Consider the following 111,621-nt stretch of genomic DNA (forward strand, 5'->3'; position numbering starts at 1 on the left):
CTCGGCGGGCGCCCGCCCGGGGGCGCCGCGCGCCGCCCCGGCGGGCCGCGCTCCCGGGGCCCCCGCTGGGGGGGGGGTCCTTCCGCCGCGCCCCCCCCCCCCCCTTCCCCGGGCCCGACAGGCCGGTGGTCGACCGATCGGTTCCCGGCCCGTGACGACGTCGACCGCACGTCGACGTGTCCGGTATGCGTGGGATTCGCGTGGCCGCTTCACGCGAACGCAACGGCAGGGGACGCGCCGTGGCATCATCCACCGAAGCCGGGTGATCCGTCCGGCGCTTCCACGGGGGTAGGGCAATGAACGGCGAACACTCATCCGACGAAAGAGCACGACAGCGGGATGGGGAGGACGGAACAAGGCGGCGGGGAGCCGGAGGCCGTCGGGCGTTCCTGACCGGCGCGGTGGCGGCGACCACGGTCGGGGTCGGGCTCGTGGCGACGACATCGGCCCCGGCGACCGCGGCGGGCAACGCCGCGGACTGGTACGACGTCAAGGCGCACGGCGCGATCGGCGACGGCGTCGCGGACGACACCGCGGCCGTCCAGTCCGCGATCGACGCCGCGTCGCAGGCGGGCGGCACGGTCTACTTTCCCGCCGGCCGATACCTCGTGGCCCCGGTGCCCGTCGCCGGCAAACCGGCCGCCGCGCTGTCCGTGAACGGCGACGGCGTACGCCTGGTCGGCGCCGGCAGCAAGGCCGCCGTGCTGGTCAAGAAGGCCGACGGCATCCTCCTGCGGATCTCCGGCACCGGCCCCTCACTCGACGCGAAAGGCACCACGCACCGCCGCTACTGCGCGATCGAGAACCTCGGCCTCAACGGAAACGGCAGGACGGGCCTGCTGCTCGAGCTCTACTACAACAACAACACCCACATTCGCGACGTATACCTGACGAGCAACGCGGACATCGCCGTCGACGCCGTCGAACTGTGGGACTCGCGATTCCACGACACGGTCGTGGAATCGTGCACGGGCCCCGCGGACAGCAATCGACACCCCAACGTCTGGCTGCGAAACTCCTCCACCGCGAACACCCGGGAATGGGGCTACAGCACCGACAACGTCAACCAGGTCCACCTGACCGGCTGCCGCCTGGAGAACTTCGGTACCGGCGCACTGTGGGTCACCCAGGGCACCGCGGGGACCAACAACCCCAACGGAATCCACATCACCGACTGCAAGTTCGAGACGTCCGCGATGAAGGGCGGACCACACTTCAGGGTCGATGCTTCCTGCCGACACGTGTTCGCCCGGAACATCTACGCGTACGCGGGCAACTTCGCCACCGGATACGGCACTCCGCAGAACATCATCGACTGGGCCCCCTCCGTGAGCGCGCTGGAGGACACCCTCATCGCGTGCGGCACGACGACGACCGTCAACTCCGGCGTGATCCTGTACTCGGCGAAGGGTCAGACCGGCGTCCTGCGCAACGTCAACGGCCTGTACGGCACCAAACCCGCCGGCACACACATCTACTACGAACAGAGCTCCACCGGAGACTTCCGCGTCGAGAACTCCTACGGCAACACCGGCGGACAGGCCAGTGGCGCCATCCCCACCCGCAATCAGCCCAACCCACCGCTGCGCCTGGTCGCGGGCCCGGTCACCGACGCATCGTTCCAATACCCACCGCTCGACGGCACGATGGCCGTCGACATCGCCGACAAGCGCCTGTACGTACGCGTCAACGGCACCTGGACGTGGACCGAACTGCGGGCATGAGCCCTCCGGCGGCCCTGACACCCGGCCACCGATCACGCGCCCGCGCCCGCGCCGCAAACCGTCGAACCACCGCGTTCTTCGGGCCCGTTGCGCGGGCGCGTGCACGTGCGCGTGCACGTCACCGGACTCCACCCACCACACCGTGCGTCCCCGAACAGGCCCCCTCCGCAAGGAGGTTCACTCCGGCTCGTCGGTAACCGGCTACGGCGCGTCGGATACACGTGGCTCGCGGAGGACCAGATCCAGGAGACCCGGAAATCGGAGGTCGAATTCGGGACGACGCAGCCGATTGAGGCGCCGGGATCCCTCGTCCCGCTGCTCCACCAGGCCGGCTGCGCGCAGGACCGCGAAGTGATGGCTGCGCGTCGCCTTGGTGACGGGGAGGTCGAACGTGCCACATGCGCGTTCCCAATCCGGCGCGGCCGCGAGCTCCCGCAGGATCGCGCGCCGTACCGGATCGCTCAACGCGTCGAGCGCGTCTTGGAGGGGCACCGAGGCCGGATCGGTGTGTGTGAGGCGACTGGAGCGTAGGGACAATCGACTTCCTTGCCAATGTGTTCGATCAGCGTCGTACACTTCACCCTACCGTACGACCACTGACGGAAATGAGCGACTCATGCCCCTGGTGCGTATCGACCTCGCCTCCACCCGACCGCCCGCCATGCGCCGCGCGATTGCCGACGGCGTCCACCGGGCTCTTGTCGACGCCATCGGCATCCCGGCCGAGGACCGTTTCCAGATCGTCACCCCGCACGCCCCGGACGAGTTGATCTTTCACCCGGACTACCTCGACGTGGCTCGCGAGGACATCGTCTACGTACAGATCACCCTGGTGACCGGACGACGTCGGGAACTCAAGCTGGATCTGTATCGACGCATCGCAGCGAACCTGACCGAGGTCGGCGTACGTGCCGGCGACGTGTTCGTCACACTGACCGAGAACGCTCTCGACAGCTGGTCGGCGGGCAACGGCCAGGCACAACTGGTCGACTTGCAGTCTGTCGCCGGAACGGGAGACCAACAGGCCACATGAGCCGCCGACAGCGGATGCTCGCGACGTCGGAGGCATCCTTGTGAACGCGGCAGCGCGCCGCGCCTGGCCCGGCTCCGGCACCGCGTGGACGAGAAGGAAGGACACCACCGCCCCAACCCACCTCCGGCGCATGCCGAGTTGGGCGGGTTGATCGGACGGGACGAGTACCCGTACTCATTCGCCGAGGCGCGGTGTCCGACTCCCGGTGGCCGCCGCTCTCGCAGCCGTGACCGTGCTGTCGACGAGGGCGTGCGGGTGAGAGTCGGCGGCAGGTGATCGCGAGCGCGGCCGACGGTCGGGAGCCGGGACGTCGCGAGGTCGCGAGATTGTGCGCATCGGGGTTCGACGGCACTTCGGGCCTGGCCGGCCCAAACGTGACGATCGAAGCGGCGTCGAACCCCTGCCGTCGATCCCCCCGCCGCGCCGAGGGCGGGGCCGGCGGATCAGTAGGTCAAAGCCGGGCTGAACGCGCTCTTGCCGACACACCAGATGTCGACGTTGTTGGGATTGTGGTGCAGCTTGACCGACCAGTTCGTGGCGCTGGGCGCACTGGCCGACTGGATCACGGTCATGGCCTGACCGGCGGAGATCGTGCCCGCCGTCTTGTTCAGCGGACCCAGGTTGACCGGACCGAAGGGGCCGGACGTGCCGGCGGTGCCGCTGAACGTGACCGTGCCGCTCGGACCCCCGAGGTTGGCGGTGATCGTCAGGTCGCCGTTGTTGATGGTGATCAGCGGCGCGAGCGCGATGGTGGCCGAGATCTGGTGCGATGCGTTGGTGGTGAACGTCGCGCTCTTGCCGGTGTAGCTGACCCCGATCGAGGTCAGACAGTCGTACTTCGCGGTGGACGGGCCGCCGGCCGTGGCTGTGCCGCCGAGGCCGACGGTCGCGGCCATGGCGCCGGCGAAGACGGCGGCGCCGGCCGCGAGGGCCTTGGATCGTGACATGGAAGGTGCCCCTTTCGACAGATACTGCGGAAAGTTCCTGTCGGCGCATTTGGAGTGAATCCGAAGTTTCGGATTCCGTCAAGCAGGATCGGAACGCAATTCTCCGACGGCAAAATTCAAGATCGATAATTCATGATCGCAATTCACGACCACTCATATCGGCAAAGAATATTCGGTTTCTTGGGTATTTCTCGATCATGGTGACACGTGTCGAATGAATCGGGTCGCATCCTGCTCTTGACTATGGATGATCCAAATGTGCGAATGGTTCGCTACGCCTTTCGTATCCGACGGGCTCCGAACAGGTCGTCCGCACCGGCCGTCCACACGAAGGAGCAACGTGTCAAAACGGTTATCCCGAAGATTGACCCACCATCGCTGGGCCGCCTCGGTGGCGGCCACCGCCCTGGCCCTCGGCGGCGGTCTGGTCGCCCTCGCGCCGTCGGCGGGCGCGGGCACCGTGACCCCGGTCATGCGGTGTACGACCCCGGTCGGCGCCCCCGAGGGACAGCAGCGGTTCGAGGTGACCCTGGATCCGACGCACGGTGACGGTGCCACCTCGATGCACGTCGTGGCGGGTGGGAGTCCGGCGACCAGCCCGATCCCGATTCCGCTCGCGACGATCAAGTCCGTCTACACGTTCGCCACATCCGGCGGCACGACCGAGGACCTTTCGGTGGCGCCACCGTCGTTCGAAACGCCGATCGAGGTGAACACGCCCATCGTGCCACCCCCGTTCACCGTGCCCGCGACGATCGTCGGCGCGGCGGCCGGATCCACGGTGGACCTCACCCTGAAGTCGATCGTGGTGCAGACCATCGTCAACGGAAACCTGCTCGCGACGGCGACCTGCCTGCCGATCTCCGGCAACGGCGTGGTGGCGTCGTACACGGTCGAGCAGGGCAGTCAGGCGCCCACGCTGACCGCGACGCCGAGCACCGTCGACTCGAACTCCCGGGTCACACTGTCCGGCGCGCACTGGCCGGCCGGTCCGGTGGGGTTGACCATGTGCTTCCCCGAGTTCGGCGGATTCTGCGACAACGGCTACTCGACCATCGCCGCGAGCGACGTCAAGGTCGTCGACGGTGTGCTGTCGGGGTGGGTGCACGTCGCCGGCGCGGTTCCCAGTACGGCGGCGATCCTGAAGGTCACATCGGGATCGGTGGCCCTGGAGGCACCGTTGACCGTCGTGTCCGTACCGGTCGGCGGGCGGGGGCTCGTGCTGAGCCCGAACACCGGTCCGATCGGCACCCGGGTGACCGTCACCGGTACCGCGTTCTCGCCGAACGCCCAGATCACCGTCCAACCCCAGGACGAGCCCGGGGCGCCGACGGAGGACGCCGTGAACACCACCGCGGACGCGAACGGCTCGTTCACCGCCACGTTCACGGTGACCGCGGCGACCACCGCCGCGGTCGCGGCGTACGAGTTCGGCAACCCCGCGATCGGCAAGCGGACGCCGTACACGGTGGGCGAGGGACCGGCACAGCTGACCCAATCGGTCAGTGGGCAGATCAAGCCCGGCGGCCTGACGATGTCCCAGGCCGGGGGCCGGATCGACTTCGGCAGCGCGACGATCGACGGCAAACCGCTGCGCCTGAACGCCGCGCTGAACCGGGTCACCGTGGTCGATGCCCGAGGAACCGACCTCGGGTGGTCGCTCACCGGCACGATGTCGGAGTTGACGGCCGAGAACGGTACCGACAAGCTCCCGGCCGGGAGCGTGACCTGGACCCCCGCGTGCGTGGCGGCCGACGGCGCGCCCGGAACGGTCACCCCCGGCACTCCGGGGCCGCTCGGGGCGAACCAGGCCCAGTTGTGCACGCAGACCCCGGTCGAGGGCCGAGCCACGGGCGGCAGCGTTTCGGCGGACGCCGCCCTGACGTTGACGACCCCGGCGTTCGTTCGCCCGGGAACCTATTCGGGGGCGCTCACACTGAGCCTGAGTTAGCCGAGTGGGAATCGATCGAGCTCGAGTCAACCGAGCTCGAGACGGTAGACACCGAGTCGACGCGTCGGGATGTGCGGGTGTCGACGCTTCGAGCCGGTACCGCTTTACTCGCCCGGTGGTGTGGGACGATTCGGCCACTTACCGGCCGGCGCGCCCCCGCCACCGGGCGTTTTCGTACGCGGCACGGGATCGTGATCGGCCGCCCGACAGCGTCGGGCGACCGCGCCCTATTCGCGACCGCCCAGGATCGCGACCGCCCGGGGGATGGCGGGGAATGCGTCGACGTCCTCTGGGGCGAAAAATTCGGCGCGCGGGCTTTTACCGGCACGGTATTGCGCCGCATTCCCGTGCCTGCCGCCCCGGGTGGTGCGCCACCGTGCGTTGCTTCCGACCGCGAGCGTGCCGTCCGTGGGGTCGGGCTACCAGATGGCCTCTACCCACTCGGGGTGATCGATGAAGGGATTGCGGTTGTGCTGGTAGTCCCGGTGGATGAGGTCGTTGCGACGCCGCTCGAAGGCATCGGGCGGGTCCTGGTTGCTCCAGGCCTTGAGCACGGTGATTCGTCCGATGGACGGGGCGGATCCGTTGGCCACACGATCGTTGGGCTCCAGATCGGGGAAGCCGTCGCCGCCGTCCCAGCGCACGGCCATGTAGAGGATCATGCGAGCGACATCGCCCTTGACCGCGTCGCGCGGTTCGAACGAGTCGCCGTCGGTGCGGTTGCCGGGTGCTCCGGTGACCGGGGAACCACCATTGTCGAAGTCCTTGTCGCCCCGAATGCCGTTGACCGAGACGTCCTCCGGACGCAGATGATGCAGGTCGGTACCGGGGCCGGTCGCGGTTCCGAAGCCGCCGTGGCTCTTGGCCCACACGTGCTCGCGGTTCCAATCGCCGCTGCCGCCTCCCGACCGATTCTTGGCGATCGACCGACCGGTGTAGAGCTCGATCACGTGCGACGAATCGGCGGGATCCTCGTCGGTCACGCGCAACGCGTTCCAGACTCCGTCGTAGTTCACCGCGGAGGTGCCTCGACTGATGATGGCGTGCAGGGCGGCCTTCAACGCCGGCCCGGTCAGGCCCAGCGCCGACGCGTAGTAGTCGGCCGCCGCGGCCACGTCTTCGCCGACGGGTGGTTCGTCGGGGGCGGCCTGCGCGGTCGGGGGAGTCACGAGGGATATCAGCATCGCGCTCAGCGCGATTGCGACAGGCGGTCCGAGACGCATGAGGGCTCCACGGGTGGTGGGGGCGACGTGGGTCGTTGGGGCGCGCGTCGTGCGGTCGTCGGTCGACGGGGTGCCGTGGCGTGAACACCCCCGATCGAGCGGGCTGTTCCCGCCGTGCCGATCACGATCGTCCGCTCGCGCCGAATGCCCCGACCCGGTCGCCGGACGGGGCACGCGAACGAGAGGACGCCGACCGATCCAGGGTGACCGGCCCCGCCCGTCGGCGGGACCGGCCATCGGGTGAACATCTCGTGACGAGATCCCGCAGCTGGGCCCGGCAGGCACGAGCGAGCCGAACTCGTCACACTCGCGGTACGCGGCCGCAGTCGTCCCCCACCGGCGAGGACGCCGCGACCGATCTGCGTCCGGTGGCTTCGGTCTTCGTCCGTGATGGCGGATCCCGCCTGCATCAACCCGATCGCCGCCACCGCGGGCACCGCGCGCCGACCAAGCCTGCGCGGGCCACGCGCCGGGGGGTTCGAGCGCCGGTCCGGACCACGCCCAAGACGGTGGACGCCGGTACGTACCCGAAGTGGCGTGAGTCGTGGGAACGCGGCGCATCCCCGCGTACCACCAGCGAACCCGCGGGCACGACGGCGTCGTTCGCGGCGCGTACGGCATCGCGCACCTCGGCCGGCACGGGATCGCCGGGCAGCGCCGCGACCCGCTTGATCAGCCGGCGCGGATCCCGACCGGCGCCGAGAGCTGCCGTCGGGTTGCGGAACACGATGACGTCCCCCCGACGCACCGCCCCGGCGCGGTCGACCAGGAGTCGTTCGCCGTCGGCGAAGGTCGGCGCCATGCTCGTACCGGTCACCCGGACGAGTGCGAGGCGCGAGCGCAAAACGCGCACTCCGGCGAGCACCAGGATCACCGCCGCGAGAACGGCCGACCCCACCGTGCCGCCCGGCACCGCCCGCACGATCGTCGTCTCGCGTCCCCTCCCGGTCACCGCGTCTCCTCGACGACCGTCGGCCCCGTGGGGTTCGCGTACCCGGCGGCCTGAAGCGCGAACAGCCGGGCGTAGTGCCCATCGGGCAAGGCCATCAGCTCTTCGTGGCAACCCAGTTCGACGATGCGGCCGTCGTCGAGCACCGCGATCGTGTCGGCGTCGCGCAGGGCGCCGAGGCGGTGCGACACGAGCAGGCTCGTCCGGCCCCGACGATGCCGGTGCAGCATGCGGTGCACCCGATGTTCGGCCTCCGGGTCCAGACCCGCGCTCGGCTCGTCGAGGATCAGCAGGTCGGCGTTTCGGCGCATCAGCGACCGGGCCGGCGCGACCCGCTGCCACTGTCCGCCCGAGAGCGTGACGCCGCCCCCGGCGTCGTCCCGGTCGCGATGGACGCGGCTGAGCTGGGTGTCGTATCCGTCGGGAAGGCGCGCGAGGTCGGCGTCGATCCCCGCCAGGTTCGCGCTCTCGCGCACCCGTTCGCGGTTCTCGCGGTGCGCGATGTCGCCGACGCCGATGTTCTCGGCGGCGGTCAGGTCGTACGCCATGTAGTCCTGGAAGGTCGCGCCGACGCGGCGGCGCAGTTCGACCACGCTCATCGTGCGGATGTCGACACCGTCCCACCGGATCGTGCCGCGTTCGGGATCGTAGAACCGGCACAGCAGTTTGACCAGCGTGCTCTTGCCGGCGCCGTTGCGCCCCACGAGGCCGATCGCGCGGCCGGCCGGGACGACGAGGTCGACGCCGCGCAGCACCCACGGCCCGGCGGCGTCGTAGCGGAACCACACATCGCGGAACTCGATGCGGTCGTGCAGGGCGGGTACCGGATCGGTGCCGCCGGGCAGGTCGTCGGGCGTGTCCATGAGCGCGAGGTAGTGGCCGAGGAGACGCACTCCCGACGCGGCCAGGCCGGCCTGCATGACGACGCCGGTGAACGCGCCCTGCACGCCGGCCGACGCGGCGACGAAGAGCGTCACGTCCCCGACACCGAATCGGCCGTCGGCGGCGCCGACCACGACGACGACCAGGCCGAGCCCCGCGACGAGCGCGTTCAGCGCGGCGAATCCCGATTGCACGAGCGCGGTGCGGCGCGCGACCGCGAGCTCGGCATCGGTGGCGTCGGCGAGCGCGCGCACCAGCCGCGCGTGCAGGAAGCCGCCGAGCCCGAACAGCCGGATCTCCTTGGCCGCGCGCGGGTCGATCAGCAACGATCGGTAGAACAGCCGCCGGCGTTGGCGCCCGGACGTCATCTCCCAGACCGTGACCTGACGCCGTGCCATCGACAGTCGGGCCAGGAGCGCGGCGGCGCCGCAGAGCAGGAGCAACCCGACCATCGGCGGCCACACCGCGAAGAGCACGCCGACGAACGCGCCCACGGACGCGACCGAGCGCAGCACCTCCTGCGTGAACATCGTGATGTTGTGGGGAGCGTCCTCCGATGCCTGCTGCGCGAGCCGCAGGCGATCGTGGAAGGCGGGATCCTCGAACCGGCGCAGGCCCCGGAACTCGTCGACCTTGGCGAACAGGTCGCGCTCGACCGCCGCGACCAGTCTGCGTCGCACCAACTCGTTGAGATAGCCCATGAGTTGAACGAGCGTGGCAGTGAGCGCGCCGATCCCGGCAAGCGTGATCGCGAGCGCGACGACACGGCTCTTGTCGATGCGATCGCCGCGCGTGAGTTCGTCGAACAGGAGCTTGGTGAGCCACGCGGCGGTGGCCGGCAGCATGCCGACCGCCACCGTCGCGGCGAACAAGAGCGTAGCCCCGACCGGCGCCGCCCGAAACTGGAGGGTCAGGGCGACTTTCACCGCCCGGGGCCGCAGCCGGGCCGCCGGGGATGCGTCACCCTCGCCGGCCCCGGCCGAGGTCGACATCAGCTCGGGAATCCGGTTGCCACGCAGGCTCCCCGGCGGTTGCGGCGGTACTCGTCGCCGCCCCGATACGCGTACTCCTCGCTCATGTCCACGACGCACGCGCCGGTCCGCTCACCTCCCGGGACGAGTTCCCGGAGCCGGTCGCCGGGCCTGGCCACGAACGCCCCCACCGTGCCGGCCCTCAGCAGGGGAAGCGGGTCGGGAGGCAGCGGTCCCAGCAGTCGTAGCGATACTCGTAGCCGTCGACACACGCGCACGTCTGGCCCATGTCGTCGTAGCAGGCGCCGGCGAGCTCCCGGCCGAGGGCGAGTTCCAGGAGCCGGTCGCCGAGCCTTGCGATGGTGCCCTTCATCGTGAACCTCCGAAGTCCGTCGTCCAGTCGATCGACGTGACCACGCCGATCGTGATCGGGGACGTGCCCGAACGGTCGTTCCGAGAAGCGATCACGCCGGTTTCATCACCCGGGGTTTCGATCACACGGTTCATCGCGGATGTTCCGGCACGGGTGGAACCGGGAAAGCCGGCAAGCGACTTCACCGGAACGAGACGTTAGGGCGTGCGGTCGGCGGATCGCAATAGGGTCGTCGAACGTGTGCTCGCGAACGCCCCGGCGGGCCCGGCCGGTACGGGGCCCGCGCCGCAGCCGCCCCGCCGGCTGCCCTGGACCGGAACGGTCCATGCCGCGAACACGCCTGCCACGCAAGCAAGTTGATATATTGCCGAGCAGTTCGACCGGCACGCGGACACGGCACTCGCCGACTCTGTCGGGAACGCCGGGCAACGCGTTACATTGCCTCGATCGGTCGGTCCGGTGGAGGGAAGCGAAGGCGATCGATGGGATACGCGTTACTTGCCTGCCGCGTGCTCCTGGGGCTCGTCCTGGTGGCGTCCGCAGGCGGAAAGCTGCGCGGTGGCAGGGCATTTCGCGCATTCGTCGCCGCCGCGAGGGAGCTTGGCGCGCCGGCCCGGTGGGCGCGCTCGATCGCGATCGCCGTGGTCGTGGGGGAGATCGCCGCGGCGCTGTCGCTCGCGGCGCCACCGCGCGGGATCGCGGGATTCGCCGTCGCCCTGCCCCTGTTGGCGGCCTTCACGATCGCCATCCTCGGCGCGCTGCGCCGGGGAACGAACGCCTCGTGCGCGTGCTTCGGCGCGTCCGTGACACCGATCGGCCGCCGGCACGTGGTGCGCAACGCCGTGCTGATCACGGTCGCCGCAACCGGACTGGCGCTCGGCGCGGCCGGAGCGGCGACGCCGACACACCTCGCCGGCGCCCTGGCGGCGGTGTCGTGCGCGGTGATCGGAGCACTCGTGGTGATCTCCACCGACGAGTTGGCCGAGCTGTTCGATCTCGGCTCCGCGCCCGGCCCTCTCGGGAGGTAACGCCATGCCGTTCCTGATCGCCGCCGTCGTGGTACTCACCGTGTTGTGCCTGCTGAATCTGCTGCTGACGTTCGGGATCGTCCGCAAACTCCGCGCACAGCGTGATGATTCGCGCCCCGGGCCCGCCGCTCTCGCCTTGCCCGTCGGCTCGACCGCGCCGAACTTCTCCGCCGTGACGACGACCGGTGAGACCATCACGCGAGACGGCCTGGGCGAAACGTTGTTCGGGTTCTTCTCGCCGAACTGTCCCGCGTGTACCGAGCGTCTGCCGCGGTTCGTCGAGGCGGCCCGACGCGAGAGCGGTCGCGAGGTGCTCGCCGTGCTCCACGGCGACGACGCGGCGACCCGCGCCCAGGCGGCGGCCCTTCGCGACGTCGCTCGCGTCGTGGTCGAGGCGTCACCCGACGGGCCGCTGGGCACCGCGTTCGCGATCACGGGGTATCCGGCGTTCGGGCTGATCGACGCCCACGGAACGGTGACCGCGACGGGCCTCGACCCCGAACGACTCACCGCGTCCTCCCCCTCGACGACCTGACCGGACACGACCTTCCGGAGCCCGCCCCCACCGGGCGCCGTTGTCGCCGGGCCTGCCCGCGTCCGCCCGGAAGTGTTCGACCGGGACCACCGGCCCCCGGCCGAACCCGGCGCACCGGTTGCGTGGTTCGGCCGGGTCGTCGACGAGCGCCGGTCAGATCGTCAGGCCGCCGGAGACACGCAGATTCTGGCCCGTGATCCACTGCGACTCGGGTCCGGCCAGGAAGGCGACGACATTGGCGATGTCGTCCGGGTGTCCCAGCCGTCGCAAGGGCGTCATGGCGACAACGTGCTCGATGGCCTGCTCCGGGTTCTCCCCGGCCGCGGCTCGCATCCCGTCCGTGTCGGTGGCACCGGGGGAGACGCTGTTGACCGTGATGCCCCGGGGTCCGAGCTCGCGAGCGGCGACCACGGTGATCGTTTCCAGTGCCGCCTTGCCGGCGAAGTACAGGGCCATACCCGGCACCGCACCGGATGAAGAGATGTTGACGATCCGCCCACCCTCGCCCAGCCTTTCGGCAGCGGCTTGGAGAACGAAGAACGGCCCCTTGGTGTTGACGGCCATCACCTCGTCGAAGTCGCTCTCGGTGACGTTGCGGATGTCGGCCATCGGACTGATCGCCGCGTTGACGACCACCACGTCCAAACCGGCCAGGTTTCGGTCGACCTCGTCGAAGAGGTGCTTCAAATCCGCCAAGCGCCCCTGGTCCGCGCGTACCGCGATCGCCCGTCCGCCGAAGGCCGCCACTTCGGCCACCACGTCCTCGGCCGCCGCTTGGTCGTGCTTGAAGCTGAACATCACCACCGCGCCCTCACGAGCCAGCCTCACCACGATCGCTCGCCCGATCCCCCGCGACCCGCCGGTCACCAATGCCGTCTTCTTCTCCAGCGTTCCCACTGCAACTCCTTGCCATCGGCTGCTCCCCTGGTGGGAGTGCCTCGCGGGAGGGTCGCAACAACGATGTCGATCTCGACATCCCCGCCGAAAAATTCGGGAAACGGTTCGACGCCCCGGGCTCGGCCGCAACGCTACGAGCGAGCCGCCTCGTACTCCAGGGGTGCCGCCGGTGCGGGTCGGGCCGCCGCCGGCCGCATGGTCACGACCAGCACGGCCAGTCCGGCGAACAGGATCGCGGCCACGACACCGGTGATACGGACGGCGGCGGTGAACGCGTGGTGGGCGGTGTCCAGCAGGTGTGCACCCTGATCGGCGGGCAACCGGTGGCTCGTGGCGACCGCTTCGGCCAACGAGTCGGATGTGCCGTCCGTGCGATGCCGGTAGATCACCGCGGCCAGTACGCCGATCAACGCGAAGCCGAGCGAGCCGCCGAAGTAGTTGCCCGTCTCCGACACCGACGCCGCCGAACCGGCCCGCTCCGGCGGTACCGACCCGACGACCAGCCCGGTGCGCAGCGCGAACAGCGGCCCGGTACCGAGAGCCAAAACGGTGATGCCGATCATCACCACCGGGAGGGGACCCGAGGCGTCGACGAGGGTGGACGGCGCCAGAGTGGCGCCGGCGACCCCGAGGAGGGCCCGCGTGACGATCAGCATCAGCGGGTCCACCGAGAAGGCGGCCACGAGCGACAACACCCCGAACGCCGCACCACCGAACATCAGCAACCGGCGACGACCGATCCGGTCACCGAGCGTACCCATCGTGATGACCATGCCGGCCACCATGAGCCCGTAGCTGTCACTGATCCACAACTGCTCGACGTTGCTCGCACCGAGGTCCGCGCTCAGCTGTGGGAGCGCAAGGAGCAGTGCGGTCATATCCATCGCCACCAGCAACGTCGGCAGCATGAGGACCAGCAGTCCCCACCAGGCCCGGTTGGCTCGCATATGCACAAACTCCCTGTTCGCTTTCGACGTGTCGCCGGGGAGTCGGAGCCGTCGAACGTTATGCACGTCGACCCCGCCCTACCGGACGCGATGAGCGACGAGGAGAAGGCGGTGCTCGGGGGCGGCCACGGCAGGTTCATCGAGGCCCTGAAGGAGTCCGGCGAACTGGTTCTCACACCGGCCCTGATGGTCCCGGCCCGGGCCGCGGTGTTCCGCGTACGCGACGGCCTCCGGCAGGTGACCGACGGACCGTTCCTCGACGTCGAGCAGCCGATGGGCGGTTTCCGTCTCGTCGAGTGCGCCGACAAGGAACGCGCGATCGAACTGGCGGCGCAGCTTCCCGACGTCGGGATCGAGGGCTTCGGCATAGAGGTGCGGGAGGTGTTGTTCTCCGACGGCCCGTCGACGACCCGACCGCAAGAATTTCCCGCGCGGCAGAATTCCCCCGGACAACGAGGTCGCCGTCGGTCGGGCGACCTTTCCCGCTCCCGGGCAAAGGGGTGATTTGCCGCTGCCCGGGCGCCGATCGATCCCCCGAGCGCAGTCCGACGGAACTTCCCCGGACAATAATTCCTCCGAACAATAATTCCTCGGTGTGGCAATCCCACCGAACAATAATTCTGCGGTTTCGGATCCGGCCGGATCGCAACCGTCGTTGCACAGGGCTCGTGCCGCACGTCTGCGGCGCGGCGCAGCCGAATCCGCAGCACGACCTGGTGTTTTTCGCCGGGAAACACCCATTGCCCGCGACCGGGGAATCGGGTGTCTTCGGCGTGTGCGCCATCGCGCCACGTGAATAGCGCCAATCATTCGATCGATCTTGACAGAGGATGAAACACGGCTGAACATTGTCGTGGCTCCACCGACCGGAGGGGCTGTGGTTGGGAATTCGAGAAACGGGGTCTTGATATGTCCGCGATGATTTCCACGTTCAAGCACACGAAGTACGTCATGGGCTCGATGACGGCGGTGCTGTTCGGCTTCTGCATCAGCTGACCCGTGGGTGGGGCGGGTGGCCGTCGCCGCCCGCCCCGTCGTGGCCGGGCGGTATTCGGGGGTGGCGTGAGCGCTGGAAAGGGACCATGTTCGACGCGGGGATACGACAGTTCCGGATGGCGCTGGCGATGGTGCGGGGCCGGCCGATCAGCGTGCGTTCCGCCGAGCGGCTCGTCGAGGACGCCCTCGCGACCCTCGCGGAGTTCGGCTCGCCCGGCGAGGACGTCGAACAGTTGCTGCGCGGTGCCGACGCCGGCGAGGCGGAGATGCGCGCCGATCTCACGAACCGGGCCCTGCGGCGTACCGCCAAACGCCTCGCGGCGAAGTCGCGTTTCTACGCGGACCACTTCGCCGCGGCGGGCGTCGACCCGGCCACGCTGAGCCTGGACAACATCGAGGCGGTGCCCGTCACCACCAAGGCCGACCTGGTCAAGCAGTCCCGGGACTTCCTGTGCGGCGAGCCGTTCCTCGCGTCCCGCACCACCGGGACCACGGGCCGGCCGACGGAGGTGTGGTACTCCCGCTACGAGGAGCGCCTGTGGCCCGCGCTCGTGGCCCTGTCCCAGGTGCTGCGCGGCAACATCCGTACCACCGACATGATCCAGTTCAACGTCAGCTCCCGAGCGACCGGCACGGCGTACGCGGAGATGCAGGTCGCGCGCATGGCCGGGGCGACCATTCGAATGGTGGGCCTGATCCCTCCCGGCGAGACGCTGGACGCCACCGTGGGAACCGACGAGTCGGCGCCGACCCTGATGGTCACCTACCCCAGCTACCTGGGCCAACTGGTCACGTCGGCCCGTGAACGCGGGCTCGGGCCCGGGGACTTCCGGCTGCGCGGCATCACCGTGGGCAGCGAAGTACTCTCGCCCGCGCTCGCCACCGCCGCCGAGGCCACCTTCGGCGCCGCCGTCGAGGACCTGTACGGCATGACCGAGATCTCGCCCCTGGCGGGCGCGTTGTGCCGGGAACGGCATCTGCACATCGACGGGGGAGTCGGACTGGTGGAGGTGTGTGATCTCGACACCGGGAGGCGCGCCGCGCCCGGGGAACTCGGCACGATCGTGGCCACCCCGTTCCACCCCTACCGGGAGTGCATGCCGGTCTTCCGGTACGACACCCGCGACCTGGTGCGGCAACTGCCCGACACGCCACTGCACTGCGAGATGCGGAACGTGCCGGCGACCTCGCACGTCCTGGGCAAGGCGGACCACGTGCTGCGTACCGGCGACGGCCCGGTGACCTCGCGGGACATCGTCGAAGTCCTCGACGCGCTGCCCGGCGCGCGCTGGCCGATGCGCTACCGCGCGGACGTGGTGGACGGTCGACTGCACGTGACGGTGGCCGCGTCCTCGCTGCCGGAGACGTCCGGCGCCGCACGGTACTTCGCCGATGCGGGTCTGGACGCCACCGTCGAGATCACCCCGGTGGACGGCACCCGACTGCGTCGCCTGCGCTGCGATCTGCTCGAGAACAGCTTCTCCTCCCTCGGGAGCGTCGGATGAGCGCCGCACAGGACGTGTTCTTCGTCGCCGTGACCCTCGCGATCGCTCTGGGCGTTTCCGTCGCGTCGGTCGGCTTCTTCCGCAGGGTCACGCTGCCTCGCCCCGCGGTCGGCGTCTTCAACGGCAACGACATGATCATCATGATGGGGTTCGTGATCGCCCTGCCGTTCTTCTATCTCGCCCTTCCCGACTGGCTGTTGCCGTTCGTGCTGGGCCTGACCCTGGCGGGCGGGCTGAGCGTCGCCTACGGCACGGTCGTACGGCGGGGATCGCTGCGCTGGGCGCTCATCGCCTGCCTGATGGCCGCCGACTGGCTCGCCGCCCGCGGCGCCGAGGACGACCCCACCCACGCCCTGCCGTACTGGCTGATCAACAGCATCGTCATCCTCCTCATGGCGGTCGGCGCGGCCAACCTCAACACCCAGGGCGGGTTGAAGCTGCGACACGTCTCCCGGTTCGCCCTGGCACTCGCCGCGTACGACCTGTTCTTCGCCACCGTCGTACCACTCACCCAGAAACTGTTCGGCGCGGTACAGGGCTACGCCTTCGCCCCCTCCGCCGGGGTCCGCATCGGCGAGTTCGGAGCCGTCGTGGGCATGGGCGATCTCCTGGTCTACGCCCTCTTCACCACCGTGGCCTACAAGGCGTACGGACGTCGGGGGCTGACCCTGTCCCTGTGCCTGGTCGCCACCTTCGGTGCACTGGCACCGACACTGACGCCGATCACGATCGAGGCCGTCACCGGACACCTCCCCGAGATCGTGCCCGCGCAGATCTTCTTCGGCCCGGCCGCGTTCGTGGGATACCTCGTGCTGCGCCGAAGCGGCCCGGAGCGGCGCATGGTCGACGTCCGCCCGCCCGCGCTCCGGCCGGCGCCGGACCGCGAGGAGCCACAGACCGCGGCCCCTGGCACCCGATCATGAGTTGCCGGGGACAGCCGGGAACGCGCCCTGCGCGAACGGCCGTTCGGCCTTCGTGCCGCCGCGCCGTCGGGTTTGTCGTGCGTTCGGGCCGGGGGAAGGGCAGCGGGCCGGCCAACCGCGGACAAAACGCCGGGTCGACGATGCCCGGGTCCACGTCGGCGCGGGTCAGCTCCAGCACCGTGCAGGCCGTGCTCGCCCGGAACGTGGTCTCCCAGATCGGCTCCGCCGAGGTCAGACTGGAGTCGCCGAAGTACCCCCGTTCATCACCGTACGGCCCCGTACCCACCTTCTCGACACGCCCGTGCGCGATCAGGAACACCCCGGCATCGGCGCCGTCGACGACTCCGCACTCGCCGGCTCGCACGGCGGCGATCGCGAGGCGAGGTTCGTCGCCGAGCTGCACCGGTTGGAGTCCGCGCAGGCCGACCTGCTCCTGGATCACCTGGGGTCGATCGGGCGCCAGGACCGGTTGGTGGACGCGGGGTGTGGTCGTGGCGGCTCCATGGTGATGGCGCATCGGCGCTTCGGTTGCGCGGTCGACGGGGTGACCCTGTCCGTCAAGCAGGCGGAGTTCGCCAACGGGCGCGCCCGCGAGCTGGGCATCGACGCGTCGGTGCGCGCCCATGTCTGCAACATGCTCGACATGCCCTTCGCGAGCGGGCAGGCGCGGGCTTCGTGGAACAACGAGTCGAGCATGTACGTCGACCTGCACGACCTGTTCGCCGAACACGCCCGCATCCTCGCCCCGGGCGGCCGGTACGTGACCATCACCGGCTGCTGGAACCCCGTCTACGGGCAACCCTCCAAGTGGGTGTCGCAGATCAACGCCCACTTCGAGTGCAACATCCACTCGCGTCGCGAGTATCTGCGGGCGATGGCCGACAACCGCTTCGTGCCCCAGGCCGTCATCGACCTCACGCCCGCGACGCTGCCCTACTGGGAATTGCGCGCCACGTCCTCCCTCACCACGGGCATCGAGGACGCCTTCCTCAACTCCTACCGCAACGGCTCCTTCCAGTACCTCCTGATCGCAGCCGACCGCATCTGACCCCCGGGCCGACCCCACCGCCCGCTGCCGGATGCGGAGGCCGCGGCCGGCCCACCACCGAACCGCCCGACCCCGGGCGCCCCCGCCACCCGCGTGCCGGGCCGGGCGCCCGGGTGGCCGGCGCGCTCGGACGGAGCCGGATCCGCGACGACCGTCGACACCGCGGCCCCGGCGCGCCCCAAGGATGAGCCCGTTCCCAAGGCCGGCCCGCGACATCACACACCCCCGCCTGCGGTGGAACCCTGGAACCATGAAGAACCACCACGTGACGCTGTGCCTGTGCGGAGACGTGATGCTGGGCCGCGGCATCGACCGGATTCTTCCGCACCCGGGTGATCCGACGCTGCGTGAGGCATTCGTCGGCGACGCCGGCGAATACGTGCGATTGGCGGAGGAGGCCAACGGACCGATTCCCCGACCGGTGGGATTCCGCCGGCCCTGGGGCGACGCGCCGGCCATCCTCGATGCCGAGGCGCCCGACGTCCGGGTCGTGAACCTGGAGACCGGCATCACCACCAGCGACGACTTCGAACCGTTCAAGGCGGTGCACTACCGGATGCACCCCGACAACATCCCGTGCCTCGAGGTGATCCGGCCCGATGTCTGCGTCCTGGCGAACAACCACGTCCTCGACTTCGGCCGTGCAGGTCTGGCGGATACCCTCGACGCGCTGCACCGGGCCGGGCTGCGCACCGCCGGCGCGGGGGGCGGCATCGAGGAGGCCCGACGTCCTGCGGTGGTGCCCGTCGGGGAAGGTGGGCGGGTGCTGGTCTTTGCCCAGGGGATGCCCTCCAGCGGGGTGCCCTCCGATTGGGCCGCGACCGAGAACCGCGCCGGCGTCGACTTCACCCACGACACGTCGGAACGAGGTGCCGAGGAACTCGTCGCACGAGTGCGTCGGGCGAAACTCCCGGGGGACATCGTGGTCGCGTCCATGCACTGGGGTTCGAATTGGGGCTACGACGTCCCGGCATCGCGGATTCGGTACGCGCGCCGCCTGATCGACGGCGGCGTCGACGTCGTGCACGGTCACTCCTCGCACCATCCGCGCGCGATCGACGTGTACCGGAACAAGCTGATCCTGTACGGCTGCGGCGACTGCGTCGACGACTACGAAGGCATCCGCGGCTACGAGTTCTACCGCGACGACCTGCGACTCCTGTACTTCGCCACTGTGGCGCGCGATACCGGAGAACTGTCCGGTCTGCGCATGGCGCCCTTGCGAGCCGTCAAAATGCGTCTCGGGCGCGCCTCACGCGTCGATGTCGAGTGGCTGGCGGACACGCTGACCCGAGCCGGCCGCCCCTTCGGGACCGCGGTGACCCCGGAGCCCGACAACCGCCTCACGCTCCACCACTGACCGCAGTGGTACGCGGCCGTGGCCATCGGAGCGAGCCGCCGTCGGTTGCCATTCGCTTCCGTTGGCCGTGGTCAGTCGGCGACCTCGGTCCTTTCCCACCACTCGTAGACGGGCAACCTGCCCTCCGGGGTCTCCTGGTGTCGCGAGGTGCTCTTGAAGTGCTCGTATCCATTGCGGAACGGGATCTTCAGCTCGACTCCGGGCGGAGTGATCGTGACGATCCGCTCCGGCATGTCGTCCGGTCCACCCTCGAGGTATGCGCGTTGGCTCATGTCCGGCCTATCCCACGTACTCCGGGTTCCAATCCCCGGCGTCGGTCTTCGGGCTCACGCGCGCTCCGGGGCCGCGCCACCTCCATCGGCCACGACCACACCGTCCCGGCCCGCCCACCGACCGGGCGGGGACGTGCCCGGGAGGCGCCGGACCCTCACAAGCGCCGGGCCGAGTCCGATCCCGGACTCGGATTCGAGCCGTCGATCTCGTCACCTACCGGCAGGGTTGGGCGCACGCCGAGGATGGCGATCTCCGGATACCGCGCGTCGAAGGCCGGGCACTCGGAGCGGATGCGCGGCAGCGCGGTGAAGTTGTGTCGGGGTGGCGGACACGAGGTCGCCCATTCCAACGAACGCCCGTACCCCCACGGGTCGTCGACGGCGACCTTCTTGCCGGTCTTGTAGGTCAGCCACACGTTGTACAGGAACGGCAGGGTCGAAGCCCCCAGCAGGAACGCCCCGATGGAGGACAGCGAGTTCAGGGCCGTGAGGCCGTCGCCGGCCGGATAGTCGGCGTAGCGACGAGGCATGCCCCGGACGCCGAGCCAGTGCTGTACCAGGAACGTGGTGTGGAAGCCGACGAACAGGCACCAGAAGTGCACCCGGCCCAGGCGTTCGTCGAGCATTCTCCCGGTCCACTTCGGCCACCAGAAGTAGAAGCCGGCGAACATCGCGAAGACCACGGTGCCGAAGACCGTGTAGTGGAAGTGCGCCACCACGAAGTACGTGTCGGAGACGTGGAAGTCCAGCGCCGGCGACGCGAGGATCACCCCGGTCAGCCCGCCGAACAAGAACGTGACGAGGAAGCCGAGGGACCACAACATCGGAGTCTCGAACGACAGCGAGCCGTTCCACATCGTGCCGATCCAGTTGAAGAACTTCACCCCGGTGGGCACCGCGATGAGGAACGACAGGAGCGAGAAGAACGGCAGCAGCACCGCACCCGTGACGAACATGTGGTGCGCCCACACCACCGAGGACAGCGCCGCGATCGCGATCGTGGCGCCGACCAGGCCCAGGTAGCCGAAGATCGGCTTGCGCGAGAACACCGGCAGCACCTCGCTGATGATGCCGAAGAACGGCAGCGCGATGATGTACACCTCGGGGTGCCCGAAGAACCAGAACAGGTGCTGCCACAGCAGCGGCCCGCCGTTGACCGGATCGAAGACGTGCGCGCCGAACTTACGGTCGGCCTCCAGGACGAGGAGCGCGGCGGCCAGGATCGGAAACGCCATCAGCACCAGGAAGCCGGTCAGCAGCACGTTCCAGCAGAAGATCGGCAGGCGGAACATGGTCATGCCCGGCGCCCGCATGCAGATGATCGTGGTGATGAAGTTGACCGAGCCGAGGATCGTGCCGAATCCGGACAGGACCAGACCCATGATCCACAGATCGGCGCCGATACCCGGCGATCGGATCACGCCGGACAGCGGCGCATAGCCCGTCCATCCGAAGGCCGCCGCGCCCTGCGGGGTGAGGAAACCTCCCAGGACCATCAGGGCGCCGAAGAGGTACAGCCAGTACGAGAGCATGTTCAGGCGCGGGAACGCCACATCGGGCGCACCGATCTGCAGCGGCATGACGGCGTTCGCGAATCCGGCGAACAGCGGCGTCGCGAAGAGCAGCAACATGATCGTGCCGTGCAGCGTGAACGCCTGGTTGAATTGTTCGTTGGACAGGATCTGGCTGCCCGGTCGGGCGAGTTCGGCGCGGATGAACAGCGCCAGGATTCCCCCGATGAGGAAGAACCCGAACGACGTGGTGATGTACATGTAGCCGATCACCTTGTGGTCCGTGGTGGTCAACCAGCCGACCACTCGGGCCCCGGCGCCCGCCCGTTCACCACCCGGGGGCAGGAGCGATGCCACGTCGCGTTCGGCTTCCCGACTCACACTCACGTCAGTCCTCCCGACCGGGCGAGGGCCCGGGGCGGGTCCGCACCGGGCCCTCGCCAGTGCGGCACATATTCGTCCCAAAGCCTCGCCGCGCAACGTATCCCGCATGGCGCGCCCGCCCGCCGAGACGCGCGGGCATCGCGAGCACGGTGCCCCATTCGGCGCTACCGGAGCCCCCGCTCGTCGGTCCGCGGTTCCCGGACCCCGCCCATGGGTTCGAGCGGCAGACCGGACGGGGGGTCGCCTTCGGGCCCATGCGGGTGAGGATCGACTCGACCTACGGCGTGCCTGGTGCGTGGCGTCGTGCCGCATGCCACGCTGATCCCGCGTGTCCGGTATGCCTGACATGCTGCTTTATCCGAATCGACAGTCGTGCCCGACCGTCGGCCGTATCGCCACCGACCGGAGAGGCCGGCGACCGTGAGCGTCAAACCTGTGCCCGAGGATTACCCGCGCGTCACGCCCTACCTCTGCGTCGACGGAGCGGCGGCGGCGATCGACTTCTACGTCTCCGTCCTCGGCGCGACCGAGCGCATGAGAATGGCCGCGCCCGGCGGCAGGATCGGCCATGCGGAGCTACAGCTGGGCACCTCGATCGTCATGCTCGCGGACGAGTTCCCGGACATGGGCTTCCGCGGCCCGAAGTCCGTGGGTGGCACGCCGGTGACCCTTCACGTGTACGTCGAGGACGTCGATGCGGTCTTCGCCGATGCCCTCGCCAAGGGCGCCCGGGAACTGCGGGCGGTGAAGGACGAGTTCTACGGCGACCGGACGGGCCAGTTCGAGGACCCCTTCGGTCACCGCTGGAGCGTCGCTTCGCACGTCGAGGACGTCGCCGAACAAGAGATGGCGAAGCGGGCCGAGGAAGCCATGCAGAGCGGCGGCTGAACAGCAAGGCAGGCGCGCCCGCACGCCCGCACGTTCCGGCCGCGAGTGCGGTCACCGCCGTGGCGCGCGGCGGCGCGGGCGCGCAGTGCACGTACCTGCCCTGCCGCGCCCGGCCCGGGTCGTGGCGCGGCCCCGATGCCTAGTGCGGAAACCCTTCCGCCACGAACAGCCAACGGTGAACCCAGCCTTCGATTTACGGACGCTCGGGTCGTGAATCGAAGGTCTTCCAGAAGACACACTGGTGTTCCGCGTCGCGGTCGGTCCGGCCGATCGTGGTGGTTGCGAGTGATTGCACCCAACCATCGTCCTGGAAGGGCATCCAGCGGGGTTGTCCGCTGCCGTTGGGGTTTCCGGTGGCGGCGAATCGGGTCCAGTAGCTGATCATGGTCGTGGAGAGCTGTTGCCGGGCGGGCGTCTGCGGGCCGGGGAGTTGCTCGTCGTCGAACAGGTACTGCAGTTCGGCTCCGTGGAACGCGCCGGTGGGGAAATCGGGTTTGCGCAGGGCGCTGAACCACGGCGCCGTCTCGTCCGCGAACTCGTAGGCGTAGACCGCGGTGTGCGCGGCGAGTGCGCGGTCCCGGTCCTGGGCGGGGCATCCCCAGGCCCAGTCGGTCACGATCGCGGACAGTGCCTCGCCGGGGGAGTGGAACTCGGCGACCGGATACCGAGCCAGAACCCGCTGCAGGTCGGCCGGGCCGAACAAGGCGGCGAGTTGCTCGCGATAGCTGTCCGCGGTGGTGACCTCTCCGGTGTCGACCTCGATCGCCGCGGTGAACAGGCGGTGTTCGTCCCGAGTGGTTCCCTGCATGACAGGGACACGATTGAAGCGACCGGTCGCGAAGGCGCGCTCCGGGCCGAGTGGCAGGAAACCCCCACCGACGGTGGGACCCGACCCGAGACCGACGTCGGACCACTTGGCCAGTTCGTCGACGGACTTCTCGCGCAGGCAGGCCGCCGCGGTCACCGGGTCGGTGCAGCCGACGTTGGCCGCCACCTCGAGACCGTGCGCCTCACGGTCGGCGCGGGGCAGCGGGAACCAGGTCGCAGGCCCCGGCGACCACTTCTCACCGGTGCACTGCGCGCTCTGCACGATTGCCCGATGGAACAGCCCCGCCGATGTCGGCGCGGCGAGTTGGGCGCAGACGCTGGTCCCGCCCGCGGACTCGCCGAAGATCGTGACGTTGCCGGGGTCACCGCCGAATGCCGCGGCGTTGCGCTGCACCCAGCGCAGCGCGGCCTGCTGGTCTTCGAGTCCGAAGTTCCCGGACAGGTTTCGGGCCTTGCCGTGGTCGAGTGCCGGGTGGGCCAGGAATCCGAAGACTCCGAGCCGGTCGGTCCTGGCATCCATGATGGACGACAACGACTACACCGACGACGTCGTCGACGACGACGTGACCTTCGGCCTCGACCGGATCCTGGACGGGATCGGCGTACTGGTCACGGCGAAACAAGCCGCGAAAAAGCTCCCGGCAACTCGCCTTCCCGGCCAGGAACACCGCCGCCGAGGGTTACCGCGGCACCCGACCCGCCAACACCCGGCGACGGAGTCGTCGCCAAGTGCCCGCCGGAGTACGAAAACCCGATCCACACAGCCGGCACCCGGCCCCAACCCCCGCACGCCGCACGCGCCCTGGGCCTCCTAGGCTGGGCACGACGCCGCCCCAACCTCCACGGCTCCACCCAATACGCCGCATACGTCAACCTCATGGCAAACGCTCAACGCGCCCACCTGCCCTGACACCACGAGCCCGGCCGTACACACACACCCGAAACCCCCGAGCCGCGGGGCGCGGGACGAAATCCGCGTGCCGCGCCGGCCCGCGCGGGGCAGAATCCCTGCATGGCGGACATGGGTGCCTTTCGGGATGCGGTCACAGGTTGGGCCGCAGGCGGCTCGGGCGAGTCGGCGGGGGAGTTGGCCGAGGAGCTGGAAGTGCGGACGGCGGTGTTGCTGGAAGGCCCGAGCGACGTCGCGGCCGTCGAAACGCTCGCCGCGGACCACGGCCGCGACCTGGCCTCCGAAGGGGTGTGCGTCCTGGCGATGGGCGGCGCGATGAGCATCGGTCGCTACGCCGCCCTCCTGGGACCGCCCGGATTGGGCCTGCGCCTGGTCGGACTGTGCGACGAGGCCGAGAAGCCCTTCTACGATCGCGGCTTCGACCGAGTACACGCCTCTCGTGCCGGGCTGTTCGTATGTACCGCCGATCTCGAGGACGAACTCGTCCGCGCCCTCGGGGTGCCACGGATCGAGGAGATCATCCACACCGAGGGCGACCTCCGGGCCTGGCAGACCTTCGTACGCCAACCCGCCCAACAAAACCGACTCCCACCCCAACGCATGCGCCGCTTCCTCGGCACCAAAAAGGGCCGCAAAATCCGCTACGCCCACCTCCTGACCAAGGCCCTCACCCCCACCCAAGTCCCCACCCCCCTCACCGCCCTACTGGCAAGCCTGTAACCCCGACGGCCGGCCGCCCGACACCTGCCCCGTTACTTTTGTGCAGCGCCCGCGCAGCCGGAGCCCGGCGCAGTTGCCCGTGCGGTTCCTGGTCCGGGGCGCAGAGCTTCCGCGCCCAGCCGGGGCGCGCCCCACCCGAATCGCCGAAGTCCCGCCCGATAGGCGGGACTTCCCCGTAGCCGCGGCAGGCGGGGAGGGGTCCGCCGTGGGCCGGATCGGTGCGCCTGTCGGGGACTTCCACCGGACCCACGGCGTCGGCCAGGCGCAGTGTCAGGAACTCGGCCGTGCCGAAGCGCTCGGACAGACGCGCCGCCGCTGCCATCGCGGTCCGCCGCCGGTATACCGGGTGGAAGCGGGCGAAGGCGAACCACGCCTCGTCCCACAGGAACGCCAGATCGGGCTTGATCGCGAGGCACTCGGTCATCACCCGCTCGACGTCGTACACCACGCCGTCGAAGGTGCAGTTGGTGAGGGAGATCAGAGTGACCCGATCGAGCCTGCCCTCGCGTCGGTACGTCAGCAGCGTGCGCTTGATGTCGACCAGTGGGATCGCCCCGTACATGGAGAACTCGTCGATCGAGTAGCTGTCGAGGTAGGCGACCCGGGATCCGGCCAACACCGCCGCGTAGTGGTGGGACTTGTGGCAGTTGCGGTCGATCGGCACGAAATCGTCCGGTGCCATCGCTCCGCACCGTGACCACGTCGTACACGAAGGGGTCCTCGCGCCGGCGCACCCCGAAGGTCGGACGGGTGCCGTGGGCGGTTCCATGTGCATCGACTCCCTGCTTCCGGGCATGCACTCCGATGCTAGGCGCGCGGCGATTTGCCCACATTGGGGAACCGGTCGGCCACGCCCGACCGACGCGGAACCCACCCGAACGGAGTCCCATGGGCCGATTGCGTGGGGACGGGCGGCATACGGAACGCGCCTGCTCGTGTGTCGGTCCGGTTCCGCCACGCGGGTTCGGTGTCGAGATCCCGCGCCGGCAGCGTGAGGTACGTGATCGGGGGCGATGGGAGCAAGTCGGTCGAAACACCTTCGGGATGCACGGGCCGGCATCCGGCATCCGGCGCGCGGGCGCGATCGACGCGTCGGGCGGGATTCGTACGCGGATTCGGCTCGCGTTCGGGGGAGCGCAGGGGGAGGGGACGGCATGCCCGTTGTTTTCGTGCATGGGGTGGCCACGCGGCGCTCACCGGCGTACGAGCGGTCCTCGGCGCAGCGTTCCGCGCTGCTGAGATCGTTTCTCGCGCCGGCGCTGCGTGTACCCACGGACGCCCTGACCGTGCTCGACGCGTACTGGGGTGATGCGGCGAGCACGTTCGCCTGGGGGCACGCGTCCTTGCCCGACGGCGGCGAGGAGAGGTTCGGCACGGCGGCACCCGAGGAATCGCCGGTACTGGCGTCCGCCTGTGCGGCGCATCCCGAGACGGCGGCGCACGCGCCGCTCACCGCGGTCGCCCGTACGTGCCTGGCCGACGCGATCGACCTGCTGTGGACCGCAAGCTCGGAGCGCGCCCTGGCCGCCGAGGCGGTGGAGTTGGCCGAACTCGCCGTCGCCGCCGCGTCGTACGCCGACCGGCACGCCGACCCGTCGTGGTTGGCCGCGGTGACCGCCGCCCGGGTCCGCCGGCTCGGCGAGGACCTGGTGGCGCAACCGGCCGACGAGAGCCGGGACGTGCTGTACGACCTGCTCCGGGTCTGGTTGCACCGAACCCAGGCATGGCTGCGCGCCTCGTACGAGAACGACGGCGTGGGACGCGACCGCGTCGCGAACCGGGTGGCGGCGGAACAGGGTTCCCCGGATTCGCAGGCCCCGCGGTGACCGGCGTCGTGGCCACATTCCGGGCGGTGGTCGCCGTCGGACTCCTGATGGGCGTCTACGTGCTGGTCCTGGGCCTGGCGGTAGGGGACGCCGTGTTGGTCTTCGAGGTCCTGCTGACCGAGACCACGGACGCGGCGGACACCTCGAGCCCCTTCGGCGCGCTGATCACGGTGCCCGTGGTCGGGGCGCTCTTCTGGGGACTCGCCGCGGTGAGCCGGCCGACGTTCACCGACGTGGGATCGGTACCACTCACGCCCGAACAGGCACCGCTGTTGTGGCACACGACCCGGCAACTGGCCGACGCCGTCGGTACGTCGGCGCCGACCGAGATCCACCGGGTGGCCGAGGTGAACGCCGGCGTCACCGAGGAGGCGTGGTTGCTGGGCCTCGTCGGCGGACGCCGCCGCCTGTACCTCGGACTGCCCCTGGTACTCGGGCTGACCCACGACGAACTGCGCGCTGTGATCGCCCACGAACTCGGTCACTACGCCGGCCGACACACCCGGCTCCTCGCGATCACCCACCGATCCCGTGAGTCGCTGCACGAGATCGTGCGACGGCTGGAACTCACCGCCCGGGTCGCCTCGTACACCGTCCTCTTCGTCTGGGTGGTACGCAAGTTCTTCGTCGGCTATGCCAAGTGCTTCGACCTGCTCACCCTGGCCATGGGCCGGCGACAGGAGTTCGACGCGGACGCGGTCGCCGCACGCGTTGCGGTGTCTGCGGAGGCCGGCTCACCCGCATCCGCGGGCGATCCGGATACCACCCCGATCGACGGGCGCGGCGTCGTCGTCGACGCGCTTCGCACCCAGGCGGCGTTGACCTACTCCTGGAATCGGCTGATCGCAGCCTACGTGGCGCCGGGCCACGAGCAGGGGATCGCCCCCGAACGACCCTTCGACCTGTTCGCCGACATGCTCGACTACGTCGCCTATCGGGCCACCGTCGACCGGTTGCGGATGTCGCCACCCGAACCCCCACGCACCCGGCGGGACACCCACCCGCCCCTCGCTCGACGGATCGCCGCACTGGGTGCGCCATCCGGCCACGGCCGGCCCCGCGCGACCGGCCGTCGCCTTGCTGGGCGACTGGGACATCCTCGCCCGCGGCCTTCGCTGCGAGGGCGAGATCGAACCGCCCTTGGCGACCGCGCGGTTGTTGCCCAACGACGAGTGGCGGCAGCGGATCACGGCACTGCTCGCCGGCGACGCCGCAGATCGGTTGCGGGCCGTCGCGGCCCAGTACTCCGGCGTGCCGAACCCCGGGATCGGAACGATTCTGGATCTGCTCGGCCGCGGCCACGGGGCCCGAATGGCCGCCGCCCTGGCCGCCGAGGGGACTCCCGCCCCGGGGCGGCCGGCACCGGACCCTCACGAACTGACCGCACACCTGGCGGCCCTGGTCAACGAGGCTCTCGTCGCCGCCCGCCGGGCCCGCTGGGTGCCGTCGTGGACGCGGCCTGACCTTGTGGAGACCATCGGGCCGATGCCGCCGTACCTGGACCTCGTACGGGCGGCGCCCCACGACCCCGAGGAGGCAACCCGCCTTCGCGACGTTCTGGCCTCGGTCGGCGTCGACCTCGATGCGGGCCCCGCACCCGGACGCCACCGCGGCGCGGCCGGGCACGACGCCGATGAGCGCGTGGACGCGGTCGGTGAAGCCGGGATCGACTTCGTCCCCCGGTGGCGAAGACTGCTCCTGCCCCGGCGAACCCGGGAGGAACGCAGAGCCAACACCGTCTTCAACGCGCTGATTCTGGGGACGATGATCGTGGGCAGCGTGGCGGTCGCGCTGTACGTCGTGGTGTTCGAGCCGGACCACTACAACAAGCGCCCGATCCCGACGTGTCAGCCGCTGCGTCCGGGAGACGAGCGAGTGCCGGGGCTCGGCACACCGGGACGCTCCACCCACGACCCGGGCCTCACCGTCCCGACCGGGCCGCAACCCACGCCGATCTTTCCCCCGCTGCTGACCCTCGTCCCGAGGAACTGACGCACCTCCCGCCGGCGGACCGCACGGCCCGGTCCTGCTTGTGTGATGCGCTCAGCAGGGAGGGTGGAGTTGCCGGAGGCTCCGGTGTGGCCGCCTCCGGCCGGGGCGGCGCCGCCCGCCACCACCTGCGCCACCGACGCTCGCACATGGTCCCGCGAGCCGTCGGTCGGTTCGCCATGCCCCCGGAGTGCGACGGCCGGCACCGTGTACGCGGAGGAAATTCTGCGGGCGCAAGTTTTTTGCTCGAATATGTTGCGCGGCGGAAGATGGTCCCGCCGTTGGCGAGTGCTGCTCGGTGGAGGGTCTGCGCAGGGGTGAGTGTTCGCGTGCGTTTGCCGTTTACTCGGAAACCTTTACCAACCCGTGAGTTTCCCGTGGGGTGGGTAAAAGGACTCGCTGATGAACGGTCACGCTTCCCTGTAATGCCACGGAGTTCGAGTTTCCGGTGGTGCGGGCCTTGCGGGTCCGGTGTCCGAAAATGTGCGAAACGTGGTCGGTAAAGTCGCGAACCCCGGTGCGTGGTTCACCGTTTCGGACCAGCGCCGTCGGGGACGGCGCGTCGTTAGCCGGGCGTGAATCCCAGAGCCTCCGACTCCGCCTTCGCGCCTCCCGCTCTCGCCCAACGTGCCTTTCCCATGGGGGATTGGGTGCTCACCCCTCGTGCGGCGACATTCCGCAAACGGTCTCCGTACGCGTACATCGAACGTGCGGGCTGTCGCGTCGCGCTTCGGCATTGTTCCGCCGACATGGAGCAGTTCGCCCTGGCGATGGTGTTGATCGCGGCGGAGTACTCGCGCCGTCTCGACGACGTCCTGGACGATCCGCGATCGTGAACCGGGACCGACCGACCGACCGTCCGCCGACCATCGACATGCGTATTCGGCACCGTGGTTCGTGGCGGTGCCGCGCGACGTCCGATCCCTTGAATGAGCCAGGCCCATGTATGAAGGTTATGGATACGACCCGTATCCCCCGTCCGGCATGCCGGTTCCGCCGGGCGTCGTGTCGTCGCCCGGCGTGGTGGAGTGGCCGGTACCGAACGCGGCCGTGTTGCCCGACGGGCTCTCCCCGTCCTTCGCGGTGGTGGGGGACCCGCGGTTCGAGGCCGACCTGGCTCGACTCCTGGGGAACCCCGTCGAGGAGGCTCCCGTCACCGTCGAACTCCCGGCCCCGGTCCGGGATCCGGCCGGTCATCGCCGGCGGCCCGCTCCGTCCGCTCGGCCGGCCGCCGGCGAACGGCGGGTGGACCGGATCAGCCGGTCCCTGGTGGTGGTCAGCGTCGTATTGGTTGCCGCGATCGGTGTGCTCGGTGCCTTGATCACCCTCGCGCCGCTGGGGCATACCGTCGGCGCGACCTCCGGCCCGGCCCGGTGGTGGCCCGTCCTGGTCCAGGGGCCGTGGGTGGTGGCCTCGTTGTCGATCCTGCGCTCGAGTCTGCACCGCCGTCGGGCACTGCACTCGTGGATCGTGGTCGCAGCCTTCGCGGGCCTGTCGATGGCGCTGTCCCTCACGCATGCCCCGATGACCGTCCAAGGCGTCCTCGTCGCCGTCCTGCCCGCGGTGGCGACCACGGCCTGCCTGCACCAGCTCGTCCGCCAGATCACCCTCACCCGCCCACCCCGACGACACATCCCCGGCCGACGCCGCGACCCACCGGTCTGAACCACACCCGGCGAGCGCCTGGTGACGGGTGCTATCGGGGGGCCGGCGACTCGCCGGTTACGGCGACGCCTGCTCGGCGGAAGTCTTCCAGCGTCGCGGCCGTGGTGTCCGGGGCTACCCCGACCGAGTAGTCGAGGCGTACCCGGGCCCGGAGGCCGGCCTTGACGGCGTCCAGCGCGGTGGCGCGTACACAGTGGTCCGTGGCGATGCCCACGATGTCGACGTCCTCCACCCCGCGTGAGCGCAGCCAGTCGGCCAGGGGCGTGCCCTCCTCGTCGGCCCCCTCGAAGCCGCTCTTGGACGCGCTGTGGGCACCCTTGAAGAAGACGGCATCCACCTTGCCGCCCGTGACGGCGGGGGCGAAATTGGGGTGGAACTCCCCTCCTTCGTTGCCCGCCACGCAGTGGACGGGGAAGCTGTCCTTGAAGTCCGGGTTCTCGGAGAAGTGGGATCCCGGGTCGATGTGGTGGTCCCGGGTCGCGACGACGTAGTGATAATCGGATCCGGCGCTCTGCTCGACCAGATCGGCGATCGCGGCTGCGATTCGCTCCCCGCCGGCGACGGGCACACTGCCTCCCTCACAAAAGTCGTTCTGCACATCCACGACAATCAAGCCTCGGCCCATGACGAAACACCCTTCAGTGCTGCGGAACAAACGAGAGGGACTACGGCGCAACCGATCCCGTCTCGGAGTGCCGGCACCCCGAGACGGGATCGCTGCCATCGGATTGGGACGTCGGAGAGGACACTGCCTCGCCGGTCTCACGGCCCCATACCCGCCCGACGACCGCCGAAAGCACGGTCGGTCACCCCGCTCCCATATGCGGCCACTGCCCTGCCGCCGCCCGGCCCCTCATCCCGGCCGCGTTTTGCCACCATCACCCTGCAACTCCCATGCCGACGTGGGTCCGTTCAGGTGACTTCGCAGTGGTGAACCACCATCGAATACCTCCCAGGCGATATGAGTGGCTTGTACCTGGCTGATGATCTCGGGAGGCGACACGTGCGGATGTTCACACGAGGGCGATGGGTCGCCGCGGCGAGCGGGGCGGCGTTGGCCGCTGTGGTGCTGGCCGGTGCCGGAACCGTTCAGGCGGCGCCGGTGGAGTCGAAGTTCGCCGCCGGCGGGTCGGGCTCGGCGCGGGTCGTGTGCGTGGATCCGCTGGACGGGGACGAGCGGCTCGGTCCGCAGGATCTGCCCACCCGCGCGGAGCCGCCCGTGGGCCCGCTGTTGTCCGGCTACCGACGTACCGGCAACCTGACCTCGACGGCGTTCTTGGACAAGTACTGGAACAACGAGGCGAACGCCTGGAAGTACCCGCCCGACGACGGCTTCGCTCGGATCAACGGGGAACTCGACAAACACGAGACGACCCTGCGGGCCGGACAGGACCTGGATCGCTTCGGATCGGAGTACGGCAGCTTCCTCGCCCCTGCCGGGGACCGGTATGCCAAGCGAGCCCTGCCGCCGCAGAACCTGATGACACGCGATCCCGTCTTTCCCTGCGGCTACCACCGCTACCAGGTCACCCGGCCGTTCAAGGTCTGGCAGGGACACATCGCCCCATGGTTCGAACAGCCCGGTGGCGGACGACAGATCCTCCTGGACCCGGCGCTCGTGAACCCGGGCGAGGGCCAACGGCTCAACGTCAAGTGGCTCTTGGAGCACGACTACCTCAAGCCCGACGAGGACGAAGGCCGCGCCGGATCCGCGTCCCTCCCCGCCGTTTTTTCCCCGACACACTGAGCGATGGATCGGTACGAGCTTTTTCTCGCCCTGCGCCGCGGCGGCGTGGCGCAGGGCGAGATATGGATCCAGGACGCACACGAACCCGTACCGCTCCCACCCGAGTTCGTATTCCTGCGCCGAGCCGCCGAGACCTGGCAAACCGGCGTCTTCGAACGCGGCAGATGGCACGTGGTCGCCGATTTCCCCGACGAGACGGCCGCCTGCGATCACGCGCTCCACACCCTGGCGCTACCGAGAAGTCCCGCGGCCGACGATCTCCCGACGCATCGTTCACCCGATTCCTGACGGCGACGGCGTCGAGCGCGTCCCGCACCGCCCGACCTCCCACGGGGCGACCCGCACGGGACGGTTCGCGCTCGGGGTCGACGACGCGGTTTTCCGGGGTGGTCGTCGATGTGTGGGCGTCGTACACCGGGGCCTGGGCAGGTTCGTCGGTACGACGATGCGCCAGGTCTCGAACATCGTCCGCCGGCCACAGAACGGGGAGTTCCGGCAGCCGGTGCATTGCGATCGCATCCTCGATACGCCTCTGTCCGATCAACATGCGGGCCTGGTGCCCGGTCGTCATGCCGGTGCCGCCTCCCCGGGGGGTGGGGTGGTGGGCCGTTCGCGCCGGTTGGGGAATGTAGGGCGGGTGTTCACGGGCTTCCGGTGCGGGGGCCGGGGACGGGGGTGGGTCCGCCGGTTTCGGGTGGGCGGGTGTGGGGTCCGGGGCCGGTGTTCGCCGGTGTGGCGGGGGTTTCCCAGGGCAGTTCGCGTCCGGCCGCGATCCATTCGTTCGACAGGGCGTCGAACACCGGGGTGTCCTGGCGGTCTTGGGCGGGCGAGGGTTCGGGTTGTGCGTGTGAGCCGCTCACGCGCTGTCCAACGAGCGGTCCGCGTCGCGGGTTCGGCGTCGTTTCGTCCGGAGTGTGCGAAGGCGGGAGGTGGGGCGTCCCGGACGGTTGCCGATCGCGTCGGCGAAGGCTGCGGTGAACGTCCATCCCCGATCCGGGGGCGGCTGTGGGTCGTTCCACAGTCGTGCCTGGGCGACCAGGGCCGCCAACGCGCCGACGTCGCCGTTCGAGCGGGCTGTCGCCCGCCGCGGATGGGCGCCCTGCGCCGTTCGGGTGGTGGCGAATGATCGGCCCGGGCGGCCCGCCGCGTGACGACGATGCAGTCGCGGCCGGCGGCTACGGCCGTGGCGCGGGATAACGCGGGACAACACCCCCGGACGCCCGGTGACGAGGACGGATTCGGGCACGGGCCGACTTCGCGGCACCCGGCCGTCCCGGGCGCCGGTCGGCCCGTTCGGCGCAACGTCCGCATCCTGTACGGTCCCTACGGCGTTGGGGGTTCGTCGGCGGTCGTGTGGGGGCGGGCGACGTTGTGGGGCGCGGCATCGGGTCGTCCTTCCCCGAGGACCCGGTGCCGCGCCCCCTGTGTTCCTGCCCGCGCCCCGACGTGCCATGGGTCGCTCGTCCGAGTGAGTTTCGCCGGCCGTGCGTCGCCCGAGGACGGGCCCGACCCAACGGCCGCCTTGCCCGAGTTGCCCGGCCCTCCCGCCGACATCCTCGCCGGCCCCGACAAACTCCCCGAGCACCTCGCGCACATACGACGGGCTGGTCGGCTACGTCCTCGCGGACGACTACGACCACTTCGAGACCACGATCGACCCCGCCACGGGCAGCGGCGACCACCTACGGCCGATCGGCGACGAGCCCAATCTCGAACTCGACTTCGGCAACCACAACACCACCGTCGCCGCCATTTCAGCGTGGTCGGGCCCCGGCGAGCTGATCCTCCCCACTCCCGGCCGGTGGGGGCACGACGGCGAGGACCTGTGGGCCGCCTGCGTCGAACGTGCCCGGGCGAAACCACCGGCCGCCCTGACCAGTCGGTGGGGATTCCGACGGTCGACCACGCCTTGAGGAGTGCCCGGATCTCCTCGCCGTCGCCGTACAGGCTTCGGGCGCTCGCGACGGTCAGTCGCGCGAAGTCCGCGAATTGGGCGTCGGCGGCAAGCTCGCCCCCGGTCAGCACGGCGTACCAGATTCGACCGGGCCGCTCCCAGGCGTAGCCGCCGAGGGAGGTGGCCGGCTGGTAGAAGGCGTGGTTGGGGATGCCGGAGTTGATGTGTACGCCGCCGTTGTCGCGATTGGTCCGCACATAGCCGTCCTGGTGGCCGGCTGGGAGTCCCGGCCGAGTTGGGGATCGTCGTAGGCCGTGCCCGGGGCCTTGAGGGAGCGCAGCGCCCGGCCCTGGAGGGCGGGACCGAGCAGTCCGGCGCCGATGAGCCAGTCCGCCTGGTTCGCGCTCCGGCCGAGCGAGTACTGCTTGATCAGCGAGCCGAAGACGTCCGAGATCGACTCGTTGAGCGCGCCGGCTTGCCCGTAGTACTCCAGGTCGGCGGTGTACCGGGTGACACCGTGGGTGAGTTCGTGGCCGATGACGTCGATCTGGGTGGTGAGGTCGAGGAGACAGTCCCCGAAGCCGTCCCCGAAGACCATCTGCCGGCCGTCCCAAACGCGTTGCCGTACTGCTCGCCGTAGTGGACGGTGGCGTCGAGCGGCAGTCCGGAGTCGTCGATCGAGTGCCGACCGTACGCCTTGAGGTAGAAGTCGAAGGTCGCGCCAAGCCCGGTGTATGCGCGGTTGATCGTCTGGTCCCCGGCGGGTTGGTCACTTTCGACACGGCCCTCCGCGGGACCGTCGTGCTGCGCCGTGTGTCCACGCGCCTCGCCGGCCGGGCCCGGCCGGCGAGGCGATGGGTATTCGATCGCGATGAAGGAACGGTCTAGCTGTTGGTGGTGAAGACGACGTCCACCCAGAAGTTGGTGCCGTTCCGCGAGCTGGTCGGATAGCCGGCCGCGCCGGACTTGTACACGCCGTTGCCGCCGACGCTGCCGGACGCGGGGGCGATGATCGCGCCTCCGACCGCGTCCGTCAATCCGCCCTCGGTGGAGGAGTATCGGCCCGCGGGGGCGAAGTACGAGGCCACGTAGGTGACGTTGGGGTAGATCGGGACCGGTTGGTCGAACGTCACCTGCTGCCAGCCCGATTCGGACTCGTTGGTGAACGTGGCGGTGGCCATGGGAAACCCCGCGCCCATCCAGATGGTTCCGGTGTGCGGGCCGATGTTGCCCGGGCCCTTGTAGAACCGCAGGCCGGTGGCGAACCCGTGCGTGTTGACGCCGAATTTGACGCCGACTTCGATGCCGGTGGCGTCGGTGTCCGCGAGCACGTCCGGAGTCGCGGTCGCCGGCCAGATGGTGCAGGACGGGTTGCAGACCGGTGGCGGGCTGTCGGCCGTCGTGAAGGACCACCTCTTCGTCGGCATCGGGGTGCCGTCGAGGGATTTCACGCCCACCAGATCGACGAAGTAGGTGTTGGCGGGCGCCAGATGGTAGGTGAGATCGAAGGTGGTGATGCGGGAGGCGGCGTTGTAGGTCGTGCTGCCGGGCCGGCCGCCGCTCTCACCCTGCCAGACCACCCACCGGATGCTGGAGGGTTGCACCTCCCGGTCGAAGGTGGCGGTGATGTTGGTGTCGACCGGGACGGAGACCTCCCCTTGTGTCGGGGAGATCTCGATGACCGCCGGCGCGGGGCCGGGGACGTCGGTGGTGTTGAACACCGGGTCGACCCAGTAATTGGAGTCGTTCCAGGTCGAGTTCGGGAATCCGGCGCCGTAGAGGTACACGCCGTTGCCGCCGGCGGCCTCGCTCGCGGGTGCGGTGAGCGGCCCGCGCACGTGCGCTGTGGTCAGGCCGCCCTGGTCGGCGTTGTACCTGCCGTTGGGTGCCTGGTAGGACGCCACGTAGGTGGTGCCGGCGGTGACCGCGACGGGCTGGGCGAAGTTGACCTGTTGCCAGCCCGATTCGGACTCGTCGGTGAACGTGGCGGTGGCCAGCCGATCGCCGGCCGCCGACCACAGGGTCCCGGTGTGCGTGCCGGTGTTGGTGGCGTCCTTCCAGAAACGTACGCCGGTGATGTAACCGGCCTGGTCCGCCTGGAACTTGACGCCGAGTTCGGTGGCGGAGGTGTCCGGATCGGGACCGGAGGAGGGCTGTTCGGTCGACGCCCACAGCGTGCATGGGCAGCCGGCCGGCGGGGCCGGGTCGTTCGCGGCCGCCCGGGATGCCCCCGGTGCGGCGATGGTTAACGCGAACAGTAACGCGAGGATTGTCAAAATGGTTGCCCTGTGCGGCCTTGGCCAAGGTATGTACATGAGTGTCCCCCACCCAACGTCAGTTCCCGAGACGGTTGTCCCGGGGCCGAGCCGTGGGAAATTCTGGCGCACACCCCGGCCCGTTGTCCGGGGTTTGCCCTGCCGCGAAGCGGGCTGCGGAGTTCCGCATCATGGTCCGGGGTGCCATGATGCACATCGCCTCGACCAACCCCGGAGGTCATGTGCCGGGGAGGCGTAGTCGGACCACGAGTCCGCCGCCGTCGCGTGGCTCCGCGGTGACCTCGCCGCCGTGGGCGCGCGCGACCGCGCGGACGATGGAGAGGCCGAGACCGGCGCCCTTCGTCCGGCGCGCCGGGCGCTCGTCGCCGAGGCGGCGGAACGGTTCGAACAGGGACGGGACTTCGTAGCGCGGCACGACCGGGCCGGTGTTCGCGACCTCGACCACCGCCCATCCGTCGGACGCGGTGTGGCTGCTCAGCCGCACCCAGCCGTCGGACACGTTGTACCGGATCCCGTTCTCCACGAGGTTCTGCACGAGTCGTTCCAGGAGCACGGGGTTCCCCGTCGTCGCGGCCTCCTCGGCGGCGGCTTCGACCTTGACGGAGCCTTCGGACGACACCTGCGAGGCCACGTGCTCGACGATGTCCGCCAAGTCGACGAACGACCGTTCCACCACGTCGTGTTCCGAGCGGGCGAGGAGCAGCAGCCCGTCGATGAGCCGCTCGTGCCGGCTGTTGATCTCGAGCAGGGTCTCGCCCAGGTTCCGCACGTCGTCGGACGCCTCCCGCCGGTAGATCGCGACCTCCAGCAGCGCCTGGTTCAGCGCGAGCGGCGTCCGCAGTTCGTGGGACGCGTTGGCGATGAACCGCCGCTGCCCGTCGAACGAATGGTCGAGCCGTTCCAGCATCAGGTCGAACGTGTCGGCGAGGCGCTTGAGTTCGTCCTCCGGACCGGCCAGCGCGATGCGTTCGTGCAGGTTGCGGTCGGCCGCCGGGGCTTCTGCGATGCGGCGCGCGGTGTCGGTCATCCGCTGCAACGGCTGGAGCATGCGCCCGGCGACCAGCCACGCCAGCAGCGTCGCGGCCAGTCCGACCGCGGCGACGGCGATGCCCCCCTGGGTCAGCAGCGCGCTGAGCGCGTCGCTGCGGGTGCTGCCGTTCGATGCGTGGGTGAACTGCCGCTGAGGTGCCGCCGGGTCCGACACGGGCCCGCCCGCCTCACCCGGCGCCTGGGGCCCGCTCATCGTCACCTGCGAATCCGTCGGCAACTGCTGCGACACCAGCAGATACGTCACGCCGAGCACGACGACTCCCGCCACGAAGAACAGCACTCCGTAGACGAGCGTCAGCCGCGCCCGGATCGCCCACCGCGACGGCCGCGCCCACCCGGGAGTGAGCCGGGCCGTGAACCGGCGGATCACCGGATCCGGTACCCGACGCCCGGTTCCGTTTCCACCACCTGCGGTTCCCCGAGCTTCCGGCGCAGCTTCAGGATCGTCATGCGCACCACGTTGGTGAACGGGTCGGTGTGTTCGTCCCATGCCTTCTCCAGGAGCAGTTCGGCCGAGACCGCGGCCCCGTCGGCGCGCAGGAGTTCGGCGAGGACGGCGAATTCCTTGCGGGACAGCGGGACGTACCGGCCGTCGCGGTAGACCTCGCGGCGGTGCAGGTCGAGCCGGATCCCGGCGCGTGCCAGGACCGGGGGAGCGGCCGGCCGGGCTCGGCGGCCGAGCGCGACGACGCGGGCGCCGAGTTCGCGGAACGCGAAGGGCTTGGCGAGGTAGTCGTCCGCACCCAGGCCGAGGCCGGCGACCCGGTCGTCGAGGGTGCCGGCCGCGGTGAGCATCAGGACGCGGGCGGTGGCGGAGCCGGCGGCGATCGAGCGGCAGACGTCGTCGCCGTGCACGACTGGTAGGTCGCGGTCGAGGACGACCACGTCGTAGTCGTGCACCGCCAGGTTCTCCAGGGCCGTGCCGCCGTCGTGGACGACGTCCACCGCGTGCGCGTCGCCGCGCAGCCACTCCGCGACCGCGTCCGCGAACAGCGGTTCGTCTTCCACCACCAGGATGCGCATCCGTCCATCATGGCGAGCGGCGTGTCACATCCGCGTCAACGCAAACGGTGACGGCCCTGCGACGCGGGTCCGGCTCGAATGGCGTCCGACGCCGCCGACCGGGCGGCCGGACGACCGAAGGATCGATGATGACGAGCACACGCGGGAAAACCGGCCTCCTCCTCGCCCTGCTCTTCCCCCTCGTCGCCGCGTGTGGCGGGGGCGGCGGAGGCGACGAAGACCAGGTCGCCTCCGCCGGCACCCCCACCGCCACGCAGTCGGCGGGCAGCAAGACGCCCAAGCCCGCCGACGAGAAGGACGCGATGCTCAAGTACGCCCAGTGCATGCGCCACAACGGCGTGCCCGCCTTCCCCGACCCGCAGTTCAACGGCGAAGGCGGAGTCTCGCTCGACCTGCCGCAGGGCACCGATCCGAAAGCCGTCGACGCCGCACAGAGCAAGTGCAAGGACCTCATGCCCAACGGCGGCGAGAACCAGAAGGTCGACCCGGCGATCACCGAGAAGCTCCGCCGGTACGCCAAGTGCATGCGCGAGCACGGCCTTCCGCAGTTCCCCGACCCCGCGCCCAACGGCGGCCTGCAGATCAACAACGACCAGCTCGGCCTCGGCCCCGACGACCCGAAGTTCAAAGTCGCCGACGAGGCTTGCACGCAGTACATGCCGCAGCCGCCCGGCGGCGGAGCAGGCAAGGCCACCCGCAACGCCGGCGACGGGGGCAGCCACGCATGACGCCCCGCCGCAAGCACCCCACCGGCCGCATCGCCGTCGCGGTGACCGCAGTTCTCGCCGCGGGCGCCGCCGCCGCGGCCGGCACCGGCATCGGCCTGCCCCCGAAGGACGACGACTCGAAACCGTCCCGCGGCAGCCTTCCGCCCGCCACCGGCACCGTCACCCGGCAGACTCTCGTCGACACCACGACCAAATCCGGAAAGCTCGACTACGGCGACACCGCGACCCTCAACGGCGGCAAAGTCACCGGCACGCTCACCTCGGTGTCCGCACCCGGCTCGACGGTGGTGCGCGGGAAGCCGCTCTACAAGGTCGACAACACACCCGTCGTGCTGCTGTACGGCACGCTTCCCGCGTACCGCGACCTCGCCGTCGGCATCGAGGGCCCCGACGTGCAGCAGTTCGAGGAGAACCTCGCCGCGCTCGGCTACGGCGGATTCACCGTCGACAAGAAGTACACCGAAACCACGGCCGCCGCCGTCAGGAAGTGGCAGAAGGCGAACGGGATGACGCAGACCGGCACCGTCGAACTCGGCCGCGTGCACTTCGCGCCCGGCGAACTCCGCGTGGAGACCGACAAAGCGGCCCTCGGCGACGCCGTCCAGCCAGGGCAGGCCCTGCTCACGTACACCGGCACGCGCCGCGTGGTCGGCGTCGACCTGGAAATGGCGTACGCGAGCCTCGCCAAGACCGGCACCGCGGTCACCCTGAAGCTGCCCGACGGCAGGACCGTCCCGGGCAGGATCACCGCCACCGCCACCGTCGTCGACCCGGGCAAGGACAGCGGCGCAACCCCGGCGACCCCGACCACCAAGCTCAAGGCGACCGTCACACCGGACGACGCGACCGCCGTCGCCGGGCTCGACCAGGCCTCGATCGACGTCGGCTTCACCGCCTCGCGCCACGAGAACGTGCTGACCGTGCCGGTGGCCGCGCTCCTCGCGCTCGCCGAAGGCGGCTACGGCGTCCAGGTCGTCGACGGGACCGCGACACGCCTGGTCCCGGTCGAGACGGGCATGTTCGCCGGCGGTCGCGTCGAAGTGTCCGGCCAGGGCATCGCAGAAGGCACCGTCGTGGGGATGCCCTCGTGAACCGGCCGACCGAACCCCTCGTCGAACTCGTCGGCGTCTGCAAGGAATACGCCGGCGGTGTCGTCGCTCTCGCCGACATCGACCTGACCGTCGGCTACGGCGAACTCGCCGGCATCGTCGGCCCGTCCGGATCCGGCAAATCCACCATGCTCAACCTCATCGGCACCCTCGACCGCCCCACCGCCGGCACCGTCCGCATCGACGGCCACGACGTCGCCTCCTTGTCCGACCGCCGCCTGTCCGCGCTCCGCGCACACCGCATCGGCTTCGTCTTCCAACAGTTCCACCTCGCCCCCGGCCGCACCGCCTGCGAAAACGTCGCCGACGGGCTGCTCTACGCCGGACACCCGTCCCGCGAACGCCGCCGTCGCGCCCAGGCAACCCTCGAACGCGTCGGCCTCGCCGACCGCATGGACCACCTCCCGCACGAACTGTCCGGCGGACAACGCCAACGCGTCGCCATCGCCCGTGCCGTCGCCGGCGACCCCGTGCTACTGCTCGCCGACGAACCCACCGGCAACCTCGACACGGCCTCCGGCCAGGGCGTGATGGATCTTCTCCGGGAACTCCACGCCGCCGGAACCACCGTCCTCGTCATCACCCACGACCGCGACATCGCCGCCGCGTTGCCCCGCCAAGTGACGATGCGCGACGGCCGGATCGCCGCGCCCGACAGCCGAACCCACCCAGGGGCGCTCGCCTCCACAGGCAGGGAGGCCTGAGACATGACGACCGCCTACCAGCCCAACCGCCTCCGCCCCCGCGACGTCGCCGCCGTCGGCGCCGTCGGGCTGCGCACCCGGCCGATGCGGGTCTTCCTGTCCGCGCTCGGCATCGCCATCGGCATCACCGCGATGACCGCGGTCGCGGGGATCTCCACGTCCAGCCGCGCCGATCTCGACGCCCGGCTCGCCGCACTCGGCACCAACCTGCTCACCGTGGCGCCCGGCAGCGCGCTGAGCGGCGGCGCGGCATCGCTGCCGCTCGATGCGCCGGCGATGATCTCCCGCATCGGCCCGGTCCGACAGGTCGCCGTCACCGGCGTCGTCAAGACCGCCAAGGTGTACCGCAACGACCGCATCCCGGCGGCGGAAAGCGGCGGGCTGTCCGTGCAGGCCGCGGACCTGAAGCTGCCCGAGACGGTCGGCGCCCGGATGGCCGGCGGTACGTGGCTCAACGCGGCCACCGAGCGCTACCCCGCCGCCGTCCTCGGCGCCACCGCCGCCGACCGGCTCGGGATCGGCCGCGCCGGGCCCGACATGCGCGTATACCTCGGCGGACGTTGGTTCACCGTGGTCGGCATCCTCGACCCGGTGCCGCTCGCCCCGGAACTCGACTCCGCCGCCCTCGTCGGACGGCCCGCCGCAGCCGGGTACCTCGGCTTCGACGGCCACCCCACCACCGTCTACACACGTACCGCCGATTCCGCGGTGGCCGCCGTCCGCGACGTGCTCGCCCGAACCGCCAATCCGCGCAACCCCAACGAGGTCAAGGTGTCGCGCCCTTCCGACGCGCTCGCCGCCCGGCAGGCCACCGACGAAGCCTTCACCGGCCTGCTGCTCGGCCTCGGCGCCGTCGCCCTGCTCGTCGGCGGCGTCGGCGTCGCGAACACCATGGTCATCACCGTCCTGGAACGCCGCGGCGAGATCGGCCTGCGCCGCTCCCTCGGCGCCACCCGCGGCCAGATCCGCGCCCAGTTCCTCGTCGAATCCCTCATGTTGTCCGCCCTCGGCGGACTCGCCGGAGTCACCCTCGGCACGGCCGTGACCACGGTGTACGCCGGCACCCGTCAGTGGGATGCGGTCATCCCCGCCTGGGCCACCATCGGCGGTCTCGGCGCCACCCTCCTCATCGGCGCCATCGCCGGCCTCTACCCGGCCATACGCGCCTCCCGGCTGCCCCCGACCGAAGCCCTCGCCGCGACCTGACCCCCTCGGCTTGCCTGCGCACCACGCCGGAACCAGCCCGGAACGGGCCATCCGCCAGGCTCGACCATCAGCCGAGCGGGTGGTCCGGGCACTGTTGCGGCTGGTTCCACTCCGGTCCCAGGAGGGCCTCGATCGGATGTTGGTACGGCCGGCCGTTTCCTTTGTGTCGGATGGTCGTTGGGTGGGGTGCGTCCTCGACCGATGCGCCGTGCGCGGATCCAATCGTGACGGTGGAATCCGTCGGTGGCGGCTCATGGCCGGCACGTCTTCATGCACGGATCGGAAAGGTTGCGGTGTGACCCAAACTCTCGAGTACCAGAGCAACGCCATCGTCGAACTGATGGGGGTTCGCCCCACGGAGCGCGACGCGGAGTGGCTCAGGAACGCCCTACAGCAGGCGATCATGGTCGAGGTCGCGACCCTCGGCCCCTACGCGAGTGGCCTGTGGTCGATCGAGAAGAACCAGGGGCCCGTCTACGACGCCATCCGGGCGGTCATGTTCGACGAGATGACCCACATGGGGTTGGTGTGCAACATGCTCACCACCATCGGCGGGAATCCGGTCATCGCCGACGCGGGCGTGGTGCCGAAGTACGAGCAACCGTTGCCGGGTGGTGTGCGCCCCGAGTTGATCGTCTTCCTGGAGGGCTTGAACAAGGCTTCCGTCGAGATGTTCTCCGAGATCGAGCGCCCGGACGACCCCATCGCGCAATTCGAGACGTTCACCACGATCGGGGCCTTCTACACCGCGATCGAGGAAGCGTTCGAGGCGCACAGCCACCTGATCACCGGCGCCCGACAGATCGAGTACTCGCTGGCCCACCACGGGCAGGGCAACAACATCGTCCCGCTCGACACCATCGAGAAGGTCCGCGCCGCCATCGAGGTCATCAAGGAGCAGGGCGAGGGAACCTCCGCCTCGCCCGAGAACCCCTTCCCCGGGAAGCCGGGAGAACTCGCGCACTTCTACGTGTTTCGCGAACTCTTCCACGGCCGGAAGCTGATCAAGGTCTCGGAATCCCCGGATGTCTGGGATTTCAAGGGTGACGACATTCCCCTGCCCCCGGCGTACCCCATGGGCAGGGTCCCCGAGGGCGGCTGGGCCAACGACCCGACGTACGCTCCCACCCCCGAGATCCGGGAGACTCTCGACGCGTTCAACACCGAGTTCAGCTCGATGCTGCGGGCGCTGGAGCGCGCGTGGCGGGCGGACGATCCCAACGCGGGCAAGAGCGAAGTGGGTATCGCGGTCGGCCACATGTTCACCATGGGGCCCCTCGCCCGCTCCCTGATGGTCAAGCCGCTTCCGGACGGCGGCGGGAAGACCTACGGACCGGAGTTCCTCTACGTCGAGTAGAGCCCGTACCGGCCTCTGCGTTGTCCGGCGATGGTGACGAGCAACGCGCCGGTCCGGTGACTGCGAAGTCGCGGCTCGGCCCCCGCCGTTGGTGACGACTGCCATGCCTCGCACACACGGTCGGCCTTCGCGATCGCCGGGCCACGGGTGCCGTCGGCGTTGTCGCCCCGAAGCGTTGATGCGCTTCCAAACCCCACGGCGGGGCCCGGGCTCCCGCGCCGGCTGGTTGCCGAGGCACCGAGGTGACCCACGAGGTCCTGGACGCGGAGGCCAACCGCGCTGCCGTTCGGTCGGGGGCGTCACCGGTGGGTGGTGTTCGTGTCCTGGCTGCGGGTGTGCTGTGTGGTGGTGTAGAGGGCTGTGAGGGCGACGGCTTCGTCGACGCGTCGGGGGCAGTAGGGCTCTTTGCCGGTCCACAGCAGGCAGTCGCAAGCGCCGCCGGTCTCCTGCCATCGGGTGAGCCACTTCCCCGCCCGTTCCAGAGCGTTGGCGGATGCGAGGGATGGGTTGTCGATCGTGTGGAGTGCGAGGGCGGCGTATCCGGTCTCGCCGGCGGTGGCGTGGTGGTGGGTGCCCCAACCGCCGTCGGGGTGTTGGGCGTCGAGGAGGGCGCGGATCGCGTGTGGGGTGGTGGGGTCGGTGGGCAGGGCGGTGACGATCTGGGCGGTGGTGTAGATCCAGGAGGTGTGCCACTTGTCGCCGCTCCAACGGCCGTCCGTGCCTTGCCGGTCGCGGAGGAACCGGAGAGCAGGTTCGGTCCGGCCGGCCGGCCGGTGGATGGTTGGGGCGTGCAGCGCGTGGGCGTGGAGGGCGTGGGCGGTGGTGGTGAGCGAGGGCTGGAGTTCGTCCGGGTAGGTGCGGTAGTGGTCGTCGTGTCGGAAGCGGTCGACGGCGGTGGTGTCGGTGGGGCGGCCGGCGAGGGCCAGGACGGCGGTCGCGGTGGCGGTGATGTCCCCGTCGACGGTGAAGTATTCGCTCATCCCGATGCCGGCGGGGGGTCGAGACCGCCTGGAGGGTGTCGAGTTGACGAGCGCAGGCGTCGGCCAGGTAGGGGTGGTCGAGGAGGCCGGCCAAGGCGAGGGCGTGCAGGGCCCAGGTGCGTTCGAAGACGTCGATGGGCCACACCGTCGGCATCAGCGACGCGCGGTGGTCCGCGGCCCGCGCGGCCCGGGTCAGGTAGTCGTCCAGGCCGGCGGTCGACGCGTGGTGTCCGAGGTGATGCAGGGCGGTGGCGGTGGCGGTCGGACTGTGGCCGATGCCCCCGCTGCCGTCGACGGGTAGTGGTTGCGCGGTGTCCCCCCAGCCTTCCCGGGACCCGGCAGCGCGAGGGGTTCCCCACCGCCGTTCGGTCGTCGTCAGCGAGTCGTGTGCGCGGCCTCCAGCCAGTTGAGGAATTCGCAGGCGAAGTGCCACTGGTGGCCGGTGAAGACGTGCTCGGGGGCGCCGGCGGGGAACTGGATCGTCAGGCGGATGCGCAGGCCGCGCGGACCGTCGCCGAACTCGTGCATGACGCGGCAGATCTCGGTGCCGTCCGTGAGCCGTCCGGTGCCGCCGATCCGCACGGGGTAGGTTTCGTGGCCCTCGTCCTCGATCTCGACGCCGTCGTGGAAGGTGAGGAAGAAGCGCAGCGGTCCGGAGCCGATGGTCTCGATGATCTCGACCACCCCGTCGGCGGAGTTGGCGAGGTAGTGCTCGGGATTGGCCGCGAGCAAAGCCGTCCGGTCGGCGCTCGCGAGCCGGCCCTGCCACCAGGTCAGGAACTGCTCGGTGGTGATCCCGCCGATCTCCATCTCGGTCACGGCGGACCGCCACGCGCCGCCCGAGGCGTCCGGCAGCGGGGCCATGATCTCGTCCGCCGCCCGGAGGTCCTCGGTGAGCAGTTCCCGCATCGCCGCGTCGCCGATCCGGTTCTTGAGCAGGGCGAGCGCGTTTCGGGCACGGTCCAGTTCCCACCGGCGGATGTCGTCCTGCGTGTACTCCGTGCCGTCGATAACGGTCCGGACGGTCAGCGCGCCGTTCACGGCGTGCTCCTTTCGACGAGATGGGTTTCTTGAGCGGAGAGTTTTTCTCCGCTTCCAGAACGATAGCATAGACGGAGAGAAGCTCTCCGGTTTGGTGGGGCAAGGGAAGGCGGTACATCGTGCGCGCGGACGCGGCTCGCGGCTCACGGCAGGCGGCGGATTCTCGACGCGGCCCGGCACGTCTTCCTGACGCACGGCCTCGACGCGCCGGTTCCTGGAACTGCCCGGCCGTCAGCGCGAACCGGGTGCGGCATCCAGGGGGTTCCGCAAGCGACTGATCATTTCGCAGAGGAGATCGACGACTTCTGCCGAGGTGTTCGCCTGTCCGTACGTGTAGAAGTCCGGGCGGACGAGGATGGCCCGCGCGTTCGAGGAGGCGAACCACCGGTCGTACGTACCGTCGAAGTCGACATAGGAGCCCGGGAACTCCACGGGGGCCTTGGAGACGTAGACCACGTTGATCCCGATGAAGTCGGACACCGCGTCACAGATCCGGCGAGCATCCTCGGCAAGGCAACGATCGGCGCAGAAAAGCGTCCACCCCGATCCCACCACGTCGTCGAAGCGCTTGACCTTGTCCTCGTGGACGATCAGGCCTTGTACTCCGAGCCGGCCACGAGCACCGGAGCCGCCGTCGGCGTTGCCGAGGAAGCCCGTCGTCAGGGCCGGCAGCGGGGGTATGGGCGGCAGTCCGTCGCGGCGAATCTCGGCGTCCCGCGCGGCCGCCTTCCGCGGGTCGGTCTCGCACAGGATGGCGCCGAGCGAGATCGCGATCCGGGTGATCTCGCGGACGTGGTCGCCTCGTTCCCGCGTGTAGGTCTCCAGGATGTCGTCCGAGGCGGTGCCGTTCAGGACCAGGTCCAGTTTCCAGGCGAGGTTGGCGGCGTCGCGGATTCCCGAGCACATTCCCTGTCCCAGGAACGGTGGCATGAGGTGCGCGGCGTCGCCGGCCAGGATCGCGCGCCCGCCGACGAAGTCGTGGGCGACAAGGGAGTGGAAGGTGTAGAGGGTCCGTCGGATCAGCGTCGCGTTCTCGGGGGTCACGCCCCAGCGTTCGAGCTTGTTCCAGCAGCCGGCCTCGCTGACGAGTTCGGCGGGGTCTTCCCCCGGCATCAGCATGAACTCCCACCGGGCGTGCTCGCGGGCCAGCCAGCGGAAGAGGGTCACGGGACGCTCGGGGTCGCACATCTGACCGGAGGCGGGCATCGCGATCCTCCGATCCGGTTCGTGGAGTCTGACGTCCACGATGGAGAGCGTCTCGGAGAATCCGAAGTCGTCCCAGGTGATGCCGGCCGCCTTGCGGACGAACGAGTTGGCTCCGTCGGCTCCGATGACGTAGCGGGCGCGCACTGTCGTGGTGGCGCCGTTCGGCTTCCACTCCTGTCCGTCCTGTGTCCCGCCGCGGAAGGTCATCTCCACCCGGTCCTCGTGCTGTTCGAGGCCGACCGCTTCCCAGCCGCGGTGGACGGAGACGTTCTCATGGGCCTCGGCCGCCTGCGAGAGCAAGGCCTCGAGATCGGGCTGGTAGAAGATGTAGTCGGATCTCCAGGACGACGTGGTGGGCCTACCCCAGTCGATCCGGAAGAGGAGATCTCCGTTGCCGTCGATCCAGTCGTACTCGCTCGCCGGGACGGCCCGCACCTCGAACCGGTCGGCGACCCCGATCGACTGGAGGATGCGTACGATCTCGTCGTCGACGTGCCCGGCCCTGGGAAGCGGATACGGCAGTTCCCAGCGCTCGTACACGCCGACCTTCCAGCCCTTCCGCCCGAGCAGGGCCGCCAGCGTCTGGCCCACCGGGCCGTATCCGACGATGCAGACGTCCAGGTCGATCGACGCCGCGCTCATTGCTTGGTCCCCGACCGGGTGGCCGCCCCGATTCCGGCCGGAGCGAGCGGCCGGGTACGCGCCTCGTGGCGCATGGTCCCCACCCCGTCGACGGTGGTTTCGAGGACGTCTCCGTCGCGCAGGAAACGCGGAGGTGTGCGGCCGATGCCGACCCCCGAGGGGGTTCCGGTGAAGATCAGGTCGCCGGGCCGCAGCACGACGATGTCGGAGAGGTAGGCGATCACCTTCGGGATGCCGAAGATGAGGTCCTTGGTGGATCCGCTCTGGACGGTCTCGCCGTTGACAGTACAGGTGATGCCGATGTCGTCCCGATCGTCGAACTCGTCCGGTGTGACGATGAACGGCCCGACCGGTCCGTAGCCGGGGCGGGACTTGCCCAGGGTGGGTTGGCTGTTCACGCCCAGCCGGTTTTGCACCGACCGGTCGGAGATGTCCTGACCGGCGGTGATGCCGGCCACGTGGCCCCACGCCTCGGACTCGGGGACCCGGTGGGCGCTCCGTCCGATCACCACGACCACCTCGGCCTCCCAGTCGACCGTGTCGTCGGCGATCGTGACCGGTCCGAACGGGCCCGCGAGGCACGACGTGAACTTCGCGAACACGAACGGGTGCTCGGGAATGGCGAGGCCGGACTCGACCGCGTGGCTCACGTAGTTGAGGCCGATGCACATGATCTGTCCGGGTGCCGGCGAGGGACACAGGAGGTCGTTCTCGCTCCAGGTGACGGCCGTCCCGGGGGGAGGCGAGCCGCGATCGAGCCCGGCCGTTTGCGCGGTGACCTCCTCCCACCGGGACAGCGCGGTGCGCGGGTCGGCGAGGCTCTCGTCCCCGGCGGCACGGGCCAGGTCGATGCCGCCGGCTCTGCCCGTGACGAGGGTCGAGCGGCCGTTGACGTTGGCGAATCTCACGGGTTGCCCCAGGGGTTTCCGAGTCCGGCCACGTCGATGGCGGACGCTGGTTGGTCGGTGGTCGAGACGGCCGGCAGGACTTCGAGGAACGCCTCCGGCAACGGGTTGCTGAGGTGGAAGTCGGAGGATCCCTGGGCCGGGGTCCACATGACCGGCTCGTGGTCCGGGGCGATGCGCTGGAGGCCGGGGGAGACGACCTCCAGACGCATTCCTCCGGGTTCGCGCACGTAGACCGAGACGGACTCCCCGTGCCCATGGCGTCCCGGGCCCCATTCGATCGAGGTTCCGGATTCGCGGAAGATCTCGGCGGCACGGAAGACGTCGGCGCGCTCGTCGACCTGCAGGGCGAAGTGGTGGAACCGGCCCCGATACCCGGAGTCGTCGCGCAGAAAGGCCAGTTGAAACGCCGAACCGGTGGACAGGGTCGCGAAGATGGCCGGCCCTCCGTCGGGCACCTCCGTCCATTCGGTGAGGAAGACGCCGAGGTTCCTCTCGTACCACCGCGCGTCCCCGAGCACGTCCGCGGAGGGGAAGTTCACGTGGTCGAGATGGCGGGCCGCGATTCCGCGGGCGGGGTTGCGCTGCGGGCGGGTGGGCAGCGGCGAGGCCAGGTGCCGAGGCGCCCGGTAGCGCTCGGTCTCCCAGAAGAGCTTCTGCTTCTGCCCGTTGGGACCGACGAAGAGATACGCCCTTCCCTGCCGGGGGGCCGGTTCCTGCCAGCCCAGGCCCGCGTTGTCCGCGCCGAGGCGCCGTGCCGCGAGATCGAGGGCTTCGGCGCTCCTGGCCCGCCATCCGATGTGGCCGAGGCCCGTCGTCGGGCTCCGCGTGAGGATCAGGTCGTAGGGGAGGTAGTTGCCCCACGTCCTGAGGAAGACCGAATCGCCGTGTTCGAGGACAACCTCCATGCCGAGGAGGTCATGGAAGAACACGACGCTCTCCTCGAGCCTGGGTGTGAGGATTTCGACGTGCGCGAGGTGCGCGACGAGGTGGTCCATCTGCATCCCTTTCTGCCGGTCGTGGGCGTGCTTCGTCGAGACGCCGCATGCCGATGGTCTTCCTGGGGTCGCGGTCGCCGGGGGACGCGCATGACGTCGCGTTCGGCGATCCTCTGGCCGGGAGCCCTGCTGCGCGCGACACGTCCGACGACGAAGCGGAGGGGCCCCGGCTCTCGATGCCGGCTCTCGACGAGCCCGGCACTATCCGAACATTGAATGTCTCCCGAGCTTGGCGCGAACGACCCCGTGCGGGTTCACACCGTTCGGCGAAGCTCGGGCGATGCGGGTCTCGGATGCGGAGTGGTGTTCGCCGCGACCTCTCGACCTCGCGAAAGCATTTTTAGCACGCTGTCCGATAATGGGGAAGAGGTGACGGCCTCCGCGTCTGGGGAGGCATCGGCGAGCCTGTCGACGGTGTCCGAGGTCGGGTGAGTCGGACGGCGGAGCGGGCTTGCCCGAGAGTCGGCAGGTCGGCACAGGCGGCAGTTGGGCGGGGGATTCGCGCGTGAGCGCATTCGGACCGCCGGGCTGCGACAAGCATTGGCGGGTGACCCGCCGGCCTCGCCGGCGCCGTCCGCCATGTCGCCGCCGCGAGAGGATAGGATTAATGAGACGCTGTTCTATAATCTGGAGGGAACCTTGACCGAGAGCGCCACCAGGGGGCGGCCGGCTCACATCGACCGCTTCCATGTGAGAGACGCTGCGCTGGCCCTTCTCGAGGAACTCGGGTTCGAGGAGGTCAGTACGGCGCAGATCGCAGCCGCCGTAGGGATCAGCAGGTCCAGCCTGGCCCGCTTCTACCCCACGAAACAACAGATCGTCTGGGAGGGACTCGACGACATTTCATGGCGGCTTTCCGCACGGCTCGAACAGCTTCCGCGGCAGGGTTCGGTCTCGGCGAGGCTGAAAGCGGCCATCGAGGCGGCCCTGACCCTTCCCGAGAGCGAACTGGGCGTTCTCCGAACACGGCTTCGGCTCGTACGGGACAACCCCGGCCTTCAGGTGAAACGAGCCTACGGGCGAGACCCCCTCGCCCGAGTCGTCGGCGCCTTCATCGCCGCCAACTCGAGAACGGCCTACACCGAAGGTGAACTGTCCTGCCTGGCCGCACTGGTCGCCACGGCCGTCGACACGGCACTCATCGAATGGAGCGGCTCGGACGAGACACAGCCGGTGAGGCACGTCGACGACTGCCTGGGCTTCATCCTTCCGATCCTCTGACCCGGCGTGCCGCCCCGAGCGGCGGGCCCGTGACCCACACCCCTGAAAGGTGCCTCACGGCATGTTCTCCACCTTCGACCTGGAGTTCGCCTGGATCGGCCTCGGCGCCGCCGTCGTCCTCACGGTCGTCCTCCTGGCGACCGACGCGCCGGCCGGCGACCACACCGTCTCCCGGTGGAAGGACCCCTCCTGGCCGGCCTGGCTCGCCGTCGTGTCGGTACTTGAGAGGCCGCCCAAGCTCTGCGGCAACGACCGGCGGACCGAAGCGAGCCGCATCCCGCCGGCCGACTCGATGGTGTCGGTGTCCTCGGGCCGGACCCGATCGGGGACGGACTCCCCCCGCGCGATCCGCTCGAACACCGGCCGCCGACCGGGCGGCAACACGCCCTTGTCCTCCAGAAGCACCCACCGCCAGGGAATCGGCTCCGCCCCCGGTCAGGGCTTGCGCCTTCGAGGAGGCGGACGATCCGGGCGCTTCCCCGGGGACGGGGGACGCGGACAGGGGCACCGGCGAGGCGACGGCCCTGCACCATGGGCTCGCGAGCCCCGCAACGATCACCGACGGGATGGCGACTGTCAGCGACCGTGAAGCCGACCGGCCCCGTACCGGGGAGTGTTCGTGGCATGGTGCGCCGGTCCGGCCACGACGCCGGTACCGCCGGCACCGCAGTGGCGCCGGCCGCAGCCATGGGGCGCAGCTTCCGTGGGAACGACACGGCGGCCGTACGAAATCCCGATGCAACCTGACGCGTGACCGCGGCGTGACGTTTGTGGATGCTCGCGTCGAGAACCCGGCGCCGGCAGCCGACTCGTCAACTGCCCACGAGGTTGCGGTGATCACGATCGGGACCCCGATCGGCTCATCGAGCGAGCGTTTTTTGCCGCAACCCACGGCAGCCGATCCGGCGCGCCCCGCGCGCGACGCCGACGCCGACGTGAATGTCGACGACCAATGGTTGTGCGCTTCGGCAAGCCGATACGAAGGAGTGCTTCCTTGACCCCTCACCTGTGGCGTGTCACCCGCCCACGGACGTTACTGGCGCTGATGGCCGCCCTGTGCGGTCTCCTCGCCACCACCGCACTCGGGACGACTCCGGCGGCAGCGGCCGATCAGCGTCAGGCGATCTATGACATCGCGCATCGCGTCGACACACTCGACGGCGTGGACGCCGCGATCAACCACGGTGCGAACGCCATCGAGATCGATGTCTGCGCCTGGTGGAATCCGAACGAGTGGCGTGCCTGGCACGACTGTTCGTCGGCCGGTGAGAATCGGTTGGGCCCCAGTTTCGACTCGATGATCGACCGGATTTTGTCCAACGCCAATCGCGGGCGCCGGCTGGCGCTGGTGTGGCTGGACATCAAGGACCCGAACTACTGCGGGGAGGCGCCGAACCGCACGTGCAGTGTCGCCGGACTGCGGGACAAGGCGCAGCGGTTGACCAATGCCGGGATCCAGGTGCTCTACGGCTTCTACGAGTACCACGGCGGCAACACCCCGGACGTCGGCGGCAGGGGCTGGAAGAGCCTGGAGGGCAGGCTCGGCCCACTGGAGGGCATCACCACGACCGGGACCCGCGACCAGGTCCAAAACGCTTTCGCCCGATCCGGTTCCGGATTTCCGGCCGGCCGGCGGGTGATGGACTACGGCGACAGCGACATCTCCAAGGGGTTCGGCAACTGCACCGAGGCCACCTGGAACACGTGCGCCGAATTGAAGAAGGGCGCCGGGGACCGCGCCGCCGGGCGACTCGCGGCCACCCTGTCCTGGACGACCACCTACAACGATCCGTGGTACGTCGACAAGCTCCTGGGTGACGCACGCGTGGACGGCATCATCGCGGGTTACGGGGCTTACACGGGGGTGCGCGACTACGACGACAACTGGCAGTGCGGCAACGCCGTGAAGATGGTTCGTGACTGGGTGAACGCACACAGCGGCACCCATCGCATGGCGAACAGCAGCGATCGCATGTTCCGGTAGCACCATGCGGTCCGGGGCCGGACGAATACCGTCGCGCGCCCCCGGACGGGCCGTCGGCCGCCATCCGGCCGACGGCCCTCCCGAGCGCCGATGGGGGCGGGATCCACGTGCGGCACCGATCCTGTCCCGCGCGTGCCGCCGCGCCGAATTCTCCCGATCGCGCGAAACACGGCCCGAACTCGCCCGGCTGCCGGCGCGTGTGGACGGCCCCGTACTCAGTCCGGGCGAGGCGTGGGCCGACTTGGCGATGGCCGACGCCGCGGCCGGCGGCGAGGCGTGGGAGCGGCTGCTCGCGTATGCCCGCACCGCCGACGCGTCCAAGCCCGCCAAGAAGTGGGAGCGGACCGGTCGGGACGTGCCGGCCGAGGTCGGTGTGGACGCGGCCACTGCGGCCATGCCCGAAAGTGGCCAACGCGGCGGTCTTCGCGCTTTCCCGGCTCGGCGGCCCGGCGGCCGTCGGGGAACTGGCCCGGCTCTCCGTGAAATTGACCTACCGGGGCACCCTGAAGGCGGTCGGCGCGGCACTCGACACTCGCGCGGCGGACCTCGGTCTGAGCCGGGCCGAGGTCGAGGAGCTCGCTGTCCCCGGATACGGGCTTACCGAAGTGGGCCGACGCGTCGAGCGGTTCGGCGAGGCCACCGCGGAACTGACCGTGTCCGGCCGGACGGTGACCATCGCCTGGCGCAACGCCGCCGGACGGGTGGTCAAAGCGCCGCCCGCCGACGTGCGCCGCGACCACGGTGTCGCACTCGGTGAACTGAAGGCGGACGCCAAGGACATCGCCAAGATGCTCGCCGCGCAGTCCGACCGCCTCGACCGCCTCTTCCTCGCCCGGCACTCCTGGCGCTTCGACCGGTGGCGTGCACAGTTCCTGGATCACCCCCTCGTGGGAACCCTCGCGCGGCGCCTGCTGTGGACCGTCGACGGCCGCACATGTGGGTATGCCGACGGCGCGCTGCGTACGCTCGACGACACGGCGATCGAGCCCGCGGCCGGCGCCGCCGTCGGTTTGTGGCACCCGATCGAGATGCCCCACGACGAAGTCTTCGCAGCCCGTGACTGGCTCGAACGCCACCTGATCACCCAGCCGTTCCGGCAGGCCCACCGCGAGGTCCACCCGCTTACCGCCGCCGAGGAGCGCACCGGGACCTACTCCAACCGGTACGCCGAGCACGTCCTGCGGCAGCACCTGTTCCACGCCCTGGCGGCCACCCGGGGCTGGACGAACAAACTGCGATTGTCGGTCGACGACGAGTACCCGCCGGCCATACGCAGCCTGCCGGAGTGGGGCCTGCACGCCGAATTCCTGATCGGCGCCGTCGGCGACCACGAGATCACGGACTCGGGCAGCCATCTGCACATCGCCACCGACCAGGTCCGATTCCACCGGATCGACGCGCCGGTCGCCACCGCGCACGCGAGCGGGGTCCCTACCGCCGGCCGGGCAGGCACGCGGAGGACGACGTGGCGCCGCTGCCACTGGAGACGATCCCGCCCCTCGTGTTCAGTGAAGTGATGCGCGACATCGACCTGTTCGTCGGGGTCGCAGGCATCGGCAACGACCCGACGTGGGCGGACGGCGGACCGAACGGGCGCTACCGCGACTACTGGTCGTCCTACAGCTTCGGCGAACTCACCGACAGCGCCGTCGCCCGACGAGACGTGCTCGCCCGGCTGCTGCCCAGGCTCGCGATCGCACCGCAGTGCGAACTCGACGGCAGGTTTTTGCGCGTCACCGGCCTGGCCCGCGACGACCTGATCACCGATCCGACCATCACAAGCCAGTTCCGGTGACATCCGTTCGAGGGCCGGCAGTGGGGACGGCTGTTCGCCGACGACGCATCCGGCCGGGAGGTCGGCGTGCTCGGTGTCGCGGTGCGCGTCGCCGGGCCGCCGTTTGTGCTCGGGCATCGGTCAGTGCCACAGCCACGCGGCGACTCCGGAGACCGCGATGAGCAGGCACACGCCGAGGTTGACGACCTTGTAGGTCAGGAACACCGCGACGAACTCGCGGATCGTTGCGCTGGGTTGGAAGTACTTCGCCGTCGGCGCGCCGACCACCTGGCCGCGGACTCCGGTACGTCGGGCGGTCAGTGCGGCACGGAAGACGTGGAAGTTGTTGGTGATGATCACGCACCGGTAGTCGGGATCGATCTTCGTCATGATCGTCTTGCTGAAGCGCAGGTTCTCCTCGGTGTTCCGCGAAAGGTCCTCGCGCACGATTCGCTCCGCGGGTACACCCTGGGCAATGAGATAGTCGGCCATCGCGTGCGACTCCGGCAGATCTTCGTCCGGGCCTTGGCCGCCCGACGTGATGAGCATGGGCCGGTTCCCACGCGCGACCTGGGCGTCGTAGATCCTTCGCGAGCGATCGAGTCGGGCGGCCAGCAGGGGCGGGACCTTCTTGCCGCCGACCAGTCCGGAGCCGAGTACGACCACGAAGGCCACCGAGCGGCGCACCTGCAACCGCTCGTAGAGGAAGGCGTAGCCGAGGAAGCACAGCAGAAGGAAGGACACGTAGCCGACCACCAGCACCACGGTGCCGGCGATCACGATCAGGGTGCGCGAGCGGATGAACAAGGCGGTCACGAGCAGCACGATCACGCCGACGATGGTCAGCCCGGCGAGCAACGAGAGCAGGTTCGCGGGACGAACTCCCTCCCGTCGTACCATCGTTACGCCGTTGGACACCAGCGCGCCGGACAGCAGGAGCAGGCCCAGGGCCGGTAGGAACAGGAGTAGGAGCGTCACCGCGTCGGCGAAGCGTTCGGGCAAACGATGCAGTTCGCCGAGCAGTCCGACGACGAGGGCGACGACGGACAGGCCGAGGAAAACGGCGTTGCCGAAGCGGCGTCGGTCGCGGACGACTCCGACGAGGCAGAACAGGAAGAACAGCGCGGCGAGAAGGTAGGCGAACACCGCCGAAGCCTACGGACGAACGCGCCACGTTTGCGACGAGGTCACGGTGTACGAGGCCGTGGACATGTTCGGCGACCCGAACGCCGCGGACCGGCTGCGGGGTCCCGCCCTGCCATCGGCGCATCGCTCGGCGGAGGATACGTGCGTCCGTGTAGCCCACGCGGGCGGCGATGGCCTGCTGCGGCAGGTCGGTCTCGCGCAGCAGCCTCAGTGCGCGTTCCTTGCGGGCGGCCGCGACCTCGCCACGCCGGGTCGTACCGTGGGCGGACGATCCGCGCTGGAGGCTGCGGCCGCTGATGTGCATGCGGGCGGCGACCTGGTCGAGGGCGACCGCGTCGCCTCGGAACGCGGAGTCCAGGGCCGCGCGGAAGCACTCCTGCCAGGTCGGCGTGGCGCGGGACGTCGCCATGATTCGGTCCGCGCAACCGCGCAGGAACCGGTCGAGGCCGGGTCGGCAGCCGGGCAGCGGACGCCGGACGTCGTCGAGCCGGAACGTCACGGAGTCGGCCGCCGCCGAATCACGCCCGATGCAATCCGCCCTGCAGGAGCAGGCTGCCCGTGCCCGGGCGCTGTCGGCGGCCGGCCGTGACGGGCGTGCAGCCGGCCCAGTCCGTGAACCCGCCCGTCGACGGCATCGTGTCGCCGACGTGCGCGATCTCGCCCCCGTGCTGCTCCGCGAGCACCGAACCCAGGGCCCCGCAGGCGAGCCGGCCGGCGGGTCCGACGCCGGCGCGGAGCCCTGGCCGGCGGTGCCGTCGAGTGCAGCGAGCGGCGGCCCGCCGTCCGTGTCGGCCATGGGGCGGCCGACGTCGACGAACGCCGCACCGCACGCGGACGAACTCGGCACCATCACCCTCGCCAGGGCCGGAGCAAGGGCCACACGTGGGAATTGGTGCGCGTCCCGAGTCTCGAGGAAGAGCACGAGGCGCCGAGCTCGTCGACCGCTTCGGCGCCGGCCAGGCGACCAACGGGCCCGGGTACGAGAAGCGCATCGGCTACCGCGAAAACGTCGAATGGAACCTCGACGGCAAGCTCACCAACCGGGGCGGAGCCACCGACCGCGTACGCTGCTTTCGGCCCCGGCGGGCGTGTCCGCCGCGCGGAGTCGGACCGCGGCGAGGACGTTTACCAGCATCAGCCGTGAACCCCCGTGCCGTATCCGCCTCCGCATCGCCGCCGCGACCCACCCGCGCACCGAGGAGTCGCCGCGCCGCCGTACCCATGCCCCCGATCGACGCGCCACTGCCGCTCGGCGGGCCACCGCCGGACCCGCCCGACGCATCGAGCCAAGCGCCGCCCGGATCGTGGCGGCCCCGAGTCCGGGGCGCACCGGACGCGGATGCCGGCGCGCGCCGGGGTGGGGGCCGACCAAGTCGGCCCAGACGGTCTTGCCGCCCCGGTGTTTGCGAATGCCCCAGTCGGTGGTGATGGTGTCCAGGATGTGCAGGCCGAACCCACCTTGGTGTTCGGGGCCGGTGTCGCGTCGGGTCGGCGTCCGGGGATCGGCGTCGGTGACGGACAACCGCACCCCGCGCGCGGTCCGGCGCACGGCCAGGACCACTTCCCCGTCGGTGTGCAGCTGTGCGTTGGTCAACATCTCCGACAGGACGAGGACGGCCGCAGCCACACGATCCTCGTTCCAACCCCAGTCGGCGAGGGTGGCTCGTACGGCTCGACGGGCCTGGGCACAAGCCCCGGTCCGTCGCGGCACGCGCCGGCGGACGAGGGTTCGACGACGCCAGGGCATGACCTTTCTCACAGGCACGTGGGCCGATGGTGGACGGTGCCGCAGTGCGGCCCCGGCCCACGCGCACGGATACGGAACGACTCGCCCACGTCCTTGTCCGGACGATCAACGAGCGCGGAGTCGAAGCAGGAATCCGCGAATCCATCCCAGAGCCCGTGACCTGCCGGTTCGTACACCATCGACCAACCTCTCCCCGAAATCGACGCCGTCGTGCCCGCACACCTGCCCGGCCGCCGGCGCCTCAAGCGTCACCCGATCGAGTGGATCGGCACTCGGCGCCGCGAATGCCGTATTTCGGACGTCGGCCCCGGTGGGGCGAGGAACGCGGCACTGTCGTCGGCGCGGAATCCGACCCCCCGAACGGGTGTACGCCCCGCAGTGTGGGGCACAATGCTCCGGCCCACCGCCGGTCCGAAAACAGGAGGACGCCGACATGAACCGCACCGCCGCGACCGCCTTCCCGGTTCCCGACACGACTGCGACCGCCGCCGAGGACGGCGCTTTCGCCGAACTGCCGATCGTCGACGATCCCGGCAGCGTCTCGGCGACCGACGCGCGGGCGATGTCGAAGATCTTTTTCGACCGGCTGCGGGTGTTGGAAGAGGGCACGCACGAGTACCAGTACGTGCGCAACACCCTGATCGAACTCAACCTCCCCCTGGTGCGATTCGTCGCGGGGCGCTTCCGCTCGCGCCCGGAGACCGCGGAGGAAATGGTCCAGGTCGGCACGATCGGCCTGATCAAGGCCATCGACCGCTTCGATCCCTCCTACGACGTCGAGTTCCCCACCTTCGCCGTCCCCACCATCTCCGGCGAGATCAAGCGCTTCTTCCGGGACACCTCCTGGGCCGTGCACGTCCCACGACGCCTGCAGGAACTGCGTCTGGAACTGGCCAAGGCCCGCGACGCGTTCACCACCGAACACGACCGCGAACCGACCCCCGCCGAACTCGCCGACAAGCTCGGCATCGGCGTCGAGGAGGTCGTCGAGGGCCTGACCGCCGCCGCGGGCTATACGGCCGCCTCCCTCGACGCCCCGACCGGCGACGACGGCCCCACCGAAGTCCACGCCTCGCGCGCCTCGTTCGTCGACCCCGGATACGACCTCGCCGAAAACCTGCACACCCTCAAGCCGCTGATCGCGGCGCTCCCGCAGCGCGAACGCGACATCCTGTCCATGCGCTTCGGCCAGGACCTGACACAGTCCCAGATCGGTGAACGCCTGGGCATTTCCCAGATGCACGTCTCCCGTCTCCTGGCCCGCACTCTCGCGGGATTGCGCACCCAACTCCTCGCCGACTGAACCCCCGCGGAACGTGTGGCCCGTGCATGTCCGGGCGGGGTTCCGGCACACGTGTCGAGAACGATCTCGCCCTGCCTGCCGTGACCGCGGCGAAGCGGCCCGGCGGGGTCGGCCGGGGCGCCGCGCGAACCACCTGCGCGGCGCCCTCGATGATCAGCTTTGACCGTACGAGGTTCGGGACGAGTCCGGGTGCCGGCTCTCGGGGCCGGGGCCCGGTCGGGGGCCGTGCCAGTCCAGGCACAGGACCGTGGCGTCGTCCTTGGGCGGTTTGCCGTCGTAGGCATCGGCCACGGCGGCGACCAGTGTGCTGACGACCTCGCGCGGGTGCTCGGCGGCGGTTTTGCGGACGAGGCCGGACAGGTCGACGGTATGCGCTTGGCGTTCCTGCATACCGTCGGTGTGGAGCAGTAGGCGGTCGCCGGGGCGCAGGTCGAGTTCCTGTACACGGTACGCGCCCTGTCCGACGACGCCGAAGGGCAGGTTCACTGCCAGGCGCAGTGTTTCGACCGTTCCGTCGCGCAGTCGCAGGGGCCAGGGATGGCCGGCGTTGACGAGTCGGACGCTGCTTCCGTCGAGGGCGATGCGCAGGAGTTGGCCGGTGGCGAAGGATTGTCGGCCGTGGTCGAGGAGGGCCTGGTGGGTCTGGCGGGCCTGCTCGACGAGATCGACTCCGGCCCGGCGGGCGCCTCGGGAGGCGTTGACGAGGAGGGTGGCCATGAGCGAGGCGTCGACGTCGTGACCCATGGCGTCGGTGACGGACAGGTGCAGGGTGTCGTGGTCGAGGGAGTAGTCGTAGGTGTCGCCGGCTATGTCGGAGGCGGGGACCAGGGCGCCGGCGAGGGTGAATTCGGGGGCCTCGCAGGTGGGGGCGGAGGGCAGCAGTTGGCGTTGGATCTCCGCGGCCAGGCTGACGGTGGTGGTGCGGTTGCCCCAGTGATAGAGGTCGGTGAAGCGGCGGTCGGTGACGATGATGTACGCCAGCGCGTGTGCGGCCTCCTCGACCCGGGCCGGCACGTCCTCGGTGACGTGGGTGAGGAACAGCTCCAGGACACCGATGGTGTCGCCGCGGTTGGTGACGGGGGCGAGTACCCGGTACCCCTGCTCACCCTGGGGCGTGACGACCGGTTTCTGGGCGCGCAGGACCTCGTCGTAGACGCTGCGGCCGGCGAGGGGGACCTCTTCGGTGTGGTGCTCGTGGTCGGTATCAGGGGCCTCGTTGACCCGGAGCAGCCGTCGTCCGACGACGTCGACGAACAGGAAGGACACGTATCGCGCGTCGAAACGCTCGCGCAGGTTGCGTGCCACGACATCGAGGGAACGCACCGGCGCGGCACCCTCCGCCGCCGCCAACACCTCGGCCAGTCCAATTCGTTCGCTCACCGGATCACTCCCCGGGCCACCGGCACTCCTTCGTGCCGTAACGACGACGACAACAACCGCGACGCATCGCGGGGGAAACCCGCCCCGCCCGCCGACCCGGGACATCGGGATCGAGCCCGGACGGCGAATGGGTCTTGCCTGCCGGCGGGGGCGGTGTGGTGCGTTTCCCGGGGGTGAGTGTGCCCCGCTCAAGGTCATCCATGGCCAGGACTCGACGACGGCGGATCGACCGCTCGCGCCCGACGCCAACCCCCGCCACGGAGCGGATGGCGGTCTCGAAGGGTGATCGCGTCATCCGCGGCCACCCACAGGTGGGGAGCGTCGGCCGTCATGCGGGGCGCGTACCCGGTCGGTGCGAGCTCCGGAAACACGATCGGCTCGGCGCCTCGCCCGCGCGGTCGCACGCCAAGAGCAGCGAGTTGCCGAACGTTCATGGGTATATCCCCCGGGAACGCAGGTCGGTGGCGGCGGCAATCTTCATGGACCCGGACACGACACGACATGGGAGCAGGAGAGGCGGTGCGGCCCCACCCGACGTCGACGGCGAAGCGCCAGTCAGGGCGCGGGCGGGTGCGACGCGGTCGCCCGAGGTCGACGTGATGTTGGCGCGCACACCTGGTCCGCAGGCGCCCGACGGTGACAGGGCCGTACGCCGGATGAGGTTCGCCCAGGCGACGAGCCGACCGGCACCATTCCGCGCCCCGCGCGGCCGCCCGCGACGGCTCCACGGCACGAGGTCGTTCTCCATCCCACCCGGCAAGCCTGGCCGACAGGTCGCACCGGCCGGCGTCGGACGGTACCCGCGGCCGAGCATCCCTGCCTGGCCGTCGAGAAGTGCGCGCACGTCGCGCATGCCGACCATGAGCCCGATGGCGGCGTCGTCTCCGCGAGCACCTTGGCGATGCCGAAGCCGAGCACCGTGACCGCACCGGATGCGGTGACCACGACTTTCGACGGCTTGATGTCCCGGTGGACCAAGCCCACGCCGTGGTGGGAGAGCGCAGCGCCGGTCCGCGCCTCGCGCCGAAACCGCTGACGGAACTGCGCCTGACGAGTCGGTTCGACCGGCAACACCTTCACGGCCACGATGCGGCCGAGCTCACGGTCGACACCTTTTCCTCTGCTCGGAACCAGTTCGGCGTCCCCAGGCACGAACCGACAGTGGGTTGCCGCCTGGTGAGTCCCAGTCCGCGGCCGGCGGCGGGCTCGTGGTCGGTCAGACGGCGATCGCCCGCAGCGCTCCGGCGTCGTCCGCAACGTACACGACGCGGTCCTTGACGCAGATTCGCGCCGATCCGCCCCTGGCCTCCGGGACGGTCCACTTCACGTGGCCGTTGCCGGCGTCCAGTGCGGTCAGGCCTTTCGTCGAGGCGACGTACATGACCCCGCCGTCGACCGCGGGCGTCGTGAGCGGCCCGGTGAGTGCACGCGACCAGCGTTGCGCCCCCGACACGGCGGCCGGCGCGGTGACGAAGCCATCGGTGCTGGACGTGAACAACGTACCGTCGGCGGCCACCACGGTGCCGAGGTTGTCGAATCGCCCGGGGACCGTCGTACTCCACTGCAAGGCGCCGGTCCGAGGGTCCGCCGCATCGATGCGACCCGAAGCGGGCATCCAGCAGACGGAGCCGGCCGGGGACGCCACATTCCCGCGAAACGGAGGCGAGGCTCCGCCGGAGCTCTGCGGCTCGGTTCGCCACCTCTCCCGGTGTTTCACCAGGTCGATGGCGATCAACCCACCGCCGTTGGTGACCAGATACGTGACATCCCCCGACGCGGTGGGCGCGGCGGACAGTCTCGTTTTCAGATTGAGGCCCCACTGGACCTGGCCGTTGGCCGGCTCGACCGCCCAGAAAGAGGCGTCATCGGCGCCAGGGGTCATGTTCCACCAGCACAGCAACCCCCCGTCGACGCCGAAGCCGGGGGACTGGTTCGGGGCCGTCTCGACCCGCCAGCGGATCCGCCCCGTGTCCTGTTCCACGCCGGTCGTGCGGGGGTTTGCGTCGACGACGCACACGAGGCCGTTGGTCACGACGGGCACCATGTGCGGGACGGGGACCTCTTCCAACGCGGGATCGAAGGTGGGGACGCGCCAGAGTTCTTGCCCGGTACGGGCGTCGAGGGCGGCGAGTTCCTTCCCCGCGACACTGACGAAGACCCGGCCGCCGGACACGACCGGAGTGCCGAGCGGCCGGGCAGGAGAGCCGACACTGCGGGACCAGAGCACGGGAGGACCGGCCGGTGTGCTCGGCTTCGTATCGCGGCGTTGTTGCAGGAACGCCGCAGCAGGCAGCCCGACTGCCAGGGCGCCGACACCGAGGTAGAGCGCCCGTCGGCGACTCGGGCCGGCCGGACGGTCGGCCGAATCCGTCGGCCGCCGAGTCGAGGTCGGCGCCTCGGCATGGTCGTCGTACATTCCGGGTGCGGGAGGACCGGGGATGCGCGGGAGCCTGTGCTGCGTCGGCGGGACGGAATCGGATGCGACGCCGGAAAGCGGCACGGGCGCCACGGATGTCGAGGGGCCGCCGGGAGTCAGTCCGAGCCAGGGGTTCGCGGCCTGCGCCGAATCCCGGCGGTCGGGATCTCCGCTGTCGCGTGCCACACCCTGCGCGTCCCAGTCCGAGCCGAGCACGTCCGTGGCCACACGCATCACCTGATGGGCGACATCGGCGGGCAACCAGGCCGCCGCTTCTCGACTCGGATCCGCGGTGTCGACCATCTTGTCCAGTTCCGCCACGAGTTCCCTCGGCAGTGGCCGGTCCTGTGGGCGCTTGAGCAGACATGCCCGAATGAAGCTCCGGAACTCCTGTGGTACACCGTCGAGATCGGGCTCACGGAGCGTGATGTTCGCCAGCAAAAGCGGCAACGGCCCCTCGCCGAACGGCAACTTGGCACTCGACGCGTAGGCGAGGACGATCCCACACGAGAACACATCGCTGGCCGGACCGACTTCGGCCGAGTCGAACTGCTCCGACGACATGAAGGCGATCGAGCCGAGCGTTTGCGACGCGCGGGTGAGCGAGGTCGCGCCGCCCAGGTAGGCGATCCCGAAGTCGATCAGCCGCGGCCCGTCTGCCGGGTTCCGGCATCCGTCGGCCGCCGCGACGGCCACCAACGCGCCCGGTCCTGCCACCGGATGGGCAGTGGGCGACCCCTCCCGGAACCCGGATCAACGACTGGTGGACCTCGGACGTCGCGGTGGCACCGAACACGGTGTACACGAACGTGCAGCCCGCCGGCGAGCGGGAAAAGGTGGCGGCGTTCGACCCGGCCACTGGCAAGTGGAACTGGTCTGCCGAGGTCGGCATGCCCGGCGCGGCGGCCCGTCCCGGCTCAGCCGAGCACGGTTCCGGAGTTCGCGGTGTTGATGCTGCGTAGTCGGGAGAACGCGCCCAGGTCGATGCGTTCGCCGGTGTGCGGGCCGACGAAGCACACCGGATCCGCGTCGTGGTCCGCGCCGTTGTCCACCCGGTCGATCAGAGTGGCCATCATTTGCCCGACCAGTGGGGCGTTCTTGAACCGGTTGCCGCTGGTGCCCATGGCCACGTAGTAGCCCTCCAGGTCGGTCCGATCGTAGATCGGCGTCCAGTCGTCGGTGACGTCGTACACCCCGACCACACCGCGCGCCCGATTCGGGACGGTCAACCCGCTCAACCGCCGGGCAGCCCGGGTCACCTGCGCCTGGAACACGGCCGACGTCGGGTTGGGGTTCACCGCGTCCGGATCGTCGACCCACTCGAGCGGGTCGCACTCGGGCTCGGTCCCGCCGATCAGGAGCCCGCCGCCGACCTCGCCGCGGATGTACACCCCCAGGTCCATGTCGGCCACGGCAATCCCGACCGACTCCTCCCCGCCGAAGCCGCCGGGCGTCCGAAGGTGGCCGACCTCCTGTCGCAGGGGGCGGACTCCGATGGTGAAGTCCGAGCCCACCCCGGCCAGATCGTTGATCCGCCCGGACCAGGGGCCGGCCGCGTTGACCACCGTCGCACAGCCCAACCGGGACCCGTCGTCGAGCACCACGGTGGTCACCCGCCCGCCGGCCGACTCCACCGCGGTCACGATGCGCCGGAACCGGAACTCGGCGCCGTGTCGCTCCGCCGCGGCGGCCAGGTTCAGCGCCGCCAGTTGCGGATCGCCGACATACCCCGCGTCGGGGGTGTAGACGGCGCCGAGCGTATCGTCGGTCGCCGCCCAGAAAGCGTCGTCGTCCAGTCGTTTGGGCGGCCAGTACCGCCCGGCATCCAGGCCCGGGATCCTGGCCGCCAGGGTGGCCGCGTCCCACTCCTCGTACGGCACCCCGACCGCGTCGAACAGCGGCAGGTAGACCCCGCGCGGCGCGGCGTCCACGTCCAGCACGGCCATCCCGCAGCGCACGAAACGTACCGGGTCCGGGACCACGCAACCCAGATGCTCCTCCCATGCCCGCCAGCAAAAGTGCGCCTCCCACGACGTGGCCACTCCGGCGTGCGTGGAGAAGTTGAACCGCACGACGGCACTGGAAGCACTGGTGGAACCCAGGCCGACGCCGCCGGCCTTGTCCACCACGGTGACCCGCCGCCCCGCTCTGGCGAGTTCGAGAGCGATCGAGGAACCCATCACGCCGGCGCCGATCACCACGACGTCTGTACTCATCCGTGTTTCCTCCCTGACCTTACGACCCCGGACGGCCACCGATCGAACCGTGGTGGCGGGCGCCCGGCCTGGAAATGCACCCTGTCCGCCCAACGGCCGGACACTGGCGCCGACGGACACCGCCCTTGCGACACCTCTCGGTCCGACCGGCAGTCCCTGGTCCAGGTGCTGTCCGAACGACCGGGCCGCTCGGTGGCGAGCGACGACGCGGGTAGCCGCCCGCTCGCCGCCAGTTGGCAGTTTGCGACGAGGACACGGTTCCGGTGACCTCGGAGCTCCACCGGGCCGTGCAGGCCGACCAAGGCCGCACCGGTGGTTGCGGGACGCACGGAACTCGCGCGGTGCGTCCGCTGAGGGAAGGCCGAGCCGTTTCGCGATCTCGTGGTCGGCGTTGCACGGTGGGCACGACCAAGTTCCCGGGTGATGGCGGTGACTCCTCTCGCCGGCCCGCGATCGGGGGCGTCCACTGCCGGATCGGGCGCGGTGGCGTGAAGGGGCGGTTGGTTCGCTGGTGTCTGCGGCGGCTTTTGGCGGTCGCGTCCGGACCGGGAGATCCGGCTACCGACAGGCGCCGCCTTGCCTGTCCCGGGATTGCGGATCACAGGGGCAGTCGCACGCCGACGCCGTGCTCCAGCGCACGGTGCATGAGCGCGTGACCGACCGCGATGTCGCAGACGGCCATGCCGATGTTGCTGTCGACGATGATCTCGTCGGCGTCCTCCCGCCCGGGCTTCACACCGGCCAACACCTCGCCGGTCTCGGCGGCGACCTCGGGCAGGCCGTCGGGGAAGTACCCCATCGACGCGAACAGTTCGTGTTCCTCGATGCTGTCGACGATGTACTTGTCGGCGCGGTGGGCGGTGCGCGGATCCCAAAAGGTGTTCAGGTCACACGGCAGGATCGTCTGACCGGCGGTCACCCACTCGTCCTTCACCACCACGAGCGGCTCACGCAGGATAACCGTGGCCGAGCTCAGCACCTGTGCGCTCTTGGTGACCGCTTCGGGTGATTCACCCTTGACGATCCGCAGGTCCAGTTCCGGCTGCAGCTTCGCGATCAGCGCGTCCGCGGCTGCCTCGTGGGTGTCGTAGACGTAGACGGTCTCCAACCGGGGCATCGCCAGGGCCGCGTAGCGGACATGCTCGATGCCCTGCACGCCGCAGCCGAACATGGCGAACGTGGTGGCGTCGGGATGCAGCACCGCGGCGGCCAGGACCGTCACCGCCGGGGTGCGCATCGCGGTCAGCCACGCCGAGTCCATGACGGCCAGCGGCACGCCGCTGTCCACGTCGTTGAGGACGAGCAGCCCGGTGGTCTGGGGGAGATCGAACGTGCGCGGGTTGCCCGGGTAGCACTCGATCCACTTCATGCCCACGATCCCCGGCCCCGGCAGGTAGGCCGGCATGGCGTGGTAGAAGACGTGGTCGTACGGGTGGACGCCGATCTTGGCCGGCATCTCGTAGCGGCGGAGGCCGTGCTCGACTGTCGAGGAGGCGCTGCATCTTCCCGAGGCCCGGTTCTGCCACAAGGCCGGCAAGGCCGCGTGGGTCGGCTACCGCGCCCGCCCGACCGAGACCTGCGACACGGGCGGGTCGAACGTGATCGTGACGTCGCCACCGCGCCCGCCCCGGAACAGGACATCGAGGCGCTCGACGACATCCACACGGCTCCCGTCGCCCGCCGACCGGCCCCGCCGAGCACCTGGTCGACGCCGGCTACGTCGGCGCGGAGACGGTCCGGCACGCGGCTGCCACGCACGGCATCGACCTGACCGGCCCGGCCCGGTCCGGTCCGGGTCGATCCACGCGCCCCCCGACCCGGTTTCACCAAGAAGGACCTCACCTTCGACCGGGACAACCGCACCGCGATCCGCCCGCGTGGGATCACCAGTCCGCCGTGGAAGCCCACGCTCGGCGATCAGCAGCCCCGGTTCTCGGTCGTGATCCCCAAAGCCGCCTGCAGGGCCTGCGAGGACCGGTTCCGGTGCACTGGCAACACCGGTGGCCACGGACGTCATCCGACCCTGATGCCCCGGCTTCTGCACGAGGTCCAGAGCCGAGCCCGCCGCGAACGGCAGACCCCGGAATGGCGGCGGCAATACACGATGCGGGCCGGCTGCGAGGCGAGCATCTCCGAGACCGTCCGAGCCCACGGGATACGGACTGTCGCTACCGTGGCATCGCCAAGACACACGTCCAACACATCCTCACCGCCGCCGGCACCGACACCGAGCGGCTCAGCGGATGCCTACCCCGGGCACGATGCGCGACCGAACGCCCAGAGTTCCGAGCCGTTTCCAGCGACTATGCGACGAGCTCGCGATCTCGCGAACGAACCGACCCCACGAAGGATCACCAACAGCATCCTCTCTGTGGAGTGCCGACGGTGCGTCACCCGGCCGTGGAAGATCAACGCCCGGGTGACTGCAGCGTGTTGCGGACGGCGTTCTCCCACCTCGCTCTCGTGAGCGCCGAGGAGATCGTCGTGGCCGCCGAGACCGTGGTCATCCGGCCGACGAACCTCGCTGCTTCGCCGGGCTCCGGACAAGGTCGCCCCGGTAGATCGGAGCACTCCACTCACGAACTGCCTCGGGGAACCTCTTGGCGTACTGCGTGGAGATGCTCCGCCGGTGCGGCCTTCGGGTCCCACGCATTGGTGGTCTGCACATAGGCGTAGACGACCGAGGCCATCGCCAGAATAAGCAGTGGTCCGAACACCCACGGATATCGGGCCATCTCCGTCGGCAGATAGCGGTACGCCACCAGGAGCACAGCGAAAACCGTCGTGCCGTGGATGACCAGGCGAATTCCCTGCCAATCCCAGCCACGGTCGAGCGAGCGCGTCGCGGTCTCGATCGTGAGCGCAAAGACCACACCCGCCACGAGGTCCACGCCGTAGTGGTAGCCGAATCCCAGCGTGGCCGCGAGCGTGGCAATCAGCCAAAACGTTCCTGCGAATCGGATAAACCGCGAGCCCTTGCGGGAGTGGACGAAAATTATGGTGGCCCACGCCGTGTGCAGGCTGGGCATGCAGTTGCGAGGGGTGATTTCGTCGAACTGCATCGAGAGTGGAGCGCCGATCGACGGCGGCGTGTTCGGCCACAGGTCGGCCACTGCCCAGGCCCCGCCGTCGGGGCCGAAGGCGAAGACCGGACCGACCACCGGGAAGAGCATGTAGATGCTCGGCCCGAGCAGGCCGATGGCCAGGAAGGTGCGCACCAGATGATGGCCCGGGAAGCGGCGCTCGACCACTACGTTTCGAAGTTGGTACAGCGCAACGACGGCTGCTGCCAGGGGAAGTTGACCATAGACGGTGCCGAGGACATGGGAGCTGATCGGGTCGGTGGCCGCGACCAGCCGGCCGGCCGCCCACGACGGGTCACCCAGCGCGTGATCGGCAGTCGCCACGTACTGGTCGAGCACCGCCGGGCGGGTCTCCGACGTGATGAGCAGCCAGGTGGCGCCGGTCTTGTGGCCGGCCACCAGCAGCAGTCCCAGTCCGGCGCCCTTGAGCATCAGGACGCGTTCCCGGCCGGTGCGGCGCGTGAGAGCAAAGATCGCACAGCCGAAAATCACCCACAGCGCGCCGTTGCCGTAGTTCATTTCGGCGCCGACCGCCGATCGCACCAACCAGAAGGCGATGTCGATGCCGATTGCCGCACTCACCGCAATAAACCGTTGCCGCCAGGTGAGTACCACCATCATCAACGTCAAACCGGCATACAGCAGCTGCCCCGAACGGGGAGCGAATATCATCTCGCGCGCCTGGCTGGTGATCGGCCCCGGTAGGCCGTAGCGACGCGCGAACGTCTCCATGGTCACGAGAAATCCGAGGACCGCCACGCCGAGTGCGACCAACGGAATCGCCTGCGGCCTGCGCTGCACGACGACTGTGATTCTGCGACTTATCCGCGGTATTATGTATGTCAATTACTTGGCCAATTTGTCATAGTTTGATAACGGATCAGAGTCCACCACGGCACTGAAGCCGTGCCCCAGTATCGCGGCCACGGCCGACCCCGGGTTCTCGGGGGCTTCCGGCGAGGCGCGCACATCGGTTGCGGGCCCCCGGCCGTTGACCGCGTTGTTGCGATTCGCCGATCACGCCCCATGGCACAGGCGCTCGACGGCGCCGCCGGACGGGCCGTTGCACGAATGCGTCCCGGCGTCCTCCGCCGCGAAGACACGACGCGTGCGGGTGGGGCGAACAGACGCGGGAACGCGGCGCGGCGGGTCGGCCGGCGGTGCCGATCGGCGCGCGCGTGTGTTTTCGCGGTGGATGGTGGCAGGTCGTCGGCTCGACCGGAGCGCCGATCCATCCGACCGGCGAGGGCGAGGCGGAGGAGGTGGTGGTGTCGACCGGGTGCCCGTTCGCCGATCCGGGCCTCGCTGTTCCGGGCACCGCGATCGAGCGGGCCGCCGACGGTGTCGCGGCGGGGATCGTTCGAGACCGCCCCGGCGCCGTCCGCGCGATCCCCGACCCCAACGACACCCTGCTGTATCGGCTCTTCCACCAAGGGTCGGTCGAACGCCTCACCTGTCGATCGGTCATGTGTCGACCCTTGGGTTTGCAGGATCCGGGACTTTGGATCTTGAGCGCGTGGCCCGGGTTTTGTCGACAAAGCCGCCCCGCTGTGGTGCGACGACGCGGCCATGCGCGCCCTCCTCCACGCCATCGACGTCCCCAGCTTCTCGGCACCGTGGCACTGCTGCACGTGCTCACCGAAGACCGACAACGACCGGACTTCACCCTCGAACAAGCTCGCCGGGGCATCCGATTGCTCCTGCGCGAACACGTCGTGGACCTGCCGTTGCATCCCGACGACGTGCTGTGGGCAGCCGAACACGACCGATGGACGCCCCCGAAACCCTGGCGATCGGCACCGCACCGCCGCCCACGGACGCACCGCCCCGGCCCGGCCCGACCGACTGCCCGACGCCCTCGCGGGCCTCGCCGCCCTGACCATCCTCGCCGCAGGCGTGGGACCCGACCCGTCCACGCGATCGATGCCGTCACCGAGAGCACCCTCACCACCTGCGCACAGGCCCTCGAAGCCCGCCTGGCCGGCCTCGACGGCATCGGAGAACTCCCCCCGACGGCAAACCCGCACGCCTGGCGCGACCAGACGAAGACGATGCTCACGAGAGTGCTTACCGATCACCGCGGCCTCGCTCCCGCAACGGCGGCAACCATCATGGGGCACGCCTTCGAAGCCTGACGAACGAACCCGACACGACGCGTCCGCGTTTGCGTGCCGGTCGCCAACGGCATCTCGACGGCCCCGGCAGCGCCCCGGGTCCGTTGCGCCACCCGGTGCGGTCCGGCTTGTAGCGCCTACGTGGGCCGACTCGAAGTCCTCGCGCCGGGGCGAGAGCGACGGTGATGCGAAGGAAGAAGCACTCCCCAGGTGAACGAGCGCATCGGGCCCCGCCCACCCGTTCGAGCCCTTGTCGGAGGTGGCGGAGGTGCGTAAGGACCCGCAAAATGGCTGGTCGCGGGTGTGACCTGTGCTGGATCCTGAGCGTATGCCTCGACGTCTGATGTTCGTGCAGTCGAAGACCGGTTACAACACCGACCGTGGACCCTCGTGGATCGGGTGGGTGGACTTCTCGAAGACCTGGAGCACTGCGTACTTTCATGGCCGGACACTGCGCCGGGCGGCGGGGATGTTCGACGCGAACTTCTACGACGTGCAGACCAACGAGGAGTTCTGGGTCTCCGGGCCGAAGCGGGACCGCACCGACACCCGCTACGGCCCCTCCGACTCTGAAATCGAGCCGGACGCCGTCGAGGCCTATCACGCCTTCCTGGAGGGTGCTGCCCTGCCGGGCCGAGAAAACGGCTAGCCGCGCGCCCTCGCGAGCCGGCCTGTCCGTTTCTTGATCAGAAAAATGGAGAGTGCTCTGACCTGCAACGATGGGACTTGTCGAGGGTCCTGTTCAGCTGCAACGAAAGAAGCACTCCCCAGTGCAGAAGGCCATCGGGTCGTATCCGCCTGTCCGCGCCCGGGCGACGGGGGCGCAATCGTCTCGCAGGCCGGCGGTGTGCTCCTGCCGGAGACCGTTCGCAAGTCCGGTCCGGACGCGGCGATATCGGCGGCATTGACGCCGTGGCGCAAACAGCGTGTGGTGCACGATCCGGGCAAGGTGCCACCGGACCTCGCCCTCGCCCTCGCCCTGGCGGTGGCGCTGGGCGGGGACTACCTGTCGGACGTGGCCGTACTGCGCGCCGAACCGCAACTGTTCGGGCCGGTGGCCTCCGACCCCACCGTCTCGCGCCTGGTGCAGCCCCTGTCCGCCACGGAGCGGCCGGGTCCGGAGAACCTGTGGCCGGGCTGCCGCGACCGGGCAACGCGGGCAGCAACACCGCCGCCGACCACATCACCACCACCCGCCCGGCGCTGGGACAGTTGCCTGAGCACCACCGGCGCGGACGGCGGACCCTGATCCGCACCGACCCCGCCGGCCACACCCACGAGTTCCTGAACCGGCCGACCGCGCGCGGCCGGTGGCTGTCCCACTCGGTCGGGATGACGATCACCGAAGCAGTCCACCACGCGGTGCCGCATATCCCGGCCCCGTCCCGGACGGCTGCGCTCGCACCCGACGGCCAGGTCCGCGACGGCGCCCGGGTCGCCGAACTCGCAGGCGACGTCCTGAAGGGACGGCCCTCCGGGACGCGACTGATCGTCCGTAAGGAACGCCCGCCCCCCGGTGCGAAGTTCGTCACCAACACGAGCGGTACTGCGATCGCGGCCCTGCCACTGCGGCACCGCCCCGTCAAGCCGAAACGGCCCGCCAGGCAAACGGGCAGACCATGAGATGCGCCCCTGAGAAGCCTTGCAGGCTCCCACCGGCCGTGGCAGTCTGCCCGACATGATCAAGAGAATCGAGTCCTCCGTCCGCCGATGAGCGAGATGGCCGGGACGCAGCTGCCCGGATCACACCCGATACCCCCGGGTCTTTGCGCGAATGGGTCGGCACGCCCGTGGCGAGGCTCATCGACGTGACGAACGGGACCGCGCACCGGGTCGGTGAGGACACCTGGTATATGGCGACGGCACGATGGGCACCGGCCGGCCTCGCCGCACACGACCCGGCCTCCGATCCCGGGGCGCCGACCGTGACCATGACGGGCGCGGTGTGGCGTACCACGATGCTCATCGGCCCCGTGCCCGGCGAGATCCCCGGCGTTCTCGAGAGCGAGGCGATCGCGGACCCGGGCCACGGCGACGGCCCGTGCAACGACACCCTCGAGCAGGTCGCCGCCCTGTGGCGCGAGTCCCACTCCAGCGGTGAAGTCCTCCTCCGGGACCGGGTGGAGCAACACCTGCGCCGGCGGCGACTGCACGCGTTCATCGACACATTGCCGGGCAACGCGGCCACGCCCGACGGCGACGTTCCACCGTTCACCCCGGACTCCGCCCGGGACGCCGCCACGGGAATGCGTTCCTCGAGGGATTGCTTCGAGGGGATGAACCCGTTCGGATCCGGCCGTTGCGGGCCGATACTGCTCTCGGCCGCGTCGATCTGCCACTGCTCCGCCGCCGTGCCCGTGGGTTCACATTCTCCAGCGTTGGTCGGGTGTGCCGGCCCAGGCCCATTGGGTGTCGGGTTCGAGGGTGATGCCGAAGTCGTAGGCGTGGATTTGGGCGTCGTCCTGCCAGGCGATCACGGCGGCGGCCTCGTCCCACAGCCGTCGGGGACCGCCTTGGAGGGCGTGTCCGGCGTCGGGGGTGTCTTCGACCAGGGCCCACGAGTCCTTGCCGTCGTGCAGCCACCACTTCGCACCGGCCGCGGCGGTGGCGCGGTGCACGTCGGGGAGCTTGAGCGCCAGCGCCTGGACGTAGTTGCCGTCCGCGGACACGGCGGCGAGATGCCAGTCCACGGGTGTGCGGGCATGGGCCGGGTGTGCGGCGCGGATCGCCTCGAACACCTCGTGTCCGGGGCCGCGTTGCCCGCGCAGGGGCATGAACGCCACGCTCTTGACGAACCGCCCGCTCGCCATGCCGTGTTCGTCGACGACCAGGCGCAGCAAGCCGCCGGACCCGAAGGGCGGGGAGAACGGTACCGCCAACACCGCGCCGGGCACGGCGTGTTCGATCCACGCGTGGGGGAGGTGTCGGGTGACGGCGGCGGTGACGTGGACACGGTCCCACCCCGCGCCCGCCCCGGTGTCCGGGGCGGCGTCCTCGCCGTCGCGGGTCACGACGTCGACGGTGTCCGTCCAGGGGATCAGGCGTGCGCGGGCGGCGTCGGCGAGGACGGGGTCGATCTCGACCGTCACCACCCGCCCGCTCGGGCCGACGCGGTGGGCCAGCAGCGCGGCGGTCCAGCCGGAGCCGGTGCCCACCTCCCACACCCGCTGCCCCGGGTGCACATCCAAGGCGGTCAGGAAGCTCGCGACGGCGAGCCGGTCGCTGATCGAACTGGTCGCCGTCTCGCCGTGCTCGGTGTCGGCGCCGTCGTCGACCTGGGTGACCACCGGTCCGCGTCCGTCCACGATCGCGGACCACCCGGCGGGATCGGTGCGCCGGTCAACACGGATGTAGACGTCGCCGTCGTCGCGCCAGATCACCTCGGGGGCGAACGCCTCGCGCCGCACCGCGTCCATCGCCTCACGTATCCACGGCGCGCCGGAGAACGCGCCCTGGGCGTCGAGTTCGCGCAGCGCGTCCTCGTGCGCGGTCACGGCTTCTTGTGCTTGCCGCCGCCGGGCTTTTGCACGTCCGGGTTCTGCCCGTCCTGGTCCCGGGTCGGCTGCGGCGTGTCGTCCGGCTTCCCGTCGTTCGGTTTCGAATGCTCACCCATGGCAACCCCCTTGCCTACCGACAGTCAGCGCTCCATCGAGCATGGCGGGCCGCACCCGCCGAAGCAATACCGCGGTCACCCGAACCGCACGCGGCTGCCGACCCGGCCTCTCGCCGCGCCGCCCGGCACGTCCTCTCGACACCACCTTGCCGGGACCATCCGGTCCGGCCCACCCGGCCCTCGGCCGCTGCGCCGTGCGTCGGCCGGTTCGAACGCGCACAGGCCACCAAGGGCGTGTCGCCGGGCGGGACGTGAACGTGTGGGTGAACCGCGGATGATGCGTGCCGCCTCGGCGCAGCGCGCGAGCCGGGAGGGAATCACCCGAGCGGGCGACGGCCCCGCCGGGTCCCGCAGCGAACCGAACACCGCACCGGGACCGCCCGCGGACTCCCGGCGGGCCGCCTACCCCGCACCTCCTGCAGGGGGACGAGGTAGGAGCGGCGAAGCCACCGCGGGTGCGAACGCGTCCGGGCACGCTCCCGACAGGGATCCCGGTGCTCCCGCGTCACATGCCGAGCCGACGTGACGAACCGACCGCGTCCGCCCGCGAGATGTCGGCGGTGGGCAGAGAATGGGGCTCCCCCGCGGCGAGCGACGGCGGGCGGTGCCCCGCTTCGCCGGAGCCGACGGACGCGACCTCGCCGAGGCGGATCACGGCGCGACAGCGGCTCGCGCAGCGCATCAGGGATCTCCGGGACCGGCCCACCGTGGGAACGGCTTGCGCGGCCGAGCGGTGCGAGGAGGGGTACGAAGGCGGCCCGGCGGACCGGCCGACCGGCTCCGCCCCGGCGCTGGACTGCTTCCCCGCGGTCGACGAACTCGCCGAAGCCCTGCGGGTTCTCGGCCCACGTGACCGCCCGGCAGGACACCGGACACCTCCACGCAAGCCCGCCTCACCCGCCTTCGGGGCGCTGCCGCGCAGGGACGCAGACACCGAAAGCCTGAAGCGGGGAGCCACCCGTCAGGCGTTTCAGGTGACGGCTGCCTCGGCTCTCGCCACCGCGGGCGGTCATCTCCTGTCGCCGCACCTGTGGTACTGGGCCGTCGCGGCCGCATGGGTCGTCTTCATCAAGAACGAGAGCACTGGAGAGGTACTGCTGCAGAGCCTGCGGCGGCCGGCGGGCACGGTCCTCGGCGTGGTGTTCGGCTACGGCCTCGCCGCCCTGGTCGGCGGAGACGGCCCCGTCCTCCTGATCCTGCTCCTGCTGTGCATGTTCGGAATGTTCTACACACCGTCGCACGCCTACTGGGCCGTGACGTTCTTCATCACCGGCACGCTCGGCATGCTGCTCGCGCTGATGGACACCTTCTCGACGCACGTGCTGCTCCTGCGCGTCGAGGAGACCGCACTGGGAGTGTCCTGCGGGATCCTTGCCGCCGTCCTTGTCCTTCCCACCACGGTTCGCCGCGCCGGCGACGAGGAACTGATCGGCTTCCTGCAAGTCCTCGACCGCCTCCTTCGGACCGTCGCGGCCGGAAGCACGGGCACGGAGATCCCGACGAGCCGGGTCCGCGCGGCACGCGACCTCGACCAGGCACTGGAATCCTTCCGCAAGTCCTGTCTGCCTCTCACCCATTCGCTCAATCCGCAGCGCCGCCGCCGTCACCGCGCCCGCCACCTGCTGGAACTCCTCGAGGCCGGTGCGTACCACGCACGAAGCCTCGCCGCCACGGCCGCACGTCTCCCGGCGGGCCACGTCCCGGAGTGCGCCACCCGTCTCACGGCTGCCGCCGCCCGCGCGCACGAGACCGTGACCCACCTGATCCAGATCACCGGTCATCGATCGGAAAGCGCCTCACAAACGGCGCGCCCTCGTGGACCCCGACCGCACCACCGTGGCCCCCTCTGAAAGCGTGGACCACCCGTCGCCGCACGGCCGGCGGGCTGCGCAGCTCGCGTGAGGTGTTGGCGACGAAGCAGCGCCGGCCCTCGATTGACTTCTCCAGCCGATCGAGCATGTTGTCGAAACGCCGGGGAGCCTGTGCGGTTCGTCGTCGAGACCGGTGAGCGCAAGGCGTTCGTGCAGGTGCTGTTCGCTGATCCGGCAGGTGGTGTCCGTCATGGCGGCACCCGGTGCGAGCGCCCGGTCGACCAGCTGCGCGTCCGAGCCGAGCAGGAAACCGAAAAACGGACCACGCCGTCGAGCTGCCCTTCGTCTTCGACCTCGCGGACCGGCCCGAGCTGAACGGTCCGAACGCCCTGCTCGGCCCCGACAAGCCCGCGGCGGATCTCGCGGGCCGCATGCACGAGACCTGGATCCGGTTCGCCGCCACCGGCGACCCCGGCTGGGACGCCTACGACACCGATCGCAGGGCCACGATGCACATCGACGCCCAGTGGATCCGGATCGACGACCCCCGCAGCCGGGAACGACAGGCCTGGTGCTGACGCCCGTATGTGTTTTGTCTACTCACCCCCTTCGGGGATCACCACCGCTGCAAGGAACACCGTGACCAGAACCGTCATCACCACCGAGAACGCCCCCTCCCTCCCGGCCCCGCTGTCCCAGGGCATCCGGAAGGGGCCCGTCCTGCAGGTCTCCGGACAGCTCCCCTTCGACCCGGACACCGGCGCGGTCGTCGGCACCACCGTCGCCGAGCAGACCGCACAGGTCCTGCGCAACGTCACCGCCGTACTCAAGGCGGCCGGCGCGGGCCTGGAGGACGTCGTCATGCTCCGCGTCCACCTCACCGACCCCGCCCACCTGCCCGAGTTGAACGAGGCGTATGCCGCGGCCGTCGGCGAGCCCTTCCCCGCCCGCACCACCGTCTACATGCAGCTCCCGCCGGGACTCCTCGTGGAGATCGACGCCCTGGCCGTGCCGGACGACTGACACAGCCACCTCGAATACTCCGGCCAGTGGGACCTGGGCAAGTCCTGCGAGACCTTCAACCCGATGGGTCCCTGGCTCGTCACTCCGATCGTGAACACCTGCTCGGTCGCCGCCACCACCGAGGTGGACGCCCATTTGCCGACGGCCATGAGCGTCTGTCGCGAGCCGCGGTGCGCGACCACGGCGGACGTGTTGCCGCGTCGAAGCGGCACCGAACGGCGCAGAGGGTGGGCCCCGCGATGCCTGATGGCGTCACCGCCACCGGATCCGGCCGCAAGATGTATCGCATCCATAGCCGGCCCGACTCGCGGGAGGAATCGGTGGGAGCCCCCGCGCCGGCCCGCGGCCTACCGCGTCGGCGGGCGGGGTGCGTCGACGGGCATGGATTGTTCGGTCCAGATGCATTTTCCGTCGGGGGTGTAGCGGGCGCCCCAGCGTTCGGCGAGCATGGCGATCAGTTGCAGCCCTCGGCCGTTCTCGTCGGTCTCGGTCGCGCGGCGGATGCGGGGCATGGTGGCGCTGCCGTCGGTGACTTCGCAGATCAGGGCGCGGCTGCGCAGCAGGCGCAGGGAGACGGGTCCCTTGGCGTGTCGTACGACGTTGCCGAGGAGTTCGCTGACCAGGAGCTCGGTGACGGAGGACAGTTCCTCCAGGTCCCATGCGCACAGTTGGTCGCGGATGTGGTGGCGGGCGGCGCCGGCGGCCTGTGGTTCGGCCGGCAGGCGCCACGTGGCGATGTCCTCGGGGGCGTGTCGGTGGGTGCGGGCGACGAGCAGCACGGTGTCGTCGTCGGTCGGTTGTCGGTCCGGTCCCGTCGTTTTCAGCAGGTCGTCGCAGATGGCGTCGGGGTCGGTCGGTCCGTTGGTCAGGACGGTTCGGAGGCGTTCGGCGAGGTGGGCCATTCCCCGGTCGATGTCCCGCGCGCTGGATTCGACCAGTCCGTCGGTGTAGAGCACGAGGAGAGCACCGTCGGGGAGGACGAGTTCGGTCGCGTCGAAGGGTGGGGCCGCGGCACCGAGCGGCGGGTTGACGGGCAGGTCGACGAAGCGCACGTGTCCGGTGTCGTCGGCGACTGCGGGTGGTGGGTGGCCCGCGGTGGCGAGGGAGCAGGTGCCGTCGGTGGGGTCGTAGACGGCGTAGAGGCAGGTGGCGTAGAAGTCGTCGCCGAGCCCGCAGACCAGGTCGTTGAGGTGGTGGAGCAGTTCGTCCGGCGGTAGTTCGAGGTCGGCGAGGGTCTGCACGGCGGTGCGCAGTCGACCCATCGTCGCCGCTTCCCTCAGTCCGTGCCCCATGACGTCCCCGATGACCAGGGCCACCCGGTCTCCTGCCAGGGGGATGATGTCGTACCAGTCTCCCCCGACCTCCATTCCCTCGGTGGCGGGCAGGTAGCGGGCCGCCGCGGTGAGGGCCGGAGTCGGGGGAAGAGCACGCGGCAGCAGCCCCTGTTGCAATTGACGGGCCCGGTCGTGCTCGGCGTCGTAGAGCCGGGCGCGCGCGAGGGCTTGGGCGACCAGGGCGCTCAGCGCTGTGCACAGCGTGCGTTCCTCGTGCGCGAACCGGTGCGGCCGACTGTAGGAGATGACGGCGCAGCCGATCACCCGTCCGGAGGCGATCAGCGGCAGGAACGCCCAGGCATTCTTGCCGCTGAGTGCGACGGCGTGGTCGAGATTCGGGTAGCGACGCAGGTACTCCTCGGGCGACGAGACGAAGATCGGAACACGATCCCGTTTGGCGTCCATTGCCGGCGGGGTGTCCTCCGTGGGGTGCCCCTCGAACAAATCGATGAACTCCTGCGAGTATCCGGCGGTACCCACCGCGTACACCCGCCCCGCCTCCTCGACCCAGATACCCACCCCGGTCGCGTCCACGAACAGGGGCAGCATGTGGTCGTGTACGACATTCACCACGTCCCGCCCGGTCACCGCGGCGGCGAGGGCCGTGGTCATCGTGGCGATCCGTTCGGTGCGGTCCGCGGCCACGTCTTGCGCTTCGTCCCGCGGGATTCGACCGGAGGGCGGTGGCGACGCCGCCACATCCCGTGCGTGCCGATCGGTGGCGTCACTCACGGTGCCGATCATGTGGTTCGGTGCGCCCTGCCCGTCGAGCGCGCAATGGCCACGAAACTCCACCCGGTGGTAGCCGCCGTCGCGCCGCCGTATCCGGCACGCCACGCTGTAGGCACCGCGCGCACGGGACGCGTCCTCGACACTCTCCAGCACCCGCGGCAGGTCCACCGGGTGGATCAGACGCTGCCAGGCCGTGGCCTCCCATCGCAGTTCATCCGGCTCCACGCCGAATACGGCCGCGGCGGAATCGTCCCAGGCGACCGTGCCCTCGGCCACGTCCCAATCCCACATCGCGACGCGGGCCCGGCCGCCGTCATCCTCCCCACCCCGCCGCTCCTGTGGGCTCCGTCCGTCCGGACTCATCACCTCACCTGCCCGGTCGTGCGTATCGGCGTGGAAACTTTCGATTGATGAAGTCACTTATACGCGTTAAATAGTTCTTTCCTAATAAATAACCCATTTCGTGGACGGGTAATCCGCCCGAACGATCCACCGTCTCCCGCGTGGTCGCTCCGGAGTCCATCGCGCGGGCACGGTCGGTGTCCCGGCCGGCTCCCGCGGTGTCCGCTTCTCTGCACCGCACCCGGAAGAGTGATGCGGCCTGGTGCGAAGGCCTGGGCTGGGCGAAAAGTAGGTGCGCCAGGCAAGGTGGCGGCGGCAGGATGCCCTGCGTGACCGAGTTGCCGAGCAACGCTGTCCCTCCCCGTGCCGTCCTTGATGCCTTCGGTGCGAAGGGCCCTCCTGTCCCGCTGGTTGGTGGGCAGGGACGAAGCGTTCTCGTCGGTGGGTTCGTGTTCAAGCCCGCTGAGGGGCCTGACGACGAGGTTGAGTGGGCTGCTTCCTTGTTCGAGAGCCTGGCGCCGGGCGGTGGCTTCCGGGTCCCGCTGCCGCTCCGGGCCGCCGATGGTCGGAGCGTCGTGGATGGTTGGACGGCCGGCGAGTTCCTGACCGGTGAGCCGGGCCCTCGGAGGCATTGGGCCGGTGTGCTCAGTGCCGGTCGTGCCTTCCACGCTGCCTTGCGACAGGTGCCCCGGCCGGATTTCCTGGACCGGCGTACCCATCCTTGGGCCGTGGGCGACCGGGTCGCTTGGGGTGAGCAGGTCGTCGACGTGATCGACGACCTCTCCGCGCCGTTCTCGGCTCTGCTGGAGCTGAGGCGCCCGGTACAGCAGGATGCCGCCCAGCTCATTCACGGCGATCTCACCGGCAATGTGCTCTTCTCCGGGGACGAAGTGCCTGCTGTGATCGACTTTTCGCCGTATTGGCGGCCTCGGGTGTTCGCGGAGGCGATCGTGGTAGCGGATGGTTTGCTGTGGTTCGATCTTCCGTCCGACCTGCTGACCGGTAGCGGTGGTCATCCCGACTGGCGGCAGATGCTGGTTCGTGCACTGATCTTCAGACTCGTCGCGCATAGCGAGAGCGCGGGGGCGTCGGGACGGGCTCGGTCCGGTGAGCGGGAGCGGTATGCAAGGGCGACCGATGTTGTAGTGAAGAAGTCGGCGGTGCTTCAGAGATAGTCCTTCCAGGTCGACGGCAGAGCGGCGGGCCCGTCGTTGGGTCTCCTCGCGCTTGGCGCGGAGGAAGGTGAGCGTGAGTTGGTAGTGCCGGATGACGTCCTCGTCGAAGACGGCGACGTAGCCGCGGGTGGTCTCGATGCCGAGGTGGCCCATCAGAGCCACGCCGATGTGGATGGGTGCGTCGGTGTAGGCGTAGTGGCGGCGGTACGAACCGCCGTGCGGTGCTGAGCTTTGGGGGCGTGATGGCCGAGCCCTCTCCGCCATGGGAACGTGCCCGAGGTGACCTCGGAGTGCTGCTCTGGCTCGGACCCCTCGCGCGGAGCACGCCGATGAGCGTGGGGGCAGGAAGGCCGGGTCGGGAGGAGGGTTCGGGGGCGAAAGGCAATGGTTCGAACCGGGGGACTTCGAACCGGCCGTCACCCGTTATACGCGGCTTCGTGTTGGCTCGCGGTAACCGATTCGGGTGACGTCCTGGTAACTCGCGGGCGCGTAGACCTGGTGTCGCACTTTTCGTCGTCACGGCGGCGGCGACGAAAGGTGCGACAGGACCGACAGAGGACTACCGACGGGAGCGGCAGTGATGACGAGGTTCGGACGCGTGGGTTCGGGGCGGCCCTTGATGTTGCGGTTGGTGGTGGGGGTGGTTCTGGCGGGTGGTCTCGCCGTGACGACGGTCGGTTGCGGCGACGGCGGCGGCTCGGGGGTGAAGGTTGCCTCGGGTGGCAGCAAGGGCGCGGCGAAGTCCGGGGGTGGCGAGGGTGGTTCGGGTTCGGGTAAGGGTGACGACGCGGAACGGCGGGACCAGATGGTGAAGTTCGCGGGTTGTATGCGTGAGCACGGGGTGGACATGCCCGACCCGGAGCCCGGCGAGGGTGGTGCGATGCGGATCGGGGCGATGCCTGCGGACGAGGGGTCGTCGAAGACCGAGGATGCGATGAAGGCGTGCGAGAGGTTCCAGCCGAAGAGCGACTTCGACCCGAACGACCCCAAGTTCAAGGAGTGGCAGGCCAAACGATCGGCGTGCATGCGCGAGAACGGCGTGAACATGGGCGACGGTCCGGGCGGCGGGATGGTCGCCCTCGACCTGGGCGACGACAAGGTGAAGAAGGCGATGGAGCTGTGTGACAAGAAGGTTCCGCCGCTGACGAAGAAGAAGTAGGGGCGATCTCGTGGGTTCGATCGACACCCCACGGCATTACGAGTACGACGAGGCGCCGGCGCGTACCCCGAGCGAACCGGACCACACGCCCTCTCCGCGCGAACGGCGGCGGCGTCACCGAGGGACTGAAGGTCGGGGTACCCAAGGCATGAGAAGCACCGCAGAGCACCGGACCGCTTGACACGATCTTAGTTCGTTGCATAGAACTTAGATCATCAGTGAAACGAACTAAGTTCGTGTCGATGTTCCGGAGGTGCGTGATGCGAGTTTCCGTGGTCGGTGCGGGTCTGGGTGGTCTGGCTCTTGCACAGGGTCTGCGTGGTGCCGGGATCGAGGCCGACGTGTTCGAGCGCGACCCGGGGATCGTCGCACGCTTCCAGGGCTACCGGCTCGTGCTGAACTCGATCGGCTTCCAGGCGGTACGCCGATGCCTGCCGACACGCTGGCATCCACTGCTGGACGAGATCGTCATGGACGCCTCCGCCGAGCAGCTGATCCTGGACCCGCGGCTGAACGAGATCGGCAGGCTCGGCGCGGGCCGGACCGGCATCGTGGTCGACCGGCAGGTGCTACGACACCTGTTGCTGACCGGCCTCACCGTGCACACCGATGCCGCGCTGACCGGCTACGACGTACAGGCCGACGGCAAGGTCCGAGCCCGATTCGCCCGCCGGGACCCCGCCACCGCCGACCTGCTCGTCGGCGCCGACGGCGTCACCTCCGCGGTGCGCGGGGTGTTGTCGCCGCAGACCATCCCGACCGACACCGGTGTCCGGTTCGTCATCGGCCGCACCCCGCTGACCGACGAGTTCGCCGGCCTGTCCAAGGCCTACGGCTCGAAGATCGCGGGTGACGGCGTCAGCCTGCTTCTCGGCGCGATGCGCTTCCGAACCCCGCCGAAGCAGGCCGCCGAGCAACTGGCCCCCGAAGTCACGCTGCCCGACATCGGCGACTATGTGCGCTGGGCCATGATCCTGCCGCCGAACGGCTCGCCGGCGGACCTGACCGTGCAGGACGCCGTGTTGTCCAGGATGCAGGGTTGGCACCCGGAACTGCGCGCGCTGATCGAGCAGGCCGACCCGGACAACAGCACGCTGCTGTCCATCCGGGTGGTCAAGCCCCGCGAGCGCTGGGCGTCCGGCCCGGTCACGCTGCTCGGCGACGCGATCCACGCCACCTCTCCGACCGGCGGCAACGGTGCGAACACCGCGCTGCGCGATGCCGACCTGCTGCGCCGCTGCCTGGTCGACGCCAACGAGGGCCGCCGGGATCTGCTCGACGCGGTCGACGACTACGAGCGGCAGATGTTCGAGTACGGAGCCGAGGCCGTGCGCAGCAGTCTCGACAAGCTCCCCGCCTTCGCTCCCGAAGCCAAACTGTCCTGAGACCGAGGGAGTCATCTCCGCAGGCCCTCGGGCGAAGCTCGGCTCGCGTCGGAGCGGGGGTCGCCGGTGCGACGAACGTGTTTGGCCCGCCGTGGGTGAGGATCACCGGGGTTGCGTCCTCGTGTGGTGATCGCGCAGCGGCAGGACCACCAGGGCGGTGTCGTCGGTGGCGCCGTCGGATGGGAGGAGGTCGGCCAGGAGCGCGTCGGCCAGGGGTTCGGGGTCGAGGGCGCGGTGGCCGGCGAGGGAGTGGGCGAGGCGGGCCACGGACGTGTCGATGTCTTCGTCGCGGCGTTCGATCAGGCCGTCGGTGTACAGGACCAGGGTTGCGCCGGTGGGGTAGTCGAGCGCCGCTTGGAGGCGGGGGAGGTGTTCGGGGTGGGCGCCGAGAGGGGGGTCGGTGGCCCGGTCGAGGAGGGTTACCCCTCCGTCGGGGGCGAGGAGGGCGGGAGGCAGGTGTCCCGCGCTGCTGTAGTGGAGGTCGTGGCGTGCGGGGTCGACGATCACCGCGACGGCGGTCGCGGCTTCGGCACCGGGTACCGAGCGTGCGTGCAGCCCGAGCGCCTCCAGGGCGTGGGCGGGTCCGTCGGCGATGCGCAGGGTCGCGGTCAGCGCGCTGCGGAGCTGGCCCATGACGGCTGCGGCCTTGAGGCCGTGCCCGACCACGTCGCCGACCGCGACGGCGGTGCGTCCCTCGGGCAGGTCCACCAGGTCGTACCAGTCGCCGCACACGTTCAGCGCCCCCTGCGCGGGCCGGTAGCGTACCGCCGCGGCGTCGGGACCGGCGTGCGGCGACGGTGACGGCGCGGGCAGCATCGCGCTCTGCAGGACGAGGGCCACTTCGCGTTCGCGTGCGTAGGCGCCTCGGAGGCGTTCGTTGATGTCCTGGAGTTCACGCGCGTGGTTGTACAGTTCCGCCTCCATGAAGTTCGCGCGCTCGGCGGGGCATTCGTTCTTGGCGCGCAGGAGTTCGGTGACTTCCTCGACGCGGTTCAGGACCCATCGCACCCGGCCGTCGGGGCTGAGGACGGGGACGTTGAGAACGCTCCAGTACCGCTCCTCCCACACGCCGGGATCGTCGGATCGCTGGGTGTCGTAGCGCTGGATGGCCATCATGTCGCGGTGCCCGCCGGCCGCCCGGCGCAGTGAGGCGGCGAGCTGGTGTGTTCCGAGCGCGTCCTTGCGCCGGGGGTTGTCGGGGAACGCCTCGAAGATGTACCGGCCGACGACTTGTTCGCGTCGGCGTCCCGCCAGGCGCAGGTACCTCGGATTCGCCTCCACATAGATCAGGTCCGGCGTGAGCAGCGCCACCCCGGCCGGCAGCGCCTCGAACACCGCTCGGAAATCCACCGGCGACGGGGGCTTCCCGTCGTGCACGGGCGTTCCCCCGCCCGAACCCGGATCGTCGGTACTGCCGTGGCTCCGATGGCCTGCAGATGTGCTCATGGCCACCCTTTCGTCGGTGAAGCCCCGAGCCCGCTCGCCATTCCACCGTACGCGTGCGGGACGCGGCGTTCGACGGTTCGTGACCGGATCCACCCGGGCCCTCGGCCGGCGATATTCCCGCGTCGTTCCGTCCCTGTACCGAGGGCACCTGGAGCGGGGTTACACACACACTGGAATGAGGCAGGAGGTTGGAGGAGGCCATCCCGGCTTCATCTGCCGTGATGGCCCGGGGAGTCCACCGTTGACCCACCGCTGAGAGGGCGTCGCCCACTGTGACAGAGCAAGTCTTGGCCTCCGCCGGGGTGGCGATGCTCGCCGTCTACGTGGTGGACGAGGAGGCGCACGGGCTGCGCCTGACCGAGACGGTCGGAGAGAGTTCCGGCGCTGCGTACGGGCTGTGGCCGTGGTACCCGCTGTCCGGGGGGTCGCCCATCGCCGACGCGTTCCGCGCCGGTCGGCCGCTGTGGCTGTCCTCGGACGAGATCGCGGCTCCGGACGGCGACGCCATCGTGTCCGCTGCCGGAGCCTCGCTGGGCGCGTTGCCCCTCGACGTGGACGGCAGGCGCCTGGGGTGCCTGGTCGTGGTGGACTGCACGGGTGACGGCTTCGAAGCCCGGCGGCGCGGCCTTTTGGAGCTGTACGCAGGTCAGGTCGCCTTGCGTGTCGAAGCCGGGTGCCCGGCGAGCGGCGGCTCCGAATCCGGTGGAGCCCTCGCCGGTGCGTCGGGCGGCTTGACCGAGCACGGTCGAGTGCGACCCGACCTGCCGAGCGGCCTCCCGGGCGTGGCAGCCGCAGGTGGAGCCGTCCACGACGCGGATGCAAACGCGGCGGTCGGCCGAAGACGGCCGGAGAAGCGACTCGCCTCGGCCGCGGATGATGACCGCGCCGGGTCGTTCACCCTGATCCTGAGCACGGGGCGGATCCAGGCGGACGAGCACGTGCTCGACCTGGTCGGTATCACTCCCGATGACTTCGACGGTCGGGTGGAGACTCTGTTGGCGCGCACCGTCCCGGAAGATCTGCCCGCACTCATGTCGGTCGTCGAGCCGGGGAATGCGATGCCGGGCGGTCGGGAGTTGGAGTTTCGCATCCGCCGGTCCACGGGCGAACTGCGGTGGTTGCGGCTGCGCTGTCGGGCGCTGCTGGACCCCTCGGGCCGGCCGGAAAGGCTGCTGGGCGTGCTCGTGGATGCCTCCCACCTGCGGTCGAGCACCGATGAGGTCTCCATGGTGCAGCGGCTGTCCGCCCTGCTGGCGACCGCGCTTGCCGTGCGGGATGTCGGTCGGAGCCTGGTGAGCGCACTTCGAGAGCCGCTGGGGGCCGACCGGCTGGCGCTGTCGCAACTGCACGCCGGCCGGCTGGTCGTCACCTTGCTGGACCCGCCGGAGCCGACGGCGTGGCCGGAGAACTGGCGCAGCGAGTGGCGGCTGGAGCGGCCCGACACGCTGACCGGTGCCCTGCCGACGTTGACGGCCGCGCTCCGCGCCGGCACCACATGCCTGTGGGCGACCAGTACCGGCCTCGAGCCCGGCCTCGACGAACTCGGCCGCGGTGGTCTCGCCATACTGCCCTTGCCGTACGGCAACCGAGTGGTCGGCCTGTGCCTGCTGGGCTGGGACAAGCCGCACCGGTTCGGCACGGAGGAGCGCTCCCTGTTGACCGCCACCGCGGGTCTGGTGGGGCAGGCCCTCGTACGCGCCCGGGCGTTCGATGCCGAGCACGAACTCGCCGCGATGCTCCAGCGCAGCCTGTTGCCCCGCAAGCTCCCGTCGCTGCCCGGCTGCGTAACCGTCGCGCGCTATCTACCGGCGACCGCGGGCCTCGCGGTGGGTGGCGACTGGTACGACGTCATTCCGCTGTCGGACCGATTCGTCGCGCTGGTCATCGGCGACGTGCAGGGGCACAGCGCCGAAGCCGCCACGGTGATGGGCCAGATCCGCACCGCGATCCGTGCCTACGCGGTCGAGGGCCACCCGCCCGACGTGGTCGTCTCGCACACGAACCGCCTGCTGGCCGGCATGGAGACCGACGCCTTCGCCACCTGCTGCTATGTGGCTCTGGACACGGAGGAGGGCGACGCCTGGTTCGTGCGGGCCGGGCACATGCTGCCGGTCGTGCGCGAGCCGGACGGCACGACTCGGGAGGTGGAGACCGAGGGCGGGCCCCCGCTCGGGGTGCTCCCGGACGCGGAGTTCCCGCTGACCATGGCTCCGCTGTCCCCGGGGTCGGTGCTCACGCTGCTCACCGACGGTCTGGTCGAGTCCTCCAAGCTCCTGCTGGAGGACGGTGTCCGGCGGGTCTGCGAAACGCTCTCGGCGGCGGATCCGTCCGACGTGGACCGGATGGCCGACGAGCTGATCCGCGGCGCCGAGGCCCGCGACGACGACGTGGCGCTGTTGCTCATGCGCTACGACGGGCTGACCGCGCGTCCGCGGCGCGCCGGCTGGACGGTGTGGCGGCTACCCGACGCGGTCATGCACGCGCGCCGCTTCACCGCGCGCACGATGCGTGCCTGGCAGGTGACCGAGGAGACCGACGCGATCCTGCTCATCGTTTCCGAACTGGTCACCAACGCCATCGCGCACACGCAGGGCGAGGTACGCCTCGACCTCACGCTCGCAGGCGATCGCCTCCGGGTCGCGGTGAGCGACTCCTCGCCGCGCACACCCGTCAAGCCGGCCAGCGTCGACTGGGAGGTGACCGGGGGGCGGGGTCTGTTGCTGGTCGAGGCGATGTCGGAGGCATGGGGCTCGGTGCCGCTGAGCGGCGGCAAGCAGGTGTGGGGGGAGGTACTGCTTTCGCCACAGGGGGTGTGAGGCGCGACGGATTCGAACGGCCTGCCACAGCGCGGCGGAGTATGGTCGGATGAGGTGTCCTGATGTTGCTCTGGATGGCTGCCATGATTCGACGACCCGGCCCCGTGGGAGGCACCGTCGGGCGTGCCGTCCTGGCCGCCGCGGTGGCGTCCCTCGTCGCCGGTGTGGTCGCGTGCGGCGCGTTGCAACCCGCCGCGACACCCGGCGGGGGTGACCCGAACACGAGGGGCTTCGCCATCGGCCTGCTGCTTCCCGACACCCACACCGCGCGCTGGGCCGCCTCCGACAAGCCCCTGATCCAGGCGAAGGTGGGGGAGCTGTGCCCCGACTGTGTGGTCAAGTACGCCAACGCCTCGGGGGATGTGGCCACCCAGCAGCAGCAGATGGATTCCATGATCGCCAACGGGGTACGAGCCATGATCCTCGACCCGGTCGACTACAAGGCGCTGCGCCCCTCGATCACACGGGCGCATGACGCGGGCATCCCGGTGGTCTCGTACGACCGCCTCGCGGAAGGTCCCATCTCGGCGTACTCCGGCTACGACTCGGAGCAAATCGGCAGGCTCCAGGCCGAGGCACTGCTCACGGCGATGGGGCACGGGACGCACGAACCGCGGATCGTGATGATGAACGGCGACCCCACCGACCCGAACACCGCAGCTCTACAGAAGGGTGCGCTCTCCGCCTTCGAGGGCAGGGCGAAGATCGTCAAGTCGTACTACACCGGCGGGTGGATACCGCAGAACGCCTTCACCAACATGTCCGCCGCCATCGCCGATGTGGGCCCGGACCGTCTCGACGGCGTCTACTCGGCCAACGACGGCCTCGCCTTCGGCGTCCTCACCGCCCTCAAGGCCGCCGACGTCAAGTCGTTGCCCCCCATCACGGGCCAGGACGCCAATCGCGAAGCCGTGCAGCGGATCGTCGCGGGCCGGCAGTACGTCACCGTCTACAAATCCTTCGTCTCCGAAGCCGGGGCCGCCGTCGAGATGGCACTCGCCCTGGGCCGCGGCGCGTCCATCGACGCCATCGCGAAGGACCGCGTCGGCAACGACACCAGCAACGCGATACCCGCCGTTCTGGGTCCCCTGACGCCCGTGACCGTCGACACCATCGCGAGCACCCTCGTCAAGGACGGGGTGTACACGATCGCGCAGATCTGCACCCCGGATCTCCGGGCCGCCTGCCAAAAGGCGGGACTCACCACCTAGTCGCCACCGGTCGCGGCGAAGGAGATGGTCCACGTGACAACGACGCCGCTGCTGGCCCTGCGCGGCATCTGCAAACGATTCGGCGCCCTCCACGCGCTCACGCGCGTCGAACTGGAGATCAACGCCGGGGAAGTCGTCGCCCTGGTGGGCGACAACGGAGCCGGCAAGAGCACCCTCGTCAAGGTGATCACCGGCGCCGGCCCGGCCGACGAGGGCGTCATCGAGTGGAACGGTCGGCCGGTGCGGATCGCCCGGCCCCGCGATGCCCAGTCGCTGGGCATCGCGAGCGTCTACCAGGAACTGGCCCTGTGCGAGAGCCTCGACGTGGTCGGCAACCTCTTCCTGGGTCACGAGATCTGCCGGGCGGGCGTGCTCGACGAGGTGGCGATGGAGCGCCGCGCGAGGGAGCTCGACCTGCTGGACGTGCTGTCCGTCAGCATCCCCAGGACGAGGGTGCCGGTGGCCTCGCTCTCCGCAGGGCAGCGGCAGGCTGTCGCGATAGCCCGGACGCTGCTGAGCGAGCCCAAGGTCCTGATCCTCGACGAGCCCACCGCGGCGCTGGGCGTGGGGCAGACCGCGCACTTCCTCGATCTGATCGAGCGGTTGCGGGAACGCGGACTGGGTGTCCTGCTGATCAGCCACAACCTCGGCGACGTCAAGGCCGTCGCGGACCACGTCGCGGTGTTGCGCCTCGGCCGCAACAACGGGTTCTTCGACGTGTTGACCACGTCGCAGGAGCAGATCGTCTCGTCCATCACCGGCGCCACGGACAACGCCGTGACCCATCGGAAGACGCAGCCGTGGGAGGCGACGCTGTGACCGGTACGAAGACATCGGGCGACATCGGTCGCAACAGGGCCGGGGCCGTCACCGATCGGCCCGGTGCTCGCGACCCGAGGACCGGGGATCGCCCATCCGGCCTGAAGGGCTACGCGAGCGACTTCGTCCTCAGGCTGCGCAACGGTGAACTCGGCTCGGTTCCCGGTGTGTGCGCGGTCATCGTGATCTGGACGACCTTCCAACTCCTGGACAACCACTTCCTGTCCCCGCGTAATCTCTCCAACCTCAGCGTGGACATCGTTGGCACGGGGCTGATCGCGGTCGGGCTCGTCTTCGTTCTGCTGCTCGGCGAGATCGACCTGTCGGTAGGTGCGGTCAGCGGACTCGCGGCGGCGGTGTTCGCCGTGATGAACGTCAACAGTGGCATGCCCGAATGGTTGGCGGCCGTCACCGCAGCCCTCGTCGGAGGCGGGATCGGTGCCCTTCAGGGGTTCTTCTTCGCCAGGGTCGGCGTACCCGCCTTCGTCGTCACGCTGGCCGGACTGCTGGTCTGGAACGGCCTGATGCTCTACGTCCTGGGCGCCAACGGCACCATCAACCTGCACTCCGACGGCTTCGTCTCGGCCCTGACCGAACGCTATTTCCACGATGAGGCCGTCGCGTACGGGCTCGCGGCGATCGGAGCGGCCGGGTACTTCCTCGCGTCGTACCACGACGAGCGACGCCGCAGGGCGGCCCGGGTCTCGTCCCGCTCGCTCGGCGGGATTGCCGTGCGTACCGGCACCGTGGCGGTGATCGGCTTCGCGGCGGCGTACGTGCTGAACCAGTTCGAGGGCCTGCCTTTCGCCCTGCTGATTTTCCTGCTCTTCGTCGTCGGGCTGGACTTCGTCCTGCGGCGCACCAGATATGGGCGAAAGATCTTCGCGATCGGAGGTGGGGTCGAGGCGGCCCGCCTCGCCGGTATCAACGTGGTGTGGATCCGCGCCTCGGCGTTCGCGGTCTCCGGGACGCTGGCCGCGTTCGGCGGGCTGTTCCTCGCCTCGCGCGTCGCCTCGGTGGGACAGACCTCGGGCTCCACCAACCTACTGATCGACGCCATCGCGGCGGCCGTCATCGGTGGCGTCAGCCTCTTCGGCGGACGCGGCACACCCTGGTCCGCGCTGCTCGGTGTGCTGGTCGTGCAATCGATCGCCTCGGGGATGGTGCTCATCGGCATCCAGACGTCGGTGCAGTCGATGATCACCGGTGGCGTGCTGCTCGCCGCGGTGGTCCTCGACTCGCTCTCCCGCCACTCCCGGAAGTCGCACGGTGTGGTGCGGTAGTCGTACGTGGTTCGGCCGGGCCCGTCGCGAGGCCGAGTCGGCTGCCGACGCCGAGCAGGCCGAGCATGAACAGATTGTCGGCCCAGGTCTGTCCGGCCCAGCCCGGTGTCGGCCGTTCACGCGTCGAGTGCCTGTTCGGTCCAGATGCACTTGCCGGTGAGGGTGTAGCGCGTTCCCCATCGTTGGGCCATGGCGGCGACGAGTTGGAGGCCGCGTCCACCCTCGTCCGTCGCGCGGGCGTGTCGGATATGGGGCGTGGTCAGACTGCCGTCGGTGACCTCGCAGATGAGGGTGCGGCTGCGCAGCAGGCGCAACTGGATCGGACCCGTCGCATGGCGGATGACGTTGCCGACGAGTTCGCTGACGATGAGTTCGGTGGCCATTTCCAGTTCCTCGCCCAAATGCCAGATCCGGAACTGCTCGTGGACGTGGTGCCGGGCTTGGCCCGCGGCCGTGGGGTCTTCGGGGAGGGCCCAGGTGGCGATGTCACCCGGCGAAAGGGAACGGGTGCGGGCGACGAGGAGGGCGGTGTCGTCGGTGGTGCGGCGGTGCGGCGGCAGCAGGGCCGTGGTGACGGCGTCGCACAGCCGGTCGGGATCTTGGGCCGGCCCGTCACGGTCGGCGAGAGCGGCGGCGACGGTCTCGGTGAGGTGACGCAGGCCCTTGTCGATGTTGAGACCCGGGGTCTCCACGAGACCGTCGGTGTAGAGGACGACGAAGCTGCCGTCGGGCAGGGACACGTCGTGGACGCCGAAGGGCGGGGCGGCGATCCCGAGTGGCGGGTCGGGATCGAACGTCAGCAGGGACGCGGTGCCGTCGCGGCGGGCGACCACGGGCGGGAGATGGCCGGCGTTGGCGTACGTGAGGATCTGGGTGGTCGGGTCATAGACGCCGTACAGACAGGTGACGAAGGACTCCTCCCCGAGTTCGCCGACGATGTCGTCGAGTCGGGTCAGGACGTCGTCCGGGGGCAGTTCGAGGTCGGAGAGCGTGCGCACGGCGGTGCGCAGGCGGCCCATGGTGGCGGCCTCGGGCATGCCGTGGCCCATGACGTCGCCGATGACCAGAGCGACACGGTCGCCGGACAGCGGAATGATGTCGTACCAGTCGCCACCGATGTCCGCACCCTGTCCGGCGGGCAGATATCGGGCGGCGGCGGTGATCGCGGGGAGCGGCGGCAGGGCCCGGGGCAGGAGGGCATTTTGGAGGTCACGGGCGCGAGTCGTGGCCACGTCGTACTGGCGGGCCCGCTCGAGCGTGTGGGCGAGTTGACCGCCGAACACGGTCAGCAGACTCCGTTCGTCCCCGGTGAGATGTCGCGGCTGGTCGAAGGAGACGACGACCACACCGATCTCGCGGCCCGAGACGATCAACGGAAGGAAGACCCACGCCTGCTTCCCTTCGGTGACCGGGCAGTCCACCAACCCGGGATGGCCGGCGGCGAGGTCGTCGGGTGACTCGATGAACTTCGGTGCGCGGGTGCGCAGAACCTCTCCCAGAGGTGTGGTGGCGACGACCGGCATGCCGTGGAGGCGATCGAGGAGCGCCGGCGGATAGCCGACGGAGCCGACAAGGTCCAGTCGCTCGTTCCCCAGGGCCAGGATGACCAGTCCGGTCGCGTGCAGGGGAGGAAGGACGCTCTCGGCCACGGCGGCGGTCACGTCCCGGGTGGTGGTCGCCTCGGCGAGTGCTCGGGTCAGTCGGGTCATGACGGCCGCGCGCTCGGCGGCGGCGCGTTCGGCGGCGGCGCGCTCCGCTTCGCGCAGGCGTCTTTCGGTGACATCCGTGATGTAGAGGGTGAGTCCGTCGGCCAGGGGGACCAGTCGTAGGTGGTACCAGCGATCGGTGCCCGGCCACGGCACCTCGAACCCGTCGGGGACCCCCGTGGCGACGGCTCGGCGGGAGCGCTCCTCCAGCAGGGGCACCTTCCGCACGACGGGGACGCCCCACAACGACCGCCCCACCAGGTCGCGCGGCCGGCCGAACAGACGCTCGGCGGCCACGTTGACGAATCCGATCCGCCCGTCGCGGTCCACGGACAGGAAACCGTCACTCATGTGTGCCAGGGCACGCCCCACCGATTCCAGCGCGGCATGGGTCTCGGTGGTGTAGGACATGGTGCCGACCAGCCGGGTCGGCTCGCTGCCCCGGTGCGAGACCGCCCGGCCGCGGAAGCGCACCCAGGCATACGTCCCGTCCGAGCGGCGGACCCGGTACTCGCTGTCCGCCCGACCACGGGTCCTGAGCGCCTGTTCGACGTCTCCCACCACCCAGGGGAGGTCATCGGGATGGACGTAGTCGTCGAAGGTCGAGAGCCGTCCGTCGAATGTCTCGCGCTCGATGCCGATGGCGTCGAGCAACCGCTCGTCGAGGACGACCTCGTTCGCCTGCACATCGAATTCGAACTCGAATTCGGTGGAGGTCACATCGGGGCCCTGTCCGGGAGCGCGCTCCGGCGGCGTCCCCAGCAGAGTGCGGGAGACGGTGTCCGGCGTGGGCGGGGCCAGGCGCAGCCGTTCCGCCGCCCACCGGGCCACCTCCCGAAGAAACGTTCGTTGCCCGACGGAGAGCGCGTCGGTCACCGGTAGCAGCACCGACAGGACGCCGAGCGGTCCGTCCGGTCCGGACAGCGGTACGGCCGCCATCGCGGAGCGCGCCGAGAGGTCCGCGGCGGGCGACGGGTGAGGCGGGTCCCAGGGGTTGCGTTCGGGGCGGTGCGCGGTGGGCGCGAACGCGAACTCGCCGGTTCGGAAGGCGCGCGCCGGAACCACCGAATCGGTGACGCGGATGTCCTCCCAGTTGCGGGTGACGGCCCGGGGCAGTCCGCTGCTCGCGATCAGGTGCAAGCCCCGGGAGGCGCTTGCGCTCAGGTGTCCCATGGCGCCGAATCCACCGAGCGCCGCGGTCGCGTGCTGCGCCGCGGCGGTCAACACGTCAGTGTCCGTCGCCTGGTCGTCCAAAGCCGTGAGCAGGCACAATCTGTCGGTTCGTGCCGTCCCCGCCGTCCCCGTCCTGCTTCCCGGGCCCGAGGGGCTGCCAGGACCCGCGGTCGGGCCGGCCTTTCCGTCGGATCCGTGTTGCACGGCTCGGCTCCTTAAACACCTGATATGCATGATTCCCAGGAGAAAAATATCACATTAGTGTCTATTTATTGATTTTATAGGTAGTTATCCGTATTGCCGCTTGGCTGAAACCTCCCGCAGGAAAGGCCGCCGGCGGCTGATGCGCGATCGGGCGCCGGCGCCGCAGGACGGCATGAGCGGGACAGGCCCTGTGCCTAGGGTTCCCTGCGGTACAGCCACACCCCGATCGGCGCGAAGACGGCGATGAGCGCCGCATCCCACGCCAACGCCTGCCAGACGTCGGTGGCGGTCGGGCCACCGAGTACGAGGGCGCGTACCGCGTCGGCATTGCGTGAGACCGGTTGATGCTCCGCGAAGGCTTGCAGCCACCCGGGCATGGTTTGCACCGGGACGAACGCCGACGACGCGAACACCAGGGGAGCGAGCACGGGGAAGGCCGCGGCCTGGGCGGTCTCCGGATCGCCGACCGCCATACCGACGACCGCGAAGATCCACGACATCGCGAAGCCGAAGGCCAGGACCAGGAGGATGGCCCCGAGGAACGCGGGCACCCCGGCGTGGATCCGGAATCCGATGGCGAAGCCCACCGCGGCCATCAGCGCCACGACGAAGACGTTCCTGGCGAGATCGGCGGTGGTGCGGCCGACGAGTACCGCGGAGCGGGCCATGGGCAGGGACCTGAACCGCTCCATCAGGCCGGTGTCCATGTCGGTGGCCAGGCCGATCGCGGTGTTCATGGCGCCGAACACCGCGGTTTGCACGAAGATGCCCGGGATCAGGAAGTCGACGTACGCGATCCCGTGCAGGGCCGGTTGCACGACGCCGCCGAATACGTACCGGAACATCAGCACGAAGACCAGCGGCTGGATGGTGGAGAAGATCAACAGACGCGGCACGCGGCGCAGGGCGATCAGGTTCCGCCACGCGACGGCGAGTCCGTCCTGTGCGGCACGCACGAGGGGTGGCGCGCCGCGCGCCGCCGGCGGCGAGGGTCCCCATTGCCGGCCGCGCCGGGCGGCATACGTCGGGGACCCGCCCGGCCCGCTCACGATCCCTCCGCGGAGGTTCGCCCGGAGTCCGGGGCATCGCCCGCGCGGCGGCCGGTGAGTTCCAGAAACACGTCGTCGAGGCTGGACTCGTGGACCGCCACGGCACCGGGCACCAAACCGTGGGCATCGAGAACGCGCAGGATCTCCAGCAGCGGACGCGACCCGTCGTGCGACGTCAGGCGCAGCCGGGTGCCTTCGACGTCCGGGCGGGTGGAGAACCGGGCGCTCACGAGTTCCGCCGCCCGCGCCGCCCGGCGAGCCTCCTCCACGTCGAGTTCGATGATCGTGTTGCCCAGCCGCGCCTTGAGCGCGGCCGGCGTGTCGTCGGCGATGACCCGCCCCCGGTCGATGACCACCACCCGCGAGGCGAGTTGGTCGGCTTCCTCCAGGTACTGCGTGGTGAGGAGGACGGTGGTCCCGTCGGCGACGAGGCCGCGGATCATCTCCCACAACGCGTTGCGGCTCTGCGGGTCCAATCCGGTGGTGGGCTCGTCGAGGAAGAGGACACGCGGGTCGGGCACCAGCGCCGCGGCGACGTCCAGGCGCCTGCGCATGCCGCCGGAGTACGTTCGAGCGGGGCGGTCACCGGCCTCCGCGAGGTCGAACCATTCCACGAGCTCTGTCGCTCGGGCCCGGACGCGCGAGCGCCGGACGTGGGTGAGGCGCCCGATCAGGCGCAGGTTCTCACGGCCGGTCAGGTTCTTGTCGATCGCCGCGTACTGCCCGGCCAGCCCGATCAGACTCCGGACCGTGCCGGCATCGCGGACCACGTCGTACCCGAATACCGCGGCACGACCGGCCGTGGGGCGCACGATCGTGGTCAGGATGCGGATCGCGGTGCTCTTGCCTGCGCCGTTCGGGCCCAAAAGGCCGAAAACCGTTCCGGCGGGGACACGGAAGTCCACCGAATCCAGAGCTGTCACGGCGCCGAATCGCTTGCTGAGGCCCTCGACGTCAATCGCCTCGTTCACGGGGCCTTCTCCCTCGTGTGGAGGACACCCGTCTCGTCCATTCTCGACCGCCGCCCGACCCTTCGCAGCCCCGGACAGCGGTCCCGCCGCCGCCTTCGCGGCCCGGGGGCGCCGGGTCGACGCCGCTCGCGATGTTCCTCACGGACGCGCTCGCGGTGCGTCGGGATCGACGCACCGGCGTCCGGCGCACGTGTTCGGCAAGGCGGTCGGCCTTCGCTGCGACCGCGATCTCGGCTCGGTCCGGTCCTCGGTCCACCGGGATCGAGGCACCGCACCGCCTGTGACGTCGCTCCTCGGATGCGGGAACTGCCGGTACGGCAGCAGTCGCCCCGACGGGGTGCGCCGGTCCACCGGCGGCGGAGTCCGAGGGCGTGGGACTCTCTTGACGATCCTGGCGATGAGTTCGCGGCGCCGGGCGAGCCGGCATTCGCAGATGGCGGTGCCGCCGCCGGGCGGGTGCCGGGTGAGCCGGGTTCGACCTCGGTGGCGTCGACGGGCACGTCGACTTCGGGGCGGCGCAGGTCGAGCACGACGTGGACGGCGGCGGCGACACCCAGGTGGACGAACAGAGCGGTCGGCGCCCGGCCGGTTCCGTGGCCGTCCAGGGCCTGCACCGCGGCGGCCGGCGTACGCGCGCCCGATGCCGCCGCCCGACGACAACGGCCGCGTCGCACCGCCGGATGGCCCACGCCCGCATGCCGCCCACCGAACCTGTCCGTAGTGTCCGATGCGGACCGATGGACCGACACGCGAGGTGCCCCGATGGCTCTGCACAACGCTCAGGAACCGGCGGCCGACCCGGCCGTCGACATTTTCGCATCACCGCTGAGTGAACAGCCCCTGTCCAAAAGGTCCATGCCCGACCTACCCTCACTGCCCCCCGTCGTCTTCCAGCTGCTGCGCAACGAGTTGCTGCTGGACGGCAACGCCGCGCAGAACCTGGCCACCTTCTGCACCACATGGGCGGACGACGAGGTCCACCGGCTGATGGACCTGTGCCTGGACAAGAACATCGTCGACAAGGACGAGTATCCGCAGACCGCAGAGATCGAATCGCGCTGCGTGAACATCCTTGCCGACCTGTGGAACGCACCCGGCGGCGCCGGGGAAGCCAACGCGGTCGGCTGCTCCACCACCGGCTCCAGCGAGGCCGCGATGCTTTGCGGCCTCGCCCTGAAGTGGCGCTGGCGCCATCGCCGGCAGGCCGCCGGCCAGTCCACCGACCGGCCCAACCTGGTCTGCGGACCGGTGCAGGTCTGTTGGGAGAAGTTCGCCCGGTACTTCGACGTGGAGCTGCGCCAGGTGCCGGTGGAGTCCGGAGCAACCGGCCTCCAGGCGCACCAGCTGCGCGAGTACGTCGACGAGAACACCATCGGCGTCGTCGCGATCCTCGGCGTGACCTACACCTGCACCTACGAGCCGGTCGCGGAGATCGCCGCCGAGCTCGACCGCATGCAGGCCGCGACCGGCGTCGACGTACCGCTGCACGTCGACGCCGCCTCGGGCGGGTTCATCGCGCCGTTCCTCCACCGTGACCTGGTCTGGGACTTCCGCCTGCCGCGGGTCGCCTCGATCAACGCCTCGGGCCACAAGTACGGCATGGCCCCGCTCGGCGTCGGCTGGGCGCTGTGGCGGGATCAGGACGCCCTGCCGGACGACCTGGTGTTTCACGTCGACTATCTCGGCGGCGACATGCCGACCCTCGCGCTGAACTTCTCCCGCCCCGGTGGACAGGTCGTCAGCCAGTACTTCATGTTCCTGCGGCTCGGCCGCGAGGGGTACCGCCGGGTCTACCAGGCCTGCGCCGACACCGCCCGGCACCTCGCCCGGCAGGTCGCCGAGATGGGTCCCTTCACCCTGCTCTACGACGGCGTCGGTGCCCTGCCCGCCGTATCCTGGACGCTCACCGACCCGGACTCGACCGGCTGGAGCCTGTACGACCTGTCCGACCTGCTGCGGATGCGCGGCTGGCAGGTGCCCTCCTACCCACTGCCACCGGACCGCCAGGAGACGGTCATCCAGCGCGTCCTGGTCCGCCACGGCGTCGACCACGACCAGATCGAACTCCTGGCCGACGACATGCGCCGAGCGATCAAACACCTCCACGAGGGCCGCCCGCACGACGCGGACCGCGTGGCTTTCCACCACTGACGGCCTCGGCCGACGGCGACGGCCACCGCCCTGCACCCGACGCGCACGCGCCCCTCCCGCGCGCCGACTCCACCGCCGGCAGGGCCGGGGGCCGCGTCCGGGCGGAAGCCGAAGTCGCAGCGCCGTTCGTGTCTTTCGGCGGCGAGGCGCGTCATGGCACTAACTCGTTGTCGACGAGCGGATTCGGTCGTTCAGATAGCTGTCGAGGACTCGTTTGCACTCGGCGATCAACCGGGGGTCGCCCTGCGAATCGGTGAGGAAGGCCAGTTTGAGCACGCTGTCCGCGCATTCCAGGGCCACTCGGAGGACGATCTCCAGGTCGGTGTCGTCCCGGATCCCGGTCAGGGTCGCGGTCAGTTCGCGCAGCCGTCGGGCGACCGCGGTGTTGTTGTCCAGGGCCGGATCGAGGGTGTGGTCGCGGCCCACCGCGCCGAAGTCGACCACGCCGAAGCCGGTGATCGTCCGGCGCATGGTGACGAACTCGTCGACGGTCACCTCGACGATGCCCGAGACGTCTGCGGGCCTCTCGCGCTCCAGTCGGGTCGAGACCCGTTCGAGGAAGGTGTCCAGGTTGCGGGCGGCGAGTGCGCCGATCAGCCCCTCCTTGTCGGAGAAGAACTGGTACAGGGTGCCGATGGGCACCTCGGCCCTGCCGGCCACTTCCTTGGTGGTCAGCGCGACGTAGCCGACTTCGTCCAGGAGTTCGGCACAGGCGTCCAACAGTCGTTCGAAACGTTCGACGCTGCGTTTCTGGACGGGGCGGCGGCGTGTCGTGCCCACGGTGCGATCTCTCACGCTTTCATCATTCCATCCAGAGGGATTAACATGAGCGGAACTCATGTTTTAGGAGTTGCGCATGGCACTCGACCACCTGCCCGCAGACTTCGTCTGGGGCGCCTCGACGGCGTCCTATCAGATCGAGGGCGCAACCACGGAGGACGGCCGCGGCCCGTCGGTGTGGGACACCTTCACCGCGCGGCCCGGCGTGATCCGCGACGGGCACACCGGTGATGTGGCCTGCGACCATTACCACCGGTACGAGGAGGATCTCGCGCTGATGGCCGAGGTGGGCCTCACCGGCTACCGCTTCTCGATCGCCTGGCCTCGGATCCAGCCGACCGGCCGGGGCGAGGTCAACCCCCGGGGGCTGGACTTCTACGACCGCTTGGTCGACGGCCTGCTCGCGCGCGGCGTGGAGCCCGTCCCGACCCTGTTCCACTGGGACCTCCCGCAGGGCCTCGAGGACGACGGCGGCTGGCTGAACCGCGACACCGCGTACCGGTTCGCCGATTATTCCGCCACGGTGGCCCACAGGCTGGGGGACCGGGTCCGGAAGTGGATCACGCTCAACGAACCGTTCATCCACATGGTCTGGGGCTACGGCCTGGGTACCCACGCGCCGGGCCGTACCCTGTTCCTCGATTGCCTGCCGGTGGCCCACCACCAATTGCTCGGCCATGGCTTGGCGCTGAGGGAACTGCGCCGACGCGGCCTCCAGGTGATGATCGCCAACAACTGCACCCCGGTTTGGCCCGCCTCGGACGCCCCCGCGGACCGCGCCGCCGCGCAGGCCTACGACAACCTGCACAACCGCCTGTTCAACGACCCGATCCTCACGGGCACTTACCCCGACCTGTCGGCCTACGGCGCGGACGCCACCCTCGGCGGTTCCGTTCGCGACGGTGACCTCGAACTCGTCAGCGCCCCGCTGGACGCGCTCGGTGTCAACTACTACAACCCGACCCGGATCCAGGCGCCGACGTCGGAGGGCCTGCCCTTCGAAGAGGCCCCGATCGAAGGCTATCGCCGCACCGCTTTCGACTGGCCCGTCGTCCCCGACGGTCTGCGCGAACTGCTCGTCGGTCTCAAGGAGCGCTACCCGGCGCTCCCGCCGATCTACATCACCGAGAACGGCTGCTCGGTCGAGGACGTCGTCACCGCGGACGGCACCGTCCCCGACTTCGACCGTATCGACTACCTGGACACCCATCTGCGAGCCGTCGACGCGGCCGTGGCCCAAGGTGTGGACGTCCGCGGCTACTTCACCTGGACCCTGATGGACAACTTCGAATGGGCCGAGGGCTTCCACCAGCGCTTCGGCCTCGTCCACGTCGACCACGACACCCAAGTCCGCACCCCGAAGGCCTCCTTCGCCTGGTATCGCGACCTCATCCGCGCCCGACGCGGCTGAGCCGCCCGTCCGCCGAAGCTCGCGCGGACACCGCGAGTTTCGGCGGATCCCGGTGCCACGCTCCAGTCCCTGAATCCGGACGAAGCGCGCCGGAGTTGCGGCGAACCGCGCCGTGTCCAGGCCGCCGTCACCGGTGGTCGTGGACCAGGCCGTCCGCCAGTTCGTGCCGTCGCCCGACAACTCGACGCGGTACGACTTTCCGTACGCCGCCTCCCCGTCGAGGGTGACGCGCTTGATCGCGTTCGCGGATCCGAGGTCGATCCGCAGCCATTGGTCGTCGGTCCACTCGCCGGCCCAGCGGGTGCCCCGGTCGCCGTCCACTGTCCGGCCGGGCGCGAAGCCGACGAACGGGTTCCACCACTTCGACGAGGACGCCCAGGCCGTCGCACCCGAGGCCAGGTTCACCCCGGACCTGTGCCGTTCGGACCATGCCGTAGTGCGCCGTGCCGTCGGTGTTGACATCCCAAGTACGCTCGCGCGAGTCGGGTGTGGGCCGCGCCGCAGGGTTTCCACCAGTCCGGCTCCACCGCGGAGCCGGGCGTCGGACCGAGTACCAGGGCCATCACGGTGAGGAGCAGTGGCGCCACTGTGAGGGATCCGAGTCTGCGATCTGCGAGTCGCCACTCGTCCGGTCGCGTTGCGGTCGACCAGCGGGCGAGCGCTACCGCGGGGCCGGCATCGTGTTCCCGGTCGACGGCGGCGCGGTACCGCGCGGAGGGGCCGCGACGCGGGCCTGACCGGGTCGCGCGGTCGCGGGGTCGTGTGCACCGGGGTTCGACGGTGCCTCGGGCCTGGCCGGCCCATAGGTGACGCCGGCGGAGATCGTGCCCGCCGTCTTGTTCGGCGGACCCAGGTCCGGGGCGCGGAATTCGGCAAGCGCGCTTTCCCCGCACGACGGGTCCACCACGTCGACGCCCTGTTCGGGGCGGTGTGAGAACGTGCGCGATGACGTTCGGGCCGCCCGCGTCGCAGCTCTCGCCGCGACCGGCGTTCGACGATCTTCGCCGACCCGAACGGGCGACGAGACGCGGCCGGCCCTCCCGTGCGGTCGTTTCGGACGCCTCGAAGGGTCAAGCTGTATGTATGCGGTCGTTCCAACGCTCGGCTCCCGGATCGGGAGTCGGCGGTCGCAGCCGGGCCCTCACCACACTCGCACGGTGTGTGCCGTTCGCCATCGCACTCCTGGTGGTGGGGATCGAGTTCTCGTCCGCGCACTTTCTGTACACCGGGCCCCTGCTGACCGCGACGCCGGCGCTGGCCGCGGTCACGATGGGTCCCAGGGGGACGATCTCGGCGGCGGCCGTCGCTCTGGCCGTGAGCGTGAGCACTGCCACCTACAACCAGGCGTGGGGCAGCCAACAGGTCTACACGAATTTCCTGGCCATTCTCCTGGTGTCCGCAGCCAGTGTCATGACCAGTCGTTTCATGCGTACACGCAGACGAAACGAACTCGAGCGGATTCGCCGGATCGCCGAGGCGGCGCAGAGAGTCCTGCTCCGGCCGGTGCCCGCGCGCCTGGGGCCGCTGCGGACCGCCAGCATGTACCTCGCGGCGGAAAGCGGCGCGCAGATCGGCGGTGACCTGTACGAGGCCGTGCAGACGCGGTACGGGGTCCGGATGATCATCGGAGACGTCCGCGGCAAGGGGCTGCCCGCCGTGCGCTCGGCCGCGGTGGTCTTGGGCGCGTTCCGCGAGGCCGTGCACTACGAGGACGACCTGGTGGAGGTCGTGGCTCACTGCGCGGCCGCGCTGCGACGCGAACGCGCCATGCCGTGGGCGATCGATCGGGACGACGACGAGGAGGAGCAGGAGGAGTCGTTCGTCACCGTGCTCGTGGCGCAGGTACCCGACCGGTGCGTGGTCGAGATGGTCAACTGCGGCCATCCGCCACCGCTGGTGCTGCGCCGGGGCACGGTGCACGCTCTGACGCCCCCCTCGCCACTTCCGCCCCTCGGCCTGGAGGAGTTGATCACCAGTCCTTTGGGCAAGGCGGAGAGCTATGTGTTCCTCCCCGGCGACCGTCTACTGCTGTACACCGACGGCGTTCTCGAGGCACGCAACCGGGACAACGACTTCTTCGCCCTACCCGAGGCAATGGAAGCGGTGCCAATGTGCGCCCCGTCGGAGTTCCTCGAAGAACTGCACCGGGGATTGCTCCGCCATACCCAGGGCCGCCTGGTCGACGATGTGGCCATGATCCTCGCGGAACGGCTCGACGGGGAAGCCGACACCCCCTCGGCGCCGCCTGCCGCTGCGGAATGACGTCGCAGTCGTGTCGATCCGGTGCGGAATCACCGGCGACGAGCTCCCACCGGGGGTGCCCGGTTCGGTGATCGGCGCGTCGACGCCGCGGCCACGCCCGGGACCTGTGACACCGTCCGACGCCGTCAGTGCCCCAGCGCGCCGGCGAACCTGCCCACGGACGGCCGCCTCCCGCCATCACACGAAGCCGTTCCCGGCGCCCTCGCCCACCACCAGGTGCAGCAGACGCGGCCACACCACCTCCCGCTCCCAAGCCCGTGCCACTCGCGGAGCGGCACGGAGAAGCGCGGAAGTGTCGACCCCCGCAAGGCGGCGACGACGCGTGGGTATGGCACGGTCGTCGCATCGGGGGGCGCCGAGCAGGGCGGTGAGGATGCCCAGCGGCAGTTCGTTGGGGCGGTTGAGGGTGCGGGAGAGCAGGTCGACGGGGACCGGATGGACGGCACCCAGCAGGGCCGTCAGGGGCAGCAGCCGACGGTGGTCGGCATCGATGGTCAGCCGCACCGGGTACCGGGCGCCCGCGACGCCGGCAGGCGTCCGGAACATGACGGTCCGCAGTTCGGTGGGGGTCGCCCGGAGCTGGACGTAACTGGTCGCCGAGAGGAAGACGTAGCCGATGGCGACACTCGCGAGCACCAGCCGGGTCGGGGCCGGCCGCCCCCGGCGCCGGCCGAGTGCGCAGAGCAGGGCACCGGTGGCCACCGACCCGAGGAAGGCCGCCGCCGACACCCCCGGCCTGGCCGCCGCAACGCCTCCGGGTGCGGCCGAAGCGGGTCGAAGACGCCGACCGCTTGAACTCCCGCCGAGGCCCGCCGGCCCGCGGACCGGGCGCCGGTGTCGCGCCGACCGGCGCTCGCCCGCGACCGCGCGGCCGGTCGCCGCGCACACCCGACGACGCCCCCTGCCGCCCGCCCGTCGCCCGAACGGCGCCGGTCGGGGTTCGGCCCGTTTCGGCTCGTCGTCGGTTACGGGCTCGCGGCTGCGATGGGGCGGTGTGGGACGTCGTCTGTCGTAGACGCCGGGCTTCAGGGTTTGGCTCTTGCCCTTGCAGCCTCCCTGTTACGGAGGAGGTCGATCTCGATCACCGGGGGCGAACATCGTGTCGGCGTCCGCGTTTAGGGTCTGTCCGATGCCGACGCCGACGTCCGCGTATGTTCGGGCGGTACCGCCACCATCGGGAGAATGACGTGCGACTTTTCGATGCCCCGAACGTTCCACAGACATGGCACTGGCAGGCGTGGCTCGCCTACGCCGACGTGCTGACCGACGCGGGGGACCCACGAGGCGAGGCGATCCGGCTGGAGCACCGCTGTGCGACCGAGGGCGGGGACCCCGCCCTGCCGGCCGCGGCCTACGCGGACGTGGAACGGCAGTTGGGCCTGGACGGGCTGCGGGCGGACGGTTCGTGGCGGTTCACGTGGTCGCGCGGTTTCGTCGACGAGGCGTCCTTCCGCCTCGCCGAGGACACCCGGTCACGACGCCGGGACCTGGTGGACCGGCTCACGCTCGATCTTCCGCACACCGCGACCGTCGACCCGACCGACCCGGAACGGTGGGAGGGGGTGTTGATCGACGCCCTGCTGTCGCACCCGCTCGCGCACCGTCTGCGCGACCTCGAACTGCACCTCACCGACTGGCACCACTCCGCCGAACACGCCGCGTCCGCACTCGCGAACCGAATACGTCCCCGGTTGGAACGCCTGTGCTTCGGCTACGACTTCGAGCTGCTGTACGCACCCGGCAAGACGTCGACCGGCGGTCGGATCGATCCCCTGGACCACCACCACACGGGGCTGGTGCGGACCGACGTGTGGGGGGCGCTGCCCGCCCTGCGCACTCTCGAACTCGAGGGAGCCTTCCTCTTCGGCTCCGTGTGTCACGACGGCGTGCGACGGTTGCGGGTACGAGGCCCGGTCGTCTCCGACGGCGCACTGTTCGACCTCGGCGAGACCTCAGGCGTCACGTCGCTGGAGGTCGAGATCGGAACCGACGTCTTCGGATGTCTCTGCCCGGTCGACCAACTCGACGAGCTGCGGGCCGCCGACTACCCCGCGCTCGAGCATCTCGACCTGAGCGGGGCGGAGTTCGACGCCTCCCCGTACGAGGTGCTCCAGACCCTCGCCGAGTCCTCGGTGTTGCCACGACTGCGTTCGCTCACCATCGGGGAGCTGACGATCGAACGCGAGGACCTCGACGGTGACCCGTCGGCCGCACTGGCCGAACTCGTCGACCGGTTCGCGCATCTGGACCTGATCGTGGACGGCATCGTCGACGTCGAAGGCGTCGACGACGAGGAGGTCGAACGTCTTTTCGCCGGATCCGGCCCCAAACCGGGGCCGGCCGGCGAAGGCCGAGACGACGATTGAGCACCCTTCGTCGGCGCTCCCCGCACGTCGATGTCCGGCACCGGCCGGCCGACGGGCGGCCGGCGCCCCGGACGGACGGAACGCCGCACGCGTGGCCGCCACGAATCGCCTCCACCCGCTCGGGGCCATCGACCGCGACTGCACAATGGCGGAGCGGTGTCGGTGGACTCGACGGTCGTCCGCGCGCACCAGCACGCGGCCGATGCGCGCAAAAGGGGGTTGCGGACGGGGACGAACCGGGCAACACAGGGCGCCGTGCCCGGCGCCTGCGGGCCCCGAGGGACTCGGCCGTTCGCGGGGCGGGTTGACGACGAGGCCGCATCTCGCGGTGGACGGGCGGGGGTTGCCGTTGTCGATCGTCTCGCCCCGGGGCAGGTAAGGACGGTGAGGGACCGGGGTGCCTGGGTGTGCTTCGCGGACGAGGCGGGACGGACGCTGCGTCCGCCGAAGACACGGACCTGGTCCCGGCGGGGCCACCCGCCCTCGTGCCGGTCGGCGGGGAGGGCTCGGGGCGCATTTCGCCTGCCGGCTTCCGATGGCCGCTGCTTGCTGATTCGTACAGTCGGTCGATAAATAATCATATTCCTTCATCATGTGACCAATAGGAAAAACTGGCCCCGGTGCGAACAGTTCGCCGTCCTAGCCTGATCGACGGCCGCCTGACCTTCCGTCAGGCCCTTCGTCGATCCGAGGTGGGGAACCAGTGCCGAGAAGCCCGCGTCCACATCCGCCCGTTCCGACCCGTCGGCTCACCTTGACCCGCTCGTCCGCCGCGATCCGCCCGGTGCGCGCCGCCACGGCCGCCCTGATCGCCGCCGGACTGCTGATGTTCGGCCTGGGCGCCCCCGCCCCGGCCGGCGCCGCCGATACCCCGTCCACGCTGGTGAAGAGCGTTCGGGACGTCACCCACCCGGGGGCAGCGGCCGTCGAGCACGGGGACACCCTCGACTGGACCGTCCGCTACCGGAACGCGACCGCCGGCGACACTCCCGCCCCGGCCTCCGTGACGGACCCGTTGGCAGGCGCGGGCGGCTCCCAGACCTATGTGCCGGGCTCGCTGCGCGTTCCGCCCGGGTGGACCCCGAGTTGGTCCACCGACGGCAGTACCTTCACCGGCGCCGACCCGGGGACGGCCACCACCGCGGTCCGCGCCGAGAACTCGCTCGCCCTGGCCGGCGGCACCTCGCTTGCCACCCTGGCCCTCGGTCCGGTGAAGCCGACCCCCCAACCCACCGGCGGCGACGGGTTCACGCCCGTATTGCACCGTACGGCGGGCGGCGAGATCGAGTCCTGGAACATCTACCACCACGCCGCGCCGAACGCCCCGCAGGCCGTCTGCCTCAACCTGACGCTCGGTCAGCCCTGCACCGGCGGCCCGTGGCCGCGCCCGCTGAACACCACGCCCGGACCACTCGGCAGCGGCGCCACCGGTGACATCGGGAGCCCGCTGACCCCGCAGTACGTCCTCGACCCGCTCCACCCCGACCAGTTGCTCTACCCGGCGGTCACCACGTCCGCCGTCGGCGTCGGCTGCCTGGATCTCGCCGCACACGCCAACTGCGGCTTCGTCCCACTGGCCACCATGGGCGGATCGCCCAGCAGCGCCAACAACCTGGCCGGCCTGGTCCGGGTCGGCGACAACCTGTACGGCGTCGCGAACACCGGGCAGGTGCTGTGCCTGACCCTGGCCACCCGCACCCCGTGCGCCGGCCAGCCGTACGCGCCGATCGTCGCCGCCAACCACGACCTGCCCAACACCCCCGCCGCCCTCTACCTCGGCGGCCTGACCACGGTCGGCAACCGCGTGTTCGCCTCCTCCTCGCCGCAGGGCGGCGGCTCCACCGTCTCCGGCCCGCCCGCTCTCGGCTGCTTCGACACCGCCACCGCGAACACGTGCGCGGGTTGGACCACCCCGCACACCGCCGGCCCGAGCAGCGCCTATTACACCTATGACGCCTTCGCCTCCTACGACACCGCCGGGCACGCCGACGGCGTGTGCACCAGCGCATCCGGCGGACCCAACGTCCTGACGACCTGTTATGGGCTGGACGGCTCCACGCACGCCGCGCCCGCCACGCTCTCCTCCCTCGGCGGCAACACCCTGACCTTCAGTCCCGAGACCGTCACCACCCCCGCCGGGACCCGCAGCTACTTCCCCGCCTGGGGCGGCGGCCTGGCCGGGGGAACGATCTGCCACGACTGGACGCTCGCCGCGCCCTGCGCCGGCTTCCCGCTGCCCGCCACTCACCCCGGCGTCAACGGCGGCGCCACCCGCGACTACGGCTACACCTACGACGCCACCTCCCGCTGCCTGATCGGCCTGGGCGACGCCGGCTACCTGTTCTCCCTCGACCCGACCACCGGTGCCAGCCCCTGCGTGCACGGCGGCGCGAGCGTCACGCTGAAGCCGGCCGACTTCTATTGCGACGGCGGCAGCGGCAACATCCAGGGTTACACCCGGGCCCGGCTGACCGGCCTCGACCTCACACACATCGACTTCGCCACGTCCCGGGCGACCGTCACCGACCCCGACGGCACCACGATCGCCACCCCCGGCCTGGCCGGCGACGGCACCGTCGACCTGACCGGCATCGACCCCGTCGCGCATCCCGCGATCACGGTCACCGCCCAACTCGTCCTCACCACGGCGGACGACTTCGGCTCGAACAAACACCCGGCGCTGGTCGTCGAGTACCGGGGCGACGCGCCACAGATCTGCTTCCGCACCACCGTCACCGCCGACTGCGCGACCACCTCGATCGGCAACACGGCGACCGGCACCGACTCGACCGGCACCTTCACGTCCAACACCGTCACCACCGCCGTCGCGCCCGGTGCGGGCTGCCAACCCAAGGTCAGCGTGGAGAAAGAGATCTGCGGCTCTCCCAACTCGCACGACTGCGCACCCGGCGGACCCGGACCCTGGGCGAAGACCAGTCCCGTCGGCCTACTCGGTCTGCTCGGCACCGCGCACTGGCGGATCACCGTCACCAACGCGGGCCCCGTGGACGCCGCTTCCGTCACCGTCAACGACCCCACCACACCCTCGTGTCGGCAGGCCGCCGGCACCTTCACCCTCGCCGCCGGGAGCAGTCGCCAAGTTCACTGCGACTCCCTGCTGCTGGCGCTGCCGCTGAAGAACACCGCGTCCGCGAGCTTCGTCGCCGCGAACTCGCCCGCCGGCACCCCTCGCAGCACCACCGCGCCGTCCGCCGCGGTGGCCTGCTCGCTGCTGTGCATCCTGGCGGTACCCGACAAGGGCTGATCCGCCTCTGATCGCCCTCGTTCCCTCCCCGTCCGACCGGCAGCCGGACGGGGAGGGAACGTCGGTTCCGAGTTCTTCGTCGAGCGGGATACCGCTTCGACCTCACCCACCAGGGCCCCGAACGCCGGTGCCGCGTCGTTCGGTTCCCGGACCGCCCTTCCCCCGCCACGTCAACCACACCCCGAGCACATCCATCTCGGCGATGTGTTCGGCCCAGAGTGGCGCCGGGTTCGGCACCCCGCGTGGTTCGACGAGGCCGGGGTGCTCGTCAGACCTGTTCCAGCCAGAACATGTCGGCCTGGTAGCGGTATTGTTCGGCGACGGCGCCGACGGACGTGAAGTCCGACATCCCGACGAACATTTTGGTGTGTTGCACCTGCATCACGAACGGTCGCGGGTACACCATGGGGCCGACGCTGAAGAACAGCTTGAACCGCTGGTGCGGAAGGTTGTTGCAGTCCTCGACCTTGAGGATGGCGCCCTCGCCGGGAAGGCCACCGGTCACGCCCATGCACCACGGCCCACCGGCCCACCTGGTCACGAACGTGTACTCGTACTCGAAGACGGGATCGCCGAAGACCGGCCTGCTGCGGCACATGGTCCACTTCTCGTCGTCCCAGTCGTTCCACGGCATCTGGATGACTCGGCCGTGCCAGGGGTCGTCGCTCTGGTCGGAGTCGAGCATCATGCCGCTGCCGGTGTGGAAGACGTAGACGCCGCCGCAATCCATGTCCGACGGCCACGACGGCGGGGGGAGAGGCGGTGAGGAGCATCGCGGTCGCGACGATCGTCGTGGTGAGCGCCGCGACGAGGCGTCGGATCGGTAACAGGGTTCGATGGGTGCGCTTCATCGGTTCCCTACCATTTCGGGGTTGGTGGGACGGTCCGGAATCAGCAGTGCAGACGTGCGCGAGCGGTCGCGCGCAGGGTGCCCGCAGGCTCGGCCTGGGCACACGAGACGGTGCCCTGATCGGGGGGAGGTGTAGGTGACGTAGGTGCCGGAACTGCCGTTGACCCAAACCCACTTGCCGGTATTGATGCCGTTGCGACCGCAGATCTCCATGATCCACTCGCCCTCCACGCGCTCGGTGCCGCGGTAGAGCCCGTAGACGCCGGGTTGGTTCAAGTGCACGGTCCGGGTCTGGGTGGTGGTCTTGGTGCTGCCGACGTTGGTGGCGACACTGATCCCGAACTTGGTACCGACGCTGCCCAGGGTGGTCTTGTCCTCGGAGGAGAACTCGAGATTGTTGTTCACCGACGTGCTGACCGAGTTCACCTCGTTGAGCGTGTGGGTCTCGTCTTCTCGGCGGACGTGCGACAGACGGAACCACCTTTCCGCGTCGGCGTGGGAGCGCGCCGTCGCGGTCGGCGGCCCGCAGTGAGCCCGGCATCGGTGACCGGCGTCACCCATCAGCGCGGGGAAGGGGAGCGGGAGACGTTCCGCCGGAGGATGCGTCGGTGGTCGGTGAGACCACGATGCGGATGCGGTGTCAGCCGGTCGGAGGATTGTCGAATCATGCGATCTTGTGGGCACAGTCCGCCACTTGCGTGTCACGCGCGTTTTGTAGGGCATGTGCGCTTTGTGGGGCATGTGCGCGCCGTAGCACTCACACGCCCTGGGGGCTGACCGCGGAGCGTTGCCTGCGCATCCTGGCGCTGTTCCGCTGGGGACGGCGTGCCAGGACACGGACTCGAACTCGGGGGCCGTGCAGGGCTCCTCGCCGGTAGCCGCGCCGAAATTCCCGCTCACAATCCTGGCGGCACATACGACCTTTCGAGGTGGTATGGGCCGCCGGCGTCGGCAGGTCGTGCATCGACCGGTGCGGCGCCGCGGCGATGCGTAGGCTGCCGGGCGGAGGACGGACGACGGGGGTGAGCCCCGCAGTTCGCCCGATGCACCCACACCGGCGGGAGACCACGCCCCGGTGGATACGACCGCTACGCACCGAACCGACGAACGGACACCGCGCATGGAATCCGGCAAGGCATCGCCCGAGGCCCTGATCGCATCGCTCGACGACGCGAACGCCCGGCTCTTCGTACGGTTGCTCGGCCGCCCCGACGGCCACGACATGCTGTACCGCATCAGCGGAACGGTGCACAACCATGTGCCCGGCGACGTGCACGGCAAGGTGTTCCCGCACGGGCAGGCGGTGTTCGGCGTCGAGGGCTACAACATCCGCCGGCTGATCAACCCGCCGGGCACCGAGGATCTGCACCTGGTCTCGCGCGAAATCGTCTTCTACACCGACCCGAAGCACGGCACCGTCCTGACCGAATGGACGAACCCGCTGGACGGGCGCACCCGCCCCCTCCCACCGATCGCCAACGACCACGTGCAGTTGTCCTACCGCGTCCGGGAGGGCGCCCTGTACGCGGTGTTCGGGCCCGCCGAGGTGCCGCTGGCCGGCTCGGTCACCCCGCAGCGCGTGCGCCGCAACCTGGTGTGGACCCTGGACGTGCCGCCCGTGTACCGCCTCGCCGACCGATACGGCATCGACGACGACTTCGGGCTCGCGAACTCGACCTACGCCTCCTGGGAGTTGTTCGACTTCCTGGTGCACGAGGACGACGCCCGCGCCCACTCCGACACCGAGGCCGGCCCCCCGACGCCGGCGCTGCCGGTCACCAATTGCTGGACCCGGATCTGCCCCTATGTGCCGGCGATGGGCATCGCCGAGAGCGAGACGCCGGGCAACCTCGTCTACCACGCGCGCGCCTGGACACTGGACGACTTCGATGCGCTCGAACCGTGGCTCGCCGACCTCGTGCGCACCCGCCACCCGCTCTACACGAGCGCCCCCGACACCCCCGGCACGGGACCCAACACCACCACCTGGACCGCGTTCCACACCGACGTACTGGCCCCCCGCGGCCTCACCTGGCGGCAATGGCGCGACACGTCCGGCTGATCGGCCGAGATCGGCTCGGATCGGATCGGCTCGGATCGAGGAACGTGGTGCCTTCTCGCAGCCGGGCAGAGCTGATGTCGGCCTGATCGACGGCGGTGTTCGTGCGGGTCGTGTTCGTCTCGCGGAATGCGTGGATCCAGCCACAGCGACCAGATGCCGTGTTGCCCCCATCGGTGTCCCGACGTTGTCAGGAGTACCAGGAGGCTTCCGTCGGTCGTGATCGTCGGGGGATCTCCCGGGCGGGCATCGTCCTGCGTTCGCCGTCCACAAGCAGAGTGCTCACCGGGTCGCCGCCGTGGGCGCCCGGGAGCCTCACTTCGACCTCGATGTCGCGAGGTGGGTCGGTGGGCAGGGTCGCGGTCATGACGTGCGTCCGGGTGTGGTGGCCGTGGACGCGGGCGGCGGCGACCTCCTTCCCGTCCACGAGGAGTTCCAGTTCCCGCGTCCGGCCCGTCCGAATGCCCACGGTGATCGAGCAGCCGGCGTGCTCGCAGTGAAAGTGATGGTCGCGGCTCATGATCGCCCTCCTGAATCGCCGGGCTGAAAAGGCCCCCACTCCATCGTGGCACCGAGCGGCCGCCGCGCCGCGTACGGCTTTCGAAGCGGTGCCGACTCAGTGTCGTTCCGGCGGATTGTGTCTGTGGGCTGGGCATGGTCCGCTTCCTGCGGTGGTGCCCGTCCTCGCACGTGTCCCGCCGTCGGGACATCGCGTGTTTGCTCGGCGTCTCCGGCCGAGGTGCTTTCCGGAGCAGGCGGTTCTAGGCTCGAAGGGAGGCGAGAAGCCCGACATGTGTCGGCTCTCCCACGCGGGCGTGCGGCACACCTCGGGTATGAGAAATCAGCCGAGGAGGCTCGTCATGACCACTGCGCACGACACACCCGTCCTGGACACCCTGGCCGCCATGACCCTCGATTCGATGGAGCGATGCGGTCTGACACCGGAGGCCCTGATCCTCACCCGCATCGCCGCCCTCGTCGCGATGGACGCCCCTCCGCTGTCCTACGTGGCCCATTTCGAGGCCGGCGCGGCGACCGATCTACAGCCGGAGCAGGTTCAGGACGTCCTCGTGGCGATCGCACCTGTGGTCGGCACGGCCCGAGTGATGGCGGCGGCCGGTCACATCACCAAGGCTCTCGGGATCGAGATCACCGCCTCGGCCCACGAGTCCGACGCCTGAACTGCGGTGGGACGCTTCGGGTGGCCGACGTGCCATCTCGCCCCCGGCCGACTCCTGGTACCCACCGCCTGACCGGACACACGGCGCTGCGGTTCTCCGGGGCCGCCGAAGCCCGCCGCACGACGACCGCCCATGCGTCGGTTCTCGGGCCGAGACGCCGACCGGCGACGGGCGCGCGGGTCTTCCCAGTCAGACTGGACGAACGTCGCCGCTGTCCACCTCGTCGGTTGGCTTGGGTGCCTCCAGGCCGCCGCGCGAGCCGCCCGAGCGCGGGACGTCGTCTGGAGCAGGGTGCGGCGGGCGCCGACAGGGGCTTCGGGGTGGTGATGGCACGCAGGGGAATTCCGGAACTACCGTTGCCGGAATTCCCCTGTGCCCTCATCCGGGGCGTCGTAGTGACCGAGATCCAGAGCGCTAGGTCGCGTATCGGGTTGTGATCAATTTGTGGGATTCGTCGTCAAGGCGGTCCTGGTCTGGTAGATCGTCTTGGTGTGACGCGAAGGCAACTG

Annotated in this window: 91 protein-coding genes and 11 pseudogenes; 54 read left to right on the top strand and 48 right to left on the bottom strand. The window is 70.1% G+C overall.

From position 1 onward, the window contains the following. Nucleotides 1–431 precede the first annotated feature (431 nt). Nucleotides 432–1,724, top strand: a complete 1,293-nt coding sequence (locus ACWGR4_RS39180) for a glycosyl hydrolase family 28-related protein (RefSeq protein ID WP_452128962.1) — start codon at nucleotides 432–434, stop codon at nucleotides 1,722–1,724. 201 nt (nucleotides 1,725–1,925) lie between these two features. On the opposite strand, the gene ACWGR4_RS39185 is transcribed toward ACWGR4_RS39180, so the two are convergent. Then, on the bottom strand, nucleotides 1,926–2,216 hold the full coding sequence (locus ACWGR4_RS39185; protein WP_452128963.1) for an ArsR/SmtB family transcription factor: 291 nt from the start codon (nucleotides 2,214–2,216) through the stop codon (nucleotides 1,926–1,928). A gap of 124 nt (nucleotides 2,217–2,340) precedes the next feature. Between ACWGR4_RS39185 and ACWGR4_RS39190 the strand changes: the two genes are divergently transcribed. Beyond that, the gene (locus ACWGR4_RS39190) at nucleotides 2,341–2,757 is read left to right on the top strand and encodes a tautomerase family protein (RefSeq protein WP_452128964.1); all 417 of its coding nucleotides are present in this window, start codon (nucleotides 2,341–2,343) and stop codon (nucleotides 2,755–2,757) included. 443 nt (nucleotides 2,758–3,200) lie between these two features. On the opposite strand, the gene ACWGR4_RS39195 is transcribed toward ACWGR4_RS39190, so the two are convergent. After that, nucleotides 3,201–3,704 (bottom strand): hypothetical protein, encoded by a 504-nt coding sequence (locus ACWGR4_RS39195; RefSeq protein WP_452128965.1) that lies wholly within the window; start codon nucleotides 3,702–3,704, stop codon nucleotides 3,201–3,203. Between the two features lie 340 nt (nucleotides 3,705–4,044). On the opposite strand from ACWGR4_RS39195, the gene ACWGR4_RS39200 reads away from it, so the two are divergent. Then, a complete protein-coding gene (locus ACWGR4_RS39200) occupies nucleotides 4,045–5,655 on the top strand; it encodes a hypothetical protein (RefSeq protein WP_452128966.1) in 1,611 nt (536 codons plus the stop codon). A 419-nt stretch (nucleotides 5,656–6,074) separates the two neighbouring features. Here the strand turns inward: ACWGR4_RS39200 and ACWGR4_RS39205 are convergent, their stop codons facing one another. From ACWGR4_RS39205 to ACWGR4_RS39230, 6 genes are all read right to left on the bottom strand, one after another. Further along, complete coding sequence (locus ACWGR4_RS39205; RefSeq protein WP_452128967.1) at nucleotides 6,075–6,878, bottom strand: endonuclease I family protein; 804 nt, start codon at nucleotides 6,876–6,878, stop codon at nucleotides 6,075–6,077. Between the two features lie 409 nt (nucleotides 6,879–7,287). Then, nucleotides 7,288–7,830 (bottom strand): signal peptidase I, encoded by a 543-nt coding sequence (lepB, locus tag ACWGR4_RS39210; protein WP_452128968.1) that lies wholly within the window; start codon nucleotides 7,828–7,830, stop codon nucleotides 7,288–7,290. Continuing rightward, a complete protein-coding gene (locus tag ACWGR4_RS39215; protein WP_452128969.1) occupies nucleotides 7,827–9,701 on the bottom strand; it encodes an ABC transporter ATP-binding protein in 1,875 nt (624 codons plus the stop codon). The genes lepB and ACWGR4_RS39215 overlap by 4 nt, the downstream gene beginning before the upstream one ends. Next, complete coding sequence (locus ACWGR4_RS39220; protein ID WP_452128970.1) at nucleotides 9,701–9,859, bottom strand: hypothetical protein; 159 nt, start codon at nucleotides 9,857–9,859, stop codon at nucleotides 9,701–9,703. Before ACWGR4_RS39220 ends, ACWGR4_RS39215 begins: the two co-directional genes overlap by 1 nt. Nucleotides 9,860–9,882: 23 nt before the next feature. Then, nucleotides 9,883–10,053: a hypothetical protein gene (locus ACWGR4_RS39225; protein WP_380010449.1), complete on the bottom strand. Its 171-nt coding sequence runs from the start codon at nucleotides 10,051–10,053 to the stop codon at nucleotides 9,883–9,885. After that, a complete protein-coding gene (locus tag ACWGR4_RS39230) occupies nucleotides 10,050–10,238 on the bottom strand; it encodes a hypothetical protein (RefSeq protein ID WP_452128971.1) in 189 nt (62 codons plus the stop codon). Before ACWGR4_RS39230 ends, ACWGR4_RS39225 begins: the two co-directional genes overlap by 4 nt. A gap of 297 nt (nucleotides 10,239–10,535) precedes the next feature. On the opposite strand from ACWGR4_RS39230, the gene ACWGR4_RS39235 reads away from it, so the two are divergent. Together ACWGR4_RS39235 and ACWGR4_RS39240 are read left to right on the top strand one after the other, a co-directional pair. Beyond that, nucleotides 10,536–11,081 (top strand): MauE/DoxX family redox-associated membrane protein, encoded by a 546-nt coding sequence (locus ACWGR4_RS39235; RefSeq protein WP_452128972.1) that lies wholly within the window; start codon nucleotides 10,536–10,538, stop codon nucleotides 11,079–11,081. Nucleotides 11,082–11,085: 4 nt separating this feature from the next. Continuing rightward, nucleotides 11,086–11,616: a TlpA family protein disulfide reductase gene (locus ACWGR4_RS39240; protein ID WP_452128973.1), complete on the top strand. Its 531-nt coding sequence runs from the start codon at nucleotides 11,086–11,088 to the stop codon at nucleotides 11,614–11,616. Nucleotides 11,617–11,769: 153 nt separating this feature from the next. Here the strand turns inward: ACWGR4_RS39240 and ACWGR4_RS39245 are convergent, their stop codons facing one another. Further along, a complete protein-coding gene (locus ACWGR4_RS39245) occupies nucleotides 11,770–12,513 on the bottom strand; it encodes an SDR family oxidoreductase (protein ID WP_452128974.1) in 744 nt (247 codons plus the stop codon). A 593-nt stretch (nucleotides 12,514–13,106) separates the two neighbouring features. Next, nucleotides 13,107–13,460: pseudogene (locus tag ACWGR4_RS39250) on the bottom strand (MFS transporter); the annotation flags it as partial. Between the two features lie 60 nt (nucleotides 13,461–13,520). On the opposite strand from ACWGR4_RS39250, the gene ACWGR4_RS39255 reads away from it, so the two are divergent. The 3 genes from ACWGR4_RS39255 (at nucleotide 13,521) to ACWGR4_RS39265 (ending at nucleotide 16,884) form a co-directional block, all read left to right on the top strand. Further along, a complete protein-coding gene (locus tag ACWGR4_RS39255; protein ID WP_452128975.1) occupies nucleotides 13,521–13,964 on the top strand; it encodes a YciI family protein in 444 nt (147 codons plus the stop codon). 578 nt (nucleotides 13,965–14,542) lie between these two features. Beyond that, entirely contained in the window at nucleotides 14,543–15,961 is a 1,419-nt protein-coding gene (locus ACWGR4_RS39260; RefSeq protein WP_452128976.1) for a phenylacetate--CoA ligase family protein, read from the top strand. Beyond that, nucleotides 15,958–16,884: a hypothetical protein gene (locus ACWGR4_RS39265; RefSeq protein ID WP_452128977.1), complete on the top strand. Its 927-nt coding sequence runs from the start codon at nucleotides 15,958–15,960 to the stop codon at nucleotides 16,882–16,884. The genes ACWGR4_RS39260 and ACWGR4_RS39265 overlap by 4 nt, the downstream gene beginning before the upstream one ends. 148 nt (nucleotides 16,885–17,032) lie before the next feature. Here ACWGR4_RS39265 and ACWGR4_RS39270 read toward each other — a convergent pair. Next, a pseudogene (locus ACWGR4_RS39270) lies at nucleotides 17,033–17,218 on the bottom strand (Crp/Fnr family transcriptional regulator); the annotation flags it as partial. Between ACWGR4_RS39270 and ACWGR4_RS39275 the strand changes: the two are divergent. Both ACWGR4_RS39275 and ACWGR4_RS39280 read left to right on the top strand, forming a co-directional pair. Further along, entirely contained in the window at nucleotides 17,186–17,932 is a 747-nt protein-coding gene (locus tag ACWGR4_RS39275; protein WP_452128978.1) for a geranyl diphosphate 2-C-methyltransferase, read from the top strand. The pseudogene ACWGR4_RS39270 and the gene ACWGR4_RS39275 sit on opposite strands and share 33 nt — an antisense overlap. A 250-nt stretch (nucleotides 17,933–18,182) precedes the next feature. Further along, nucleotides 18,183–19,292 (top strand): CapA family protein, encoded by a 1,110-nt coding sequence (locus tag ACWGR4_RS39280; RefSeq protein WP_452128979.1) that lies wholly within the window; start codon nucleotides 18,183–18,185, stop codon nucleotides 19,290–19,292. Between the two features lie 71 nt (nucleotides 19,293–19,363). Here the strand turns inward: ACWGR4_RS39280 and ACWGR4_RS39285 are convergent, their stop codons facing one another. Continuing rightward, the gene (locus tag ACWGR4_RS39285; RefSeq protein WP_380004991.1) at nucleotides 19,364–19,564 is read right to left on the bottom strand and encodes a DUF5988 family protein; all 201 of its coding nucleotides are present in this window, start codon (nucleotides 19,562–19,564) and stop codon (nucleotides 19,364–19,366) included. Nucleotides 19,565–19,719: 155 nt separating this feature from the next. Further along, nucleotides 19,720–21,432 carry an aa3-type cytochrome oxidase subunit I gene (gene ctaD / locus ACWGR4_RS39290; protein ID WP_452129027.1) on the bottom strand — a complete coding sequence of 571 codons (1,713 nt, stop codon included), beginning with the start codon at nucleotides 21,430–21,432 and terminating at the stop codon, nucleotides 19,720–19,722. Nucleotides 21,433–21,831: 399 nt separating this feature from the next. On the opposite strand from ctaD, the gene ACWGR4_RS39295 reads away from it, so the two are divergent. Then, nucleotides 21,832–22,347 carry a VOC family protein gene (locus tag ACWGR4_RS39295; protein ID WP_452128980.1) on the top strand — a complete coding sequence of 172 codons (516 nt, stop codon included), beginning with the start codon at nucleotides 21,832–21,834 and terminating at the stop codon, nucleotides 22,345–22,347. 193 nt (nucleotides 22,348–22,540) lie between these two features. Here ACWGR4_RS39295 and ACWGR4_RS39300 read toward each other — a convergent pair whose 3' ends face one another. Continuing rightward, complete coding sequence (locus ACWGR4_RS39300) at nucleotides 22,541–23,695, bottom strand: carboxylesterase/lipase family protein (RefSeq protein WP_452128981.1); 1,155 nt, start codon at nucleotides 23,693–23,695, stop codon at nucleotides 22,541–22,543. Nucleotides 23,696–24,187: 492 nt separating this feature from the next. Here ACWGR4_RS39300 and ACWGR4_RS39305 point away from each other — a divergent pair, with 492 nt between their 5' ends. Beyond that, nucleotides 24,188–24,805, top strand: a complete 618-nt coding sequence (locus ACWGR4_RS39305; RefSeq protein WP_380004984.1) for a TOPRIM nucleotidyl transferase/hydrolase domain-containing protein — start codon at nucleotides 24,188–24,190, stop codon at nucleotides 24,803–24,805. On the opposite strand, the gene ACWGR4_RS39310 is transcribed toward ACWGR4_RS39305, so the two are convergent. After that, the gene (locus ACWGR4_RS39310; RefSeq protein WP_452128982.1) at nucleotides 24,780–25,487 is read right to left on the bottom strand and encodes a hypothetical protein; all 708 of its coding nucleotides are present in this window, start codon (nucleotides 25,485–25,487) and stop codon (nucleotides 24,780–24,782) included. The two genes, ACWGR4_RS39305 and ACWGR4_RS39310, sit on opposite strands and share 26 nt — an antisense overlap. 472 nt (nucleotides 25,488–25,959) lie before the next feature. Here ACWGR4_RS39310 and ACWGR4_RS39315 point away from each other — a divergent pair, with 472 nt between their 5' ends. The 5 genes from ACWGR4_RS39315 to ACWGR4_RS39335 all read left to right on the top strand — a co-directional run bounded on the left by ACWGR4_RS39315 (nucleotide 25,960) and on the right by ACWGR4_RS39335 (nucleotide 30,285). Then, a complete protein-coding gene (locus tag ACWGR4_RS39315) occupies nucleotides 25,960–26,631 on the top strand; it encodes a hypothetical protein (protein WP_452128983.1) in 672 nt (223 codons plus the stop codon). Nucleotides 26,632–26,639: 8 nt separating this feature from the next. Further along, nucleotides 26,640–28,094 (top strand): M48 family metalloprotease, encoded by a 1,455-nt coding sequence (locus tag ACWGR4_RS39320; RefSeq protein WP_452128984.1) that lies wholly within the window; start codon nucleotides 26,640–26,642, stop codon nucleotides 28,092–28,094. Between the two features lie 22 nt (nucleotides 28,095–28,116). Then, entirely contained in the window at nucleotides 28,117–28,623 is a 507-nt protein-coding gene (locus ACWGR4_RS39325) for a hypothetical protein (protein ID WP_452128985.1), read from the top strand. A gap of 635 nt (nucleotides 28,624–29,258) precedes the next feature. Next, nucleotides 29,259–29,456, top strand: coding sequence for a hypothetical protein (locus ACWGR4_RS39330; protein WP_380004974.1), 198 nt, complete (start codon nucleotides 29,259–29,261; stop codon nucleotides 29,454–29,456). Nucleotides 29,457–29,562: 106 nt separating this feature from the next. Further along, entirely contained in the window at nucleotides 29,563–30,285 is a 723-nt protein-coding gene (locus ACWGR4_RS39335) for a DUF2637 domain-containing protein (RefSeq protein WP_452128986.1), read from the top strand. Nucleotides 30,286–30,316: 31 nt separating this feature from the next. Here ACWGR4_RS39335 and ACWGR4_RS39340 read toward each other — a convergent pair whose 3' ends face one another. Next, nucleotides 30,317–30,910 (bottom strand): isochorismatase family protein, encoded by a 594-nt coding sequence (locus tag ACWGR4_RS39340; RefSeq protein ID WP_452128987.1) that lies wholly within the window; start codon nucleotides 30,908–30,910, stop codon nucleotides 30,317–30,319. Between the two features lie 384 nt (nucleotides 30,911–31,294). Between ACWGR4_RS39340 and ACWGR4_RS39345 the strand changes: the two genes are divergently transcribed. The 3 genes from ACWGR4_RS39345 to ACWGR4_RS39355 all read left to right on the top strand — a co-directional run bounded on the left by ACWGR4_RS39345 (nucleotide 31,295) and on the right by ACWGR4_RS39355 (nucleotide 33,945). Further along, entirely contained in the window at nucleotides 31,295–32,032 is a 738-nt protein-coding gene (locus ACWGR4_RS39345) for a TNT domain-containing protein (protein ID WP_452129028.1), read from the top strand. Between the two features lie 3 nt (nucleotides 32,033–32,035). Then, nucleotides 32,036–32,320 (top strand): hypothetical protein, encoded by a 285-nt coding sequence (locus tag ACWGR4_RS39350; protein ID WP_452128988.1) that lies wholly within the window; start codon nucleotides 32,036–32,038, stop codon nucleotides 32,318–32,320. A gap of 1,196 nt (nucleotides 32,321–33,516) precedes the next feature. Next, nucleotides 33,517–33,945 (top strand): hypothetical protein, encoded by a 429-nt coding sequence (locus ACWGR4_RS39355; protein ID WP_452129033.1) that lies wholly within the window; start codon nucleotides 33,517–33,519, stop codon nucleotides 33,943–33,945. Nucleotides 33,946–33,979: 34 nt separating this feature from the next. On the opposite strand, the pseudogene ACWGR4_RS39360 reads toward ACWGR4_RS39355, so the two are convergent. The 5 genes and pseudogenes from ACWGR4_RS39360 to ACWGR4_RS39380 form a co-directional block, all read right to left on the bottom strand. After that, a pseudogene (locus ACWGR4_RS39360) lies at nucleotides 33,980–34,183 on the bottom strand (M4 family metallopeptidase); the annotation flags it as partial. 95 nt (nucleotides 34,184–34,278) lie between these two features. After that, nucleotides 34,279–34,844, bottom strand: a pseudogene (locus ACWGR4_RS39365) (M4 family metallopeptidase); the annotation flags it as partial. Further along, on the bottom strand, nucleotides 34,811–36,202 hold the full coding sequence (locus ACWGR4_RS39370) for a DUF4082 domain-containing protein (protein ID WP_380004962.1): 1,392 nt from the start codon (nucleotides 36,200–36,202) through the stop codon (nucleotides 34,811–34,813). The gene ACWGR4_RS39370 and the pseudogene ACWGR4_RS39365, both read right to left, overlap by 34 nt. Nucleotides 36,203–36,419: 217 nt before the next feature. After that, a complete protein-coding gene (locus ACWGR4_RS39375) occupies nucleotides 36,420–37,622 on the bottom strand; it encodes a sensor histidine kinase (RefSeq protein ID WP_452128989.1) in 1,203 nt (400 codons plus the stop codon). Further along, nucleotides 37,619–38,275, bottom strand: a complete 657-nt coding sequence (locus ACWGR4_RS39380) for a response regulator transcription factor (RefSeq protein ID WP_380004957.1) — start codon at nucleotides 38,273–38,275, stop codon at nucleotides 37,619–37,621. The genes ACWGR4_RS39375 and ACWGR4_RS39380 overlap by 4 nt, the downstream gene beginning before the upstream one ends. Before the next feature lie 128 nt (nucleotides 38,276–38,403). Between ACWGR4_RS39380 and ACWGR4_RS39385 the strand changes: the two genes are divergently transcribed. The 5 genes from ACWGR4_RS39385 to ACWGR4_RS39405 all read left to right on the top strand — a co-directional run bounded on the left by ACWGR4_RS39385 (nucleotide 38,404) and on the right by ACWGR4_RS39405 (nucleotide 43,379). Beyond that, nucleotides 38,404–39,003: a hypothetical protein gene (locus ACWGR4_RS39385; protein WP_452134306.1), complete on the top strand. Its 600-nt coding sequence runs from the start codon at nucleotides 38,404–38,406 to the stop codon at nucleotides 39,001–39,003. Continuing rightward, entirely contained in the window at nucleotides 39,000–40,094 is a 1,095-nt protein-coding gene (locus tag ACWGR4_RS39390; protein WP_452128991.1) for an efflux RND transporter periplasmic adaptor subunit, read from the top strand. Before ACWGR4_RS39385 ends, ACWGR4_RS39390 begins: the two co-directional genes overlap by 4 nt. Beyond that, nucleotides 40,091–40,816 (top strand): ABC transporter ATP-binding protein, encoded by a 726-nt coding sequence (locus tag ACWGR4_RS39395; protein WP_452128992.1) that lies wholly within the window; start codon nucleotides 40,091–40,093, stop codon nucleotides 40,814–40,816. Before ACWGR4_RS39390 ends, ACWGR4_RS39395 begins: the two co-directional genes overlap by 4 nt. 3 nt (nucleotides 40,817–40,819) lie before the next feature. After that, a complete protein-coding gene (locus ACWGR4_RS39400) occupies nucleotides 40,820–42,022 on the top strand; it encodes an ABC transporter permease (protein WP_452128993.1) in 1,203 nt (400 codons plus the stop codon). 295 nt (nucleotides 42,023–42,317) lie between these two features. Then, entirely contained in the window at nucleotides 42,318–43,379 is a 1,062-nt protein-coding gene (locus ACWGR4_RS39405) for a ferritin-like domain-containing protein (protein ID WP_452128994.1), read from the top strand. Between the two features lie 299 nt (nucleotides 43,380–43,678). Here ACWGR4_RS39405 and ACWGR4_RS39410 read toward each other — a convergent pair whose 3' ends face one another. The 5 genes from ACWGR4_RS39410 to ACWGR4_RS39430 form a co-directional block, all read right to left on the bottom strand. Further along, the gene (locus ACWGR4_RS39410) at nucleotides 43,679–44,359 is read right to left on the bottom strand and encodes a hypothetical protein (RefSeq protein ID WP_452128995.1); all 681 of its coding nucleotides are present in this window, start codon (nucleotides 44,357–44,359) and stop codon (nucleotides 43,679–43,681) included. Nucleotides 44,360–44,734: 375 nt separating this feature from the next. Then, nucleotides 44,735–45,400, bottom strand: a complete 666-nt coding sequence (locus ACWGR4_RS39415) for a hypothetical protein (protein WP_452128996.1) — start codon at nucleotides 45,398–45,400, stop codon at nucleotides 44,735–44,737. A gap of 231 nt (nucleotides 45,401–45,631) precedes the next feature. Then, nucleotides 45,632–47,248 (bottom strand): bifunctional 3-(3-hydroxy-phenyl)propionate/3-hydroxycinnamic acid hydroxylase MhpA, encoded by a 1,617-nt coding sequence (gene mhpA / locus ACWGR4_RS39420; protein ID WP_452128997.1) that lies wholly within the window; start codon nucleotides 47,246–47,248, stop codon nucleotides 45,632–45,634. Further along, a complete protein-coding gene (locus ACWGR4_RS39425; RefSeq protein WP_380004929.1) occupies nucleotides 47,245–48,156 on the bottom strand; it encodes a fumarylacetoacetate hydrolase family protein in 912 nt (303 codons plus the stop codon). Before ACWGR4_RS39425 ends, mhpA begins: the two co-directional genes overlap by 4 nt. Next, nucleotides 48,153–49,151 (bottom strand): VOC family protein, encoded by a 999-nt coding sequence (locus ACWGR4_RS39430; RefSeq protein WP_452128998.1) that lies wholly within the window; start codon nucleotides 49,149–49,151, stop codon nucleotides 48,153–48,155. The genes ACWGR4_RS39425 and ACWGR4_RS39430 overlap by 4 nt, the downstream gene beginning before the upstream one ends. 639 nt (nucleotides 49,152–49,790) lie before the next feature. Between ACWGR4_RS39430 and ACWGR4_RS39435 the strand changes: the two genes are divergently transcribed. Continuing rightward, entirely contained in the window at nucleotides 49,791–50,372 is a 582-nt protein-coding gene (locus ACWGR4_RS39435) for a TetR/AcrR family transcriptional regulator (protein ID WP_452128999.1), read from the top strand. 54 nt (nucleotides 50,373–50,426) lie between these two features. Here the strand turns inward: ACWGR4_RS39435 and ACWGR4_RS39440 are convergent, their stop codons facing one another. Beyond that, entirely contained in the window at nucleotides 50,427–50,777 is a 351-nt protein-coding gene (locus tag ACWGR4_RS39440) for a hypothetical protein (protein WP_452129000.1), read from the bottom strand. Between the two features lie 356 nt (nucleotides 50,778–51,133). Between ACWGR4_RS39440 and ACWGR4_RS39445 the strand changes: the two genes are divergently transcribed. The 4 genes from ACWGR4_RS39445 to ACWGR4_RS39460 all read left to right on the top strand — a co-directional run bounded on the left by ACWGR4_RS39445 (nucleotide 51,134) and on the right by ACWGR4_RS39460 (nucleotide 54,151). Further along, the gene (locus ACWGR4_RS39445; protein ID WP_452129001.1) at nucleotides 51,134–51,370 is read left to right on the top strand and encodes a hypothetical protein; all 237 of its coding nucleotides are present in this window, start codon (nucleotides 51,134–51,136) and stop codon (nucleotides 51,368–51,370) included. Continuing rightward, nucleotides 51,367–52,356 (top strand): phospholipase, encoded by a 990-nt coding sequence (locus ACWGR4_RS39450; RefSeq protein ID WP_452129002.1) that lies wholly within the window; start codon nucleotides 51,367–51,369, stop codon nucleotides 52,354–52,356. Before ACWGR4_RS39445 ends, ACWGR4_RS39450 begins: the two co-directional genes overlap by 4 nt. Before the next feature lie 404 nt (nucleotides 52,357–52,760). Then, complete coding sequence (locus ACWGR4_RS39455) at nucleotides 52,761–53,873, top strand: DUF4132 domain-containing protein (RefSeq protein WP_452129003.1); 1,113 nt, start codon at nucleotides 52,761–52,763, stop codon at nucleotides 53,871–53,873. Then, nucleotides 53,858–54,151, top strand: a complete 294-nt coding sequence (locus ACWGR4_RS39460; protein WP_452134307.1) for a hypothetical protein — start codon at nucleotides 53,858–53,860, stop codon at nucleotides 54,149–54,151. The genes ACWGR4_RS39455 and ACWGR4_RS39460 overlap by 16 nt, the downstream gene beginning before the upstream one ends. Nucleotides 54,152–54,271: 120 nt before the next feature. On the opposite strand, the gene ACWGR4_RS39465 is transcribed toward ACWGR4_RS39460, so the two are convergent. The 3 genes and pseudogenes from ACWGR4_RS39465 to ACWGR4_RS39475 form a co-directional block, all read right to left on the bottom strand. After that, nucleotides 54,272–55,276: a YdcF family protein gene (locus ACWGR4_RS39465; protein WP_452129005.1), complete on the bottom strand. Its 1,005-nt coding sequence runs from the start codon at nucleotides 55,274–55,276 to the stop codon at nucleotides 54,272–54,274. 145 nt (nucleotides 55,277–55,421) lie between these two features. Beyond that, a pseudogene (locus ACWGR4_RS39470) lies at nucleotides 55,422–56,126 on the bottom strand (hypothetical protein); the annotation flags it as partial. 183 nt (nucleotides 56,127–56,309) lie between these two features. Further along, the gene (locus ACWGR4_RS39475) at nucleotides 56,310–57,023 is read right to left on the bottom strand and encodes an ATP-binding protein (RefSeq protein WP_452129029.1); all 714 of its coding nucleotides are present in this window, start codon (nucleotides 57,021–57,023) and stop codon (nucleotides 56,310–56,312) included. 433 nt (nucleotides 57,024–57,456) lie between these two features. Between ACWGR4_RS39475 and ACWGR4_RS39480 the strand changes: the two genes are divergently transcribed. Next, on the top strand, nucleotides 57,457–58,326 hold the full coding sequence (locus tag ACWGR4_RS39480) for an RNA polymerase sigma factor SigF (RefSeq protein WP_380004913.1): 870 nt from the start codon (nucleotides 57,457–57,459) through the stop codon (nucleotides 58,324–58,326). 153 nt (nucleotides 58,327–58,479) lie between these two features. Here ACWGR4_RS39480 and ACWGR4_RS39485 read toward each other — a convergent pair whose 3' ends face one another. The 4 genes from ACWGR4_RS39485 to ACWGR4_RS39500 all read right to left on the bottom strand — a co-directional run bounded on the left by ACWGR4_RS39485 (nucleotide 58,480) and on the right by ACWGR4_RS39500 (nucleotide 65,875). Next, nucleotides 58,480–59,706, bottom strand: coding sequence for a PP2C family protein-serine/threonine phosphatase (locus ACWGR4_RS39485; protein WP_452129006.1), 1,227 nt, complete (start codon nucleotides 59,704–59,706; stop codon nucleotides 58,480–58,482). A gap of 1,216 nt (nucleotides 59,707–60,922) precedes the next feature. Then, entirely contained in the window at nucleotides 60,923–62,839 is a 1,917-nt protein-coding gene (locus tag ACWGR4_RS39490; protein ID WP_452129007.1) for an outer membrane protein assembly factor BamB family protein, read from the bottom strand. Between the two features lie 200 nt (nucleotides 62,840–63,039). Then, the gene (locus tag ACWGR4_RS39495) at nucleotides 63,040–64,338 is read right to left on the bottom strand and encodes an NAD(P)/FAD-dependent oxidoreductase (protein WP_452129008.1); all 1,299 of its coding nucleotides are present in this window, start codon (nucleotides 64,336–64,338) and stop codon (nucleotides 63,040–63,042) included. 598 nt (nucleotides 64,339–64,936) lie between these two features. Next, nucleotides 64,937–65,875: an ornithine cyclodeaminase family protein gene (locus tag ACWGR4_RS39500; RefSeq protein ID WP_452129009.1), complete on the bottom strand. Its 939-nt coding sequence runs from the start codon at nucleotides 65,873–65,875 to the stop codon at nucleotides 64,937–64,939. A gap of 345 nt (nucleotides 65,876–66,220) precedes the next feature. On the opposite strand from ACWGR4_RS39500, the gene ACWGR4_RS39505 reads away from it, so the two are divergent. Continuing rightward, entirely contained in the window at nucleotides 66,221–66,805 is a 585-nt protein-coding gene (locus ACWGR4_RS39505; protein ID WP_452129030.1) for a transposase, read from the top strand. Nucleotides 66,806–66,914: 109 nt separating this feature from the next. On the opposite strand, the gene ACWGR4_RS39510 is transcribed toward ACWGR4_RS39505, so the two are convergent. Beyond that, the gene (locus ACWGR4_RS39510; protein ID WP_452129031.1) at nucleotides 66,915–68,180 is read right to left on the bottom strand and encodes a phosphatase PAP2 family protein; all 1,266 of its coding nucleotides are present in this window, start codon (nucleotides 68,178–68,180) and stop codon (nucleotides 66,915–66,917) included. Between the two features lie 1,683 nt (nucleotides 68,181–69,863). Here ACWGR4_RS39510 and ACWGR4_RS39515 point away from each other — a divergent pair. Beyond that, the gene (locus tag ACWGR4_RS39515; RefSeq protein WP_452129010.1) at nucleotides 69,864–70,184 is read left to right on the top strand and encodes a hypothetical protein; all 321 of its coding nucleotides are present in this window, start codon (nucleotides 69,864–69,866) and stop codon (nucleotides 70,182–70,184) included. Between the two features lie 121 nt (nucleotides 70,185–70,305). Continuing rightward, nucleotides 70,306–71,113 (top strand): annotated as a pseudogene (locus ACWGR4_RS39520) (transposase); the annotation flags it as partial. Nucleotides 71,114–71,898: 785 nt separating this feature from the next. Here the strand turns inward: ACWGR4_RS39520 and ACWGR4_RS39525 are convergent. Continuing rightward, the gene (locus ACWGR4_RS39525; protein WP_452129011.1) at nucleotides 71,899–73,029 is read right to left on the bottom strand and encodes a hypothetical protein; all 1,131 of its coding nucleotides are present in this window, start codon (nucleotides 73,027–73,029) and stop codon (nucleotides 71,899–71,901) included. After that, nucleotides 73,026–73,148: a hypothetical protein gene (locus ACWGR4_RS39530; RefSeq protein WP_380004877.1), complete on the bottom strand. Its 123-nt coding sequence runs from the start codon at nucleotides 73,146–73,148 to the stop codon at nucleotides 73,026–73,028. The genes ACWGR4_RS39525 and ACWGR4_RS39530 overlap by 4 nt, the downstream gene beginning before the upstream one ends. Nucleotides 73,149–74,122: 974 nt before the next feature. Between ACWGR4_RS39530 and ACWGR4_RS39535 the strand changes: the two genes are divergently transcribed. From ACWGR4_RS39535 to ACWGR4_RS39545, 3 genes and pseudogenes are all read left to right on the top strand, one after another. Continuing rightward, nucleotides 74,123–74,998: an FUSC family protein gene (locus tag ACWGR4_RS39535; protein ID WP_452129012.1), complete on the top strand. Its 876-nt coding sequence runs from the start codon at nucleotides 74,123–74,125 to the stop codon at nucleotides 74,996–74,998. 281 nt (nucleotides 74,999–75,279) lie between these two features. Continuing rightward, nucleotides 75,280–75,537, top strand: a pseudogene (locus ACWGR4_RS39540) (carboxylesterase/lipase family protein); the annotation flags it as partial. A gap of 61 nt (nucleotides 75,538–75,598) precedes the next feature. After that, nucleotides 75,599–75,982 (top strand): RidA family protein, encoded by a 384-nt coding sequence (locus tag ACWGR4_RS39545; RefSeq protein ID WP_452129013.1) that lies wholly within the window; start codon nucleotides 75,599–75,601, stop codon nucleotides 75,980–75,982. A 347-nt stretch (nucleotides 75,983–76,329) separates the two neighbouring features. Here ACWGR4_RS39545 and ACWGR4_RS39550 read toward each other — a convergent pair whose 3' ends face one another. Next, entirely contained in the window at nucleotides 76,330–78,411 is a 2,082-nt protein-coding gene (locus ACWGR4_RS39550) for a SpoIIE family protein phosphatase (protein WP_452129014.1), read from the bottom strand. 308 nt (nucleotides 78,412–78,719) lie between these two features. Between ACWGR4_RS39550 and ACWGR4_RS39555 the strand changes: the two genes are divergently transcribed. The 3 genes from ACWGR4_RS39555 (at nucleotide 78,720) to ACWGR4_RS39565 (ending at nucleotide 82,109) form a co-directional block, all read left to right on the top strand. Further along, nucleotides 78,720–79,565: an aminoglycoside phosphotransferase gene (locus ACWGR4_RS39555; protein ID WP_452129015.1), complete on the top strand. Its 846-nt coding sequence runs from the start codon at nucleotides 78,720–78,722 to the stop codon at nucleotides 79,563–79,565. 580 nt (nucleotides 79,566–80,145) lie between these two features. Next, nucleotides 80,146–80,724 carry a hypothetical protein gene (locus ACWGR4_RS39560; RefSeq protein ID WP_452129016.1) on the top strand — a complete coding sequence of 193 codons (579 nt, stop codon included), beginning with the start codon at nucleotides 80,146–80,148 and terminating at the stop codon, nucleotides 80,722–80,724. Between the two features lie 260 nt (nucleotides 80,725–80,984). Next, entirely contained in the window at nucleotides 80,985–82,109 is a 1,125-nt protein-coding gene (locus ACWGR4_RS39565) for an FAD-dependent oxidoreductase (RefSeq protein ID WP_452129017.1), read from the top strand. A 102-nt stretch (nucleotides 82,110–82,211) separates the two neighbouring features. On the opposite strand, the gene ACWGR4_RS39570 is transcribed toward ACWGR4_RS39565, so the two are convergent. Continuing rightward, a complete protein-coding gene (locus ACWGR4_RS39570; RefSeq protein WP_452129018.1) occupies nucleotides 82,212–83,486 on the bottom strand; it encodes a PP2C family protein-serine/threonine phosphatase in 1,275 nt (424 codons plus the stop codon). Nucleotides 83,487–83,821: 335 nt separating this feature from the next. Here ACWGR4_RS39570 and ACWGR4_RS39575 point away from each other — a divergent pair. The 5 genes and pseudogenes from ACWGR4_RS39575 to ACWGR4_RS39595 form a co-directional block, all read left to right on the top strand. Next, nucleotides 83,822–84,205, top strand: a pseudogene (locus ACWGR4_RS39575) (GAF domain-containing protein); the annotation flags it as partial. Nucleotides 84,206–84,337: 132 nt separating this feature from the next. After that, a complete protein-coding gene (locus ACWGR4_RS39580) occupies nucleotides 84,338–86,371 on the top strand; it encodes a SpoIIE family protein phosphatase (RefSeq protein WP_452129032.1) in 2,034 nt (677 codons plus the stop codon). Between the two features lie 83 nt (nucleotides 86,372–86,454). Next, the gene (locus ACWGR4_RS39585) at nucleotides 86,455–87,582 is read left to right on the top strand and encodes a substrate-binding domain-containing protein (protein ID WP_380005026.1); all 1,128 of its coding nucleotides are present in this window, start codon (nucleotides 86,455–86,457) and stop codon (nucleotides 87,580–87,582) included. A gap of 24 nt (nucleotides 87,583–87,606) precedes the next feature. Continuing rightward, nucleotides 87,607–88,401, top strand: a complete 795-nt coding sequence (locus ACWGR4_RS39590; protein ID WP_452129019.1) for an ATP-binding cassette domain-containing protein — start codon at nucleotides 87,607–87,609, stop codon at nucleotides 88,399–88,401. Continuing rightward, a complete protein-coding gene (locus tag ACWGR4_RS39595; protein WP_452129020.1) occupies nucleotides 88,398–89,684 on the top strand; it encodes a sugar ABC transporter permease in 1,287 nt (428 codons plus the stop codon). The genes ACWGR4_RS39590 and ACWGR4_RS39595 overlap by 4 nt, the downstream gene beginning before the upstream one ends. Before the next feature lie 116 nt (nucleotides 89,685–89,800). Here ACWGR4_RS39595 and ACWGR4_RS39600 read toward each other — a convergent pair whose 3' ends face one another. The 3 genes from ACWGR4_RS39600 to ACWGR4_RS39610 form a co-directional block, all read right to left on the bottom strand. Then, nucleotides 89,801–92,617 (bottom strand): SpoIIE family protein phosphatase, encoded by a 2,817-nt coding sequence (locus ACWGR4_RS39600; protein WP_452129021.1) that lies wholly within the window; start codon nucleotides 92,615–92,617, stop codon nucleotides 89,801–89,803. A 344-nt stretch (nucleotides 92,618–92,961) separates the two neighbouring features. After that, a complete protein-coding gene (locus ACWGR4_RS39605) occupies nucleotides 92,962–93,723 on the bottom strand; it encodes an ABC transporter permease (protein ID WP_452129022.1) in 762 nt (253 codons plus the stop codon). Between the two features lie 89 nt (nucleotides 93,724–93,812). After that, nucleotides 93,813–94,787: an ATP-binding cassette domain-containing protein gene (locus tag ACWGR4_RS39610; RefSeq protein WP_452129023.1), complete on the bottom strand. Its 975-nt coding sequence runs from the start codon at nucleotides 94,785–94,787 to the stop codon at nucleotides 93,813–93,815. Between the two features lie 762 nt (nucleotides 94,788–95,549). On the opposite strand from ACWGR4_RS39610, the gene ACWGR4_RS39615 reads away from it, so the two are divergent. Next, on the top strand, nucleotides 95,550–96,938 hold the full coding sequence (locus ACWGR4_RS39615) for a glutamate decarboxylase (RefSeq protein ID WP_452129024.1): 1,389 nt from the start codon (nucleotides 95,550–95,552) through the stop codon (nucleotides 96,936–96,938). Nucleotides 96,939–97,097: 159 nt separating this feature from the next. On the opposite strand, the gene ACWGR4_RS39620 is transcribed toward ACWGR4_RS39615, so the two are convergent. Beyond that, nucleotides 97,098–97,733 (bottom strand): TetR/AcrR family transcriptional regulator, encoded by a 636-nt coding sequence (locus tag ACWGR4_RS39620; RefSeq protein ID WP_452129025.1) that lies wholly within the window; start codon nucleotides 97,731–97,733, stop codon nucleotides 97,098–97,100. A 61-nt stretch (nucleotides 97,734–97,794) separates the two neighbouring features. Between ACWGR4_RS39620 and ACWGR4_RS39625 the strand changes: the two genes are divergently transcribed. Next, the gene (locus ACWGR4_RS39625) at nucleotides 97,795–99,129 is read left to right on the top strand and encodes a GH1 family beta-glucosidase (protein ID WP_380004837.1); all 1,335 of its coding nucleotides are present in this window, start codon (nucleotides 97,795–97,797) and stop codon (nucleotides 99,127–99,129) included. A 108-nt stretch (nucleotides 99,130–99,237) separates the two neighbouring features. Here the strand turns inward: ACWGR4_RS39625 and ACWGR4_RS39630 are convergent. Next, nucleotides 99,238–99,933: pseudogene (locus tag ACWGR4_RS39630) on the bottom strand (discoidin domain-containing protein); the annotation flags it as partial. A gap of 357 nt (nucleotides 99,934–100,290) precedes the next feature. Here ACWGR4_RS39630 and ACWGR4_RS39635 point away from each other — a divergent pair. Further along, the gene (locus ACWGR4_RS39635) at nucleotides 100,291–101,391 is read left to right on the top strand and encodes a PP2C family protein-serine/threonine phosphatase (protein ID WP_452129026.1); all 1,101 of its coding nucleotides are present in this window, start codon (nucleotides 100,291–100,293) and stop codon (nucleotides 101,389–101,391) included. 177 nt (nucleotides 101,392–101,568) lie between these two features. Here ACWGR4_RS39635 and ACWGR4_RS39640 read toward each other — a convergent pair whose 3' ends face one another. Further along, on the bottom strand, nucleotides 101,569–102,279 hold the full coding sequence (locus tag ACWGR4_RS39640) for an iron chelate uptake ABC transporter family permease subunit (RefSeq protein WP_452134308.1): 711 nt from the start codon (nucleotides 102,277–102,279) through the stop codon (nucleotides 101,569–101,571). A 299-nt stretch (nucleotides 102,280–102,578) separates the two neighbouring features. Here ACWGR4_RS39640 and ACWGR4_RS39645 point away from each other — a divergent pair, with 299 nt between their 5' ends. From ACWGR4_RS39645 to ACWGR4_RS39660, 4 genes and pseudogenes are all read left to right on the top strand, one after another. Continuing rightward, the gene (locus ACWGR4_RS39645; protein ID WP_452134309.1) at nucleotides 102,579–103,757 is read left to right on the top strand and encodes a hypothetical protein; all 1,179 of its coding nucleotides are present in this window, start codon (nucleotides 102,579–102,581) and stop codon (nucleotides 103,755–103,757) included. Nucleotides 103,758–103,913: 156 nt separating this feature from the next. Continuing rightward, nucleotides 103,914–104,130, top strand: a pseudogene (locus ACWGR4_RS39650) (IS5/IS1182 family transposase); the annotation flags it as partial. Between the two features lie 11 nt (nucleotides 104,131–104,141). After that, nucleotides 104,142–104,287 (top strand): annotated as a pseudogene (locus tag ACWGR4_RS39655) (IS630 family transposase); the annotation flags it as partial. Between the two features lie 224 nt (nucleotides 104,288–104,511). Then, a complete protein-coding gene (locus tag ACWGR4_RS39660; protein WP_452133850.1) occupies nucleotides 104,512–107,022 on the top strand; it encodes a DUF7617 domain-containing protein in 2,511 nt (836 codons plus the stop codon). Nucleotides 107,023–107,290: 268 nt separating this feature from the next. Here ACWGR4_RS39660 and ACWGR4_RS39665 read toward each other — a convergent pair whose 3' ends face one another. Both ACWGR4_RS39665 and ACWGR4_RS39670 read right to left on the bottom strand, forming a co-directional pair. Further along, nucleotides 107,291–107,752, bottom strand: a complete 462-nt coding sequence (locus ACWGR4_RS39665) for an RICIN domain-containing protein (protein ID WP_452133851.1) — start codon at nucleotides 107,750–107,752, stop codon at nucleotides 107,291–107,293. 117 nt (nucleotides 107,753–107,869) lie between these two features. Continuing rightward, entirely contained in the window at nucleotides 107,870–108,298 is a 429-nt protein-coding gene (locus ACWGR4_RS39670; protein ID WP_452133852.1) for a hypothetical protein, read from the bottom strand. A gap of 694 nt (nucleotides 108,299–108,992) precedes the next feature. Here ACWGR4_RS39670 and ACWGR4_RS39675 point away from each other — a divergent pair. Further along, the gene (locus ACWGR4_RS39675; RefSeq protein ID WP_452133853.1) at nucleotides 108,993–109,934 is read left to right on the top strand and encodes a DUF1838 family protein; all 942 of its coding nucleotides are present in this window, start codon (nucleotides 108,993–108,995) and stop codon (nucleotides 109,932–109,934) included. Between the two features lie 187 nt (nucleotides 109,935–110,121). On the opposite strand, the gene ACWGR4_RS39680 is transcribed toward ACWGR4_RS39675, so the two are convergent. Then, nucleotides 110,122–110,451 carry a hypothetical protein gene (locus tag ACWGR4_RS39680; RefSeq protein WP_452133854.1) on the bottom strand — a complete coding sequence of 110 codons (330 nt, stop codon included), beginning with the start codon at nucleotides 110,449–110,451 and terminating at the stop codon, nucleotides 110,122–110,124. A gap of 340 nt (nucleotides 110,452–110,791) precedes the next feature. Between ACWGR4_RS39680 and ACWGR4_RS39685 the strand changes: the two genes are divergently transcribed. Then, the gene (locus ACWGR4_RS39685; RefSeq protein WP_452133855.1) at nucleotides 110,792–111,112 is read left to right on the top strand and encodes a carboxymuconolactone decarboxylase; all 321 of its coding nucleotides are present in this window, start codon (nucleotides 110,792–110,794) and stop codon (nucleotides 111,110–111,112) included. Nucleotides 111,113–111,621 lie beyond the last annotated feature (509 nt).

The sequence above is a fragment of the Embleya sp. NPDC055664 genome, assembly GCF_053618075.1.

Bases quoted from the DNA above. Each gene is read 5' to 3' on its own strand.
- ACWGR4_RS39285 (WP_380004991.1), bottom strand. From the start codon at position 19,564: ATGAGCCAACGCGCATACCTCGAGGGTGGACCGGACGACATGCCGGAG.
- ACWGR4_RS39625 (WP_380004837.1), top strand. From the start codon at position 97,795: ATGGCACTCGACCACCTGCCCGCAGACTTCGTCTGGGGCGCCTCGACG.
- ACWGR4_RS39350 (WP_452128988.1), top strand. From the start codon at position 32,036: ATGGATCGGTACGAGCTTTTTCTCGCCCTGCGCCGCGGCGGCGTGGCG.
- ACWGR4_RS39215 (WP_452128969.1), bottom strand. From the start codon at position 9,701: ATGTCGACCTCGGCCGGGGCCGGCGAGGGTGACGCATCCCCGGCGGCC.
- ACWGR4_RS39530 (WP_380004877.1), bottom strand. From the start codon at position 73,148: ATGGGTGAGCATTCGAAACCGAACGACGGGAAGCCGGACGACACGCCG.
- ACWGR4_RS39260 (WP_452128976.1), top strand. From the start codon at position 14,543: ATGTTCGACGCGGGGATACGACAGTTCCGGATGGCGCTGGCGATGGTG.
- ACWGR4_RS39410 (WP_452128995.1), bottom strand. From the start codon at position 44,359: ATGAGCGAATACTTCACCGTCGACGGGGACATCACCGCCACCGCGACC.
- ACWGR4_RS39585 (WP_380005026.1), top strand. From the start codon at position 86,455: ATGATTCGACGACCCGGCCCCGTGGGAGGCACCGTCGGGCGTGCCGTC.
- mhpA (WP_452128997.1), bottom strand. From the start codon at position 47,248: ATGAGCGCGGCGTCGATCGACCTGGACGTCTGCATCGTCGGATACGGC.
- ACWGR4_RS39240 (WP_452128973.1), top strand. From the start codon at position 11,086: ATGCCGTTCCTGATCGCCGCCGTCGTGGTACTCACCGTGTTGTGCCTG.
- ACWGR4_RS39495 (WP_452129008.1), bottom strand. From the start codon at position 64,338: ATGAGTACAGACGTCGTGGTGATCGGCGCCGGCGTGATGGGTTCCTCG.
- ACWGR4_RS39235 (WP_452128972.1), top strand. From the start codon at position 10,536: ATGGGATACGCGTTACTTGCCTGCCGCGTGCTCCTGGGGCTCGTCCTG.
- ACWGR4_RS39280 (WP_452128979.1), top strand. From the start codon at position 18,183: ATGAAGAACCACCACGTGACGCTGTGCCTGTGCGGAGACGTGATGCTG.
- ACWGR4_RS39400 (WP_452128993.1), top strand. From the start codon at position 40,820: ATGACGACCGCCTACCAGCCCAACCGCCTCCGCCCCCGCGACGTCGCC.
- ACWGR4_RS39665 (WP_452133851.1), bottom strand. From the start codon at position 107,752: ATGGATTGCGGCGGCGTCTACGTCTTCCACACCGGCAGCGGCATGATG.
- ACWGR4_RS39565 (WP_452129017.1), top strand. From the start codon at position 80,985: ATGCGAGTTTCCGTGGTCGGTGCGGGTCTGGGTGGTCTGGCTCTTGCA.
- ACWGR4_RS39195 (WP_452128965.1), bottom strand. From the start codon at position 3,704: ATGTCACGATCCAAGGCCCTCGCGGCCGGCGCCGCCGTCTTCGCCGGC.
- ACWGR4_RS39380 (WP_380004957.1), bottom strand. From the start codon at position 38,275: ATGCGCATCCTGGTGGTGGAAGACGAACCGCTGTTCGCGGACGCGGTC.
- ACWGR4_RS39315 (WP_452128983.1), top strand. From the start codon at position 25,960: ATGCCCGTTGTTTTCGTGCATGGGGTGGCCACGCGGCGCTCACCGGCG.
- ACWGR4_RS39345 (WP_452129028.1), top strand. From the start codon at position 31,295: ATGTTCACACGAGGGCGATGGGTCGCCGCGGCGAGCGGGGCGGCGTTG.
- ACWGR4_RS39385 (WP_452134306.1), top strand. From the start codon at position 38,404: ATGACGAGCACACGCGGGAAAACCGGCCTCCTCCTCGCCCTGCTCTTC.
- ACWGR4_RS39190 (WP_452128964.1), top strand. From the start codon at position 2,341: ATGCCCCTGGTGCGTATCGACCTCGCCTCCACCCGACCGCCCGCCATG.
- ACWGR4_RS39590 (WP_452129019.1), top strand. From the start codon at position 87,607: ATGGTCCACGTGACAACGACGCCGCTGCTGGCCCTGCGCGGCATCTGC.
- ACWGR4_RS39560 (WP_452129016.1), top strand. From the start codon at position 80,146: ATGACGAGGTTCGGACGCGTGGGTTCGGGGCGGCCCTTGATGTTGCGG.
- ACWGR4_RS39430 (WP_452128998.1), bottom strand. From the start codon at position 49,151: ATGGACCACCTCGTCGCGCACCTCGCGCACGTCGAAATCCTCACACCC.
- ACWGR4_RS39340 (WP_452128987.1), bottom strand. From the start codon at position 30,910: ATGGGCCGAGGCTTGATTGTCGTGGATGTGCAGAACGACTTTTGTGAG.
- ACWGR4_RS39265 (WP_452128977.1), top strand. From the start codon at position 15,958: ATGAGCGCCGCACAGGACGTGTTCTTCGTCGCCGTGACCCTCGCGATC.
- ACWGR4_RS39475 (WP_452129029.1), bottom strand. From the start codon at position 57,023: ATGCCCTGGCGTCGTCGAACCCTCGTCCGCCGGCGCGTGCCGCGACGG.
- ACWGR4_RS39330 (WP_380004974.1), top strand. From the start codon at position 29,259: ATGGGGGATTGGGTGCTCACCCCTCGTGCGGCGACATTCCGCAAACGG.
- ACWGR4_RS39615 (WP_452129024.1), top strand. From the start codon at position 95,550: ATGGCTCTGCACAACGCTCAGGAACCGGCGGCCGACCCGGCCGTCGAC.
- ACWGR4_RS39680 (WP_452133854.1), bottom strand. From the start codon at position 110,451: ATGAGCCGCGACCATCACTTTCACTGCGAGCACGCCGGCTGCTCGATC.
- ACWGR4_RS39205 (WP_452128967.1), bottom strand. From the start codon at position 6,878: ATGCGTCTCGGACCGCCTGTCGCAATCGCGCTGAGCGCGATGCTGATA.
- ACWGR4_RS39480 (WP_380004913.1), top strand. From the start codon at position 57,457: ATGAACCGCACCGCCGCGACCGCCTTCCCGGTTCCCGACACGACTGCG.
- ACWGR4_RS39675 (WP_452133853.1), top strand. From the start codon at position 108,993: ATGGAATCCGGCAAGGCATCGCCCGAGGCCCTGATCGCATCGCTCGAC.
- ACWGR4_RS39550 (WP_452129014.1), bottom strand. From the start codon at position 78,411: ATGAGTCCGGACGGACGGAGCCCACAGGAGCGGCGGGGTGGGGAGGAT.
- ACWGR4_RS39255 (WP_452128975.1), top strand. From the start codon at position 13,521: ATGCACGTCGACCCCGCCCTACCGGACGCGATGAGCGACGAGGAGAAG.
- ACWGR4_RS39325 (WP_452128985.1), top strand. From the start codon at position 28,117: ATGCCGCCGTACCTGGACCTCGTACGGGCGGCGCCCCACGACCCCGAG.
- ACWGR4_RS39225 (WP_380010449.1), bottom strand. From the start codon at position 10,053: ATGAAGGGCACCATCGCAAGGCTCGGCGACCGGCTCCTGGAACTCGCC.
- ACWGR4_RS39685 (WP_452133855.1), top strand. From the start codon at position 110,792: ATGACCACTGCGCACGACACACCCGTCCTGGACACCCTGGCCGCCATG.
- ACWGR4_RS39390 (WP_452128991.1), top strand. From the start codon at position 39,000: ATGACGCCCCGCCGCAAGCACCCCACCGGCCGCATCGCCGTCGCGGTG.
- ACWGR4_RS39305 (WP_380004984.1), top strand. From the start codon at position 24,188: ATGGCGGACATGGGTGCCTTTCGGGATGCGGTCACAGGTTGGGCCGCA.
- ACWGR4_RS39515 (WP_452129010.1), top strand. From the start codon at position 69,864: ATGCCTCGACGTCTGATGTTCGTGCAGTCGAAGACCGGTTACAACACC.
- ACWGR4_RS39335 (WP_452128986.1), top strand. From the start codon at position 29,563: ATGTATGAAGGTTATGGATACGACCCGTATCCCCCGTCCGGCATGCCG.
- ACWGR4_RS39300 (WP_452128981.1), bottom strand. From the start codon at position 23,695: ATGGATGCCAGGACCGACCGGCTCGGAGTCTTCGGATTCCTGGCCCAC.
- ACWGR4_RS39310 (WP_452128982.1), bottom strand. From the start codon at position 25,487: ATGGCACCGGACGATTTCGTGCCGATCGACCGCAACTGCCACAAGTCC.